The 113,452-nt window shown below is 51.4% G+C and carries 128 protein-coding genes, 1 tRNA gene, 2 rRNA genes, 1 other RNA gene, 1 pseudogene and 2 riboswitches (1 of these 135 only partly in view); of the genes and pseudogenes, 128 read left to right on the top strand and 5 right to left on the bottom strand.

Annotation, left to right across the window (positions count from 1 at the left end; all coding sequences use genetic code 11):
• The 94 genes from BLQ99_RS02520 to aroH all read left to right on the top strand — a co-directional run.
• Nucleotides 1-96 (top strand): 23S ribosomal RNA (locus tag BLQ99_RS02520); the annotation flags it as partial.
• Between the two features lie 141 nt (nt 97-237).
• A 5S ribosomal RNA gene (gene rrf, locus BLQ99_RS02515) occupies nt 238-354 on the top strand.
• Between the two features lie 3 nt (nt 355-357).
• Nucleotides 358-433: transfer RNA gene (locus tag BLQ99_RS02510), tRNA-Asn, on the top strand.
• A 169-nt stretch (nt 434-602) separates the two neighbouring features.
• A complete protein-coding gene (locus BLQ99_RS02505) occupies nt 603-845 on the top strand; it encodes a (2Fe-2S) ferredoxin domain-containing protein (protein ID WP_093687800.1) in 243 nt (80 codons plus the stop codon).
• Nucleotides 846-850: 5 nt separating this feature from the next.
• Complete coding sequence (locus BLQ99_RS02500) at nt 851-2,536, top strand: [Fe-Fe] hydrogenase large subunit C-terminal domain-containing protein (RefSeq protein ID WP_093687798.1); 1,686 nt, start codon at nt 851-853, stop codon at nt 2,534-2,536.
• On the top strand, nt 2,536-3,681 hold the full coding sequence (locus tag BLQ99_RS02495) for a SpoIIE family protein phosphatase (RefSeq protein WP_093687796.1): 1,146 nt from the start codon (nt 2,536-2,538) through the stop codon (nt 3,679-3,681). The genes BLQ99_RS02500 and BLQ99_RS02495 overlap by 1 nt, the downstream gene beginning before the upstream one ends.
• Nucleotides 3,682-3,706: 25 nt before the next feature.
• Complete coding sequence (locus BLQ99_RS02490; protein WP_245690223.1) at nt 3,707-3,934, top strand: NAD(P)H-dependent oxidoreductase subunit E; 228 nt, start codon at nt 3,707-3,709, stop codon at nt 3,932-3,934.
• Between the two features lie 20 nt (nt 3,935-3,954).
• Nucleotides 3,955-5,454, top strand: coding sequence for a 4Fe-4S dicluster domain-containing protein (locus BLQ99_RS02485; protein ID WP_093687792.1), 1,500 nt, complete (start codon nt 3,955-3,957; stop codon nt 5,452-5,454).
• 86 nt (nt 5,455-5,540) lie between these two features.
• Nucleotides 5,541-6,284 carry a YebC/PmpR family DNA-binding transcriptional regulator gene (locus tag BLQ99_RS02480; RefSeq protein ID WP_093687790.1) on the top strand — a complete coding sequence of 248 codons (744 nt, stop codon included), beginning with the start codon at nt 5,541-5,543 and terminating at the stop codon, nt 6,282-6,284.
• Nucleotides 6,285-6,371: 87 nt separating this feature from the next.
• Nucleotides 6,372-6,947 carry a BofC C-terminal domain-containing protein gene (locus BLQ99_RS02475; protein WP_093687788.1) on the top strand — a complete coding sequence of 192 codons (576 nt, stop codon included), beginning with the start codon at nt 6,372-6,374 and terminating at the stop codon, nt 6,945-6,947.
• 116 nt (nt 6,948-7,063) lie between these two features.
• Nucleotides 7,064-7,561, top strand: coding sequence for a crossover junction endodeoxyribonuclease RuvC (gene ruvC, locus BLQ99_RS02470; RefSeq protein ID WP_093687786.1), 498 nt, complete (start codon nt 7,064-7,066; stop codon nt 7,559-7,561).
• Complete coding sequence (ruvA, locus tag BLQ99_RS02465; protein ID WP_093687784.1) at nt 7,558-8,163, top strand: Holliday junction branch migration protein RuvA; 606 nt, start codon at nt 7,558-7,560, stop codon at nt 8,161-8,163. The genes ruvC and ruvA overlap by 4 nt, the downstream gene beginning before the upstream one ends.
• Nucleotides 8,164-8,169: 6 nt before the next feature.
• Nucleotides 8,170-9,189 carry a Holliday junction branch migration DNA helicase RuvB gene (ruvB, locus tag BLQ99_RS02460; RefSeq protein ID WP_093687782.1) on the top strand — a complete coding sequence of 340 codons (1,020 nt, stop codon included), beginning with the start codon at nt 8,170-8,172 and terminating at the stop codon, nt 9,187-9,189.
• 44 nt (nt 9,190-9,233) lie between these two features.
• Nucleotides 9,234-9,464 carry a DUF2905 domain-containing protein gene (locus BLQ99_RS02455; protein WP_245690221.1) on the top strand — a complete coding sequence of 77 codons (231 nt, stop codon included), beginning with the start codon at nt 9,234-9,236 and terminating at the stop codon, nt 9,462-9,464.
• Between the two features lie 12 nt (nt 9,465-9,476).
• Complete coding sequence (locus tag BLQ99_RS02450) at nt 9,477-10,823, top strand: SpoIID/LytB domain-containing protein (protein WP_093687778.1); 1,347 nt, start codon at nt 9,477-9,479, stop codon at nt 10,821-10,823.
• Between the two features lie 10 nt (nt 10,824-10,833).
• Nucleotides 10,834-11,853, top strand: coding sequence for a tRNA preQ1(34) S-adenosylmethionine ribosyltransferase-isomerase QueA (gene queA, locus BLQ99_RS02445; protein WP_093687776.1), 1,020 nt, complete (start codon nt 10,834-10,836; stop codon nt 11,851-11,853).
• 17 nt (nt 11,854-11,870) lie between these two features.
• Nucleotides 11,871-12,983 carry a tRNA guanosine(34) transglycosylase Tgt gene (tgt, locus tag BLQ99_RS02440; RefSeq protein WP_093687774.1) on the top strand — a complete coding sequence of 371 codons (1,113 nt, stop codon included), beginning with the start codon at nt 11,871-11,873 and terminating at the stop codon, nt 12,981-12,983.
• 57 nt (nt 12,984-13,040) lie between these two features.
• A complete protein-coding gene (yajC, locus tag BLQ99_RS02435) occupies nt 13,041-13,346 on the top strand; it encodes a preprotein translocase subunit YajC (RefSeq protein ID WP_093687772.1) in 306 nt (101 codons plus the stop codon).
• Nucleotides 13,330-13,923: a 5-formyltetrahydrofolate cyclo-ligase gene (locus tag BLQ99_RS02430; RefSeq protein WP_093687770.1), complete on the top strand. Its 594-nt coding sequence runs from the start codon at nt 13,330-13,332 to the stop codon at nt 13,921-13,923. The genes yajC and BLQ99_RS02430 overlap by 17 nt, the downstream gene beginning before the upstream one ends.
• Nucleotides 13,924-13,959: 36 nt before the next feature.
• Complete coding sequence (locus tag BLQ99_RS02425) at nt 13,960-14,664, top strand: PP2C family protein-serine/threonine phosphatase (protein ID WP_093687768.1); 705 nt, start codon at nt 13,960-13,962, stop codon at nt 14,662-14,664.
• Between the two features lie 12 nt (nt 14,665-14,676).
• Entirely contained in the window at nt 14,677-15,042 is a 366-nt protein-coding gene (locus tag BLQ99_RS02420; protein ID WP_093687766.1) for a DEAD/DEAH box helicase family protein, read from the top strand.
• The gene (locus BLQ99_RS02415) at nt 15,015-15,680 is read left to right on the top strand and encodes an HD domain-containing protein (RefSeq protein WP_093687764.1); all 666 of its coding nucleotides are present in this window, start codon (nt 15,015-15,017) and stop codon (nt 15,678-15,680) included. The genes BLQ99_RS02420 and BLQ99_RS02415 overlap by 28 nt, the downstream gene beginning before the upstream one ends.
• A 95-nt stretch (nt 15,681-15,775) precedes the next feature.
• Nucleotides 15,776-16,981 (top strand): protein translocase subunit SecD, encoded by a 1,206-nt coding sequence (gene secD, locus BLQ99_RS02410; protein ID WP_093687762.1) that lies wholly within the window; start codon nt 15,776-15,778, stop codon nt 16,979-16,981.
• Between the two features lie 12 nt (nt 16,982-16,993).
• Nucleotides 16,994-17,905, top strand: coding sequence for a protein translocase subunit SecF (gene secF, locus BLQ99_RS02405; protein WP_093687760.1), 912 nt, complete (start codon nt 16,994-16,996; stop codon nt 17,903-17,905).
• 110 nt (nt 17,906-18,015) lie between these two features.
• Entirely contained in the window at nt 18,016-19,029 is a 1,014-nt protein-coding gene (locus BLQ99_RS02400) for a hypothetical protein (RefSeq protein ID WP_093687758.1), read from the top strand.
• A gap of 93 nt (nt 19,030-19,122) precedes the next feature.
• Nucleotides 19,123-19,572: a DUF456 family protein gene (locus BLQ99_RS02395; protein ID WP_093687756.1), complete on the top strand. Its 450-nt coding sequence runs from the start codon at nt 19,123-19,125 to the stop codon at nt 19,570-19,572.
• An 82-nt stretch (nt 19,573-19,654) separates the two neighbouring features.
• Complete coding sequence (locus BLQ99_RS02390) at nt 19,655-21,022, top strand: ATP-binding protein (RefSeq protein ID WP_093687754.1); 1,368 nt, start codon at nt 19,655-19,657, stop codon at nt 21,020-21,022.
• Nucleotides 21,015-22,775 carry a vWA domain-containing protein gene (locus tag BLQ99_RS02385; RefSeq protein WP_093687752.1) on the top strand — a complete coding sequence of 587 codons (1,761 nt, stop codon included), beginning with the start codon at nt 21,015-21,017 and terminating at the stop codon, nt 22,773-22,775. The genes BLQ99_RS02390 and BLQ99_RS02385 overlap by 8 nt, the downstream gene beginning before the upstream one ends.
• Nucleotides 22,776-22,864: 89 nt before the next feature.
• A complete protein-coding gene (locus BLQ99_RS02380) occupies nt 22,865-23,206 on the top strand; it encodes a LapA family protein (protein WP_093687828.1) in 342 nt (113 codons plus the stop codon).
• 47 nt (nt 23,207-23,253) lie between these two features.
• Complete coding sequence (locus tag BLQ99_RS02375; protein ID WP_093687750.1) at nt 23,254-23,766, top strand: adenine phosphoribosyltransferase; 513 nt, start codon at nt 23,254-23,256, stop codon at nt 23,764-23,766.
• A 29-nt stretch (nt 23,767-23,795) separates the two neighbouring features.
• Nucleotides 23,796-26,003 (top strand): RelA/SpoT family protein, encoded by a 2,208-nt coding sequence (locus tag BLQ99_RS02370; RefSeq protein ID WP_093687748.1) that lies wholly within the window; start codon nt 23,796-23,798, stop codon nt 26,001-26,003.
• A complete protein-coding gene (gene dtd / locus BLQ99_RS02365) occupies nt 26,003-26,452 on the top strand; it encodes a D-aminoacyl-tRNA deacylase (protein WP_093687746.1) in 450 nt (149 codons plus the stop codon). Before BLQ99_RS02370 ends, dtd begins: the two co-directional genes overlap by 1 nt.
• 18 nt (nt 26,453-26,470) lie before the next feature.
• Nucleotides 26,471-27,091 carry an MBL fold metallo-hydrolase gene (locus BLQ99_RS02360; RefSeq protein WP_093687744.1) on the top strand — a complete coding sequence of 207 codons (621 nt, stop codon included), beginning with the start codon at nt 26,471-26,473 and terminating at the stop codon, nt 27,089-27,091.
• A 23-nt stretch (nt 27,092-27,114) separates the two neighbouring features.
• Entirely contained in the window at nt 27,115-28,149 is a 1,035-nt protein-coding gene (locus BLQ99_RS02355; protein ID WP_093687742.1) for an AI-2E family transporter, read from the top strand.
• Nucleotides 28,150-28,159: 10 nt separating this feature from the next.
• The gene (locus BLQ99_RS02350; RefSeq protein WP_093687740.1) at nt 28,160-28,612 is read left to right on the top strand and encodes a Fur family transcriptional regulator; all 453 of its coding nucleotides are present in this window, start codon (nt 28,160-28,162) and stop codon (nt 28,610-28,612) included.
• Nucleotides 28,609-30,156 carry a coproporphyrinogen dehydrogenase HemZ gene (hemZ, locus tag BLQ99_RS02345; protein ID WP_093687739.1) on the top strand — a complete coding sequence of 516 codons (1,548 nt, stop codon included), beginning with the start codon at nt 28,609-28,611 and terminating at the stop codon, nt 30,154-30,156. Before BLQ99_RS02350 ends, hemZ begins: the two co-directional genes overlap by 4 nt.
• Nucleotides 30,150-31,415 (top strand): histidine--tRNA ligase, encoded by a 1,266-nt coding sequence (hisS, locus tag BLQ99_RS02340; protein ID WP_093687738.1) that lies wholly within the window; start codon nt 30,150-30,152, stop codon nt 31,413-31,415. Before hemZ ends, hisS begins: the two co-directional genes overlap by 7 nt.
• Nucleotide 31,416: 1 nt before the next feature.
• Nucleotides 31,417-33,219, top strand: a complete 1,803-nt coding sequence (aspS, locus tag BLQ99_RS02335) for an aspartate--tRNA ligase (protein ID WP_093687736.1) — start codon at nt 31,417-31,419, stop codon at nt 33,217-33,219.
• Between the two features lie 96 nt (nt 33,220-33,315).
• Nucleotides 33,316-33,497, top strand: a non-coding RNA gene (ssrS, locus tag BLQ99_RS02330) — 6S RNA.
• A 27-nt stretch (nt 33,498-33,524) separates the two neighbouring features.
• On the top strand, nt 33,525-34,256 hold the full coding sequence (locus BLQ99_RS02325; protein ID WP_093687734.1) for a tRNA threonylcarbamoyladenosine dehydratase: 732 nt from the start codon (nt 33,525-33,527) through the stop codon (nt 34,254-34,256).
• A 113-nt stretch (nt 34,257-34,369) separates the two neighbouring features.
• Nucleotides 34,370-35,407 carry a low-specificity L-threonine aldolase gene (gene ltaE / locus BLQ99_RS02320; RefSeq protein ID WP_093687732.1) on the top strand — a complete coding sequence of 346 codons (1,038 nt, stop codon included), beginning with the start codon at nt 34,370-34,372 and terminating at the stop codon, nt 35,405-35,407.
• Between the two features lies 1 nt (nt 35,408).
• Nucleotides 35,409-36,746, top strand: coding sequence for a replication-associated recombination protein A (locus BLQ99_RS02315; RefSeq protein ID WP_093687730.1), 1,338 nt, complete (start codon nt 35,409-35,411; stop codon nt 36,744-36,746).
• Nucleotides 36,747-36,860: 114 nt separating this feature from the next.
• Nucleotides 36,861-37,307: an RrF2 family transcriptional regulator gene (locus BLQ99_RS02310; RefSeq protein ID WP_093687728.1), complete on the top strand. Its 447-nt coding sequence runs from the start codon at nt 36,861-36,863 to the stop codon at nt 37,305-37,307.
• Nucleotides 37,288-38,496, top strand: coding sequence for a cysteine desulfurase NifS (gene nifS, locus BLQ99_RS02305; protein WP_093687726.1), 1,209 nt, complete (start codon nt 37,288-37,290; stop codon nt 38,494-38,496). The genes BLQ99_RS02310 and nifS overlap by 20 nt, the downstream gene beginning before the upstream one ends.
• Before the next feature lie 24 nt (nt 38,497-38,520).
• A complete protein-coding gene (gene nifU, locus BLQ99_RS02300; protein WP_093687724.1) occupies nt 38,521-38,892 on the top strand; it encodes a Fe-S cluster assembly scaffold protein NifU in 372 nt (123 codons plus the stop codon).
• 8 nt (nt 38,893-38,900) lie between these two features.
• Entirely contained in the window at nt 38,901-39,995 is a 1,095-nt protein-coding gene (mnmA, locus tag BLQ99_RS02295; protein ID WP_093687722.1) for a tRNA 2-thiouridine(34) synthase MnmA, read from the top strand.
• 76 nt (nt 39,996-40,071) lie between these two features.
• On the top strand, nt 40,072-40,581 hold the full coding sequence (locus tag BLQ99_RS02290) for a PRC-barrel domain-containing protein (RefSeq protein ID WP_093687720.1): 510 nt from the start codon (nt 40,072-40,074) through the stop codon (nt 40,579-40,581).
• A gap of 16 nt (nt 40,582-40,597) precedes the next feature.
• Nucleotides 40,598-40,789 carry a hypothetical protein gene (locus BLQ99_RS02285; protein WP_093687718.1) on the top strand — a complete coding sequence of 64 codons (192 nt, stop codon included), beginning with the start codon at nt 40,598-40,600 and terminating at the stop codon, nt 40,787-40,789.
• Nucleotides 40,790-40,791: 2 nt separating this feature from the next.
• Entirely contained in the window at nt 40,792-40,986 is a 195-nt protein-coding gene (locus BLQ99_RS02280; protein ID WP_093687716.1) for a hypothetical protein, read from the top strand.
• A gap of 40 nt (nt 40,987-41,026) precedes the next feature.
• On the top strand, nt 41,027-42,052 hold the full coding sequence (locus BLQ99_RS02275; RefSeq protein WP_093687714.1) for an AI-2E family transporter: 1,026 nt from the start codon (nt 41,027-41,029) through the stop codon (nt 42,050-42,052).
• A gap of 90 nt (nt 42,053-42,142) precedes the next feature.
• Complete coding sequence (gene alaS / locus BLQ99_RS02270) at nt 42,143-44,761, top strand: alanine--tRNA ligase (RefSeq protein ID WP_093687712.1); 2,619 nt, start codon at nt 42,143-42,145, stop codon at nt 44,759-44,761.
• A gap of 135 nt (nt 44,762-44,896) precedes the next feature.
• Nucleotides 44,897-45,154 (top strand): IreB family regulatory phosphoprotein, encoded by a 258-nt coding sequence (locus BLQ99_RS02265; RefSeq protein ID WP_093687710.1) that lies wholly within the window; start codon nt 44,897-44,899, stop codon nt 45,152-45,154.
• The gene (locus BLQ99_RS02260) at nt 45,154-46,101 is read left to right on the top strand and encodes an aldo/keto reductase (protein WP_093687708.1); all 948 of its coding nucleotides are present in this window, start codon (nt 45,154-45,156) and stop codon (nt 46,099-46,101) included. The genes BLQ99_RS02265 and BLQ99_RS02260 overlap by 1 nt, the downstream gene beginning before the upstream one ends.
• Before the next feature lie 31 nt (nt 46,102-46,132).
• Complete coding sequence (ruvX, locus tag BLQ99_RS02255; RefSeq protein WP_093687706.1) at nt 46,133-46,555, top strand: Holliday junction resolvase RuvX; 423 nt, start codon at nt 46,133-46,135, stop codon at nt 46,553-46,555.
• 56 nt (nt 46,556-46,611) lie between these two features.
• Complete coding sequence (locus BLQ99_RS02250) at nt 46,612-46,950, top strand: DUF1292 domain-containing protein (RefSeq protein WP_425440864.1); 339 nt, start codon at nt 46,612-46,614, stop codon at nt 46,948-46,950.
• A gap of 62 nt (nt 46,951-47,012) precedes the next feature.
• On the top strand, nt 47,013-48,011 hold the full coding sequence (gene mltG, locus BLQ99_RS02245) for an endolytic transglycosylase MltG (protein WP_093687702.1): 999 nt from the start codon (nt 47,013-47,015) through the stop codon (nt 48,009-48,011).
• 1 nt (nt 48,012) lies between these two features.
• Nucleotides 48,013-48,618: an O-methyltransferase gene (locus tag BLQ99_RS02240; protein WP_093687700.1), complete on the top strand. Its 606-nt coding sequence runs from the start codon at nt 48,013-48,015 to the stop codon at nt 48,616-48,618.
• Nucleotides 48,615-49,844, top strand: coding sequence for a peptidase U32 family protein (locus tag BLQ99_RS02235; RefSeq protein ID WP_093687698.1), 1,230 nt, complete (start codon nt 48,615-48,617; stop codon nt 49,842-49,844). The genes BLQ99_RS02240 and BLQ99_RS02235 overlap by 4 nt, the downstream gene beginning before the upstream one ends.
• Nucleotides 49,837-50,037, top strand: a complete 201-nt coding sequence (locus BLQ99_RS02230) for a DUF4911 domain-containing protein (protein WP_093687696.1) — start codon at nt 49,837-49,839, stop codon at nt 50,035-50,037. The genes BLQ99_RS02235 and BLQ99_RS02230 overlap by 8 nt, the downstream gene beginning before the upstream one ends.
• A 40-nt stretch (nt 50,038-50,077) precedes the next feature.
• The gene (locus BLQ99_RS02225) at nt 50,078-51,754 is read left to right on the top strand and encodes a peptidoglycan D,D-transpeptidase FtsI family protein (protein WP_093687694.1); all 1,677 of its coding nucleotides are present in this window, start codon (nt 50,078-50,080) and stop codon (nt 51,752-51,754) included.
• 387 nt (nt 51,755-52,141) lie between these two features.
• Nucleotides 52,142-52,654: a thiol peroxidase gene (gene tpx / locus BLQ99_RS02220; RefSeq protein ID WP_093687692.1), complete on the top strand. Its 513-nt coding sequence runs from the start codon at nt 52,142-52,144 to the stop codon at nt 52,652-52,654.
• Between the two features lie 253 nt (nt 52,655-52,907).
• On the top strand, nt 52,908-54,251 hold the full coding sequence (locus BLQ99_RS02215) for a GntP family permease (RefSeq protein ID WP_216093616.1): 1,344 nt from the start codon (nt 52,908-52,910) through the stop codon (nt 54,249-54,251).
• A 282-nt stretch (nt 54,252-54,533) separates the two neighbouring features.
• A complete protein-coding gene (locus BLQ99_RS02210) occupies nt 54,534-55,874 on the top strand; it encodes a TldD/PmbA family protein (RefSeq protein WP_093687690.1) in 1,341 nt (446 codons plus the stop codon).
• 71 nt (nt 55,875-55,945) lie between these two features.
• Nucleotides 55,946-56,422, top strand: a complete 477-nt coding sequence (aroQ, locus tag BLQ99_RS02205; RefSeq protein WP_093687688.1) for a type II 3-dehydroquinate dehydratase — start codon at nt 55,946-55,948, stop codon at nt 56,420-56,422.
• Nucleotides 56,419-57,483 (top strand): M24 family metallopeptidase, encoded by a 1,065-nt coding sequence (locus tag BLQ99_RS02200; protein WP_093687686.1) that lies wholly within the window; start codon nt 56,419-56,421, stop codon nt 57,481-57,483. The genes aroQ and BLQ99_RS02200 overlap by 4 nt, the downstream gene beginning before the upstream one ends.
• A 17-nt stretch (nt 57,484-57,500) precedes the next feature.
• Nucleotides 57,501-58,058: an elongation factor P gene (gene efp / locus BLQ99_RS02195; protein ID WP_093687684.1), complete on the top strand. Its 558-nt coding sequence runs from the start codon at nt 57,501-57,503 to the stop codon at nt 58,056-58,058.
• A gap of 85 nt (nt 58,059-58,143) precedes the next feature.
• Complete coding sequence (locus BLQ99_RS02190; protein ID WP_093687682.1) at nt 58,144-58,590, top strand: CD1247 N-terminal domain-containing protein; 447 nt, start codon at nt 58,144-58,146, stop codon at nt 58,588-58,590.
• Between the two features lie 116 nt (nt 58,591-58,706).
• Complete coding sequence (spoIIIAA, locus tag BLQ99_RS02185; protein ID WP_245690218.1) at nt 58,707-59,708, top strand: stage III sporulation protein AA; 1,002 nt, start codon at nt 58,707-58,709, stop codon at nt 59,706-59,708.
• Nucleotides 59,699-60,220, top strand: a complete 522-nt coding sequence (locus BLQ99_RS02180; protein WP_093687678.1) for a stage III sporulation protein AB — start codon at nt 59,699-59,701, stop codon at nt 60,218-60,220. The genes spoIIIAA and BLQ99_RS02180 overlap by 10 nt, the downstream gene beginning before the upstream one ends.
• Nucleotides 60,221-60,239: 19 nt before the next feature.
• Complete coding sequence (spoIIIAC, locus tag BLQ99_RS02175; protein ID WP_093687676.1) at nt 60,240-60,437, top strand: stage III sporulation protein AC; 198 nt, start codon at nt 60,240-60,242, stop codon at nt 60,435-60,437.
• Between the two features lie 11 nt (nt 60,438-60,448).
• Nucleotides 60,449-60,835: a stage III sporulation protein AD gene (spoIIIAD, locus tag BLQ99_RS02170; protein ID WP_007289182.1), complete on the top strand. Its 387-nt coding sequence runs from the start codon at nt 60,449-60,451 to the stop codon at nt 60,833-60,835.
• 9 nt (nt 60,836-60,844) lie between these two features.
• Complete coding sequence (gene spoIIIAE / locus BLQ99_RS02165; protein ID WP_093687674.1) at nt 60,845-62,002, top strand: stage III sporulation protein AE; 1,158 nt, start codon at nt 60,845-60,847, stop codon at nt 62,000-62,002.
• A gap of 21 nt (nt 62,003-62,023) precedes the next feature.
• A complete protein-coding gene (gene spoIIIAF, locus BLQ99_RS02160) occupies nt 62,024-62,620 on the top strand; it encodes a stage III sporulation protein AF (RefSeq protein ID WP_093687672.1) in 597 nt (198 codons plus the stop codon).
• A gap of 16 nt (nt 62,621-62,636) precedes the next feature.
• Nucleotides 62,637-63,230, top strand: coding sequence for a hypothetical protein (locus tag BLQ99_RS02155; RefSeq protein ID WP_093687670.1), 594 nt, complete (start codon nt 62,637-62,639; stop codon nt 63,228-63,230).
• A gap of 10 nt (nt 63,231-63,240) precedes the next feature.
• The gene (locus BLQ99_RS02150) at nt 63,241-63,774 is read left to right on the top strand and encodes a SpoIIIAH-like family protein (protein ID WP_245690217.1); all 534 of its coding nucleotides are present in this window, start codon (nt 63,241-63,243) and stop codon (nt 63,772-63,774) included.
• A 168-nt stretch (nt 63,775-63,942) separates the two neighbouring features.
• Nucleotides 63,943-64,344 carry an Asp23/Gls24 family envelope stress response protein gene (locus tag BLQ99_RS02145; RefSeq protein ID WP_093687668.1) on the top strand — a complete coding sequence of 134 codons (402 nt, stop codon included), beginning with the start codon at nt 63,943-63,945 and terminating at the stop codon, nt 64,342-64,344.
• A 12-nt stretch (nt 64,345-64,356) separates the two neighbouring features.
• Nucleotides 64,357-64,893 carry an alkaline shock response membrane anchor protein AmaP gene (amaP, locus tag BLQ99_RS02140; RefSeq protein ID WP_093687666.1) on the top strand — a complete coding sequence of 179 codons (537 nt, stop codon included), beginning with the start codon at nt 64,357-64,359 and terminating at the stop codon, nt 64,891-64,893.
• 11 nt (nt 64,894-64,904) lie between these two features.
• Complete coding sequence (locus BLQ99_RS02135; protein WP_093687664.1) at nt 64,905-65,132, top strand: DUF2273 domain-containing protein; 228 nt, start codon at nt 64,905-64,907, stop codon at nt 65,130-65,132.
• A 12-nt stretch (nt 65,133-65,144) separates the two neighbouring features.
• Nucleotides 65,145-65,564, top strand: coding sequence for a transcription antitermination factor NusB (gene nusB / locus BLQ99_RS02130; protein WP_093687662.1), 420 nt, complete (start codon nt 65,145-65,147; stop codon nt 65,562-65,564).
• A gap of 8 nt (nt 65,565-65,572) precedes the next feature.
• On the top strand, nt 65,573-66,532 hold the full coding sequence (locus BLQ99_RS02125) for a Kae1-like domain-containing protein (RefSeq protein WP_093687660.1): 960 nt from the start codon (nt 65,573-65,575) through the stop codon (nt 66,530-66,532).
• 41 nt (nt 66,533-66,573) lie between these two features.
• On the top strand, nt 66,574-66,711 hold the full coding sequence (locus BLQ99_RS14870; protein ID WP_171904564.1) for a hypothetical protein: 138 nt from the start codon (nt 66,574-66,576) through the stop codon (nt 66,709-66,711).
• A gap of 84 nt (nt 66,712-66,795) precedes the next feature.
• Nucleotides 66,796-68,019 carry an exodeoxyribonuclease VII large subunit gene (gene xseA, locus BLQ99_RS02120; RefSeq protein WP_093687658.1) on the top strand — a complete coding sequence of 408 codons (1,224 nt, stop codon included), beginning with the start codon at nt 66,796-66,798 and terminating at the stop codon, nt 68,017-68,019.
• Nucleotides 68,003-68,278, top strand: a complete 276-nt coding sequence (gene xseB / locus BLQ99_RS02115) for an exodeoxyribonuclease VII small subunit (protein WP_093687656.1) — start codon at nt 68,003-68,005, stop codon at nt 68,276-68,278. The genes xseA and xseB overlap by 17 nt, the downstream gene beginning before the upstream one ends.
• Nucleotides 68,272-69,150, top strand: coding sequence for a polyprenyl synthetase family protein (locus BLQ99_RS02110; protein WP_093687822.1), 879 nt, complete (start codon nt 68,272-68,274; stop codon nt 69,148-69,150). The genes xseB and BLQ99_RS02110 overlap by 7 nt, the downstream gene beginning before the upstream one ends.
• A gap of 11 nt (nt 69,151-69,161) precedes the next feature.
• A complete protein-coding gene (locus BLQ99_RS02105) occupies nt 69,162-69,617 on the top strand; it encodes a divergent PAP2 family protein (protein ID WP_093687654.1) in 456 nt (151 codons plus the stop codon).
• 65 nt (nt 69,618-69,682) lie between these two features.
• Entirely contained in the window at nt 69,683-71,569 is a 1,887-nt protein-coding gene (gene dxs / locus BLQ99_RS02100; protein ID WP_093687652.1) for a 1-deoxy-D-xylulose-5-phosphate synthase, read from the top strand.
• Complete coding sequence (locus BLQ99_RS02095) at nt 71,570-72,376, top strand: TlyA family RNA methyltransferase (RefSeq protein ID WP_093687650.1); 807 nt, start codon at nt 71,570-71,572, stop codon at nt 72,374-72,376. It begins immediately after the preceding gene.
• Nucleotides 72,377-72,388: 12 nt separating this feature from the next.
• Nucleotides 72,389-73,240: an NAD(+)/NADH kinase gene (locus tag BLQ99_RS02090; RefSeq protein WP_093687648.1), complete on the top strand. Its 852-nt coding sequence runs from the start codon at nt 72,389-72,391 to the stop codon at nt 73,238-73,240.
• Entirely contained in the window at nt 73,241-73,807 is a 567-nt protein-coding gene (gene mnmM / locus BLQ99_RS02085) for a tRNA 5-(aminomethyl)-2-thiouridylate-methyltransferase MnmM (RefSeq protein ID WP_093687646.1), read from the top strand.
• Between the two features lie 5 nt (nt 73,808-73,812).
• Nucleotides 73,813-74,265: an arginine repressor gene (argR, locus tag BLQ99_RS02080; RefSeq protein WP_093687644.1), complete on the top strand. Its 453-nt coding sequence runs from the start codon at nt 73,813-73,815 to the stop codon at nt 74,263-74,265.
• 15 nt (nt 74,266-74,280) lie between these two features.
• Nucleotides 74,281-75,993: a DNA repair protein RecN gene (gene recN / locus BLQ99_RS02075; RefSeq protein WP_093687642.1), complete on the top strand. Its 1,713-nt coding sequence runs from the start codon at nt 74,281-74,283 to the stop codon at nt 75,991-75,993.
• Nucleotides 75,994-76,166: 173 nt separating this feature from the next.
• Complete coding sequence (gene spoIVB, locus BLQ99_RS02070; protein WP_093687640.1) at nt 76,167-77,525, top strand: SpoIVB peptidase; 1,359 nt, start codon at nt 76,167-76,169, stop codon at nt 77,523-77,525.
• 47 nt (nt 77,526-77,572) lie between these two features.
• Nucleotides 77,573-77,908, top strand: coding sequence for a hypothetical protein (locus BLQ99_RS02065; protein WP_093687638.1), 336 nt, complete (start codon nt 77,573-77,575; stop codon nt 77,906-77,908).
• Nucleotides 77,909-77,944: 36 nt separating this feature from the next.
• Nucleotides 77,945-78,304 (top strand): chorismate mutase, encoded by a 360-nt coding sequence (gene aroH / locus BLQ99_RS02060; protein WP_093687636.1) that lies wholly within the window; start codon nt 77,945-77,947, stop codon nt 78,302-78,304.
• 28 nt (nt 78,305-78,332) lie between these two features.
• Here the strand turns inward: aroH and mqnE are convergent, their stop codons facing one another.
• Nucleotides 78,333-79,430, bottom strand: coding sequence for an aminofutalosine synthase MqnE (mqnE, locus tag BLQ99_RS02055; RefSeq protein ID WP_093687634.1), 1,098 nt, complete (start codon nt 79,428-79,430; stop codon nt 78,333-78,335).
• 139 nt (nt 79,431-79,569) lie between these two features.
• Nucleotides 79,570-79,693: riboswitch (cyclic di-AMP (ydaO/yuaA leader) on the top strand.
• A gap of 2 nt (nt 79,694-79,695) precedes the next feature.
• On the opposite strand from mqnE, the gene BLQ99_RS02050 reads away from it, so the two are divergent.
• From BLQ99_RS02050 to BLQ99_RS02035, 4 genes are all read left to right on the top strand, one after another.
• Nucleotides 79,696-80,355, top strand: coding sequence for a C40 family peptidase (locus BLQ99_RS02050; protein ID WP_093687632.1), 660 nt, complete (start codon nt 79,696-79,698; stop codon nt 80,353-80,355).
• 200 nt (nt 80,356-80,555) lie between these two features.
• A complete protein-coding gene (locus BLQ99_RS02045) occupies nt 80,556-80,981 on the top strand; it encodes a Fur family transcriptional regulator (RefSeq protein ID WP_093687630.1) in 426 nt (141 codons plus the stop codon).
• An 11-nt stretch (nt 80,982-80,992) separates the two neighbouring features.
• Complete coding sequence (locus BLQ99_RS02040) at nt 80,993-81,742, top strand: metal ABC transporter ATP-binding protein (RefSeq protein WP_093687628.1); 750 nt, start codon at nt 80,993-80,995, stop codon at nt 81,740-81,742.
• Nucleotides 81,723-82,565, top strand: coding sequence for a metal ABC transporter permease (locus tag BLQ99_RS02035; protein WP_093687626.1), 843 nt, complete (start codon nt 81,723-81,725; stop codon nt 82,563-82,565). Before BLQ99_RS02040 ends, BLQ99_RS02035 begins: the two co-directional genes overlap by 20 nt.
• Here the strand turns inward: BLQ99_RS02035 and BLQ99_RS02030 are convergent.
• Complete coding sequence (locus tag BLQ99_RS02030) at nt 82,533-83,459, bottom strand: Na/Pi cotransporter family protein (RefSeq protein ID WP_093687624.1); 927 nt, start codon at nt 83,457-83,459, stop codon at nt 82,533-82,535. The genes BLQ99_RS02035 and BLQ99_RS02030 overlap by 33 nt on opposite strands.
• 135 nt (nt 83,460-83,594) lie before the next feature.
• On the opposite strand from BLQ99_RS02030, the gene BLQ99_RS02025 reads away from it, so the two are divergent.
• Entirely contained in the window at nt 83,595-84,164 is a 570-nt protein-coding gene (locus BLQ99_RS02025; protein WP_093687622.1) for an HD domain-containing protein, read from the top strand.
• 101 nt (nt 84,165-84,265) lie between these two features.
• The gene (locus BLQ99_RS02020; RefSeq protein WP_245690216.1) at nt 84,266-84,490 is read left to right on the top strand and encodes a sulfurtransferase TusA family protein; all 225 of its coding nucleotides are present in this window, start codon (nt 84,266-84,268) and stop codon (nt 84,488-84,490) included.
• On the opposite strand, the gene BLQ99_RS02015 is transcribed toward BLQ99_RS02020, so the two are convergent.
• Nucleotides 84,487-85,392, bottom strand: coding sequence for a LysR family transcriptional regulator (locus BLQ99_RS02015; RefSeq protein ID WP_093687618.1), 906 nt, complete (start codon nt 85,390-85,392; stop codon nt 84,487-84,489). The genes BLQ99_RS02020 and BLQ99_RS02015 overlap by 4 nt on opposite strands.
• Nucleotides 85,393-85,613: 221 nt before the next feature.
• On the opposite strand from BLQ99_RS02015, the gene yyaC reads away from it, so the two are divergent.
• From yyaC to BLQ99_RS01990, 5 genes are all read left to right on the top strand, one after another.
• Nucleotides 85,614-86,192: a spore protease YyaC gene (gene yyaC, locus BLQ99_RS02010; RefSeq protein ID WP_007289152.1), complete on the top strand. Its 579-nt coding sequence runs from the start codon at nt 85,614-85,616 to the stop codon at nt 86,190-86,192.
• A gap of 254 nt (nt 86,193-86,446) precedes the next feature.
• Nucleotides 86,447-87,151 (top strand): RNA polymerase sporulation sigma factor SigK, encoded by a 705-nt coding sequence (gene sigK, locus BLQ99_RS02005; protein WP_093687616.1) that lies wholly within the window; start codon nt 86,447-86,449, stop codon nt 87,149-87,151.
• A 108-nt stretch (nt 87,152-87,259) separates the two neighbouring features.
• A complete protein-coding gene (locus tag BLQ99_RS02000) occupies nt 87,260-87,634 on the top strand; it encodes a DUF6904 family protein (RefSeq protein ID WP_143005857.1) in 375 nt (124 codons plus the stop codon).
• 86 nt (nt 87,635-87,720) lie between these two features.
• Entirely contained in the window at nt 87,721-88,572 is an 852-nt protein-coding gene (locus BLQ99_RS01995; RefSeq protein WP_093687612.1) for a flavodoxin family protein, read from the top strand.
• 104 nt (nt 88,573-88,676) lie between these two features.
• Nucleotides 88,677-89,159, top strand: a complete 483-nt coding sequence (locus BLQ99_RS01990) for a hypothetical protein (protein ID WP_093687610.1) — start codon at nt 88,677-88,679, stop codon at nt 89,157-89,159.
• Between the two features lie 429 nt (nt 89,160-89,588).
• On the opposite strand, the pseudogene BLQ99_RS01985 reads toward BLQ99_RS01990, so the two are convergent.
• Nucleotides 89,589-90,761 (bottom strand): annotated as a pseudogene (locus BLQ99_RS01985) (IS3 family transposase).
• 325 nt (nt 90,762-91,086) lie between these two features.
• Between BLQ99_RS01985 and BLQ99_RS01980 the strand changes: the two are divergent.
• From BLQ99_RS01980 to pfkA, 23 genes are all read left to right on the top strand, one after another.
• On the top strand, nt 91,087-91,593 hold the full coding sequence (locus tag BLQ99_RS01980) for a YqeG family HAD IIIA-type phosphatase (protein ID WP_093687608.1): 507 nt from the start codon (nt 91,087-91,089) through the stop codon (nt 91,591-91,593).
• Nucleotides 91,594-91,608: 15 nt separating this feature from the next.
• Nucleotides 91,609-92,385 (top strand): carbon-nitrogen family hydrolase, encoded by a 777-nt coding sequence (locus BLQ99_RS01975; RefSeq protein ID WP_093687606.1) that lies wholly within the window; start codon nt 91,609-91,611, stop codon nt 92,383-92,385.
• The gene (locus tag BLQ99_RS01970) at nt 92,382-93,248 is read left to right on the top strand and encodes a shikimate dehydrogenase (protein ID WP_093687604.1); all 867 of its coding nucleotides are present in this window, start codon (nt 92,382-92,384) and stop codon (nt 93,246-93,248) included. The genes BLQ99_RS01975 and BLQ99_RS01970 overlap by 4 nt, the downstream gene beginning before the upstream one ends.
• 74 nt (nt 93,249-93,322) lie before the next feature.
• Nucleotides 93,323-93,406: riboswitch (cyclic di-GMP riboswitch) on the top strand.
• Between the two features lie 47 nt (nt 93,407-93,453).
• Nucleotides 93,454-95,139: a type II secretion system ATPase GspE gene (gspE, locus tag BLQ99_RS01965; RefSeq protein ID WP_093687820.1), complete on the top strand. Its 1,686-nt coding sequence runs from the start codon at nt 93,454-93,456 to the stop codon at nt 95,137-95,139.
• 4 nt (nt 95,140-95,143) lie between these two features.
• Nucleotides 95,144-96,199: a type IV pilus twitching motility protein PilT gene (locus BLQ99_RS01960; RefSeq protein WP_171904570.1), complete on the top strand. Its 1,056-nt coding sequence runs from the start codon at nt 95,144-95,146 to the stop codon at nt 96,197-96,199.
• Nucleotides 96,200-96,256: 57 nt separating this feature from the next.
• Nucleotides 96,257-97,480 carry a type II secretion system F family protein gene (locus tag BLQ99_RS01955; protein WP_093687602.1) on the top strand — a complete coding sequence of 408 codons (1,224 nt, stop codon included), beginning with the start codon at nt 96,257-96,259 and terminating at the stop codon, nt 97,478-97,480.
• A 21-nt stretch (nt 97,481-97,501) separates the two neighbouring features.
• A complete protein-coding gene (locus BLQ99_RS15355; protein WP_093687600.1) occupies nt 97,502-97,888 on the top strand; it encodes a competence type IV pilus major pilin ComGC in 387 nt (128 codons plus the stop codon).
• Between the two features lie 67 nt (nt 97,889-97,955).
• On the top strand, nt 97,956-98,705 hold the full coding sequence (locus tag BLQ99_RS01945) for a prepilin peptidase (RefSeq protein WP_093687598.1): 750 nt from the start codon (nt 97,956-97,958) through the stop codon (nt 98,703-98,705).
• A gap of 4 nt (nt 98,706-98,709) precedes the next feature.
• Nucleotides 98,710-99,177 (top strand): prepilin-type N-terminal cleavage/methylation domain-containing protein, encoded by a 468-nt coding sequence (locus BLQ99_RS01940; RefSeq protein WP_093687596.1) that lies wholly within the window; start codon nt 98,710-98,712, stop codon nt 99,175-99,177.
• 49 nt (nt 99,178-99,226) lie between these two features.
• The gene (locus BLQ99_RS01935) at nt 99,227-99,595 is read left to right on the top strand and encodes a hypothetical protein (protein WP_093687594.1); all 369 of its coding nucleotides are present in this window, start codon (nt 99,227-99,229) and stop codon (nt 99,593-99,595) included.
• 14 nt (nt 99,596-99,609) lie between these two features.
• Complete coding sequence (locus BLQ99_RS01930; protein WP_093687592.1) at nt 99,610-100,110, top strand: PilW family protein; 501 nt, start codon at nt 99,610-99,612, stop codon at nt 100,108-100,110.
• Between the two features lie 19 nt (nt 100,111-100,129).
• Nucleotides 100,130-101,230 (top strand): pilus assembly PilX N-terminal domain-containing protein, encoded by a 1,101-nt coding sequence (locus tag BLQ99_RS01925; protein ID WP_093687590.1) that lies wholly within the window; start codon nt 100,130-100,132, stop codon nt 101,228-101,230.
• 10 nt (nt 101,231-101,240) lie between these two features.
• On the top strand, nt 101,241-101,513 hold the full coding sequence (locus tag BLQ99_RS01920; RefSeq protein WP_093687588.1) for a late competence development ComFB family protein: 273 nt from the start codon (nt 101,241-101,243) through the stop codon (nt 101,511-101,513).
• Between the two features lie 10 nt (nt 101,514-101,523).
• Nucleotides 101,524-102,603: a type IV pilus assembly protein PilM gene (pilM, locus tag BLQ99_RS01915; RefSeq protein WP_093687586.1), complete on the top strand. Its 1,080-nt coding sequence runs from the start codon at nt 101,524-101,526 to the stop codon at nt 102,601-102,603.
• Nucleotides 102,591-103,121: a PilN domain-containing protein gene (locus BLQ99_RS01910; RefSeq protein WP_093687584.1), complete on the top strand. Its 531-nt coding sequence runs from the start codon at nt 102,591-102,593 to the stop codon at nt 103,119-103,121. Before pilM ends, BLQ99_RS01910 begins: the two co-directional genes overlap by 13 nt.
• A gap of 2 nt (nt 103,122-103,123) precedes the next feature.
• A complete protein-coding gene (locus tag BLQ99_RS01905; RefSeq protein ID WP_171904568.1) occupies nt 103,124-103,696 on the top strand; it encodes a type IV pilus inner membrane component PilO in 573 nt (190 codons plus the stop codon).
• A 4-nt stretch (nt 103,697-103,700) separates the two neighbouring features.
• Nucleotides 103,701-104,858 (top strand): chorismate synthase, encoded by a 1,158-nt coding sequence (gene aroC, locus BLQ99_RS01900; protein ID WP_093687580.1) that lies wholly within the window; start codon nt 103,701-103,703, stop codon nt 104,856-104,858.
• Between the two features lie 4 nt (nt 104,859-104,862).
• The gene (locus BLQ99_RS01895; RefSeq protein ID WP_093687578.1) at nt 104,863-105,417 is read left to right on the top strand and encodes a shikimate kinase; all 555 of its coding nucleotides are present in this window, start codon (nt 104,863-104,865) and stop codon (nt 105,415-105,417) included.
• On the top strand, nt 105,383-106,465 hold the full coding sequence (aroB, locus tag BLQ99_RS01890) for a 3-dehydroquinate synthase (protein ID WP_093687576.1): 1,083 nt from the start codon (nt 105,383-105,385) through the stop codon (nt 106,463-106,465). The genes BLQ99_RS01895 and aroB overlap by 35 nt, the downstream gene beginning before the upstream one ends.
• A gap of 58 nt (nt 106,466-106,523) precedes the next feature.
• Nucleotides 106,524-107,987: a TldD/PmbA family protein gene (locus BLQ99_RS01885; protein ID WP_093687574.1), complete on the top strand. Its 1,464-nt coding sequence runs from the start codon at nt 106,524-106,526 to the stop codon at nt 107,985-107,987.
• A gap of 114 nt (nt 107,988-108,101) precedes the next feature.
• Nucleotides 108,102-109,241, top strand: a complete 1,140-nt coding sequence (locus BLQ99_RS01880; RefSeq protein ID WP_245690215.1) for an efflux RND transporter periplasmic adaptor subunit — start codon at nt 108,102-108,104, stop codon at nt 109,239-109,241.
• Nucleotides 109,241-112,339 (top strand): efflux RND transporter permease subunit, encoded by a 3,099-nt coding sequence (locus BLQ99_RS01875; protein WP_093687572.1) that lies wholly within the window; start codon nt 109,241-109,243, stop codon nt 112,337-112,339. Before BLQ99_RS01880 ends, BLQ99_RS01875 begins: the two co-directional genes overlap by 1 nt.
• 13 nt (nt 112,340-112,352) lie before the next feature.
• Complete coding sequence (gene pfkA / locus BLQ99_RS01870; protein ID WP_171904567.1) at nt 112,353-113,312, top strand: 6-phosphofructokinase; 960 nt, start codon at nt 112,353-112,355, stop codon at nt 113,310-113,312.
• Between the two features lie 47 nt (nt 113,313-113,359).
• Here pfkA and BLQ99_RS01865 read toward each other — a convergent pair whose 3' ends face one another.
• Nucleotides 113,360-113,452, bottom strand: the final stretch of a protein-coding gene (locus BLQ99_RS01865) for a hypothetical protein (protein WP_093687568.1). The gene runs 111 nt beyond the window's last position; 93 of the gene's 204 nt are visible here — the last part of the coding sequence; the start codon falls outside the window, past its right edge; its stop codon occupies nt 113,360-113,362.

Raw genomic sequence — 113,452 nt, 5'->3', positions numbered from 1 at the left:
TAAGGCCCCTTGTAGAAGACAAGGTAGATAGGCCAGGAGTGTAAGGCGGGCAACCGCTTGAGCGGACTGGTACTAATCGGCCGAGGGCTTGACCTAAAAGACAATAGCCGTTGGACATTGGACGTTTGACGGAGAAAGCTAAAGTGCATAGCTTAATAATCTTCTGTGCAGTTTTGAAGGATCAATCCTTCAAAAAATAGTCGAAGCTCGAATGTCGAAAGTCGACAGGCGAGATAATCCGGTGTCGATAGCTACGGGGATCCACCTGTTCCCATACCGAACACAGCAGTTAAGCCCGTAAACGCCGAAAGTACTTGGCTGGAGACGGCCTGGGAGGATAGGTAGACGCCGGTATATTCCTCGGTAGCTCAGTCGGTAGAGCAATCGGCTGTTAACCGATCGGTCGCAGGTTCGAGTCCTGCCCGGGGAGCCAATTTTGGAAACAAGCCATGCCTAGCGCGTGGCTTGTTTTTAATTTTGTTGGATAACTGATTGGCAATGACTTATGTTTTTTAAAAAAGTTATTGATGGTGGACTAATTATCCGGTACAATAAAGAGAAAGAGTGAAAGTTTTCACGTTATCCTTGCCGGGGGCGATAGTGTGGTCAAATTATCAATTTGTATCGGGAGTGCCTGCCATCTTCGCGGCGCGCACGGAGTACTAAACGCCTTTAACGCCCTAATTGAAAAGTACCAGGTACAAAGTAATGTCGATCTGGAAGGTAGTTTTTGTCAAGGAAAGTGCACCGAGGGAGTAGTCATCAAGATTGATGACGAGGTTATTACCAATGTTACTAAGGATAAGGTGTACGATATTTTTAAGGAAAAAATACTGGGGCGGTGACATAAATGAAAGTACTTACTACACTACAAGCCAACTGCAAGGATTGTCACCGCTGCGTCCGGGTTTGTCCCATAAAAGCCATTGGTATTAAACGGGGTCAGGCCAGACTGGTAGATGATAAATGCATTTTGTGCGGCAAATGTGTCGTAGAGTGCCCGCAGCAAGCCAAGCAAGTTATTTCGCAAATCCCCGTAATTCAGGATGCTTTGGTGCAGGGACGGACGGTGATTATGAGTGTGGCGCCATCCTTTGTGGGGGCGTTTCCGGCTTTTTCACCGGAACAATTTTTCGCTGCCGTTCGTGGTTTAGGCTTTACGGCCATTGAAGAAACGGCGGTGGGAGCAGAGGTTGTTTCGCAAATATACAGCTCACTGATAACCACCACCGACAGAACGGTTATTTCCGTCTGTTGTCCCGTGGTGGTCAGACTTGTTGAAAGGTATTATCCTGAACTGGTTGGTAATCTGGCCCCCGTTGTTTCGCCAATGCAGGCCCATGGGCGCATCCTTAAAAAACGGTATGGGAATAACGCTTTTGTTGTTTTTGCCGGTCCTTGCATTGCCAAGTTCGCCGAGATGACAGAGGCTGATAGCGCGATTGATGCGGTTATTACTTTTCAACAGCTTAATACCTGGCTAAAGCAGCAAGCGAACCCGGATATGCCCTGTCGTTTCCAGGCTGACATGGCAAGCAGCGGCCGTTATTTTCCCATTGCCGGCGGCATTCTCAAAACCTGTGGGCATACTAGCGCCGTTGATGCCGAGATTGTTGCCGTAGATGGCATTGAAAACTGTATACAGGTTTTTGACGGGATGATTAAAAGGCAGTTTGCGCCGAAGTTCGTGGAAGCATTAGCCTGTAGCGGCGGCTGCATCAATGGTCCGGCTATGGTACCGGGATTATGTTTGCCGGCCCGCCGCGCAAAAGTTATTTCTTTTGCCGTCCAGGGCGGGCAAAAGCCGCTAACAATGCCACCAGATATCGAATTTAAGAAAGTCCATCAGGCCAAACCGGTCCAGCTGGGGCAGCCGTCAGAACAGGAAATCCGCGATATATTAAGCCAGATTGGCAAGTTGACGCCGGCGGACGAGAAAAACTGCGGCGCTTGTGGTTATAATTCGTGCCGCGAGAAAGCGGTTGCCGTATACCATGGCATGGCGGAAATTGATATGTGTGTACCCTACATGCGTTCCCGGGCCGAATCTTTTGCCAACATGATTGTTGATAATTCATTGAACGCCATTATTGTCGTAAATGACAAGTTAATTATTCAAGAATTTAATCCAGCTGCCGAGCAGATGTTTCAAAAGCACCGGGATTGGGTTCGCGGCGCCAGCCTGACGGAAATTATGGATTGCGCGGAGATTATCCGAGCAATTAATACGGGCGTAAAAGTGCCCAGACACCGGGTGGAGCTTCCTTTAAACGGTCTTATTACTGAACAAATGATTATTCCTTTGCCGGACGAAGGCTTAGCTATAGTTATAATTTCCGATATAACCGAGCAGGAGAAGCGGGCAAAAGAATTGGAACAGGTTAAGCTGGAGACGGTCGAAAAGGCAACGGACATTATTAACAAACAGATGCAAGTTGCTCAGGAAATTGCCGGTCTGCTAGGCGAAACGACAGCAGAAACCAAGTCGGCTTTGTTAGAACTTATCTGGTTGCTAAAAGGCAAGGGGGCCAAGTGATGTACCCGCTGCATGCCGAAGTCGGTATTGCGCAATTATCCAAAACAGGGGAAGAATTGTGTGGCGACAAAGTTGAAGTATTACGCACCCCGACAGATACCATCATTGTCCTTTCCGATGGGCTAGGTAGCGGTGTAAAGGCGAACATTCTCGCTACCCTTACGACGAAAATCGCTTCTTCTATGCTTAAAAGGGGTATTCCGCTCGAAGATGTTGTCGATACCATTGCCAAGACTCTGCCGGTTTGCCGCCAGCGAAAAATTGCGTATTCAACGCTCCATATCATCAAGGTTGCCGCTGACGGCTTAACAACCATCGTGGAATTTGACTGTCCGCCTACGTTTTTGCTCCGCGCCGGCAAGGTAGTTCCTTTTCCTACTACGGAAAAAATTGTCGGCGGCAAAGTTATAAAAGAAGGTCAACTCTATTTACAGGAAAATGATATAATAGTTGGGGTAAGCGACGGGGTGATTCATGCCGGTATTGGCGGTCTTTTGAAACTGGGATGGGGATGGCAGGGAATAGCCAGTGAACTTATCAGTAATAGTACGGCCATGACGGCTGAAAATATCAGCCGGAAAATTATGGCTTGTTGTGAAGGCTATTATGTCGGCCATCCTGGCGATGACTCGACTGTGGTGGCGGTAAAAGTCCGTCAGCCGGTGCACGCCACACTTCTCACCGGACCACCGGCCGATCCCCGGAGTGACGAAAAAGTAGTAAAACGCTTTTTAAGCCAGTCCGGCAAAAAAATTATCGCGGGAGGCACGACAGCCAATATTGTCAGCCGCCTGACCGGCAAGCCCCTTATTGTCGACCTGGAATATTACGACCCGGCAATTCCGCCAACGGGACGTATTGAAGGTATTGACCTTGTTACCGAAGGGGTGCTGACGCTTAATGCCGCGGTGGAAAAATTGAAAAATCCGGCGGCATTGGCCCATAGCGGGCAGGACGGTGCAACCCGTTTGGCCACGCTGTTGCTGTCATGTGATAAAATAGATATTTTTGCCGGCGGCGCTATTAATCCGGCTCACCAAAATCCTAATTTTCCGGCCCATATTAATATTAAAGCACAGGTTTTGTCCAAGTTGCAGTCAGTACTGGAGTCAATGGGCAAGCAAGTTAGTATTGAATGGTTTTGATTAGGGAGGGGACAGAGTGAACAATATGGTCATTGAGATTTGTGTTGGTACTTCTTGCTATTTATTGGGCGCCCAGGACTTAATCCGGTCAATTGAGGAGCTACCTTACGAACAACGCTCCCGCATTGAACTCCGGGGCGTAACTTGTCTCAAAACCTGCGGCAAAGGGCCTAATGTGCGAATTGACGGTGTGGTGGCAGCAGAAATGACGCCCGAGCGTCTGCTAAGTATTATTCAGGACAAACTAGGGTAACTTTTCAGGAGGTAGAAAATATGTCACAGGTAACGGAAGTTGTGAAAATTCGCCGAAAAGTATTGGCGGAGGTTGCGCGGTTAGCTTTTGAAGGCAAACTGCAAGATCACGTTGAGGATATTCTGCATACAGTGGTAACGGAGGAAGGCCCCCGTTACCGCTGCTGCGTGCATAAAGAGCGGGCTGTGTTAAAAGACCGGATCAATCTTGCTTTGAGTCAGCCTATTAATACTGACCTTAAGGTCGCGGCGCAAAACGCGTTAGAAGGCAAAATTGCTGACATGCCTTTTATTAATGTGTTACCTGAGGCGTGTGACCGCTGTCCTATCGATAAGTTTATCGTAACCGATGCCTGCCGTAACTGTGTGGCCCACCACTGTATCAACAGCTGTCCGAAAAAGGCGATTGCGGTAGTGCAAAACCGGGCTTTTATTGATAAGAACCGGTGCGTGGAATGCGGCCTCTGCAAAAGATCCTGCCCCTACGGCGCGATCATCGAGGTCAGCAGACCCTGTGAACGGGCCTGCGACTTGAATGCGATAGTCGCCGGCGCCGACCGTCGGGCTGTAATCAATTACGATAAATGCGTACAATGCGGTGCCTGCAAAATCGCCTGTCCTTTCGGCGCTATCGGCGACCGCTCAGTGATTGTCCAGTTAATTCAGGATCTTAAGCACCAAAAAAAGGTTTACGCAATTGTTGCTCCTTCTTTTATTGGCCAATTTGGTCTGAAGGTCAGACCAGGACAAGTAATTAATGCCCTTAAGCGGCTTGGTTTTTACGATGTGCAGGAAGTTTCTTTTGGCGCTGACATTGTCACCGTCGAAGAGACGAAGGAGTTTGCTGCCACTGTTCCCGGCGAGCGTTCCTTTATGACAACTTCCTGTTGCCCGGCCTTCGTGGGAATGGTTGAGAAGCATTTGCCGGAGATAAAAGATAAAATTTCTTCTACTGTTTCACCGATGATTGCTTCCGGTAAGAGTATTAAAGTTAATGACCCTGAAGCCGTGGTGGTCTTCATTGGGCCGTGCATTGCCAAGAAGGTTGAAGCAGAACGCTACGCCGGCGTCATCGACTACGTTTTGACGTTTGAGGAGCTTGCGGCTATGTTGGTGGGCGCTGGCATCAATGTAGCCGAAGTGCCTGACGCCGAGCATCAGACTGCCGCATCACGCGATGGCAATATTTTTGCGCGGGCCGGTGGTGTTGCCCAAGCGGTGGTTGATGCCGCCGCCCATTTGGCGCCTGAAGCCAATATTAAACCCCATCGTTGTGAAGGGCTGGGTAACTGCAAGACCGCGCTTAGCCAAATACGCGATGGTAAAATTGATGCCAATCTTTTTGAAGGAATGGCCTGCACCGGCGGTTGTGTCGGCGGTCCGGGAACGCTCACTGATTTTCGGGTTACCACCAAACTGGTCGAAAATTACGCAGCCACCGCAACGGTTACAACTTCGCCGGAAAACCAGGAAGCAATCAAAGTAATCGAAAAAGGACCTATTTGGCATCACGGGCATTAAGGCGGCAAAGCTGTTTTCTCTTTTGCGAAACAGGCCTTGATATGCTACAATATTGCCTGATTTAGAATGTCGGAGAGGGGAACATTATGGCAGGACACTCAAAATGGGCGAATATAAAGCACAGAAAAGGCAAAATGGACGCATTGCGCGGTAAAATCACCACCAAGCTGTCGCGCGAAATTACGGTCGCTGTCCGTTTGGGCGGGGCTGACCCGGCGGGGAATATGCGGCTTAAGCTGGCTTTGCAAAAGGCAAAAGAGAATAATATACCGAAAGAAAACATTCAGCGCGCCATCCAAAAAGGTTTAGGCGCCCAGGAAGGCGGCAATTATGAGGAAATGACCTATGAAGGTTACGGCCCCGGCGGCGTAGCCGTCATGCTCGATATCATGACCGACAACCGTAACCGTACTGCTGCCGATATCCGCCACCTGTTCGCCAAGTATGGCGGTAACCTTGGCGAAACAGGCTGCGTATCCTGGATGTTCAAGAAAAAGGGTTTTTTTGTCGTAAACGCCAGCGAAGCAAAAGTTAGTGAAGAGGACTTGATGATGCTTGTACTGGAGGCAGGCGCCGAAGATTTCCGGAGTGAAGACGGACAATACGAAATTATTACTGCCCCCGAAGATTTTGAAGCGGTGCAGCAAGCATTACAAGCACACAATATTGCCACTACTACCGCCGAAATCACGATGCTCCCCGATACCACGGTAGCTCTTTCCGGCGATGATGCCGTAAAGATGATGAAGCTTATGGATGCGTTGGAAGAACATGACGATGTTCAAAACGTTTATGCTAATTTTGATATACCAGATGAAATGCTAGCCTAGAGGCAGGCCGAAAAGGCCTGCCTTTTTGTATGTTTTTTGGCTAATTTGGCAATAATTAAAGCAACGTAGGAATAAGGAGTGTTATGCATGTTCCCTTTGCCTAAAATTACCAAAAAACGGGCGTTGTTTGCGGCTAGCATTATTCTGTGCGGATGCCTTGTCGCCTATTATTTTATTAGTTCGCAGCCGCGAGGGCATGAGCCGCCGCTGATCCAAAAAGAAACGGAAGTAGCGAAACAGGACGCGAAAATTAAGATTACCCCAAATACTGATTTAGTGCAGAAACTCATTTACACCAAATGCAATGACGAAGAGGTTTTCCGCACGAAACCGGCTGACAACCTTATCGGCTTGAACTATCAACAGTTCCAGAAAGTTTATTCAGGCTGGACCATCCATAAGTTCGATAATCTGGAAGTGGAAATGTCGCTAAAGGTGGATAGTTATTGCCGCGAACACGCCAACAACATGTTTATCGGCATTAAAGACGGCTATGTGGCCGTGTTTTATGGTAAACCCGGTCCGAAAGCATTGCTCAAGGAAGTAACGAAAATCCCGGTATCTAAACTGGTTCAAGAAGATTTGGATGAGTTAAAACGTGGGATAGTTGTCCACTCGCGGGAAGAGCTGTTACGGACCCTCGAAGGCATGCAATCGCGTTAACGGAGGCGGAGGAGCCTCCTTTTTCTTTTTTCCCTTTTCCGGTCGCTTCGGGGCCGCCGGTAAAGGAATACCGGCGGTTGTTGTCGAATGTTTTTTAATAACGAGGAGGCTTACGCATGTTGGCTTTAGGAATCGACCCAGGTACCGCTATCTGCGGGTACGGGTTTGTAGAGCTGCGCGGCAGCACGTTACGCGCGGTGGATTGGGGCGCGGTGGAAACCAGTTCCAAGTTGAGCGCAACCGAGCGGCTAAAAATAATTTTTCAGGATCTGGATCGCTTGATAAAACAGCGACGGCCGGATATCGTGGGTGTGGAACAGTTATTCTTTAATAAGAATGTTACTACGGCGATGACGGTTGGGCAGGCACGGGGGGTTGTTTTGCTAGCGGCAGCGCTCAACAACATCAAAGTGGTTGAATGTACGCCTTTACAGGTAAAGCAATCCGTTGTGGGCTACGGCCGGGCCACCAAAGAACAGGTTATGTATATGACGCAGCGCCTACTTAACCTTTCGGGGAAACCTCAGCCTGATGATGCCGCTGATGCATTGGCGGTTGCCATTTGTTCGCTGCATGCGGCAGGCGCCGACAGAATGGCGGTGCCCGACCGATGATCGGCTACCTGCGCGGTACGGTGGTCCATCTTGGCGCGGATCACTGTATTTTGGACGTTCACGGCGTGGGTTACCGGGTTTTCGTGTCGGCATCGGGTCGCCAACGGCTTGTGGCCGGCGCGCAGGCCGCTTTATTTACTTACCTGCACGTCCGGGAAGATGCCCTTCTGCTTTATGGCTTCCATACGCAGGATGAATATGATTTGTTTTTGCTGCTGATGGACGTCTCGGGCATTGGTCCGAAAGCAGCCTTAAATATCCTTTCGGCGGTAAGTCCGGAAGGGTTTCGCCTGGCCGTCAGCCAAAAAAACGTCAGCTTGCTTACGAAAATTCCGGGCATTGGCAAGAAAACGGCCGAACGCATTATCTTGGAACTTAAAGATAAAGTCGGTGCGAGCGGAGAGACCAGCGGGGACACCGGCCTGGCGGCGGCCGGCTCGCCTGCGGAAGCCGATCAGACAGACGAAGCATTACAGGCCCTGTTGGCTCTTGGTTATAGTCAAGCGGAAGTCGCTCCGGTCCTGAAAAAAGTGCGACGCCAAGCGCAATCGGTGGAGGAGCTCATCAAATTAGTTCTCAGGGAATTTACCAGGAGGTCATAGGATACGATGGAGGAGGAACGCATTATCGCCGGCGGCAAACAGGATGCAGACGACTGGCAGTACAGCCTACGTCCACGGCGGTTGGCGGAATATATCGGGCAGGATCAGCTAAAACATAATCTTACGGTATTTATTCAAGCGGCCCTGACCCGCGGCGAGGCCTTAGACCATGTGCTTCTTTATGGTCCGCCCGGGCTTGGCAAGACCACCCTGGCCAGTATTATTGCCAATGAATTGGGAGTAAATTTGCGGATTACTTCGGGGCCGGCGATTGAACGGCCGGGCGATTTGGCGGCGCTTTTAACCAACCTGGGCGAAAAGGATGTATTGTTTATCGACGAAATCCATCGGCTCTCCCGTAGCGTAGAAGAAATACTTTATTCCGCCATGGAAGATTACGCGCTGGATATTATCATCGGCAAAGGGCCCAGCGCCCGGTCCATTCGTCTCGACCTGCCCCGGTTCACGCTGGTTGGAGCTACTACCCGGGCAGGGGCGCTCGCGTCGCCGCTACGCGACCGGTTTGGCGTTATTTGCCGCTTGGAATATTATGATGTGAAGCAGCTTGTATGCATTGTGAAGCGAGCGGCAGATATATTAAATATCGCCATCGATGCCCAAGGGGCGGAAGAAATCGCCCGGCGGTCGCGGGGGACGCCCCGGGTAGCCAATCGCCTGCTTAAGCGGGTGCGCGATTTTGCGCAGGTAACAGGCGACGGAGTTATTACGGCCGCTCTCGCTGATGAAGCACTGGCCCGTCTCGACGTGGACCAGCGCGGTCTTGATCGGACGGACCGTACTTTGCTCCGCACCATTATCGAAAAGTTTAACGGTGGCCCTGTAGGGCTGGACACATTGGCGGCAGCCATTAGTGAGGAAACTGATACGGTAGAAGATGTTTACGAGCCCTTTTTACTCCAACTGGGTTTTATCCAACGGACACCCCGCGGGCGGGTAGCTACACCGGCGGCCTACCACCATTTAGGTATACCATTGAAAAAAGAAGAGCAGGAAAGACTGTGGTAAAAGAAGAGGCATTCACTTAAACAAGGATGAAAGGAGTGATGTGTATGCTGCCCGATGGTTCGGATTCTTTGGGAAAAACGATTATGCTGATTGGTCTGGTGCTTGTTGTTATCGGAGCGGTCTGGCATTTTGGCGCTAAATTCATCAATCTGGGCCGGCTGCCGGGAGACATCCACATTCAAAAAGAAAATTTCAGTTTCCATTTTCCAATAGTGACGTCCATCGTACTCAGCATTTTATTGACCATTATTTTAAATTTATTTACAAGACGTTAGGTAGAGGAGATTATGATTAGACGTATTATTTATCTAACGGCGCTGCTATGTTTTTTTGTTTCCGCCGCGGCTGGCGCTCAGGTCTCGCCCCAGTCAGCGCGAGCGGCGGAGCCGCTTATCCGGGTAGGTATCTGGACAAATCAACCTAATGTTCTCGTTTCGGCTAGTAGACCTTTTACAATCGTTGACCGCATGTCTGACGAGGTTTTGGGCGTTTATCAGGCTGGGGAAAGAGTTAGTCTCGCCTACAAAAACGGTGTTATCGTACTCAATGGTAAGCCGCTGGAAACCCGGAGCATCGGCGTCGTCCTCAACGGCAAAGGTGAACGGTACATTGAGGTCAATAAACGGCGCTACCGGGGGGATATCGAAGTTCATCCCACCCACGGCGAAACAGGGCTGACGGTCGTCAACATTTTACCGGTAGAACAATACTTATATGGCATTATCGCCCGGGAAATTTCGCCGGAATGGGCGATTGAAGCGGTAAAGGCCCAGGCGGTTGCCGCCCGGACGTATGCCTTGTATAACCTAGGCAAGCATGCCGACGACGGCTTTGATGTCTGTGCCACGACCGATTGTCAGGTTTATGGGGGACGCGACAGTGAAGCGCCCCGCGCTACGCAAGCGGTAGATGAGACGAGGGGAATGGTTATCCAATATCGCGGGCAGCTTATATCGGCCTACTTTCACAGCAGTGGCGGCGGTTATACGGAAAACAGCGAGAACGTATGGGGAACCTATCGGCCGTATTTGCGGGGAGTACCTGATTTCGACCAAGCGGCCCCCCATTTTAAATGGGAGAAGCAGGTAGCGGTTACCGAACTGGAAGAGCTTCTCCGCCAGTCCGGCTATGGGATCGGACGGCTGCAGGCTGTTGAGCTTTCCCGGCTAACGGCGCCACCTGTCGCCGCGTCCGACCGGGGTGTATCCGGACGGGTCAAAACCATCCGGTTTATTGGCGATCAGGGCACGGTGCAGCTGACAGGGGTCAAAGTGCGCAGTCTCTTAGGGTTGAGCAGCACGCTGTTTGATTTGGCCATCGTCGTGCCTGTCCCAAAAACATTTGAGGTTGAAATAACGGATAGTTACGGCGATCACGACAAAAAGCTGGTCGAAATCAATTTACCGCCACGTCCGGAACAGGCGTGGTTTGGTGATCAGCCCAATATTCGCCGTTTTACCGGCCGCCCGAATGAAAAGATCGTTATAACAGGTTACGGCTGGGGCCATGGCGTCGGGCTCTCCCAGTGGGGGGCAAAAGCGATGGCCGAAAAGGCGCCCCCAGGGGATACCGCATATTTTAAGGAGATATTGAAACACTATTACCAAGGTGTGGATATTGCCAAGATATACTAAGGAGCCAAGAATGCTTGTCACTGAGTTTGATTATTATTTGCCTGAAGAACTAATTGCCCAACAGCCCTGTGAGCCGCGCGACCATTCGCGGCTACTGGTGCTGGACCGGCGAACAGGGAACATCGAACATCGCCGGTTTTATAATTTGCCTGATTACTTACAGCCAGGGGATACCCTGGTTTTTAATGATACTAAGGTTATCCCTGCCCGGTTAATCGGCGCCAAAGCCGGTACGGGCGGAAAAGTTGAAGTTTTTTTGCTAAACCGGTTAACGGGTGATGAGTGGGAAACGCTGGTTAAACCAGGCAAACGCGCCCGGCCCGGCACCCAGGTAGTTTTTGGCGACGAACTTTCCTGCGAGATATTGGCGTCTACCGATTATGGCGGCCGTATTGTCCGCTTTAACTATTCCGGTGTTTTTGAAGAGATTTTAGACCGGCTGGGGGAAACGCCTTTGCCGCCATATATTAAAGCCCGATTAGCGGACAAAGACCGCTATCAGACCGTTTATGCCAAGGAACGCGGTTCGGCGGCCGCCCCCACCGCCGGGCTTCACTTCACGCCCGCCCTGCTCGACCGCATTAGGGCAAAGGGGATTAACCTGGCCTTTATTACGCTCCATGTCGGTCTGGGAACCTTTCGTCCCGTTACGGTCACAGATATTACCCAGCATACAATGCACCGCGAGTATTACTCGGTATCGCCGGAAACCGCCGGTTTAATTAATCGGACCAAGCAAGCAGGCGGGCGCATCATTGCTGTCGGCACTACGGCGGTCCGCACGCTGGAGACGGTGGGCGCCGGCGGGAGTGTGGAAAGCGGCAGCGGCTGGACCGATATTTTTATTTATCCTGGTTACCGCTTTAAAGTTGTCGATGCCCTAGTTACTAATTTTCATCTGCCCCAGTCGACGCTGCTCATGTTGGTTAGTGCTCTGGCGGGACGGGAAAATATTATGAATGCCTATCATACTGCGGTCCGCGAGAAATACCGGTTTTTCAGCTTTGGCGACGCAATGCTCATCCTATAAGTTAAGGAGGTGTGCCTTTGGCCATTACGTTTGAATTGATAAAACAATGTAGCAAGACCGGAGCACGAGCCGGCAGGCTCTATACCCCTCACGGCGTTTTTGAGACTCCCATCTTTATGCCTGTCGGCACCCAGGCCACCGTTAAAGCCATGTCGCCGGACGAACTTAAAGCTATGGGCGCCGGCATTATTTTAAGCAACACTTATCACTTATATTTGCGCCCCGGCCATGAACTAGTGGCCGAGGCCGGCGGGCTTCACGGCTTTATGCACTGGGACCGCGGTATCCTTACCGATAGCGGCGGTTTCCAAGTTTTCAGCCTTGGTCCGCTGCGTAAGATCACAGAGGAAGGCGTGGCCTTCCGTTCACATATTGATGGGTCCAAACATTTTCTGTCGCCGGAAAAAGCTACGGAAATTCAAATGGCGCTAGGCGCCGACATTATTATGGCCTTTGACGAGTGCGTACCGTATCCGGCCGAATACGATTATGCCAAGGCTTCTACCGAACGGACCACGCGCTGGGCCGAGCGCTGTAAAAAGGCCCATACGCGCAAGGACCAAGCATTATTTGGCATCGTCCAAGGCGGAATGTATAAAGACCTGCGCGCCATGAGCGCCCGCGACCTTGTCGCCATGGATTTTCCCGGCTATGCTGTTGGTGGCCTCAGCGTCGGCGAACCGAAACCGCTCATGTACGAAATGCTAGAGCATACTGTCCCGCTGCTGCCGGCCAACAAGCCCCGTTACCTTATGGGGGTTGGGACGCCTGATTGTCTGGTTGAGGGCGTTATGTACGGGATTGATATGTTTGATTGCGTTTTTCCTACCCGCGTTGCCCGCAACGGCACGGTTATGACCAGTCGGGGCAAACTGGTCGTGAAAAACGCTGAGTATGCCCGTGATTTCCGACCGATTGACCCTGATTGCGACTGCTACACATGCCGCAATTTTTCGCGGGCCTATATTCGTCATCTGCTAAAGGCGGAAGAGATTTTTGGCTTGCGTCTTACTACCATCCATAACTTGCATTTTCTTCTTAATTTCATGCGAAACATGCGCAAGGCAATCCTGGAAGACCGGTTTTTAGCTTTTCGCCAGGAGTTTCGCGCGCAATATCAACTTCATTAAAGGAGTTTTGTCAGAAAGCGTGGAATATATTGGCGAAATAGTATGGGAGGTGATTACATGCCAGAATTTTCTCCGGAAGTGCTTCAATTCATTCAGGCATCGTGGCCAATCGTTCTCATGGGGGTTATTTTCTACTTCCTGTTGTACCGGCCGCAACAGAAAGAACAAAAGAAACGTACCGAGATGCTGAACGCCCTGAAAAAAGGGGATCGGATTGTTACTATCGGCGGTATCTACGGTACCATTACCGCCATTAACGATAAAGTGGTTACCCTGAAGGTAGCCGATAAGGTGGAGATTGAGATTGCACGCACTGCCGTAAGCCACCACCAAAATCCGCAGAAAAATGGAAATAATAAATAACCGGAAAATTGCATTGCGGCAGCAAATGTTAGCGGAGCGGCGCCGTTTGGCGCCGCAGTGGGTCGCCGAACAAAGCCGCATAATCCATGGTCATCTTCTGGATTGGCCGTCCTACCGGGCGGCCCGGACAATCATGCTGTATTTAGCGATGGCCGATGAGCCCCAGACTGATGCCGTTATTATTGATGCGCTGAAGGCGGACAAAACAGTGTGTGTACCTGTCTTGGGCCAGCAGTATGGCATTATGGAGGCTGCGGTGATAAGCGGCCTGGATGATTTGGTTACTGGGCGACTAGGCCTTAGAATGCCTGACCCGGCCCGCGCGAAGAATATTGATCCCGTTCTGATTGACTTGGTTCTTGTCCCGGGGGTGGCCTTCGACCGCGGCGGCAACCGGCTGGGAATGGGTGCTGGCTATTATGACCGGTTTCTGACGCGGGCGCCGCAGGCGTTGCTCGTCGGTATGGCTTGGTCGTTTCAGGTTGTTGACGCAGTACCCGCCGCCACCCACGACGTTTCAATGCATTATCTGCTAACAGAAGAAGGAATATTCCGTTGTGGCAAAGGCAAAATGTAGGTTTACATTTTGCCTTTCTATACGGTGGAGAAAAGCATGGAAGTAAAAATTGGCATTGCTAAAACAAATAAATATGCGGTAAGTGAGTGCGGTGATAGCGTAGAGATAGCCGAACGACCACGGGGCGGCATTTCGGTGATTCTTGCCGACGGGCAAGGAAGCGGCCGGGCAGCAAAAAATACCAGTTCTTTAGTTGTTAATAAGGCGGCATCCCTCATTGCCGAAGGAGCTCGCGACGGTGCGGTGGCACGGGCCGTGCACGACTATCTCTATGCCATGAAAGACGGCAAGGTGTCATCTACTCTTACCATTTTAAGCAGTGATTTAGATACCCAAACAATCCTTTTTTCCCGTAACTCAAATTGTCCCGTCCTGGTGAAAAGCCTGTACGGCATTGAGGTATTCGACCAAGAAGTCAGCCCCATTGGCGTGCATAAACGGATGAAACCGCTGATGCATGAAATGCCATTGGAAGTGGGCATGATTTTAGTGTCTTATTCCGATGGGATTCAGGCCGCCGGACGCAAACGGGGGCGCGTTTTCGATTTTAATTTTCTCCTGCGGCTTTTGGAAAAAAATGAACCACGCGACGTTGTCTTTATTGCCGAGAGTATTTTGGAATATGCTCTGGAACTGGATGACAACCGGGCGGGCGATGATATGACGGTAATCGTCATGGGCATTTGTGAAGCGGAAAGCCACCATAAAATCCGCAGGATTAGCGTCAGCTTTCCCTGCTAGGGTGGTGATGGCATGCGAGTTGTTGTTGTCGGTGTCTGCGCTTCAGGAAAGACCACGCTGGTCAATAGACTCCGAAAGCTGGGAATTGAGGCTTACAACGTAGCGCAGGAACATTCGGGGATTAAAAAACTTTGGCAAAAGAGGCAGCCGGATATCCTGGTTATGCTTGATGCTACTTTGGACACTATTCGCCGCCGGCGAAGCGTCCCCTGGGGGGAAGAAAGACTGGCTGTGCAGCGCGAGCGGCTGCGCGACGCGCGGGCCAATGCCGATTTGTTCATCCCTACGGACAACTTAACCAAAGAAGAGGTAGCTCAGCTGGTATTATCCCATATCAGGAGGCAGCAGCAATGTCAGCAATCACCGTCGCAGACTTGAAAGCTAATCATGTCGTAAATGTCTATCTTACCCGCAGCACCGAATATCTTAGTCAGATGGGCTATACGGAGCATGGGCTGCGTCATGCCGGCCTGGTTTCAGGGCGGGCTAAGAAAGTGCTGGAGGATTTGGGCTACAGCGAACGTGACTGTGAGCTGGCGGCTATTGCCGGATATCTGCATGACATCGCCAATCTTGTGAATCGTTTCAACCATGGTGGAATGGGAGCAATTATGGCCTATAATATCCTTTCCAATCTTGGTATGCCGCCGGAGGAGATTGCTTTGGTCATTTCGGCCATCGGCAATCACGAGGAAGAACGGGGCAACGCGGTAAATCATGTGGCGTCGGCCCTCATTTTGGCCGATAAGTCCGATGTTCATTGCAGCCGGGTTAGCGAGAAAGACTTTGCGAAATTTGAAATCCATGACCGAGTGAATTATGCCGCCAAGAGCAGCGCTCTCACCGTCAACCGCGAGCAGCGAACGATTACGCTATCCGTTACGATTGACACGAAAATCTGCCCGGTAATGGAGTATTTTGAAATCTTTTTAAAGCGAATGGTTATGTGCCGGCGGGCCGCGGAATTTTTAAACTGCCGCTTCGGACTGCGGATAAACGGTACCCAATTGTTATAGATCGTTATTGGCAATAAAATGGCAATTATTGACAACTGGGCGACAAGGCGGCTATAATTATGTTCGTGTACATGTAAAGATTGGGGGAGAAACCGTTGAGATGGGGAAATTTAGCCAAGTTTTTGGTAACAGCGCTAGCAATTGTCGGGATTTTCGGCTATTATATTTCACCCCTCGCTTTGTCGATCAAGCAAGGCCTTGACCTGCAGGGCGGTACTCATGTCGTGCTTGAAGCGGTCGATACGCCGGAAGCGAAGGTAGACGAAGACGCTGTACAGCGGGTCGTCAAGATTATCGAACGGCGGGTGAACGAGCTGGGCTTAACGGAGCCGATCATCCAGCGCCAGGGCGACCGCCGGATTATTGTCGAACTTCCCGGTGTAAAAGATCCGGAAAAGGCAATCGAGATGCTCGGCAAAACGGCGCTGCTGGAGTTTCAGGATGAAAGCGGTACTACCGTTCTGACCGGTAAGGATTTAAAAAATGCGCAAGCACAGATTGACCAAGCCAATCGCAACTTGGTGGCCCTGGAGTTTTCGGACGAAGGCGCCAGGAAATTCGCCGATTTGACGGCAAAAAACATCGGCAAACGGATTACTATTTTGCTTGACAAGCAAGTGCTGACCAGTCCGGTTGTTGAGGAAGCAATTCCCAGCGGTAAGGCGGTAATCACGGGCAACCGCACCATTGAAGAGGCGCAGCGGTTGGCCATTTTACTGCGTTCCGGCTCACTGCCCGTAAAAGTTGATATCGTCGAGACGCGAACGGTCGGACCTACTTTGGGGCAGGATTCGAAAGAAAAGAGCAAGATTGCCTTTGCCGTAGGCAGTGCTGCCATTGTGCTGTTTATGCTGCTCTTTTACCGGCTGTCGGGTCTGGTAGCCAATATTGCGCTGCTTTTGTATGTACTGCTTTTGTTGGTCGCATTGAAGATGCTAAATGCCACCCTTACGCTCCCGGGCATTGCCGGTATTATTCTCTCCATGGGCATGGCGGTTGACGCCAACGTTTTGATTTTTGAGCGGTTTAAAGAGGAAGTACGCGCCGGCAAGACGCTCCGGGCCGCCATGGACGCCGGTTTCAACCGGGCGTTTATGACGATTTTCGACTCAAACGTGACAACCTTGTTCGCCGCCGTTGTTCTGTTTTTCCTGGGCACCGGGCCGATTAAAGGTTTTGCCATCACGCTCGGCCTCGGCATCGTTCTCAGCATGTTTACCGCCATTACCGTTACCCGTTTCATGCTGAAAGCATTGATGAACGCCAATGTTGTCAAGAGCGGCAAAATATTCGGAGCATAGGGGGCGGATGTGATGAAGTTCGATATTATCGGTAAACGGTATTGGTGGTTTGCGCTCTCTGCGCTCGTTATTATCCCGGGCTTAATTTCCATGGCCGTGCGGGGCTTTAATTTAGGTATTGACTTTACCGGCGGGACACTGCTCGACATGAAGTTTGCCCGGCCGGTAACAGTAGCCGAAGTTCGCGATGTCCTTAAGGACTATCACTTAGAGAATAGCACCATCCAATTGGCAACGGTTGCCACGCAGTCCGAAGCGTCACCCAATGTATTTATCCGCACCCAGGTGCTGGGCGAAGAAGAACGACGCGCGGTACTGAGCGGGCTGGAGCAGAAACTGGGCAAATTTGATATCCTGCGGATTGAAAAAGTAGGCGCCGTCATTGGTTCGGAACTGACCCGCCAAGCCGCACTGGCCGTGGCCGCCGCCTCGGCGCTGATGGTCCTGTATATAACTTACCGGTTTGAATTTAAGTTTGCCATTTCCGGAATTATCGCGCTCCTGCACGACGTGCTTGTTGTCCTTGGAGTGTTTTCCCTTTGGCAATTAGAAGTTGACGCTTCTTTTGTTGCGGCCGTCCTCACGATTATCGGTTATTCCATTAATGATACTATCGTCATTTTCGACCGTATTCGCGAAAATCTTAAAACACACCGTAAGTCGGAAAGTCTTGCCGAACTAGTCAACCGCAGCATTTGGCAGACGATGACCCGTTCCATTTATACCGTGTTGACGGTGCTGTTCGCTGCCCTTTCGTTATATTTCTTTGGCGGCGAGACGACAAAGAATTTTGCGTTGGCCCTTATTATTGGTATCACCAGCGGTGCTTACTCTTCCATATTCAATGCCAGTCCCATCTGGGTGACCTGGAAGGAGATAGAAGAGCGCCGCCGTATCGAACTCAAGACGCGGGGGGCAAAGTAAAAAAGATAACTGTTATTCAGGCTGCCGGCGCGCCCAGGTGCGTCAGCAGCCTTTTGATTCACCAATGCCTGCTGCTACTAATACTATAATAGCAGCAGGTGGTGAAGACCGTGTGGATTGTGATACCGGCGTTATCGTTAGCTCTTGTACATATTGCGGGCGATAATGTGGCTGTTGTTCCTGATATAGCCGGCGACTTGGGACCTAGTATAATCGCCACGATCTTTGTCGCTTATCTAATTTGTGGGACGGCGGTGGCCGGCCTGTCGGCCTGGATTGGTGTAACAACAGGGCAGGAACTGATGGTGGTGGTTAAGCGGCTTTTCGGCTGCTTTGGGAAAAAAGTTTTGGCCAGCGTAATTCTGACGATTTGTGTTCCCGCCAGCGCTCTAACCGGCGGCTATTTTGCCGGCTGGGTGCTGCACAGTATGAGTGGGCTGCCGTATAGCGTTGCCGTTGGTGTTTGTCTTTGCGCTTTTTCCCTGCTGGCCGCGGGCTACGGTGAAGAGGTATTGAAAATCTCTAATTATATGGCCTTGCTGCTGGTGCCTTTTCTCGGCTGCGCTTTAGCGCAACTGGAATGGTCACTGCCGGGAGCGAAAGTTTCTTTGGCAGCGGTGGACTGGCCATTGGTTTTTGCTTTGCTTGGCTATAACGCCGGGGGGATGCGGCCGGCATTGGTGGTCGAGGCGGGAGTTCATCTGGCCAAAAAGGGCTACCGGGCAATAGGTTTAGCCGTAATGGCCAAATTCGTTGAGGGGCTAATTACCTTGCTAATGGCGCAGCTTGTTCTGGCCACCGGTGTGCAGGGGCCATTGGCGCTGGCCAGCGCAGTCGATCATGTTTTGGGTTCTGCCGCCGGAGCATTGTTTAACGTCGTATTGTTCTGCGTGCTCATGAATACAATGGCGCCGGCAATGAAAGTTAATGCCTGTCAAATATCCGTGCTTACCGGGTTTTCTTTTTGGCCGGCCTTGTGTTTAGGCACCGCTCTTGCCTGGCTTATTAGCTTTGCCGGTTTACGTTCCATACTGCTGACCATGAGCGTCACCGGGCTGTTTATGGCTACCTTTATTTTGTACATTGCCTATTTTTTACATAAAAACAAACAGAAAAAAACATAATGATTAGTGTGGGTTGCACCTGCGGCCAAGCAAGAAGTGGGGAAAGGGCCGAACGACGTGGAGTGGCTATGGTATTCACTTGGAATAAACTTAATGTTTTTGCTGATGTTGAGCGGGCTGGTCGGAACACTATCGCCGAAAATCCCGGGCACGGTCATTATTTTTGTCGTTGCCGTACTCTATGGCGCCGTTACAGAATTTGCAACCTTCCGGCCATGGCTCACCCTGCTGCTATGCGTGTTAATGCTTACGGCCGAAGTCGGCGGTAGGTGGCTACGGGTATACCTCACCCGGCGGCACCAATTGTCCCGGGTGCTTTGCACTAATGCCACGGTTGGCAATGTGGCGGGAATTGTCGCGGCCGATGCCCTTTTGGGTCCAACTATCGGTATTCTTTTATGGGAGCTGGTGGCCGGTAAAACGTTTATGCCTCGCTGGAATTCTGTGGCCAAGGTGCTTGTCCGCCTGGTAGCTGCCGCAGTCTTGCGGTTTATTTGCGCTATTCTCATGATAATTCTTATTTACGTTTACATTATTGTTTAATGCGGGCGTTCCCAGGGGACGCCCGCCTCGTATTGTAGGGCGAGGAATGGATACAATAAGAAAAAAGAAGGGAGGGGTTTCGTTGCAGCTTTATCATCAGTTAGTGCGCCACAGTGGGAACCAAAACTTGTTCCAGGCAGTTGAAATGTCGATAGCGGCTTTAGTTAATGGACATCCCTTTCATATACATGTTGAGGGATTACGCGGCACCGGTAAGACAACCATCATGCGGGCAGCGCGCGAGCTTCTGCCACCCATTGTACGGGTAAAAAACTGTCTATACAACTGTGACCCGGCGGCGCCGCATTGTCCCGAGCATCGCGGCTTATCCGCCGAAGCCCTTGCCAAACTCGGCACCGAAACTGTTCCCCGGCCTTTTCTCGAAATTTCTCACGCCGCTAAAATCGGCACCGTAGTGGGCAGCATTGACCTGCCCAAACTGACGAATAGTGCCTCACCCTTGGCGTCGTTTCTGCCCGGAACTATTCCCCAGGCCCACCGTGGGATTATTTTTATTGATGAGATTAACCGACTGGCTGATACCGCCCCCGAGCTTGTCGACGTACTGCTGGACGTAATGGGCACTAAACCAGGGCGCATTCAGCTTGAAGAAACAGGTCTACCATCTTGCGAATTTTCGGTCAATGTTACCGTTTGGGCGGCATCCAACCCGGACGAGGAACCAGGTGCACTGGCCCAAATCCGCAAACAACTAGCCGACCGTTTTGATATCGTCGTTGTGATGGGACGGCCTGGCAGCTATCAAGATATTTTATCAATTCTAAATTGCCGTCAGCAGACGAAGCAAAGCAATGTAGCTGTACGTAAGCCGCTGGCGTGCGGCGACCTGGCCGGTATGAGCGTTCCGGCAAAAATTCGCGATCTTTTGGCCAAGATATATATAGATTTTAGCCTGGAGAGTTTGCGGGCGGTAGAAGCGCTGGAGACGGCGGCGACGTTGGCTGCGCTGTCTGCCGGCCGGCGGGTTGTCGAAATCGGTGATGTGAGCAGGGTAGTGCCGCTCGTACTGGGCCATCGTACCGATTACAGCACTATCACCAATATTTTGCGCTATCTGGAAACACTCGAACCCCCCGCGCCGTTGGCCGTCGGCCGCAGCGTTACCGTGCCGCCGGTCGGCGAAACTGGGCAAAGTCAAAGCGAGAAGACCAATCGCGCTGCAAAAAAACATATTTCCCGTCTGTGGTCAGCTTTTAAAAAGTTATTCGGTGCTAAGCAGGACCAAACCACAGAGCCTCCGGTCCCGCCGCCGTCGAAAAATTCGTCCTCCGGACAGGAGACGCCAGGCCATACGACCGCAGGCCGCTCGCCCCAAATCGCCAATCCTGCCGAGACGCCTGTTACCGCTCCCCCCAGACCGGCTGCGCCGCTTACCAGTCTAGCCGTGGAACAATATGTAACCGGCGAGGAAAAATCTTCCCATGGCTGAAGGGAAATGGCAGGAAGACGCACGGTTTCTAACCAAAATCGCTTTGCCGGCCGAGCGGTTAGCAGACCTGATCAGAGCCGATAAAGGAGCCAGGATCGGTCAAAGTACGGTTGTCAGCCAGAAACTGCATATCTTCAATCCGGCGATGCCGGAAGAAGTGCAGGTACTGCAGGACATGGACGCCGGCCAAATATTTTACCGGCGCCGCAATAAGGGGCAGGTCTACCATCTGGACATTTTTCACCAGTGCGGGCTGGTTGACCACCGGCAGGTGGCAGCGGCAATCAAAGGGGCGGTAAATGCCTATAACTTTCATGTTGCCATTCATAATGCCGCATTTTTTAACAAAGTCGGTAATCCGGTCAAGGCGGACTGGATTGATGTCCAGACCGGCACCGGTGGCGGCAGGGTCACCGGCAGCCTAAATTTCGGCAAAAAGCTGTCACTCCGGCGCGCCCATGAGAATCATGTGCATCTTGCGGCCATGGTCCCGGGTGAACACATCGCTTGCCTATTCTATCTGGTAACGGCAGTAGAAAACGTCATCATGGGTTGCCAGCTGGAACTCAGGCAAAATGAGCGGATTGTTCACAAACAGGGTGGCGGTCCTGGCGGTGAATGCGACTTGTCCCCTTATGCCGACCAAACGGATTCTTTTCTCCGGGACAAGGAAACGGCGCAGCTTTCCCAGCCGGTTAAAGAGCGGCAGTATGTACAAGATGTCGTCGATTTGGCCGAAGATTTTGATTCGGTCCGCGAAATGCGGGAAACACTAGAGGCGTTGACCGAAAATCCGAGCCGGACACAAGTGCTGCGTAAGCTCGCGCGCAGCGGCAAGAGTGAACAGGTGCTTGACCGTTTAACCGGTTTAGGCATTGCCACGGCTGAAGGCCAACGGATAACGTTAACCCCCTACGGGCGGGAGTTTAAAGACTATTTAGAGCGCCATTTACCTGACCTGGAGGCGCACTTGCGGTGCGCCATCCGGCTACTAAGGCCCCGCGCTTACGACCAGGGGCGGTCTAAGGCGCGGACAAAAGCCATGCATGGACAGGAGCAGCGGCAGGCAAAGCGGTGGATGGACGGCGGCTCGCTAGGCCAATTGGCTGTTGCCGAAACGGTAATCGCCGCCGCGCAACGGTTCGCAGCCGGCCCAGGCGGATTGTTCACCATTGGCGGCCAGGATATCCACCATTTTATGCGGGAACAAAAAAACAAAACCGATATTTGCCTGATTATCGACGCCAGCGCGAGCATGAGCGGCCAGCGGATTGGGGCCGCCAAGTTCCTTGCCAAGCATCTCCTTTTGTCTACGACTGACCGTGTCGCCGTCGTCGTCTTCCAGGAAAATCAGGTCCGGGTTCAGGTGCCGCTGACCCGCGATTTCGCCCAGGCGGAGAATAGTCTTGCCCATATCGCTTCCTTTGGGTCAACGCCGTTGGCATTGGGTCTCAAAGTCAGTCTTGAATATTTAAGAGAGGCCCGAGCAAAAAATCCGTTTATTATTCTTATTACCGACGGGGTGCCAACCGTCGGCGATGCTACCGGCGACCCGCTGGCCGACGCTCTCACCGCGGCGGCCAATATAAGGCGCCATGGTTACGGTTTTACCTGTATTGGCTTGAAGCCGCACCGGAATTATCTTGCTCAAGTGGCGCAGGCCGCCGGCGGCAATATTTATGTCCTTGATGAACTGGAAAAACACGTACTGGTACAGACAGCGCGGAGTGAATGCCGACCGCGCTGGTACTAACCGGTACTTTTCTTTTTTGATAAAAGGATTATTTGTTTATGACGAGAATAATATAAAATTGTAATTTTCCGGAGATGTGAGTGGTAAATATGCGTTTTTTATTTTTATCGTTTGTTTTTGCCCTCTTGGTAGCGATATTTGCCGTGCAAAACTCCTTACCGGTAACAGTATCGTTTCTAATGTGGAGTTTTCAAACATCCCTCGTCATCATTATCCTGGGGGCGGCTACATTTGGTGCGCTGGTGATCGTGTCGCTGGCCACGCTGGCCCAATTTCGTCTTAAGCGCACTATTCACCAGCTCCGGCAGCGTTTAAGCGACCTGGAAACTGAGAATAATGAACTCAAAGCCAAGTTAAATAGCGGCGCCGCACAAGTAGAGTCCGACAGACCTGCGCCGGAGGGTCAAGCCGCGCCGAGCGTCAGGTTATGAAAGTTTATAATTTAGGTGTATACCAGTCGAGATAGGGAGGCAAATGTATGAATTTTAAGGATAAGATCAGGATAATTCCCGATTTCCCCGAGGCAGGTATTCGCTTTAAAGACATTACCACCCTACTTAAGGACGGGGCAGCTTTTCGCCAAGCCATTGACGCGCTCTGCACCGCTTTCGCCGCGGAGCAGATTGACCTAGTCGTCGGGCCGGAAGCCCGTGGGTTTGCTGTCGGCGCGCCGGTGGCCTACCGGTTGGGGGCCGGCTTTGTGCCAGTCCGCAAGCCGGGCAAATTGCCAGCGGAAACACTGCGCTACGAGTACACCCTGGAGTATGGAAAAGATGCGCTCGAAATTCACCGCGATGCGATTATGCCAGGCCAGCGCGTACTGGTTGTCGACGATTTGCTGGCCACCGGCGGCACTACCGAGGCGACGATCCGGATGGTAGAACAATTGGGCGGCAAAGTCGTCGGTCTTGCTTTTCTTATTGAATTATCCTACCTTAATGGCCGGAGCCGCCTGGCAGATTATCGCATTGTTTCCCTGGCCGTTTACTAACGTGATTTTTGTTTTCGCGAGGTGTGTCCATGGTTTCGGAAGCTAAAGCAAATATTGAGGAAATTATAAAGCAGATACAATCGTATCAACCGGACGCGCCTATTGAACTTGTGAAAAAGGCCTATGCCTTCGCCGGTGAAGCCCATCGCGGCCAGTACCGGGTTTCCGGTGAGGAATATATTACCCATCCGCTCGGTGTGGCCAAAATCCTCGCCGATCTCCAGATTGACGCGCTGACTATCAGCGCGGGTTTGCTCCATGATGTAGTGGAAGATACGCCGGTTACACTGGAGGAGATAGAAAAACAGTTTGGCAAAGAAATTGCCATGCTGGTCGATGGCGTCACCAAACTGAGCCGGATGGAATATAAATCGAAGGAAGAGGAGCAGCTGGAGAATTACCGCAAAATGTTTTTGGCCATGGCCAAGGATATTCGCGTTGTTCTTATCAAGCTGGCCGACCGTCTGCACAACATGCGGACGCTGAAGTACATGCCGCCGTCAAAGCAGAAGGAAATTGCCAGGGAGACTCTGGAAATTTTTGCGCCGCTTGCCAACCGGCTGGGGATTTTCAGCGTAAAGTGGGAGCTGGAAGATTTATCGTTCCGTTTCCTCGAACCGGAAAAATACTATGAACTTGTCGAAAAGGTCAAGCAGAAGCGGCAAGAACGGGAAGCCTTGGTCAATGAGGCCATCAAGATTTTGTCGGAGCGGCTGGCGGCGATGGGGATCAAGGCGGAAATTCAGGGGCGGCCAAAGCACTTTTACAGTATCTATAAAAAGATGCAAAAGGACAATAAAGACCTGAGCGAAATTTACGATTTGTCGGCGGTGCGGGTCATTGTTGATACGATCAAGGACTGTTACGCTGCCCTGGGAATTGTCCATACGCTCTGGAAGCCCATACCGGGACGGTTTAAAGATTATATTGCCATGCCTAAGTCCAATATGTATCAATCGCTGCATACTACTGTCATCGGGATTCAAGGCCAGCCGCTGGAGATTCAAATCCGTACCGTGGAGATGCATCGTACGTCCGAGTATGGCATTGCCGCCCATTGGCGCTACAAGGAAGGCGGAAAAGGGACTGACCGTGATTTTGAGCAGAAGTTATCCTGGCTGCGCCAACTTTTGGAGTGGCATCAAGAGTTGCGGGACCCGCGGGAATTTATGGAAGCGCTTAAGTTAGACGTATTTGCCGACGAGGTGTTTGTATTCACGCCTAAAGGCGATGTCATTGACTTGCCGGCCGGTTCGGTGCCAATTGATTTTGCTTACCGCATCCATACCGATGTTGGACATCGCTGTGTCGGAGCGCGCGTCAACGGCAAGATTGTGCCCCTGGAATATAAATTAGCCAACGGTGATATAGTTGAAATTATTACCTCAAAACATTCTAGCGGCCCCAGCCTGGATTGGCTGAACATTGTTGGTTCGCCCGAAACGCGCAACAAAATCAGGCAGTGGTTTAAGAAGGAGAAGCGTGAGGAAAATATTGCCAAAGGCCGGGAAATGATCGAACGGGAGAGCAAAAGGCTTGGTTATGATTGGCGCGAACTAACCAAAGGCGATCGTCTCAACGAAATCGCCAAAAAAATGAATCTCGCCAATGAGGAAGACCTATTAAGTGCTTTAGGCTATGGCGGCGTCACTCTGCATAGTGTGATGACCAAATTGTTGGAAGTGCATAAAAAAGAAATTAAAAGCACGACCCCGCCGGCGCTATCCCAGTTACTAACCGAGCTCAAGCCCAAGCGGCCACGGACCAAAAGCAGTCATGGCATTCTCGTAAAAGGCGAAGCCGGAGTGCTGGTTCGTCTGGCCCGTTGCTGCAACCCTATACCCGGCGACCCCATTGTCGGTTATGTAACCCGCGGCCGTGGCGTTTCCGTCCATCGTGCCGACTGCACTAATATCCTAAGCCATCCCGAGGAATATGAACGGGTGATCGAGGTGGCATGGGATATTAATGCGGCCGATATTTACCGGGTGACGGTGGAGGTAACGGCTATGGATCGTCCGGGAGTATTGTCAGATATTATGATGGTCGCGGCGGAAAGCAAGACTAATGTCAGCGCGGTTAATGCCAGAGTCCATAAAAATAAAATGGCTACCATCTCTTTGGGGCTTGACATTCATGATTTGACCCAGTTGGAGCACATCATGGCTAAAATGCGGCGGGTAAAAGACGTTTTTAGCGTCCACCGGGCGACGCCCAGTTCTGCAGGAGGTATCTGATGCGAGCCGTTGTACAACGTACTGACGCGGCTAGTGTTATCGTCGACAATCAGGAAATAGCGAATATTGGCCGCGGGCTTACCGTTCTTCTCGGCGTTGGGGAGGACGATGATGAGCATGACGTCCGCTACCTTGCGGATAAAGTTGTTAACCTGCGCATTTTTCCAGACAACGCGGGAAAAATGAATTTATCACTTCGCGATATTAACGGTGAGCTGTTGGTGGTATCCCAATTTACGCTGTACGGCGATTGCCGCAAAGGCCGACGGCCCAGTTTTGACGCGGCGGCGGCGCCGGAAAAGGCTCGCCGGTTGTATGAAATGTTTATTGTTTACTGCCGGCAGCAGAGATTACGGGTAGCCTGCGGCCAATTCCAGGCTGAAATGGTAGTACGTTTGGCCAACCATGGCCCGGTAACCTTGCTGCTTGACAGCAAGCGAATTTTTTAAAACGAAGGAGTGGCAGGCATGAAGATTATTAAGCTAGAGGTTGGCAGCCTCGGCACTAACTGTTACATTGTTTACTGCGAAAAAACAAGGGCGGCTGCGGTGATTGACCCCGGCGGCAATGCGGAAGAAATTCTGGCCGTGATAAACGGCGAAAACCTGAAAGTAGAGTGTATTATTAATACGCATGGCCACGCCGACCATATCCAGGCAAACGCCAAAATTAAGCAGGCTACCTGTGCTCCTATTTTCATTCACCGCGATGACGCCGATATGCTAACCAGTATTCACCGCAACCTTTCGGCCTTTATTGGCGGCGGTATAAAATGCGAGCCCGCTGATCGCCTGCTTCAAGACGGTGATATAATCCATGTTGGGGAAATCATGTTAACCGTCATCCATACACCGGGCCACACACCTGGCGGCATCTGTCTGCTGGCCAACGATGTGCTGCTCAGCGGTGATACTTTGTTTGCCGAGTCCATCGGTCGGACGGATTTCCCCGGTGGTTCTTACCGGCAGCTTATTCACAGCATTAAAGAAAAACTCATGGTTTTGGATGACAATGTGCGCGTATTGCCCGGCCATGGCCCGGAAACGACCATCGGGTGGGAACGTCAGCATAATCCGTTTATTCAGTAACGTCTTGCAGCGAGGTGGCGGCGGTGCTCCCAGAGCGATGGGTGAAATTTGGCGTACTTGTTGCCGGTCTTTATTTACTGAGTAAGGCAACAGCCATTTATTTGCCCATAATCTTGGCAATCATCTTGGCGTTTGTCTTAAATCCGGTAGTAAATTTGCTATGCTCTATGTCGTTTGGGCCGAAAAAACAAGCCTGCTCCCGTCCTGTCGCCATATTGCTGGGGTTTCTTTTTGCGTCCCTGGCGCTGACCCTCGTTGGTGCCTATATCCTCCTGCCGTTTACGCACGAATTTGCCAAACTGGCCGACAGCTTACCGGTACTGCTTAGTAAAATTCGGACATTGACAAGTACTATTGAGTATCGTGCCAACATGGCCGAAGTTCCCGACAATGTGCGGGGGTTAATTGACGAAGGTCTGGCGCGGGCGGTTGCGTTTTCCGTGGAATTGGCTCGGCGGGCGGTAAATGCCGTCATTGGTTTTGCCGGTCAAGTAGTTGAACTGATTGTTGTTCCCGTTTTGGCCTATTATTTTTTAAAAGACTGGCGGGAGCTAAAGAGCATGGCAGTAGACCTTTTTCCTGCCGGAAAGCGGGACCAAGCGACGGCCGTGATTGAAGAAATTGGCGCCGTTGTGAGTAAATACGTCCGCGGACAGGTGCTGCTTAGTATCATTATGGGCTTCATCATTTTTGGCGGTATGTATTTGCTGGGTCTCGACTATCCCCTTGTTTTGGGATTATTAGCCGGATTGACCGAGTTCATTCCCATCATTGGCCCTATCATCGGCGCCATTCCGGCTGTTTTGCTCGCCTATGCCACTGAGCCGGCGTTGGCCTTGAAGGTGCTGATTTTTTATTTTTTGGCCCAGCAACTGGAGAACCATATCATCCTGCCCAAGATCATGGGACAAACCATCGAGCTTCACCCAGTTTTTGTCATTGTCAGCCTGTTAATTGGCGGTCAACTGTATGGCATTGTGGGGATGATGCTGGCCGTACCGGTAGCGGCAATTCTACGGGTGCTTCTCAAACATCTTTGGTATTACGGCGAAGGATAGGTGATACATAATGACCATCGATATGGCTGATTTAAGGCAAAGATTTTCCGAGCGCCAATATAAGCTAACACCGCAGCGCCAGATCATCCTCCAGGCGTTCATCGACCACCAGGATAAACATCTAAGTGCCGAAGACGTGTATACCATTGTGCGCAAGCAATCGCCGGAAATTGGCCTGGCGACGGTGTACCGCACACTTGAACTTTTAAGTGATCTTGAAATTCTGCAAAAACTTGATTTTGGCGATGGGCGCAGCCGTTACGAGATTAATGAGACTAATACGCCACATCACCACCATCATCTAATCTGTCTGAGTTGCGGTAAGGTTAAGGAATTCGAGGATGATCTGTTAGAAACACTGGAGGCAGTTATCGCCCGTAAGAGTAGGTTTAAAATCGTCGATCATCAAGTGAAATTTTATGGCTACTGCCGGGAGTGTCAGGAAGAAAGTGACGATTCATGACTATTAAGCGGTTTATGATAGCCGGCTGCGGCCAGGATGTACCTGTCGTTAATGAAATTATGCAGCTTTTTGGCCTGGAAAACGGGGGCATATTTCCGGAAAAGCTAAGTCCGGGGGACGGCGGTTTCGCTGCAGATACAATCGTGGTGCGCAGCCACATAATACTTGTTCCCCGGCTTGCCATTCTCACCGAATTATTCTATTGGCGGAAAGAGGGTATTTTGGCCTGTCGGGTACGGCGGGCGGAAGCGGAATATGCTGACGAAGATGAGGCGGCAGCAGCCAAGCGCCTGTTAAAGTTAAACGTTTTGGCCTTGATGGAAAAAATCACGGGCTATAGACCCAGCCCGTGGGGTATTCTCCGCGGCGTTCGCCCGACAAAAATCGTGCATCGTTTGCTTGATGCGGGTCTTAGCGCGTCCGAGGTATTGGGACGGGTGACCCGCGCTTATGCTGTTGCTCCCGACAAGGCCTTGCTTGTAACTAATATTGCCGTGCGGCAACGTCCTTTCCTGCTGGCGCCGGAGCAAGCGGCCAAGCTGGTCAGCGTTTATATCGGGATACCTTATTGTCCTTCCCGCTGTCTTTACTGTTCTTTTCCGGCCCATGTCCTTCCCGGTGATCGGCGGGCCGTGGAGGCCTTTTTGCACGCCCTCACGCAGGATATTGAAGCGGCGGCGCTGCTCTTAGGGCGTTACCGGTGCAAGGTGCAGACAATCTATATCGGCGGCGGAACGCCTACCAGCTTGGCCGATAACGATTTTAGCCGCCTGCTGGGACTTGTAACGGCCGCTTTTCGGAGCGACGCAACGCGGGAGTTTACTGTGGAGGCAGGGCGGCCGGACAGTATCACCGATGCGAAAATTGCGACCATGCGGGCTTATGGTGTTACGCGTGTCAGTGTCAACCCGCAGTCGATGCAGGAAAAAACGTTAAATCATATTGGACGAAAGCATAGTGTACGGGATATAATAGATATATTCCAGAAATTTCGCCGGGCGGAAATCCCTGTCATCAATATGGACATCATTGCCGGGCTGCCGGGGGAAGATGCCGGCGACATGGCGGCGACAATGGAGGAGATCGCCGCGCTTGCTCCTGATAATCTGACGGTCCACACCCTGGCCATAAAGCGGGGCTCGCTGTTAAAAGCCAACTTAGTCGGCCAGCTTTTGCCTGATGAAAACGAGACGGCCCGAATGCTGGAAGTTACCCGTCAGTATGTAGCCCAAATGGGACTAAAGCCGTACTATCTTTACCGACAAAAATACATGACCGGCAATTTTGAAAATGTCGGCTATGCCCGTCCCGGGACCGAATGTCTTTATAATATCCAAATCATGGAAGAACGCCAAACAATCGTCGGTATCGGCCCGGCGGCCGGGACGAAAGCGGTATGGCCGGGATCGTGGCGGTTGGCCAGCGTATATAATGCCAAAGACGTAACAACCTATATTGCCAATATTAACATTTATATAGAACAACGGCGGCAACTGCTTGCCAATTTGTTTGCCGACGGGAGGAGGAATAACGAGCTATGCTGACGACTGGGCCGCGCGGGACAAGGGACATACTGCCGGATACGAGCGGCTACTGGCAGTACATCGAACAAGCCGCGCGTGATCTTTGCCGTTTGTACGCCTATCAGGAAATCCGCACCCCGATTTTTGAACATACCGAACTTTTTTTACGCGGTATCGGCGAGACGACCGACATTGTGTCCAAAGAAATGTATACCTTTACCGACCGGGGAGGGCGGAGTATTACGCTCCGGCCGGAAAATACGGCCGCCGTCGTGCGCTCCTATTTGGAGCATAAGTTGTATACGGCGCCTCAGCCGGTGAAAGTTTTTTATATCGGACCGATGTTTCGTTATGACCGCCCCCAGGCAGGGCGACTTCGTCAATTCCATCAGTTTGGCATTGAGGCCATCGGGTCACCGGGACCGGCGGTAGACGCCGAAATAATCGCCCTGGCGGTGCAGTTTTTTGAACGATTAGGACTAACGGGGCTTGAGCTCAATATTAATTCGGTGGGATGCCCCCGGTGCCGGCCCATATACCGGGAAAAGCTGCAGGACTTTTTACGGGACAAGCTGTCTGAATTCTGTAGTGACTGCCAGTCCCGGTTTGAACGCAACCCGCTGCGAATACTGGACTGCAAGAATGAGACGTGCGGCGCGCTTTCGCAGGGGGCGCCCCAAATTGTCGATTGTCTCTGTGACGAGTGCGCAAGCCATTTTGCAAAGCTGCAAGAACTGTTAACGGCCGCTGGCATTCGCTATATGCTCAACCCGCGGCTGGTCCGCGGTCTTGATTACTACACGAAAACTGCTTTTGAAATTCAGTATCCCCTGCTGGGCGCCCAGAGCGCCATATGTGGCGGGGGCCGTTACGACGGCCTTATTGAAGAGTGCGGCGGTCAACCTACGCCGGCGATTGGTCTCGCCATTGGCCTGGAGCGGGTGCTGTTGGCCCTGGAAAAACAAGCGCTATTGCCGACAACGGCCGGCGGTATTGATATTTTCATCGCCCCGATCGGCGAGAGGGCGCAGGCGGTTGCTTTTGAACTGCTTTGCCGCCTGCGGCGGGCAGGGGTCACCTGTGACATGGATTTCATGGGCCGTGGCATTAAGGCGCAAATGAAACATGCCAATAAATACCCGGCGCGCTTTGCCGCCATTATCGGTGACGACGAAGTGGCGCGCGGACAGGTGACACTTAAGAATATGGAGTCAGGTGAACAAGAAGCTGTCGCGTTTGGCGACGTAGAGCAAAAGCTTAGAGTGAAGACGGGGGATTAACATGGATACGATGGCTGGAATTAAGCGAACACACTATTGCGGTGAATTACGCAAAGAACATGGCGGACAAGAAGTCGTACTATGCGGCTGGGTTGCCCGGCGGCGTGACCACGGGGGCTTGATTTTCATCGATCTGCGCGACCGTTCAGGTATTGTCCAGGTGGTTTTTGCGCCGGAAATGGATCAGGAAGCTTTCCGTAAAGCCGAGCTGGCCCGCAATGAATATGTGCTGGCGGTGCGTGGCACGGTAAAGGTTCGCTCCGAGGCGACGGTCAATCCTAATATCCCGACCGGTGAAATCGAAGTTTACTGTCGGGAGGTGCGGCTGCTCAACACGGCGAAGACGCCGCCATTTTACATTCAAGACAATATCGACGTCGACGAACTGCTTCGGCTCAAGTACCGCTATTTGGATCTCAGACGGCCGGAAATGCAGCGCAACCTCATTTTGCGACACCGTGTCACCAAGGCGATGCGGGACTTTTTTGACCGGCATGGGTTTGTGGAAGTGGAAACGCCCATGCTGACGAAGAGTACACCGGAAGGCGCCCGCGATTATCTTGTTCCCAGCCGGGTCAACCCGGGTAAGTTTTATGCGCTGCCACAGTCGCCACAGATTTTTAAACAAATTCTGATGGTGGCCGGTTTGGACCGCTATTTCCAAATTGCCCGCTGCTTCCGGGACGAGGACCTGCGCGCCGACAGGCAGCCGGAATTTACGCAGCTTGACGTCGAAATGTCTTTTGTCGAGCGCGATGATGTTCTTAATCTTATGGAGGAAATGATTGCCTTTATCTTCAAGGAAACTATTGGCGCCACCGTGCCGCTGCCGTTTCCGCGGCTAAGCTATGACGAAGCGATGGCTCGTTATGGTACCGATAAGCCGGATACCCGGTTTGGCATGGAACTTATTGATATTTCGTCGGCCGTCCAAGGTTCAGACTTTAAGGTCTTCCAGACGGTTCTGGACAACAAGGGCCAAGTCAAAGCTATTAATGTCAAGGGTTATGCCAATATTCCGCGGCGTGAACTTGATGGCTTGGTCGAATACGTGGCCAATTTCGGCGCCAAAGGCCTGGCCTGGATTTGTTATACTGACGAAGGCATCAAATCGCCGATTGCCAAGTTTTTCTCCGATGATATCATGCGGCGGATTACCGAGGTTACCCAGGCTGAGCAGGGAGACCTATTGTTAATGGTCGCTGACCAGCCAGCGGTGGTAGCTGCCGCTCTCGGCCAATTGCGCTTGGAAATGGCGCGGCGGCTTAATCTCATCGATCCTAACAAGCTTTCTTTCCTGTGGGTCCTCGATTTCCCCATGTTCGAGTATGACGAAGAAGAACGCCGGTGGGTGGCCATGCATCACCCCTTCACTTCGCCGCGCGACGAAGACGTGGAGTTTCTAGGCAGCGATCCCGCCAGGATTAAGGCTAAGGCCTATGATATGGTACTTAACGGGACCGAAATCGGCGGCGGCAGCATTCGTATTTTTAACCGCGATTTGCAGGAAAAAGTTTTTGCCGCCATTGGGCTGACGCCGGAGGAGGCCGTCGAGAAGTTTGGCTTTCTGCTGGAAGCGTTTGAATATGGTACACCTCCCCACGGCGGTATTGCTTTCGGGCTTGACCGGCTCGTGATGCTGATGGCTAAGCGGTCGTCCATTCGCGATGTTATTGCCTTCCCCAAAACACAAAGCGCTACTGATATGATGACGCAGGCGCCGTCAGAGGTAACGCCGCGTCAGCTTAAGGAGCTCCACATTAAAACCGACGTGGTAGTAAAGAAACCAGGGGCGGCAAACTAATACCGGTGCGGGTGGAAAAACATTCCGCCCGCAAAAACTTGCAAAGGCCTATAATCTTTGCTAAGATAAAGACGAAATAGTTCAACAGCTTGGTTGAGAGCCCTGCTGTGTGCGTGTAAGCCCGGATGTTTTGAGCCAACACATACACTATGGGAGCCTAACTCTGATTATGGCATGTATGCCCCATAACCTTTGGGGGACACATAAAGTAATCAGGAGGGCACCCACCTGCCGAGGGCAGGTTCAAAACAACGGCAATACGGCATGGTGGGGACTTATTTTGTTTTTTCATGGAGTGATTGGTTTTGCTTCACCGTTTTATGCGGACCGAAATGCTTATTGGCAAGAAAGGAATAAAGAAACTGGCCGCAAGTACTGTCGCCGTGTTCGGCGTCGGCGGGGTGGGGTCTTATGCTGTTGAGGCCTTGGCTCGCTGTGGTATCGGGCACTTGGTTCTTATTGACCATGATAACGTAAGCATCACCAATATTAACCGGCAAATCCCGGCGCTCGACTCTACGGTCGGGGTGCCTAAGGTGCAGGTACTCAAGCGGCGCATTGCCGATATCAACCCTGATTGCCGCGTTGAGGCTATTCAAGATTTTTACCGCCCGGAAAAGCGGGACGAGCTCATCCGCCCGGACTTTACCTATATCGTTGATGCTATAGACTCAATCAGTGCCAAAGTTGATCTTATTGCTACCGCCATCGAGCGTGGGATCCCGATTGTTTCCAGCATGGGAGCGGCCAACAAACTGGATCCCACGGCGCTGCGTTTGGCCGATATCAGTCAAACCCACACTTGTCCTATGGCTAAGGTTGTGCGCAAACTTTTGCGGGAGCGGGGGATTACCCGCAATTTAACAGTGGTTTTTTCCTGCGAAAAACCGATTGAGCCCCTGGCGGCCCATCCCGATGAACAGCACCTTAGGCGCCAGGTTCCTGGCAGTATTGCTTTTGTTCCTGCTACAGCCGGGCTGTTTTTAGCCAGCGCGGTTATAAATGCGATTTTAAAAAACGCTGACGACCATGCGTAATAGCACCGGTCGTTTTTTTGTTTTAGCGGGGAATTTTGAGTAATGTAATAGGATTTTACCATTTTTGCCAGAATTAAAAATATACGAGGAAACCATTTTTAGGAGTGATTGTAATGCGGATTGTGGATTTACGCAGCGACACCGTGACACTGCCGACGCCCGAGATGCGCCGGGCCATGTATGAGGCCGAGGTGGGCGACGACGTTTACCGCGAGGACCCTACAATTAACAGACTGGAAGAATTAGCTGCCCATATGACAGGAAAAGAAGCAGGGCTATTCGTCACAAGCGGCACCATGGGGAATCAGGTAGCTGCCATGGTCCATACGCAAAAAAGCGATGAAATTATCTGTGAGGCCGAATCCCATATATACTATTACGAAGTAGGCGGCTTGGCCTGCCTGTCCGGGGCGCAGCCGCGGCCAATTGCGGCTAAACATGGCATCCTCACGCCCGAGCTTATTCGCGGCGCCATCCGCAATCCAAGCGATGTCCATGTTCCCCGGACGGGGCTGATTTGTTTGGAAAATACCCATAACCGGGCCGGCGGGACCGTTTATCCTCTGGAGGTTCTGGCTGCCGTCAAAGCTTTGGCGGGGAAGCACGGCATTCCCGTACATATGGACGGCGCGCGGATCTTTAACGCCGCGGTGGCCCTGAAAAAAGACGTCCGGGAAATTGCTCAACATGCTGATACCGTGCAACTGTGTCTTTCTAAGGGGCTGGGCGCTCCGGTCGGTTCACTGCTGGTCGGGCCGCAAGAACTTATTGAGCGGGCCCGGCGGTATCGCAAAATGCTGGGCGGCGGCCTGCGGCAGGCAGGTATTCTGGCGGCGGCCGGCATTGTCGCCTTGGAAACCATGGTTGACCGGCTGGCGGAAGATCACCAGCATGCCCGCATGCTGGGTGAGGCCATGGCAGAGATGGGACTAGCCATTGATTTGGAAACCGTTCAAACGAACATTGTCATTTTTGATGTTTCGCCGATAGGTGTAACAGCTAACGAGTTTGTTGCCAATTTGCGGGAGAGAGGTATTAAGGTCAACGCTTTTGGTGAGTATAAAATTCGCATGGTGACGCACTTCGGTGTAACGCGCGAAGATGTTTGGCATACCATCGATACTTTGGCCAAGCTGGTAAAGGGTGAATGAGGTGGATTTGTTTGCTTCCGTCCATTTGGCTGAGGCGGAAAAAAAAGCGCCGCTAGCAGTTCGCATGCGCCCAAGGTCACTGGACGAATTTGTCGGCCAGCAGCATCTGGTAGGCCCTGGCCGTTTCCTCCGGCGCATGCTAAAGGCTGGTACTCTCCCGTCGCTGCTGCTGTTTGGTCCGCCGGGAACGGGAAAAACAACGCTAGCCTATTTAATTGCCAATGCGGCAGGCTGCCATTTTGAAAAACTCAATGCCGTGGCTGCCGGAGTAGCTGATGTCCGCAAGCAAGTCGAAGCGGCCCAAGAACGGCTCAGGCTGTATGGGCAGCGCACGATCTTGTTTATTGACGAAATACACCGCTTCAACAAAGGGCAGCAGGACGCGCTGCTCCCTTTTGTTGAAGATGGCACAATAATTCTAATTGGGGCCACTACCGAAAATCCGTATTTTGAAGTCAATTCGCCGCTTTTGTCGCGGATGCGGATTACGAAACTTGAGCCGCTTAGTGAAGGAGAGATAGTCCAAATCCTTGAGCGCGCCCTAACAGACGAACGCGGGCTGGGCGACCGCCGCTTGGCGTGGGATGATGACGCTTTAATTATTATCGCCCGCGCCGCCGGCGGCGATGCCCGTATTGCCCTTAATATTCTGGAACAAGCGGCATGGCAACTGGAAGAAACGGGGGAAGGCCGTATTACCGCTGCCGTCCTCGAAGCTGTTATGGGCGAAAGAATTCATCGGTATGATAAATCCGGCGATAGCCATTATGATGTTATTTCCGCTTTCATCAAGAGCTTGCGCGGTTCTGACCCGGATGCGGCCCTGCATTATCTGGCCCGCATGCTGGAAGCGGGGGAGGATGTGAATTTTATCGCCCGGCGCTTAGTAATCAGCGCCGCCGAAGATGTCGGTAACGCTGATCCGCAGGCCCTGATTATTGCTAGTGCCGCGGCCCAGGCCGTTCATTTCATCGGCCTGCCGGAAGCACGGATTATTCTGGCCCAAGCCGTTACTTACATCGCCTGCGCCCCCAAGAGTAATGCCTCCTATTTGGCCATTGAGCAGGCTCTGGCCGATGTGCGCGGTAAAAACTATGGCGAGGTGCCGCTGCATTTGCGCGATACCCATTACCGCGGTGCCAAGGCACTTGGTCATGGCCAGGGTTATTTGTATCCCCACGACTATCCGGGCGGCTGGGTACACCAGCAATATCTGCCTACCCCGCTGGCCGGCACGGTTTATTACCGTCCAGGGCAGCGGGGATACGAACGGCAAATACGGCAATATTTGGAGCAGTTACGGGCCAGGCATAATGGAGATAGTAAAACACCAGAATAATAGTGTGGATTGTCAAGGACAATTTGCCGATAGGCTTTGACAACCGCACCCTTTTATGCTATATTAATCTCGATAAAACCAATCGAAATACTCGGAAAAGCGGGAGAGGTTGTTGTGAAATTATCAACCAAAGGGCGTTACGGTGTGGCGGCCATGTACGATTTAGCCCTGCATTATGGTCAAGGTCCCATATCGCTTAAAAATGTGGCAAAACGTCAGGGAATATCCGAGCATTATCTTGAACAGCTCATGGGCATCCTGCGCAAAGCCGGTTATGTTAAGAGCATTCGGGGCGCGCAGGGAGGCTATACGCTGACCAAAGATCCCGCGGAAATCACGGTTGGGGATATTATCCGCATTATGGAAGGCCCGATCGCTCCTGTTGATTGTCTGCTGACTGACAACAATACTTGCAAGCGGGCCGATATATGCGTCACCCGCGGCGTTTGGGCCAAAGTGCGCGATAGTATAAGTCAGGTTTTAGATTCTATCTCGCTTGCCGATTTATGCCGGGAAGAAAAGGATAAGGGAGATGACAGCCATGAAACGGATTTATTTTGACCACTCGGCGACAACACCGGTCGATCCCGAGGTCGCCAAACTGATGACGGAGTATATGCTGGACAAGTTTGGCAATCCGTCCAGTATTCACGCTTACGGCCGCGAGGCCCGCAAAGCGGTGGAGGAAGCTAGAGAAAAAGTGGCAGCCCTGATTGGTGCTAACGCCAATGAAATCTTTTTTACCAGCGGCGGCACCGAAAGTGACAACTTGGCGATTAAGGGCATTGCTTACGCCAACCGCAAGAGGGGCAATCACATAATCACGTCGGCCATAGAGCATCACGCCGTGCTCCATACCTGTGAGTACCTTGAAAAACAAGGCTACTTGGTTACTTATCTGCCAGTGGACGAATATGGCATGGTCCGTATTGAGGATCTTAAAAAGGCCATTACCGACAAGACCATTTTGATCAGTATCATGTTTGCCAACAACGAAGTAGGCACTATCCAACCTATCAAGGAGATTGGCCAAATCGCCCGTGAGAAAGGCATTTATTTTCACACCGATGCGGTCCAAGCAGCCGGTAACTATCCAATTGATGTAAAAGAATACAACATAGATTTGCTTACCCTGTCGGGACATAAGTTCCACGGCCCCAAAGGTATTGGCGCCCTGTACGTTCGTCGCGGTGTACGCATTGAGGCAATCCAGCACGGCGGCGGGCACGAGCGCAATATGCGGGCAGGGACGGAAAACGTGCCAGGTATTGTCGGACTAGGTAAAGCGGCCGAAATCGCCAAAAACGAGATGGCGCAAAAGATGGCTCATATACAGCGGCTGCGGGATAAGCTTATCCGCGAAACAATGGCTAAGATACCTCATGTGAAGCTTAATGGCCATCCTACGCAGCGCATGCCTGGCAATGCAAACTTTAGTTTTCATTATGTCGAAGGCGAGTCGCTGCTACTCAATCTTGATTTGAAAGGCATTGCCGCTTCCAGCGGTTCGGCCTGTACTTCCGGCTCGCTCGATCCTTCCCATGTTTTGTTGGCCATGGGCCTTTCGCATGAGGTAGCGCATGGATCACTGCGTATTTCCCTGGGCCGGGGCAATACGGAGGAAGAAGTTGATTATTTCTTGGCGGTAATGCCGGAAATTATCGAGCGGCTGCGCAGCATGTCACCGCTGTACGGCAAGCAACCGGCAGCTATGTCGTCGAATCCCTGCAGCCATTGTCATCATCATTAATTCATATGAATGGGAGAGAAACTTATGTATACCGAAAAAGTCATGGACCATTTCACCAACCCGCGCAATGTAGGTGAAATTGAGGACGCCAGCGGCATTGGCGAAGTTGGTAACGCCAAATGCGGCGATATTATGCGTATCTATCTGAAAATTGAAAATGACATCATTAAAGACGTGAAATTTAAGACTTTTGGCTGTGGCGCCGCTATTGCCACCAGCAGCATGGTGACCGAGATGGTTAAGGGCAAGACTGTCGACGAGGCGCTAAAAATATCCAACCAAGCTGTCGCCGAGGCTTTGGACGGATTGCCGCCGGCCAAAATGCATTGCTCCAACTTGGCGGCTGACGCGCTGCACGAGGCGATTAAGGATTACCTTAATAAAAAAGGAAAGTGAGAGTATTCATGGGCGCAAAACCGAGAGTGGTTGTAGCCATGAGCGGAGGGGTGGACAGTTCGTTAACTGCCGCCCTTCTTGTCCATCAGGGCTATGACGTCATAGGGGTTACCATGCAAATATGGGAAAACGATTTACCGGAAATAGATCCCGAACACCGGGGCTGTTGTTCCTTATCTGCCGTTAACGATGCCAGACGGGTGGCGGACAAACTGGGCATTCCCTACTATGTACTTAATTTTCGCGAAATGTTTCAGGAAACGGTAGTAGACTATTTTATTCGCGAGTATGCCGCCGGCAAAACGCCCAATCCATGTATTGCCTGCAACCGGTATGTAAAGTTCGAAGGACTGCTGCAGAAGGCTTTGGCTCTTGATGCGCAATTTGTTGCCACCGGTCATTATGCCCGGATTGAATACGATAAAGACCGCGGCCGATATATCTTGCGGAAAGGGGTAGACCGGACCAAAGATCAGTCTTACGCTCTTTATCATCTTAACCAGCATACATTGCGGCATTTTCTTATGCCACTGGGCGAATACACCAAAGTACAAACGCGGCAGCTGGCCAGGGAATTCGGCTTGGCGGTGGCGGAAAAGCCGGATAGCCAGGAAATATGCTTTATTCCTAATGACGATTATAAGAGTTTTTTAGAAGAAAAAGCGCCGGAGACGCTTCGACCGGGGAATATTGTTGATACTCATGGCCGGATTCTTGGCCGTCATAAGGGTTTGCCGCTTTACACTGTTGGCCAGCGCAAAGGGCTTGGCATCGCGGTAGGTAAACCGCTGTACGTCGTGGCTCTGGATTATGAGCGGAACGAGGTTATCGTCGGCTCCGACGAGGACGTATTTGCCAGTGAACTAATTGCCGACGACTTAAATTTCATCACTATTGACAAGCTTACTTCGCCGCTGCGGGTAGCGGCAAAGATTCGCTATAGTGCCAGGGAAGCTCCGGCGACGGTGATGCCGGAGGGAGAAGGGGCGGTTTATGTCAGGTTTGACGAGCCGCAGCGCGCCATTACTCCCGGACAATCGGTTGTTTTTTATGACGGCGACACGGTGGTCGGCGGCGGGATTATCCGCAAGGCGATACGTTGATGATGTTGATGATAAAAATAATAAACCGCCTTGTTTTTGGCCATAATAATACTGCAATCTGTTTTGGAGGCCGGTTATGTATAAACTGCGGAATTTGATTGGCCTGCCGGTACTCGAACTGGATACGGGTACGCAGATTGGCGAGGTTCAGGAAGTGGTTGTGGATTTAGCCAGGGCGGCAGTATTAGGAATTGTGACCAATCAGACCAGTTGGTTCAGCGATGGGCAAGGTATCCTGTTCCGGAACTTATTTCGCATCGGTCGCGACGCTGTTATGGTGCGCAGCCGAGATGCGCTGCTCGATTTGACGGCTATGCCGGGGATCGATCAAGCTTGTCGGCTGCATGATGTGGTAGACAAGCAAATATTTACCGAGTGTGGTGTTAATTTGGGTCTGCTGGCCGATATTGCCTTTGACCCGGAAACAGGCGAAATAACCGCTTACGAAGTATCGAACGGAGTCTTTACCGATTTTGTCTATGGTCGTTCGATAATGCCGTTGCCCCAGGTGCAAGTAGTTGGCGAAGATAAACTTATCGTCCCTGCGTCCATGGCAAACCTCCTGCATACCGAAGAGAAAAACTGATTGTGGGGGTGGGACTGTGACTGCTTGTCCAGTCTGCGGGCAGCGCACTATCGGTAAAGTAGGCACTGATCAGTATTACTGCTCCGAATGTTGTGTCGAGTTTTTGGTTCGTGGCGAAAACGTGAAAATCTTTAACGTGGAAACAGACGGAACATTAACTCTGTACAATCCTTTGCAGGATACTGCTGTAAACTTACAGGAGGGATAAAGATGCGCAAGTTTTGGCAAGGTTTGATTTGGGGAGGCTTACTAGGTTCGGTGCTAGGCGCCATCTTTGGTCCCATGGTGAAACCGCAAAAAAAACCCCTAGTGGAACGCAGCGCCGATACGATCAAGGCTACGACCCGGGATTTAATGCGGCAGGCGCGCCGTACCCGCCGGCGGTTGATGAAAAAATTGGATTGACGGAGACCGTACGGTCTCCTTTCTTTTTGGGGTGTAAGGAATGGTGATTACTAAGCGGACTTTGCGATTGGGCATAATTCTGATTGTTTTCATGCTGCTTGGCTATTTTCTGTGGCGGGTGCGTAGTGGCCTTTATCCATTCATCCTTGCTTTTTTTCTCGCTTACCTCCTAAATCCCGCCGTCTGTTATCTGGAAAACCATGGGCTAAAACGGGTATGGGCTATTGCCGTCGTATACGTCGTTTTATTTAGTATTGTTATTATTGGCGGTAGCCGGCTCATTCCGCTGCTGATCCGGGAAATTGAAGCCTTTGGCCGCGATTTCCCGGCCATTGTTGCCCGCGTCGAAGAGTTAGTGCAGGTTTTACAGTGGCAATATCAAAATTCGATGTTGCCATATTCCCTCCGCCAGGCCTTGGACAAAACACTGCTTCTAATGCAAGGCGAAGTGCAGGCCTTCGTCTCCGGGCTGGTCGGCGGCATCATTACTTTGCTCAGCCATTTTATCGGTTTGGCGATTACGCCTATTTTATCCTTTTATATACTCCATGACTGGCATGAAATCAAGGAGAGACTGCTGTTTTTACTGCCGCCTCACTGGCGCCATGAAGCCGTAATGATTCTTCGCGACGTGGATAAAGTGCTGGCTGGCGTCATCCGCGGCCAGATTACGGTGGCCATCATTGTCGGACTGCTGGTGAGTCTTGGATTATATTTGCTTAATGTCCGGTATGCGCTAATGATTGGCATTATTGCCGGCATTCTTGATGTTATTCCCTATTTCGGCGCCGTTATCGGCGCGTCGCCGGCCGTGACCCTGGCGCTGCTTGAGTCGCCGTGGCTGGCGCTGAAAGTAGGAGTGCTCTTTTTGGTCATACATCAGCTCGAAGGTACGGTTATCGGTCCCAAAGTACTGGGCGAAAATGTGGGTCTTCATCCTTTGTCGGTGATTTTCGCTTTATTTGTCGGTGGCGAACTGGCAGGGCTTGCGGGCATGCTGCTTGGTGTGCCGGTTGCCGCTCTGGCCAAGGTCTTCGGCCGCCATCTGGTTCGCATCCTGGGATAAATCGGACAGGAAGCACCAATTATTGACAATAGTACATAAATTATGTATAATGCCTAAAAGAAATGGGGCTCCCTGAAGCTTTAGTGGAGGATGATCGTTTTGACCGGAAACGAGCTACGTAAGAAGTTTCTGCAGTTTTTTGCCAGTAAAGACCACCTCGTATTGCCGAGTGCATCATTGATACCCGAAAATGACCCGACATTGCTCTTGATTGGCGCAGGCATGGCGCCCTTTAAACCTTTTTTCACCGGTAAAATGAAGCCGCCGCATCCGCGGATTGCTACCTGCCAAAAATGCGTGCGTACCGGTGACATCGAAAATGTGGGGCGTACGGCCCGCCATCATACTTTTTTTGAAATGCTGGGAAATTTCTCTTTTGGCGATTATTTTAAACGGGAAGCTATCACTTGGGCGTGGGAATTTATTACCGAACACCTTAATCTGCCTAAGGACAAGCTGTGGATTACGATCCATACGGAAGACGACGAGGCCTTTGAAATTTGGCACAAGGAAGTGGGGGTGCCGGCCGACCGCATTGTCCGCCTCGAAGATAACTTTTGGGAAATCGGGCCAGGCCCATGCGGTCCCTGTTCGGAAATTCATATCGACTTGGGTGAACAGCGGGGCTGCGGCAAGCCCGATTGCCGTGTAGGCTGCAGCTGTGACCGCTATTTGGAAATCTGGAACCTGGTCTTTACCCAATATGACCGTGACGAAGAGGGCAACTATACGCCACTGGCCAAGAAAAACATTGATACCGGGGCTGGTCTGGAGCGGATCGCCTCCGTACTTCAGAATAAGCGTTCCAACTTTGAGACAGACCTGTTGTTCCCCATTATTGAACATACGGCTAAAGTTGCCGGTGTCACTTATGGGGAAGCGGCTAAAACGGATGTTTCACTCAAGGTTATCGCCGACCATGGGCGGAGCCTGACGATTATGATTGCTGACGGTGTTTTACCCTCCAACGAAGGTCGGGGTTATGTGCTGCGCCGCATTTTGCGCCGTGCCGTCCGCCACGGCCGCCTCCTGGGCATTGAGAAACCCTTCCTGGTTGATATTGTTGACGTGGTGGCTAACATATTTGCCGAACCTTATCCCGAAATCAATGATAAGAAAGCTTACATCAAAAAAGTCGTTCAACTGGAAGAGGAACGGTTTAACGCTACGCTGGTCCAAGGCATGGAACTTTTAAACAACCATATCCGTGCCTTAAAAGAGAGCGGCAAAACCGTTTTAGACGGCGCCACCGGTTTTAAACTGTACGATACCTTTGGTTTTCCGTGGGAATTAACGCAGGAAATTTTGGCTGAGCATGATATGGAACTTGACAAGGCCGGTTTTGACCAAGCCATGGATGAGCAGCGGCAAAGAGCCCGCGCCGCCCGCCAGGAGAATGAGGAGCGGGTGATTATTCCCGATTTGTCCGGCCTTGTCGCGGAAGAGCTCAAGTACGACCCGCAGGCCGAAAGCGCCAAGGTTGTCCTGGTATTGCAGGACGGTAAGGTTGTCGAAGCGGCCCATGACGGCCAGGAAGTGGCACTCATCCTTGATGTGACGCCGTTCTATGCCGAGGGGGGCGGTCAGGTTGGCGACAGTGGCACGATAACGGCCCAATATGGCAAGATCCAGGTTGCAACGGCGAGAAAGCTTCCTGACGGCACGATCTACCATGTGGGCAGCGTTACCGAAGGAATAATCAAACCCGGCGATACGGTAAAAGTGGCGGTAGATGCGGCCAGACGCCGCGATGCCTCCCGCAACCATACGGCTACTCATTTACTGCATGCCGCGCTAAAAAAGGTGTTAGGCGAGCATGTCAACCAAGCCGGCTCCTATGTGGGGCCAGACCGCTTGCGGTTTGACTTTTCCCATTTTGCCCCGGTTACGGCCGAGCAACTGGCGGAAGTAGAGAATATTGTCAATGAGGTTATCCTCCGCAATATTGCGGTCGGCCGCATTGAGACAACGCAAGAAATGGCCAGGGAAATGGGAGCGACGGCCCTTTTTGGGGAAAAATACGGCGAACGGGTCTCGGTAGTCATCATTGACGATTTCAGTAAAGAACTTTGCGGTGGTACCCATGTGAGCAGCACAGCCGAAATTGGCCAATTCAAAATCGTAAGTGAAACAGGTATCGGATCGGGTATCAGGCGGATTGAAGCTGTTACCGGCCATGCAGCGCTTGACTATATCCGTTCCCGGGAAGAACTTCTGCAGGCGGCGGCGTTAGCGCTTAAGAGCCGTCCTGAGGACCTGGTCGGGCGAATTGACGGAGTGTTGGCGCGGGTTAAGGATTTGGAAAAAGAACTGGCGGCGTTAAAGACTAAGCTGGCCAAGTTTGCTGTTGAGGATTTACTTACTAATAAGGCGGAAATTAACGGGGTTGCGTTGGTAGTCGGCCAGGTGGAAGCGGCTGATATGGACGACCTCCGTTCTACGGCCGATTTGGTGCGTGACCGATTGCGCTCAGGCGTCGTTGCTCTTGGCGCCGTAACCGGCGAAAAAGTCAATTTCGTCGTCATGGCGACGGCCGACGCGGTAGCCAAGGGAGTACATGCCGGCAATATTATCAAGGAGATGGCGAAGGTCGCCGGTGGCGGTGGCGGCGGCCGCCCCGATATGGCGCAGGCCGGGGGCAAGCAGCCGGACAAGCTGGCTGACGCCCTTCGTATCGCCCAAGAAATTATGGGCCGGCAAATAAAATAGTAACTACCGGCAAAGGGCGGGGTAGTACCCGCCCTCAAAATCTTTGCTTTTATCCAGGTCACAATAGGAAAATTTTAGTGATGGTAGAATATAATGGAATTAGGAAGGAGATACTAATAGGGAGGGGGATGACGCATGACCAATTTATCGGAACAAACGATGATGTTTCGTGTAGATAATGAAGATAAAAACGCGGCTGCCTTTATTATTAACACGGTGTATCAGGCCCTCAAAGAGAAGGGCTACAACCCGATAAATCAAATGGTCGGTTATTTGTTATCCGGTGATCCTACCTACATCACTAGCCATAACAATGCACGCGGTCTAATTCGTAAACTTGAACGGGACGAACTGCTCGAAGAACTGGTACGAGCTTATCTGAAAGACAAATAATGGAATACAGAGAACTGGGCCGTACCGGTATTAAGGTGTCCCGTTTGTGTTTTGGGGCCCTCACCATTGGACCGCTGCAGGCCGGATTACCTCTGCAGGAAGGTGCCGCCGTCCTGGAAGCGGCACTGGCGGCAGGGGTTAATTTTATTGATACGGCTGAACTATACCAAACCTATCCTTATATTCGCAAAGCTATACGGCAGTGTTCGGACCAGGTAATTGTCGCCTCTAAGTCTTACGCTTATACCTACGAGGGCATGCGTGAAAGCGTCATCAACGCCTGTAATGGCATCGGCCGTGATTACATCGATATCTTTATGTTGCACGAACAGACGTCGCGCTTAACCCTGAAAGGCCATCAGGAAGCATTGCGTTATCTAACAGAAGCCAAGCGAGCGGGACGGATCCGGGCGGTCGGGGTATCTACGCATACGGTGGAAGTCGTTCGGGCGGCAGCCCTGATGGACGAAATAGACGTCATCCACCCTATTTTAAATATCCACGGAATAGGCATCTGCGACGGTACCCGGGAGGACATGCTGGCGGCTGTTGCTTTCGCCGCGGCGCAGGGAAAAGGGGTATACACCATGAAAGCCCTTGGTGGCGGTCATTTGACCGGGATGGCCGAAGAAGCGCTGCGTTGGGTAATGAACCAGAGCGGCGTAAGTGCCGTGGCAGTCGGCATGCAGACAACCGATGAGGTGGCGTATAATATTGCCCTCTTTAACGGACAAGCCCCCGATGCCGCTTTACGGGCAAAAGTGGGCGCCCGCCAGCGCCGTCTCCTCATAGAGGATTGGTGTGTGGGTTGTGGGCGCTGTGCCGGCAAATGTCCAATGCAAGCTATTACCATAGTTGATGGTATGGCGGTCGTAGACCATAGTAAGTGCGTACTCTGCGGTTACTGCGGCGCCCATTGTCCGGAATTTTGCCTGAAAATTATTTAGGCCGCTATGGTGATAATAAACAGGGGGTATCATGCGCATACTAGCACTTGACGTAGGAGAAAAAACTATCGGGGTGGCCGTGAGTGACGAACTGCTCTTGACGGCCCAGGGCGTAGAAGTTATCCGCCGCACGTCGTCTGAAGCGGATATGGCGCGCATCCGGGAGCTGGTGGAGCGTTTTGGGGCTACCGTCATCATCGTAGGGCTTCCAAAGAATATGAATGGCACGATTGGTCCGCAGGGAGAAAAAGTAAAAACCTTCGCCAGCGAACTGCAGGACTGTCTTGCCGGGGTAGAAATCCGGCTCTGGGACGAGCGATTGTCTACCGTGGCGGCGGAGCGTTCCCTGATCGCTGCCGACGTACGGCGGGCCAAACGCCGGCAAGTTATCGATAAAATGGCGGCTGTGTTTATTTTGCAGGGATATTTGGACAGCCTGTCCCGCAAGGGATGAATTTCCTTGACAGGAGAATTTTTCTAAGCTAAAATGACATTAATTTAACAGATGAGGTGAAGAAATTGGCTGACATTGAACGTGACGACAACCTCGGTGAATTTGAAATCATTGAGTTCGAAGATGAAGAAGGCAACAAGGAACAGTTTATACAGGAAATGATTATTGAGATCGGCGAGAAGCGCTTTGCCATCCTGGTGCCTTTTAACGAAGAAGAGGACTGCTGCTGCGAGGGCGAGCCTTGCGACTGCGATGAAGAAGGAACCGATGCCTTTATCGCGCGTATTGACAAGGGCGAAGACGGCGAAGATATTTATGTCGATCCTACCGATGAAGAATATGAGCAAGTCTTGCAGGCCTACGAGGAACTGCTGGAGGAGGAAACGGAAGCCTAAACGGCTTCTTTTTTCTTTGGCCGTTGTGTATAATATAGTCATAGCAAGCGAGGTGACAGCTAATGCGGCAGAGCTTTGGCAAAAAACTGGTCCTGTTTTTTATCTTCCTTGCCTTCATCGCCGGTACGATCACCTACGGCTTGGCCCGGCCGGTAAGTTCGGCGAACGCTCCCGTGCTGATAACCGTGGAACCTGGAATGACGACTAACGATATCGGGGCGCTGCTTAAGCAGCGCGGCCTCATCTCCAACGTATTTCTCTTTCGTGTATTGGCAAAAATCGAGGGGCTGGAAGGTTCGTTGCAGGCCGGTGAATATCAAATAACTCCTTCTATGACGGTTCGCCAGATTATTGACATGCTGGCCAGAGGGGAGACGGCCTACCGGCAATTTACCATACCGGAAGGCTTCACCGTCGACCAGGTGGCAGCGCTGCTAGAGCAGCATAAAATTAGCGACGCTACGCAGTTTAAATCCTTGGCCCGCGCTTACGCTCCTTATGACTATATGACCGCCGGTGAGGGGACGCTATACACGGTGGAAGGTTTTTTATTTCCTGACACCTACCGGGTTGCCAGCGGTGCGACCGCGGAGGACATTCTCAAAATGCTGACAAAGCAGTTTGACCAGCAGTTTACGCCGGCCATGCGGGCCAGAGCGGCCGAACTGAACCTGTCAATCCGCGAGGTAATTATCCTGGCTTCACTGGTAGAAAAGGAGGCGCAGCTGGAAGGAGAACGGCCGGTTATCGCCAGCGTCTTTTTTAACCGGTTGAAGCAGGGGATGCCGCTCCAGTCTTGTGCCACCATTCAGTATATTCTCGGTTATCCCAAACCGAAGCTTACCGTCCAAGACACCCAAATACCGTCGCCGTACAATACCTACCAACATAGCGGTCTACCGCCGGGACCCATTGCTAATCCGGGACTGGCATCTATTCAGGCTGTCCTGTATCCGGCCGAAACCGAGTATCTTTACTTTGTCGCCGATAAAAACGGGGCTCACCGTTTCAGCAGGACTTATGACGAACATTTAGCAGCCATCGACCAGGTAGGAAAATGATATGGAATATTACACGGCTTTACTGCGGGAACTGGAAGATTACGCCGCCTGCTGCGGCATACCCATCATCGGCCGGGCGGGGGCAGAGCTGCTGTGCCAGGTGGCGGTCGAACGCCAACCAAAGCAGATACTGGAAGTGGGTACGGCAATTGGCTATTCCACATTGCTGCTGCTTGCGGCCGTACCGGAGGCCCGAATTGTTACCATTGAGATAAATCGCCAGCGGTGGGAAAAAGCCCGGGAAATGATTATCCGTGCCGGCGCTGCCGAACGGGCGACCCTGCTGCTGGGCGACGCCGGTATGCTGCTGTCGAACCTGGACGGGCCATTTGATTTTGTGTTTCTGGATGCGGCAAAAGGACAGTATCTTGACTACCTGCTGAAATTATTGGACAAACTGAGTGATGGAGCCGTGATCGTAGCTGACAATGTTTTATTTCGCGGCTGGGTTCACTCCGAAGGATTTGTGCCGCGGCGCTATCGAACACTGGTGAAAAGGCTGCGGGAATTTTTAGCCTTTATTACTGCCGACCCGCGTTTTACTACCACCGTCTGCGACATCGGCGACGGTGTCGCCATTTGCACTTTTCGGAGGGGAATCCGATGAAAAAACCTGAACTACTGGCTCCTGCCGGAAACCTCGAAAAACTCAAAATTGCTATCCTTTACGGTGCTGACGCCGTTTATTTCGGCGGCAAGTCTTTTGGGCTTAGGGCTTTTAGCGACAATTTCAGCGAGGCGGAGCTTAAAGAGGCGGTAGCCTTTGTGCACCAGGCTGGAAAAAAGGGTTACGTAACCATTAATGTTTTTCCGCATAATGAAGACCTGCCGGCTTTGCCGGAATATATTAGGTATTTGCGTGACATTGGGGTAGACGGCATCATCATTTCCGACCTTGGTGTGTACCGTATTGCCCGCCAGGTAGCGCCTGATTTACCTTTACATATTAGCACCCAGGCCAACAATACTAACTGGTCGGCCGTCCTCTGTTGGCAGGAACTCGGGGCCCGCCGGGTGGTTCTGGCCAGGGAAATCTCGCTGGAAGATATTCGGGTTATTCGCCAGAAGGTGAATATCGAGCTTGAAGCTTTTGTGCACGGGGCCATGTGCATTTCTTACTCGGGGCGCTGTCTGCTCAGCAACTATTTTACCGGTCGCGATGCCAACCGGGGAGAATGCACCCAGGCATGCCGCTGGAAATACTATGTCATGGAGGAAACGCGGCCCGGCCAGTTTTTTCCCGTTTTGGAAGATGAGCGGGGAACATATATCTTTAATTCCAAGGACCTGTGCCTGTTGCCGCATATCCCGGCGCTTGCGGCAAGCGGACTGGACAGCTTCAAGATTGAGGGACGGATGAAGAGCGTGCACTATGTGGCGACAGTGGTAAAAGTTTACCGGCAGGCAATCAATAGTTATTTTGCTGACCCCGATCACTACGAGGTTCGGCCTGAATGGTGGGAAGAACTGCAGAAAATTTCCCATCGTCCTTATACGACGGGATTTTATTTTAATAAAACGACGCAGGAGGATCAGATTTATAGCGGCGCCACTTATAAACAGACCTATGACTTCATTGGCTTGGTCAGGAGTTATAACCCCGTAACCGGCATGGCTCTGGTCGAACAGCGCAATAATATGAAGGTAGGCGAGGAAATCGAGATTTTTCAACCCAGTGGGCCTACTTTCCGGCAGCGTATTACCGCAATGTTTGACAGTGAGGGCAACGCTATCGATGTTGCGCCGCACCCGCAGCAGCTTGTGACCATGCCTGTTAACCAGCCCGTTGCCGAGTACGCCATGCTCAGGCGGCAAGTGAAAGCGCATGGCTGAGGCTGTTTATATCCGCGTAGCGCCGCAGTATATCAATTTTGTCAATCAAATTATGGAGGGCTACGAGTATTTGGGCGTGGTCAGCACCGTCAGCCGGGCGGAAGGGCTGCTGGTTGTACGGGTGACCCCTGACACGTGCGCTGATGTCCAGGAAATTCTAAGGAAATTGCCGGTGCCAATCGAATTTGTATAATTTTACCATGAACAGCCATACTACACCATGAGGTGACGGTATGGCTGTTCATGTTTCCCGCATTTACCGCTTGTTTACGGCCGTGTTCTTGCTATCCGGGGCATTGGTGGCGCGGCTGTTTTATCTGCAAATCATCGAGGGCCCGCTCCTGACGGCGCAGAGCATTGGCATGCGCGTTCAGGAAGTGCCGGTGGAAGTAGCCAGGGGTGAAATCCTGGATCGTAATGGTCAGCCGCTTACCAACACGGCGCAACACTTCAGCGTGGTCGTCTTTCCCGAACAAATCATTAGCGTTAGCCAGACCGCCGCCCAGCTGGCAGCCGTTACCGGCCTGCCGCGGGAGAATGTTTTCGAGCAGTTAACGCATACTGGGCGACCGTTTAAAATAAAGACCGACCTCGATGCCGTTACCGCTCAAAAAATTAACGGCCTTCAATTACCGGGCGTGCTATGTGCCGCGGAAAAAAAGCGGTACGGCTCCAGTGCCCTGGCCTCCCATATCGTAGGGTATATTAATCAAGCGGACAATAAAGGTGTCAGCGGTATCGAGGGCATGTATGACGAAATCCTGCGCGGCAACCAGCCCGAGTATGTAGCGGCGGTAGTCGACGCCGGCCAGCGGCTCATTCCGGGTCTTGGCTATAAACGTATTCGCCTCAATAACGGCGCCGCGCCCAGTAATGTGGTCCTTACTATTGACAGCCGCATTCAAAAGATTGTGGAAGGAGTAATGGACCGGCATGTGCCTAAAGGCGCGGTCGTGATCCTCAGACCATCCACCGGCGAGATTTTGGCCTGTGCTTCCCGGCCCAACTTTGACGCTAATAACCTGGGCGATTATTTACAGCACGATTCTGCCCCGCTTTTAAACCGCGCCTTGGCCGCCTATCAGCCCGGATCGGTATTTAAGCTGGTGGTAGCGGCAGCTGCCCTGGAAAGTGGCGCTGTACGACCGGAAGATAGTTTTTACGACCAGGGGTACATTGACGTTGGCGGCTTGCGGTTTAAAGCGTGGGATTATGAGCGGGGGCCGCGGGGCCGGCTAACCTTTACCGACGCAATTGCCTACTCCAGCAATCCGGTATTAATTGAAGTGGCTCTTCGGTTAGGCCCGGCGAAAGTCATTGAATACGCGCATAAACTGGGGTTTGGTCAACATACCGGACTTAATTTTGCAAACGAGGCCGATGGCAATCTGCCTACGGCTGACACGCTTTACCCAGGTGATTTGGCCAACCTGGCCATCGGCCAGGGACTGCTTGAAGCTACGCCGCTGCAGATTGCATCCCTGGTAGCTACGATTGTTAACGACGGCGTAAAAGTGGAACCTTATATAGTTAGCAAATTAACCTCGCCGGAAGGCGTAGTTATTAAGACATTTCCCGTTTCCCGAGGCGTCCGTGTTTTGTCCCGTGCCACAGCCGCTGAACTGCGGGCAATGATGCTGGCGGTGACGCGCTATGGGACGGGGCAGGCCGCTTATGTAGATGGCATCGGTTCGGCAGGCAAGACGGGCTCAGCGGAAACAGGTCGGATCGACGGCAAAGGCAAAGGAATTAACCATGCCTGGTTTGCCGGCTACGCCCCGCTGGAAAATCCGCAATATGTAGTCGTTGTCTTCGTTGAAGAGGGAATGTCCGGCGGCGATGTAGCGGCGCCTGTTTTCCGGGAGATTGTGGCGGAAATATATGCTAATACGAATGGAAAAATCCGTTAATGCGCATTAACGGATTCAGACTGCCAACAAAATGTTGTGGGCAGTCGCTAGTGTAAAAATATTTATATTGGAATTTATATTGGACAGGTCCATTTAATGAAATGCTTTCGGTCTGCTTTTGGCGGATTATGGATAGTGCTCATTAACATGGCCCGGTTTTGCTGGCAGTATTGCCTGAGGATATGTTTTTTAAAACAATCCTACAATGCTTCAACCCTATCACAGTGTGGCGAAAAGATTAACAATAGATAATAATCTAACTGTCGGTAAGTAATTTTATCTACTAAAAACAACAATTATTATTTACAAATAAAAATTATTATGATAAAGTTTTAATTGTAAAAAAATATGAATAAGTTACATAAAAAATTGGGAGGAAGATATGTGATGGAAAAACGGAAAAATGTCATTACTTTTAAAGGTAATCCGCTGACTTTGCTTGGACCGGAAATTAAAACAGGTATGAAAGCTCCGGATTTCACTGTACTTTCTACAGCGCTTGAACCGGTCAAGTTAAGCGATCATCAAGGTAAGGTACGTATCATCAGTGTAGTGCCTTCAGTAGATACTCCGGTATGCGATATGCAGACGCGCCGCTTTAATGAAGAGGCGTCCGAACTTAGCGATGCAGTTGTCTTTTCCGTCAGCGTCGATTTACCGTTTGCTTTGGCTAAATATTGCGCGGCACAGGGCATTGACAATATAAAAACGCTCTCAGACCATAAAGACCTGGACTTTGGTTTAAAATACGGTTTTGTTATTGAAGAATTACGACTTCTCGCTCGCGGTATCATCGTCGTCGACAAAGAAGGCATTGTGCGGCATGTTGAATATGTAAAGGAAGTTACCGAGCATCCCGACTACGCTAAGGCGCTGGCGGTTGCAAAAGAATATTTGTAAAATAAAGCGTGTTAAAAGAGAAGGGGCCGCCCCTTCTTTTTTATGTTTTTCTATGTGTAGTTAATATAATGTGGTGAAATTGGCAGCTGAACGGCGAATAATTTACTACAATTTAGTTGTAAAATTTTAAATATTTTATATAATTATTTCGGGAATATTCACTGATACTTAAGGTGGAAAACACGAAAAGAAAAGAGGTGAGGCTGATAACGGTCCGGTTATAAAAAAATTTTGCTTAAAGGAGGTTTTTCGCGTGTTTCAGGGTCCGATGTTGCTGGTTATTTTATTTGCCGCCATCGTATTTATGATTGCCTTAATCTCCCGGTACAAAGTTCATGCTTTTTTAGCTTTATTATTGTCTGCGTTTTTTGTAGGTTTTGCTGCGGGGATGAATCCCGTCGAAGTGACCCAGCATGTGGCTAAGGGCTTCGGGGGGACGGTCGAACGCATCGGTATCGTGATTATTGCCGGCACCATTATCGGCGTTATGTTGGAACGTAGCGGCGCCGCCCTTACCATGGCTGAAACGATACTCAAATTGGTAGGCGAAAAGCGGCCTGCTTTGGCCATGAGTGTTATCGGTTATATAACTTCTATTCCTGTTTTTTGCGACTCAGGCTTTGTCATTCTTTCGGCGCTTAACAAGTCGCTGGCCAAACGGGCCGGAGTTTCCATGGCCGTCATGGCGGTGGCTCTCTCTACCGGCCTTTACGCGACACATACGCTTGTGCCGCCGACACCCGGGCCTATTGCGGCCGCGAACAACTTAAAAGCCGATTTGGGGATGGTTATTTTTATCGGTTTAATTGTCGCCGTTCCCGCGGCTCTGGCAGGCTATTTATGGGCCACGTGGTATTGCAAGCGGTTTAATATTGAGCCTGATACAGGCGTCGGTTATGAGGAACTGCTGGCCAAATTCAAGAAACTTCCCAGTCCACTCGCGTCCTTCGCCCCGCTTGTCGTCCCGATTGTTCTCATTGCCTTAAAGTCGGTGGCCAACTTTCCGGGTGCACCTTTCGGCAAAGGCACGCTAAAGGTGACGCTTGACTTTATCGGTGATCCAATGATCGCCCTGCTGTTCGGCGTTGGTCTTTGCCTGTTCCTTGTCCCCAAATTGGACGAGGAAGTTTTATCCGGTTGGGTGGGGCAAGGCATCAAAGACTCGGCGGCAATTATCATGATTACCGCTGCCGGCGGATCGCTTGGCGCGCTTATCGCCGCGACCAAAATCGGCAACTATCTTGGCCAAAGCCTGGCCCAGTTTAATCTTGGCGTTTTTCTGCCTTTTATTATCGCGGCGGCGATTAAAACCGCCCAAGGTTCATCAACGGTATCATTAATCACTACATCGACTATCGTTTATCCGCTGCTTGCTACCCTTGGTCTCGGTTCCCCCATGGGAGCAGTTTTGGCTACCATGGCAATCGGCTGCGGTTCGATGGTCGTGTCGCATGCTAATGACTCGTATTTCTGGGTAGTATCCCAGTTTTCCAATATCCCCGTTGATACCGCATACAAGACACAAACCTTGGCCACATTAGTAATGGGGATTACCGGCATGTTGACGGTTTGGATAATGACGTGGTTTTTGGTATAAGCAGCTCGGAGAACATAAAAGATATATTAAGTTAAGTAGAGCCAAGCAGCCTGGTCCCACTTGGGGCAGGCTGCTTGGCTGTTATTTGGAGATTGTAAAGTTTGAATGGTATAATTACTTTATTGTAATTCGCCGAATTTGGCAGATGAAGATTGAGATATTTAGGCAGGGAAACTATCAAGAACAGGGAATACCCATAAAATAGGCAGCCTGCTGCTGCCGTATGATGCATACGACTGGGGCGTATAATAAAATTATTGGAATATAGGCGGAGGGATTTTGATGGATTATTTGGAAATTGCCAACAAGGCAATACAACTGGCACAAAAAATTGGCGCCTATGCGGCCGAAGCCTATGTACTTGACGCCAGGGCGCTGACGATAGAAGTAGCCGAGCAGAAGGTGGAAACATTAAAACAGGCCCACGACACCGGTATTGGCATTCGCGTAATTTCGCGGGAACAAGCGGTGGGGTTTGCTCATTCTACCGGCATCGACGGCGGCGATATTGAAGGTGTAGTTCGCCAAGCGCTGGCTAACAGCCGCAAGAGCTTTGCCGATAAATACCATGTCCTTCCCGGTAAGCCACAGCAGATACCGGAAATGGACCTTCTCGACCGGCAGCTGGCTCTGGTACCGGTAGAGGAAAAGATTGAAAAAGCCAAAGAAGTAGAGCGGGCGGCGCAGCGGACCGACAAGCGCGTTCGGCGGACGGAACGTTGCGTCTATGAAGATGCCGATTATGGCGTGGCGCTGGCTAATTCTAACGGTCTGGCAGTGGCTTACCGGAGCGGTTATTGCGGCGTTTATGGCATGGTACTCGCCGAGCAGGACGGTGATGTCCAGACCGGCATGGCGCTGAGTTATCGGCGGCGGTTTGCCGAACTTGATGCCGCCGCGGTTGGCAGTGAAGCAGCACGGGAAGCCATCATGCTACTTGGCGCGAAGACAATTGGTACGACAAAAGCGGCCTTGGTTCTCAGTCCCTATATTGCCACTAACTTTTTCAGCATTTTGGTACCGGCGCTGAGTGCCGATGCCGTGCAGAAGGGCCGCTCCCTATTTAAAGGCAAGCTGGGGCAAAAAGTAGCTTCGCCGGCTCTTTCGCTCGTAGACGATGGCCGTCTGGAAGGCGGTATTGCCTCCAGCCCCGTCGACGGCGAAGGGGTGCCTACCCGCCGTACCGAACTGTTGGTGCGGGGTGAGTTAAACAGTTACCTATACAATACCTATACGGCGGCGAAAGATAACGTGACCAGCACCGGCAACGGCGTGCGAGGGTCATTTAAAGGTTTGCCGGAAGTAGGACCTACCAATATTTTTATTCAACCGGGCGACACCGAGCCGAACGCTATAATTGCGGGGGTGAAGAAGGGCTTTTATGTCACTAGCGTCATGGGAATGCATACCGCCAACCCCATTTCCGGCGATTTCTCGATCGGCGCCGCCGGTGTATGGATTGAGAACGGCGAGTTTACCCACGCGGTCCGCGGGGTAGCCATCGCCGGCAACATCCTGGAGCTTTTGAACAATGTCGATGCCGTAGGGAGCGACCTCCGCTTTTTCGGTTCCCAGGGTGCGCCTACGCTCAGGATCAGCGGTATCACGATTAGCGGCAGTTAAGAAAAACTAGGCAAAAAGGCAATTTTATGGTAAAATCAAAAAGTTAGTGAGCTACGGGGGGCGGATGTTTTATGGGGGAGAAGGTCCGGCGGGTTTTGGTGCTGCACGGCCCGAATCTTAATTGGTTGGGAAAACGGGAACCGCATATTTATGGCGTAACAACCCTCGCGGAAATTAATGAGCTAATTTGCAATAAAGCCAAGGCACTCGGCCTGGAAGCGGACTGCTTTCAATCCAATCATGAGGGCGCGCTGATTGATGCGGTGCAGCAGGCCGACGGCCGGTACGAGTGCCTTATCATCAACCCCGCCGCCTTTACTCATTATAGCTTTGCTTTACGCGATGCGCTGGCCGCTGTATCACTGCCGGTCATCGAGGTTCATCTGTCCAATATTTATAGTCGGGAAGAATTTCGCCGGCACTCGGTGATCGCGCCGGTAGTCGTGGGGCAGATTAGCGGTTTTGGGTCGGCGAGCTATTTGTTAGCCCTGGAAGCAGCCGCCGTTTTGCTTCGTAAAGAAGGCGACAAAGGAGGCGGCGAAAAATGAAAGATCGCTTGAAACGTCTGCATAATCTAATAAAGCAAGAGAATGTTGACGGCATGATTGTCACGAAGCCGGAAAACCGCCGCTATTTTAGCGGTTTTACCGGTACAGCGGGCATGCTGCTCATTACTGCCGAGGGCCGGTGGCTAATCACCGATTTTCGTTATATAGAACAGGCTGCTCGGCAGGCGCCTGATTTTGAAGTGGTTCGGCACGGCTCCGGTATTTACGAAACGCTGGCCGGCCTGCTAAAGCCGTTAGGGTTAGCGCGCATTGGCTTTGAGGCCGACTATGTTACTTGGGACGTTTATCACGCCCTAAATGCTTCCGTTGGCGCCGAACTTGTCCCATTACGGCTTGACGGATTACGGATGGTTAAGGACCACGATGAACTGCTTCTTCTCAAAAAGGCCGTCGCCATTGCCGATCATGCTTTCGAGCATATTCTTTCTTTTATCAAGCCAGGGATAAGCGAGCGCGAAATAGCGCTGGAGCTTGAGTTTGCCATGCGCCGGCAGGGCGCGGAAAAGGCCGCTTTTGATATTATTGTCGCCTCAGGCGCCCGTTCGGCTTTGCCCCACGGCGTAGCCAGCGAAAAAATAATTGAAGCCGGTGATTTGGTTACCCTGGACTTTGGCGCCGTATATCAGGGCTATCATTCCGATATTACCCGCACGGTGGTTATTGGACGGGCAAGCGCCAAGCAGCGCCAAATCTACGACATTGTTCTGGCTGCGCAGCAGACGGGCGTTAGCGCACTTAGCCCCGGTCTTGCCGGCAGCGAAGTGGATAAGGCCGCGCGCGCGGTAATTGCCGACGCCGGGTACGGCGAATTTTTCGGTCACGGGCTGGGTCACGGCGTCGGACTGGCAATTCATGAAGAACCGCGTTTATCACCGACCGGCTCCGTTATCCTGGAAGAAAACATGGTCGTGACGGTCGAGCCCGGAATTTACCTGCCTGAATGGGGTGGGGTACGTATTGAGGATATGGTTGTCCTTACTGCTTCCGGCTGTGAAGTGCTGACCGGGAGCAGTAAGCAACTCATAGAATTAGACTGGTAATTGGGAGGTTTTTGGGCATGATATCTACCAACGATTTTCGCACAGGGATTACTGTTGAAATTGACGGTGAGGTTTGGCAAGTCGTCGATTTCCAGCATGTGAAACCCGGCAAGGGTGCCGCTTTTGTCCGCAGTAAATTGAAAAATGTCCGTACCGGGGCCGTAGTCGAACGGACATTCAACGCCGGCGAGAAATTACCCAGGGCTCATGTAGACCGCCGGGAAATGCAGTACCTTTATGAAAGCGATGGCCTGTATAACTTTATGGATAACGAAACATACGAGCAAGTCGCCCTTACCGACGAGCAGCTTGGTGACGCCAAGAAATTCCTGAAAGAGAACATGAATATTGGCGTTATGTTTTTCCAAGGGGTCGTTATTGGCGTTGATTTGCCTAATTCGGTAGAACTCAGGGTAGTGGAGACCGACCCTGGTATCCGGGGTGACACGGCAACGGGCGGCACCAAACCGGCCAAACTGGAAACAGGGCATGTAGTCCGTGTGCCGCTATTCATCAATGAGGGTGATGTATTGCGCATCGATACCCGTACCGGCGAGTATATTGAACGAGCATAACATATGAAAATCCCCCGGTTATGTTTTCAGGCTTTAACGGGAATAATACCGGTATGAGCTGGAACATAGCAAAGGGGGGTTTTTTATGGCCAATTTGAAAGAAAAGGTGGCGTATCTGCAAGGACTAACAAAAGGATTAAACGTAGATACGCAGTCGCCGGAAGGTAAACTTCTGGTTAACATTGTTGATGTATTGGATTCGTTCGCTGAAGAGTTGGCGTGCATGTCAGTGGCGCAGCAGGAACTTGAAAACTATGTAGAAACCATTGATGACGATCTCACGGATTTAGAAGATGAAGTCTACGATGTGGAAATGATTGATGAAGATGACGACTTAGTGGAAATAGAGTGTCCTGTTTGTCACGAGGATGTTACTTTTGAGGCGGACCTTCTCGATGAGGACGATCCAGTGGAAGTAACTTGTCCGCATTGCGGCGGTATCGTTTATGACAACACATTAGATTTTGCGGATGACGAGCTGGATGATGATGACGTCCGGTCCTCCCGCCATCTTTTACACCCCGGCGTATAAATGTATAAGCGAAACAATAAAGTCCCGGAACATTCCGGGATTTTTATTTTACCGCAAGGCTGTCATAAATGGCTATTGTTAACCATATTTATGTAGGGAAAGGGGACGGGATATATATGGAAACTATTCGAGCTCTGGAAAAGACGGTTTTTCCCGTCCTGCCGCACACGATTGCGGCGCTCCTCCGGGGTGTGTCTCCGGCTTTGCTGGCCCAGGCCACCGAAATACGGCTTAGGGTCAATCAGCCCCTCCTTTTGGGCTTGGGAGCGACCGACGTGATGCTCACTCCGGCAGGTCAGCCGACAGGCAGGCGGGAGCAGGCCTACTGCTGCTGTTATGATGATTTAATTAAAACATTGCAATTAATCAGCAAGAATTCTCTCTACGCCTTTGAGCAAGAACTGAAACTTGGCTTTATTACTATCGCCGGCGGCCATCGCGTCGGCTTGGCCGGCCAGGTCATTGTTCATGACGGAACGGTAAAAGCGTTGAAAAATGCCACCGCCATGAATATTCGCCTGGCCCGGGAGGTAAAAGGCTGCGCCGATCCGCTCATGCCCTACCTGATTGGTCCGGACGGGTGTGTGTATAGTACGCTGCTTATTTCACCGCCGCGCTGTGGCAAAACAACCCTGCTTCGCGATATTATCCGCCAGCTCAGCAGCGGCGTGCGGCAACTAAATTTTCCCGGCGTTCAGGTCGGACTGGTCGATGAGAGATCAGAAATTGCCGCTTGCGTTAGCGGCGTTCCGAGCATGGATTTAGGACCGCGGGTCGATGTTCTGGACGGCTGTCCCAAAGCCAGCGGCCTTTTAATGCTGCTTCGTTCCATGGCGCCGCAGGTGATGGTAACAGATGAACTGGGAAGGGGGGAGGACGCTGCGGCAATTCAGGAAGCCCTCCATGCGGGCGTGGCTGTTGTTGCTACCGTACATGGGCGTGACATAGCCGGCATCTCCCAACGTCCATATGTGGGCGAACTGATAAAAAACGGTTGGTTCGACCGGTATGTCATTTTAAGTGATACGCCGACTGTCGGAACTATTGAGCAGGTTATTGCGGTCGCCGACGGCCGAACGTTGTACCGGCGGTCAAAAGAGGTGAGAGTATGTGGTTGAAACTCACGGGCAGCCTGCTGGTGGTAACAGCAGGTACCGCCATTGGTTTTTTAATGGCCTGGCGCTATAGTGAGCGCCCGCGGCAAATTGCCCAGATTATCAGCTGCCTTGTTTCGCTTAAGTCATATATAAACTATGCTGCTATGCCGCTGCCGGAAGCCCTGGCACGCTGCAGCGCCGGCATCAATGGTCCCGTTGCCGACCTGTTTGGACGGATGGCGCAATTGCTGCAGAAGGAGAGTTGGCTGACGCCGCAGGAGGCTCTTCGCCGGGCTCTGGACCAGGCGGACAGCCGGCTTGTTTTAGGCCGGCCTGAGATAGAGGCTTTGCTGCTCCTGGGCGCCAATCTTGGCGCGATGAACCGCGAGGAACAACAGAAGCAATTGGACCTGGTACAGCACGAACTGGAGAAAGCGGAACGTGAAGCTATCGCCCAGCGCGATCCAAATATGAAAATGTATCGCTATCTTGGCGTATGCGGCAGTCTGGCAATCGTAATATTGCTGGTGTAGAGGGAAAGGGGCGTAGAGTATGGGATTGGACTTATTATTCAAAATTGCAGGGGTTGGCATACTGGTTTCGGTGTTTCACACGGCTCTCAAACAGGCAGGCAAGGAAGATATGGCGCAAATTTGCACTTTGGCAGGCTTCGCTCTCGTCCTGCTCTGGGTCGTACAATTATTAGGCCGGCTGTTTTCTACCGTCCAGGACGTTTTTAAGCTATTCTAAGGGGTGCCGCCATGGAAATTGTGCAGATTGTCGGACTGGGCTTTGTCGTTACGCTGCTTATCTTAATAATCCGGCGGCAGCGTCCCGAATTTGCTTTACAGCTTAGTCTGACGCTGGCAACGGTCATTTTTTTGCTGGTGCTTGGTAAAATCAACGTGGTGTTAAATTTGTTCCGTGATTTGGCGGAAAAAGCCAATATTAGCCAGACCTACCTAAATACCATTCTCAAGATTATCGGCATCGCCTATATCACCGAGTTTGGGGCCCAAGTCTGCCGTGACGCCGGCGAAGGAGCGGTGGCCGGCAAGATTGAGTTTGCCGGCAAAATTCTGGTCATGGTAATGGCTATTCCGATTATCGCATTGGTCCTCGACACGATCGTGAGACTGATACCGTAAGGTGGAAGCATGAAAATAGTTTTATGTGTCGTCATGATGCTAATTATTAGTGGAGTCGGCTGGGCCGCGCCTCTTGATCAGGATGGCGTAAGCGACCAGCTTCTTGATAAGTTGTCATTGGACAATGTCAATAATTTTATTCGTAAAGTCAACCACGAATTACAGGAGGATATTCCCCTGCTAACCGCGGCAACTATCAAGGAGACAGCCGTCAAGGGGCTGAATTTTGATTGGTCACTGTTATGGCAAAAGCTGATTAGTCGGCTATTTCGCGAATGCGCGGCGAATATTCACCTCCTCGGCAAACTGTTATTTCTGGCCGTCCTTTGTGCGTTGTTGCAAAACCTGCAAAATTCTTTTGAACAGTCGACGATTTCCCTGCTGGCTTACGGCGTGTGCTTTATCTTTCTTGCCGTTATTGCCCTTAACGCTTTATACAATGCCCTGACCATGGCCCGGGAAACCGTCGATTACATGGTAGGTATGATGGAGGCGCTCTTACCGCTCTTGCTTTCGTTGTTAGCCGGCGTTGGCGCGCTGACATCGGCTGCCTTGTTTACGCCGCTGATGCTTTTCGTGGTGAGCTCGGTCGGCTTGGTCGTCAAAGATGTGGTGCTGCCGCTGTTAATGCTGACGGCCGTCCTGGAATGTGTCAATTTTTTGTCTGACAAATACCGCTTGAGTAATCTGGCCGGTTTTTTTAAGCAAGGCGGCATGGTAGTCCTCGGTCTGACACTGGTCATTTTTATCGGCATCATTACCATTCAGGGCGTCGCCGGCAGCGTGGCCGATGGGATTACGCTGCGGACTGCAAAATATGCTACGTCTACCTTTATACCTGTAGTCGGTAAAATGTTTGCCGATACAGTTGAACTAGTGATGGGTGCATCACTGCTCATTAAAAACGCCATCGGTATTTTCGGCGTAATGGCCATTATCACTGTTTGCGCTTTCCCTCTCATTAAACTGATGTCGCTAATACTGGTCATTAAAATCGCCGGCGCTCTTGTTCAACCCCTTGGCGACGAAAAGATGGCGAAATGTCTTGACGGCATGGGCAACAACTTGCTGCTGGTTTTCGGTGCTGTTCTAACGGTCGCCTTAATGCTCTTTTTGGCTATAACCATGATCGTCGGCGCAGGCAGCCTGGCAGTAATGCTGCGCTGATACCACGAGTGGGGTATTATTATGATCGCCATTTTGTCTGCCTACATAAAACAGATTATCTTAGTGGTTCTGTTTGCCACCTTTCTTGAACTGCTCCTGCCGAACAACAGCATGCAACGTTTTGTCCGGGTCATCTTGGGGCTGTTTATCATGCTGGCCGTTTTAAATCCCGTGCTTGAAATCATTAATACTCAGTGGGGTGACCGCGCCGCCGCCGTGAGCGCCGGCACCGGCCAGGCGGCGGACATTTTGCGGAAAAGCCGGGATTTAGCCGAGGAGCAGAGTCGTCTGGCCCAAGAGGTGTACCGCCATGACGTTGCCAAACAAGTCCGGGCCTTGGCGATGGCTGTTGACGGGGTGGCTGACGCGCGGGCGGCAGTGGAATTGGTTGAAACCGTTGATAGACGACCCACGGGAGCCATCAAACGGGTTACTGTCTATATTACGCCAGGCAGGACAGCTGACAGGCGTAATATAGAGCCTATTACGGTGAAGCCCCACGAGACCGCGGACAGCAAAGAGGAAATAGAACCGCAGATTAAGGCCAAAATTATCCGGACTGTTGCGGAGTTGTACCAACTGCGACCGGCTCAGATTGAAGTAAAGCGGATGAACTAGAAGGAGGTTGGGGAAAATGAACAGCTTTATTTCAACGGCAAAAAAAGCGTTTTCGTTTAATATTGCCGGCGAAGGAGGGAGCAGACTGCGGCTGGTCTTCATCGGACTTTGCGGCGTATTGCTCATAATTGTCGGCGGCATGCTAGAGATGCCTGACACTAAGCCCAAGGTTGAAAGCGGGTTGCAGCCGGCCAAGGCGCCGGTCGTCAGTCGTAGTTACGAAGAAGCATTAGAAGCAAAAATGGCCAACCTGCTATCGCAAGTCAAGGGCGCCGGCGCCGTATCCGTCAGTATCACGCTAGAGAACGGCGGTGTCCAGGAGCATGCCAAGAACATTGTCCGCGAAACCAAGGTCATCCAGGAAAAAGACACGGCCGGCGGTACGCGCGTGACAACGGAAACACGGGAAAATGAACAAATCCTTCTGAGTAAGGAAGGCGGCGCTGACCGACCGGTAATGGTACGGGAAACTAAGCCGGTAATCAAGGGGGTTCTGGTTATTGCCGACGGAGCATATGATTCCAGCGTCAAAGCCAATCTGACGAGGGCGGTTGAGGCCGGGCTGGGTGTGCCCGCTTATAAAATCACCGTATTACCGCAAAGAAAGTGAGGGCAAAATTATGATGGTAGTGGCCTTGAAAAAACTGAAAAAAGGTGTGCTGATGCTGGCGGGAGTAATAGCCGTGGCGTTACTCACAACAGGGCTGCTGACCTATCGGGGGCATGTTTGGCAGAGCAGGGCTGACCGGTCTAATGCCATGCAAGTCGCCAAAACAATAACACCAGAACCGGCGGTGCCGGTGACGGCCCCGGACTTTTTTACTGAATACCGGCTTGAGCGCGATAAAATCCGCAGTGAACGCTTTGATTTGCTGCGTGAAATAATTCGCAGCGCAAAAGGTGAAGAAGCAAGGCAAAAAGCCCAGGAAGCCGTACTGAAACTGACCTTGGAAAAACAACGTGAGGCCGAAATTGAAAGCCTGATAAAGGCACGGGGCTATGCCGATGTTCTGGTTTTCATCCGTGATAATTCCGTGAGTGCCGTTGTTAAGACCCCAGCGTTGACGCGCGAGGACGTCATACAGGTTGCCGAAGTCATCAGCCGCGTTTCCGGGGTAAAACCGGAGGATATTACAATTAGCGCCAAACCATAGCTTAGATTGTCGCAGAGTGGACCGCAATTACCACTCTGTTTGCCTTTTTGGCCGGCGTGGGGAAAATGATGTCTTTGTAAATCCGGGAAAAATTTGGTATACTAATAAAGCTATAATCGTTAAATAATGTCATAGGATAATTACGCCAACCGGAATGGGGGGATTTTGTTGGATAAGCGCGAGCGTGTGGAAAGAACCGAGCACAATGACGTAGGCTCGATACGTATTGCCGACGAAGTCGTGGGCATTATTGCCGGCCTGGCTGCCACCGAAGTGCCCGGTGTCGCGGGCATGAGCGCAGGCCTGGTAGGCGGTATTGCCGAAATGCTCGGCAAGAAGAACCTGTCAAAAGGTGTTAAGGTGGAAGTGGGCGAACGCGAAGCGGCAGTGGACTTATATATCATCGTGGAGTACGGTGTGCGCATACCTGACGTTGCCCTGCGGGTACAGGAAAACGTCAAGCGGGCGATTGAATCCATGACCGGCCTGGATGTTGTCGAGGTAAATATCCATGTCCAAGGCGTCGGGTTTGCCCAGGAAGGTAAGGATGAGGAAGTTCGCGTGCGGTAGAAAGGAGTTAGTATGGGAATTATCGACCGAATAATTTTGACTATCTATACGTTTGTACTGGCTTTTTTGTCGTTAGGCGTTGTCTTGTTGGGCTTAAGCCTCCTTCCTTTGGAGTGGGTGTGGACAAGCGTGCACTACATTTACGGTCAGTGGGAGGCTGCCCTGGTCGCCGCCGTGTTCTTGCTGGTAAGTGTGCGCCTATTGTTGGCCGGGGTGCGTTCGCGCGGTGAGCGCGAAACAATCGTTCATCACGGTGATATGGGCGACATCCATATTGCCCTTGACGCCGTTAAAAACTTAATGGAGAAAACGGCCCGCCATGTCCGCGGCGTGCGGGGTGTGAAAGTGCGGGTCAGCCAGAGCGGTAAGGGTCTGGCGGTTTTTATCAGAGCGGTTATCAGTCCGGAGAGTAATGTACCCGATGTTTCGGCGCAAATTCAGGAGCGCGTTTATGCTTATGCCAAGAACACCGTTGGGGTGGAGTTGGCTGATGTGAAAATTTTGGTTGAAAATATTGCTAACGACTTTAAGAAACAGCGGGTGGAATAGGAGGGTGGGCCATGCATCAGAAACTGCTGCAAGAAATCTGGCAGCAACACAGTGGTAAAATTTTAGGCGCCGCCATCGGTTTCCTGTTAGGCATTTTTATTATTACCTTCGGCTTTATCCGCACCATTTTCGTATTGTTATGCGTCATAGGCGGATATGTGGTAGGTAAACGTATTGACGAAAAAGAAGATATTATGGATATTCTGGACAAGCTATTGCCGCCAGGATACCACCGTTAGGAGAAGAAGACAATGAGTCGGCGAAAAGCACGGGAGATTGCGTTACAAACTCTGTTTCAACTTGATTTTAATGACACCGATCCAGTGGCGGCGCTGGCTGCTTTGGCTCAGGACCGGGATGACGTTAGTAAAACCGCTCAGGAATATGCCCGCCAATTGGTAACGGGCACGAAAGACCACCTGACCGAAATTGACGCCATTATCGCCGGGCAGGCAAGAGAGTGGAAGCTGGAGCGTATGGCCGGTGTGGACCGTAACATTGTGCGCATGGCGATCTATGAGATGCGCTACGGACCGGAGAAATTACCGCCGAATGTTGTCATTAACGAAGCGGTAGAACTGGCTAAAACGTTCGGTACGGAAGAATCGGGGCGCTTTGTTAATGGAATCTTGGGCGCGCTGGTCAAGCAACAGGCCGCGCAAGATGCTTGAGGAAAACCATGCGGTATTATCTGGGAATTGATACAAGCTGCTATACGACTTCCGTCGCCTTATTGGATGATTGCGGCAGTTTGGCGGCGGATGAGCGCCGACTGCTGACGGTTAAGGCGGGGAAGCGGGGACTTGCCCAGTCGGAAATGGTTTTTCAGCATACCCGCAACCTGCCCGAGCTTTTGGAGGAAGTACTGGGCAAGGCGGATAGGGCGGTGCAGCTGGCCGCCATAGGTGTTTCGGCTTCGCCGCGTCCTTTGCCTGAATCTTATATGCCGGCCTTTCTCGTCGGGCTGGGGTTTGCCCGCGCATTGGCGGCACTTAACCGTGTTCCGCTCCGCCGCCTTAGCCACCAGGAAAACCACGTTTTTGCCGGTTTGTGGTCAGCAGGCGGACCCAAGGAGGGTGAATTTCTTGCTATTCACGTTTCAGGCGGTACGACTGAGCTTGTGCGGGTAAAGCGGAGCGCCCAAGGTTGTGAAATCGAATTAATGGGCGGTTCGGCCGACTTGCACGCCGGCCAATTTATTGACCGGGTAGGTGTTGCCCTGGGCCTACCTTTTCCGGCCGGTCCCCACCTGGAAAAGCTGGCGCAGGCGGGACGGGATCGGGCAAGCCGCATTCCGGTAGCGGTACGGGCGCTTCAGGTCAGCTTTGCCGGCCCCGAGTCACAGGCACAGCGTTTAATCGCCAAAGGGGAAGAACCGGCTGCCGTCGCCGCCGGCGTTGAGCAGTGCGTAGCCGACAGTCTCGCCAGACTGATCGGGCGGGCGTCAGAAGAGACCGGCTTACGGGACGTATTATTGGTAGGCGGAGTCACCGCCAATAGCTTCATTCGTCACTACCTGGACGAGAGGCTGCGGGAACAGCAGCGGCTCAAACTGTATTATCCCAGCCCGCGGTTTAGCCCCGATAATGCCGTTGGCGCCGCCTTTTTTGCCTTATCCCATGACACCCCTGCCATTTGAGCTGCATATGATACATAAAAGTCGGTGCGGGGGTGGAGACTATGCTGATTTATACGCTGGTGGGTGCGGTGATCGGCGCAGTTATTGGCCATCTTATCCCGCCAGGTTATTTTTTCTGGTTTGTTATTGGCGCCATAAGCGGTTTTGTCACCCAAAAATACTTGGGAAGACGCTATTAATGCTTTTTTACAGACGGCAACGTCTGTTTTTTTTTGCTTATTTGTTATATGATAAAATATATTGTCAAAAAAGGTGGTTCTTACTTGGGTATTTTTAGTGTAAGCGAGATTACCTGCTATATTAAAGACTTGCTCGATGGCGACGGCACTCTTGCCGATGTTTTCGTTCGTGGCGAAATTTCCAATTTTAAACGCCACTATTCAGGGCATTGCTACTTTACTTTAAAAGACGCCGGGGCGACGCTCAGGTGTGTCATGTTTCGCAGCCGGGCCCAATTTTTAAAGTTTGAACCCCGTGACGGTCTCAAAATTGTTGCCGGCGGGCATATCTCCGTCTTTGAACGGGACGGGCAATACCAGCTTTATGTAGACCAGCTGGTGCCGGCCGGACTTGGCGAACTTGGTCTGGCTTTACAGCAGCTGAAAGAAAAGCTGGCCGCCGAAGGGCTGTTTGCCGAAGAACGCAAAAAGCCGCTGCCGCTCTTGCCAAAGGCTGTTGGGGTAATTACCTCGCCGGTCGGGGCGGCCTTGCGTGATATCATTACCGTGGCTCGGCGAAGACACCCTGGCATTCCTATCGTACTCTATCCCGTGCAGGTGCAGGGGCCGGAATCAGCGCCGCAAATTGCCCATGCCATCCGGGTATTTAACCGTTTGGCCAATGTAGACGTCTTGATTGTCGGACGAGGTGGCGGCTCTTTGGAGGAGTTGTGGGCGTTTAACGAAGAAGAGACGGTACGGGCCATTGCTGCGTCAGCCATTCCCGTCGTGTCTGCCGTTGGCCACGAGACGGATTACACTCTGGCCGATTTTGCCGCTGACCGCCGGGCAGCGACTCCTTCCCAAGCGGCCGAAATTGTCTTTCCGGACGTCCATGAGTTAGAGCGCTATATCCGGATGCTGCGGCAGGCAATGGAAACCCATGCCCGGAACTATATTCAGCGCTACCGGCTGCTTGTCGACCAGTATCGCGACAGCCGCGCGCTGCGCCGCCGGCCCATAGAGATAGTGGCGGCCAAGCAGCAATTACTGGATATCAGCTTACAGCGTTTGCACCATATTGTAAAAGAACAGTTTACGGCAAAGCAGCACCGGTTTAAAGTGATTGCCGAGAAACTGGCCGTGCTCAACCCGCTTATGGTGTTGGCGCGGGGATACAGCATCGTCCGCACGCCGGACGGGCGAATAATCCGTGCAGCCGACCAGGTGGGCAAGGACCAATTGTTGGAGATAGTGCTGTATCACGGCCGCATTGAGGCCAGAGTTGAGAAGATAGGAGAGGAGCACGATAATGGAAGGAAAGATTAAAGGGTCTATCGACCAGGAGAATGTATGTTTTGAGGAAGCCTTAGGCAAATTAGAACTAATTGTAAAGCGGTTAGAAAAAGGCGACTTGCCGCTGGAAGAAATGCTTGAGCAATTTGCCGAGGGGGTTACTCTGTCGCAAGTATGTTTACAGAAACTAAGCGCCGCTGAAGAGAGAATTTATACAATTTTGCAGGAAGAGCAGGGAAAAATAAAGCAAAACCCGCTGCTGCCAGGGGAGGAAGGAAAATGCAAATGCTAAAAGCTTACTGCCAGCAAAAGGCGGCGCTGGTTGATGAAGCGCTGTTCCGACTGGTACCTCGGCAGGCGGGCTATCTGGCAACGGTTTATGAGGCTATGCGCTATAGTCTCTTTGCCGGCGGAAAGCGCCTGCGTCCCATCTTGCTGATGGCGGCCGCCGATGCCGTGGGCGGCCGCGGCAGCCATTACCTGCATGTGGCATGCGGTCTCGAGATGATTCATACCTATTCCCTCATTCATGACGACTTACCGGCTATGGACAATGATGATTTCCGCCGCGGCAAGCCGACCAACCACCGCGTATTTGGCGAGGGTATGGCCATCCTTGCCGGTGACGGACTGCTTACTGCTGCTTTCGAGGTGATGCTGTCCCAACCTGGCGTTGAGCCCGGAGTGCTCCTTAAAGTGGTCCGTGAGATTGCGCAGGCCGCTGGCCCGGCGGGGATGGTAGGCGGACAAGCCGTGGATCTGGCGGCCGAAGGCAAGGTGCTTGACGCCGCTGCCCTTAAGTATATGCACCAGGCTAAGACGGGGGCGTTATTCCGGGCGGCATTGCGCGCCGGAGCTCTCCTTGCCGGGGGCTCCAACAGTCAGGTTGAGGCGCTGACTGCCTATGCAGAACAGTTTGGCCTTGCTTTCCAAATTACTGATGACATTTTGGACGTAACAGGTAGTGAAGAAAAAATCGGCAAGCCTGTTGGTAGCGATATCCGTAATGCCAAGGCTACTTATGTCAGTCTTTATTCATTGGAAGGCGCAAGGCACATGGCCCGGGAAGCGGTAGAGCAGGCTAAAACGGCCTTGGACGGCTTTGGCGCCGAAGCGGATATCCTGCGGGACCTGGTAAGTTATCTTTTAACGCGCGATAGTTGAGGTGTTTCGGTTTGGCTGAATTTCTGGGTGCTATTGGGCAAAATGTGATTTTAATGTCGGCGCTGACGGCCTGGTTTACGGCCCAGGTGCTGAAGACCATTACTTCCTTTTGGAAGCAGAAAGCCTTTAATTTAGAGCGGTTAGTCGGCGCGGGCGGGATGCCTAGTTCGCATACATCGCTGGTCGTGGCGCTGGCCTCGGCGGTAGCATTTCATGACGGTCTCCGCTCGCCCCTGTTTGCCGTAGCCGCCGTATTGGCTGCCATTGTAATGTATGACGCCGCCGGCGTTCGGCGGGCAGCGGGAAAACAGGCCAAGGTGCTGAATAAATTGGTCATGGAACTACGTGTCCATCATACCATCCGCGATACCCGGCTAAAGGAACTTTTGGGGCATACTCCGCTTGAGGTTTTGGCCGGCGCCGTGCTTGGCTTTGTGATTGCCTACGGCTTTAGCCGCTTTTTCTAATTCCTGTCCAATATGCTATAATAATGTCATAAAAAATTGCCTACCGGCGAAAGAGGGGCAATCTTGTGACAAAGCTGTTAGACACCATGGAGCAGCCTGGTGATTTGAAGAAACTGTCTTTTAATGAATTGGAAAATCTTGCCAACGAAGTGCGTGAACTTCTGATACATACCGTCGCCAAAACCGGTGGTCATCTTGCGCCTAACCTTGGCGTTGTCGAGCTAACCATTGCCATCCATAGAGTTTTTGACAGCCCCAGGGATAAGATTGTCTGGGATGTGGGCCATCAGGCCTATGTCCACAAACTACTGACTGGCCGGCGCGCCCGGTTTGAGACGCTGCGGCAGCTGGGCGGACTGAGCGGTTTCCCTAAACGGAGTGAAAGCGAACATGACGTATTTGGCACCGGCCATTCCAGCACTTCTATTTCTGCGGCCTTAGGCATGGCCTTGGCCAGAGATCTTTTGGGCAAGAAATATCACGTTGTTGCCGTCATCGGCGACGGATCGCTGACCGGTGGCCAGGCCTATGAGGCCCTTAACCATGCCGGTCATATGGGAAGCAACTTGACGGTTATCCTGAACGACAACGAAATGTCCATCGCCAAAAACGTAGGCGCCATGTCCCAATATCTGGCGCGCATGCGGACGGCGCCCACCTATTCACGGGTCAAGCATGACATCGAATACCTGCTTCGCCGTATCCCTGCCATTGGCGATAGTGTGGCCAAAACCGCGGAACGGGTGAAAGACAGTCTTAAATACTTATTGGTTCCCGGTGTTATTTTCGAAGAATTGGGATTTACTTACATAGGACCCATTGATGGCCATAATATTGCTTCCCTTGTCGATGTACTACAGAAGTCCCAAAATGTACGGGGGCCGGTGCTGATTCATGTTCTGACCCAGAAGGGAAAGGGCTACCGTCCTGCCGAATGCAATGCCGACAAGTTTCACGGCGTAGGCCCTTTTTGCGTGGAAACGGGCGAAATTATCAAAAATGGCGCCAATCCGACTTATACGGCTGTTTTCGGCGATGCGCTGGTTGAATTGGCGGAGAAAGATGACCGTATTATCGCAATAACCGCGGCCATGCCGGAAGGCACCGGACTGAAAAAGTTTGCGGCCCGTTTTCCCACGCGCTTTTTTGATGTGGGTATTGCCGAACAGCATGCCGTTACCCTGGCGGCGGGGATGGCGACGCAAGGCTTGCGTCCGGTTGTTGCTATTTATTCTACTTTTCTGCAGCGCGCTTATGACCAGATTGTCCATGACGTGTGTCTGCAAAACCTTCCCGTCGTATTCGCCCTCGACCGCGCCGGCATTGTCGGCGAGGACGGACCTACTCATCATGGCGCTTTTGACCTTTCCTTCCTGCGGCATATACCAAACATGGTCATAATGGCGCCAAAGGATGAAAACGAGCTCCGTCATATGCTATACACGGCCCATGAATTGAATTGTCCCGTTGCCATTCGTTATCCCCGTGGCAGCGGGACAGGGGTGACACTGGACAAAGCGTTCAGCCGGCTGGAAGTGGGCAAGGCGGAAATCATTCGGCAGGGGGGGAGGCTGGCCTTTTTGGCCCTGGGCGCGATGGTCGGGCCGTGCCTGGAAGCCGCCGCTATCCTGGAAAAGCACGGTATTAAGGCAAGTGTTATAAACGCCCGCTTTGCCAAGCCCTTTGACGCCGCGTTAATTCGCGCGTTGGCACGCGATACCGGTATGCTGGTAACGGTGGAAGATAATGTTTTGGCCGGCGGCTTTGGCTCAGCCGTGCTGGAATACATTAACAGCCAAAATCTGCAATGGGTAAAACTGCTTCGACTTGGCTTGCCGGATGCTTTTGTCGAACATGGTACCCGCCAGGAACTGCTCGCCAGACATGGACTGGATGGCGCGGGTATTGCGGCTGCTGTGCAAGATTTTATCCATAAATACGGAGTGCGGTAAATGGCAAAGGAGCGTTTAGATGTTTTACTGGTCGAGCGCGGTCTGGCGGCGAGCCGGGAGCGGGCTAAAGCCTGGATAATGGCCGGGCTCGTGCTGGTTGATGGGCAAAGAGTGGACAAGGCTGGCGCCATGGTTTCGCTGACGGCCAACATCGTAGTGACCGGGGACAGTATTGGCTATGTAAGTCGCGGCGGCTTGAAACTGGAGAAGGCCCTGCGAACATTTGGCATTGACTTGACAGGCAAAACGGTGGCGGATATCGGCGCTTCGACGGGAGGGTTCACTGACTGCGCCCTTAAACATGGCGCCGTGCGCGTATATGCCATTGACGTAGGGTATGGTCAACTGGCTTGGTCATTGCGCAATGATCACCGGGTAGTCAATATGGAGCGAACCAATATCCGCGGGGTAACGACGGCCGACCTGGGCAGTCAGGTGGATTTTGTCACTATCGACGTATCGTTTATTTCCCTGACCAAAGTGTTGCCTGTCGCCAAAGAATTATTACTTCCGGACGGGCAGATTGTGGCGCTCATAAAGCCCCAGTTTGAAGCAGGTCGTGAAAAGGTAGGCAAAAAAGGTGTGGTGCGCGACCCCAATACGCATAAGGAAGTGATTAGCGCCGTGGTTCGCTTTGCCGAAACGCAGGGACTAAACCCGGTCGGTCTCACGTTTTCGCCGATCAAGGGGCCGGAGGGGAACATCGAATATTTGCTGCACCTGGCCAAAACCGGTCACCCAAGTCTGATAAACGACGATACCATCGCTGAGGTTGTGCGAGAGGCGCACGGCAGCCTGGCGGATTAGGGAGGCGCGACAGTGAAGATAGGCATATTTCCCCATGTGCAAAAGCAGGGAATTAGTGCCGTTTTAGGCTTGGTGGTACAGCGCCTGCTGGAACGGGGGGCGGAAGTGGCGCTACCAGCCGATGCTGCCGAAGAAATGGGGTATCCGGAGTTAGGTGTGGCGCGGGAGCGAATGCTGAAAGAAATTGCGGTGGCCGTTACTTTAGGCGGCGATGGAACGCTGCTAAGCACGGCGCGAGTGGCGGCGCCGTTTGGCATCCCGGTCTGCGGTATCAATATGGGGCAGCTCGGGTTTCTTACCGAGGTTGAACCGTCAGAAGTCAATCAGGCTTTGGACCGACTGGTAGCTGGCCAATATAGCATTGAGGAGAGGCTGATGTTGGACGCCAGCATTTTCCGGCAGGGCAAGAGCATTTTCGTCTCTTCGGCGGTTAATGACGTGGTCGTGACGAAAGGCGGTTTTGCCCGCATGATCAGGCTTAACTTATACATCGACGGCCAGCTTACTGCTAACTATCCGGCTGATGGTCTCATCATCGCCACCCCGACGGGTTCAACGGGATATTCTTTGTCTGCCGGCGGTCCTATCGTCAGCCCCGGCCTTAAGGTTATTGTTCTTACCCCTATTTGTCCCCATACGCTCCATTCCCGTTCGCTGATTGTCGCGGAAACGGAAGAAATAAAAGTAACGGTGTATGCTACGCATCAGGACATCGTCCTGACCATGGACGGCCAGACGGTTCATGCCCTCCAACCAAATGATACCATTATCGTGCGCCGGTCCCGGTATCGGGCCAAATTTATCCGCTTTAACCGCGCCGGCTATTACGAGACGGTTTATACTAAACTGACGGCGGGGAGATAGATGGGACAAATCGTTAATGCGGTGAAAATGGCGCACGCCTTGCTATTGCCCAAGTTAAAAAACGCCTATAATGTAATCGATGCGACGGCCGGTAACGGCAAGGACACCCTTTTTTTGGCAACTAATACCCCGCCTGATGCTGTTATCTGGGCTTTTGACATCCAACAAACCGCTTTGGACAAAACGCAGGCGTTACTCGCGGATCATGGCCAGGCGAGAAAAGTAAAGTTTATCCTCGCCAGTCATGTCCATATTGCCGATTTTGTAAAAAGTCCGGTGGATGCAGCAATGTTTAACCTGGGCTATCTCCCGGGCGGGGATCATACCGTGACAACTATGCCGAATACGACGGTGGCGGCGTTAAACCAGCTCTTGGCGCTGCTAAAGCCAACGGGTATAATTTCCATTGTGGCCTATCCCGGCCATGATATGGGGCGGCGGGAAGAGCTGGCCGTGCGCAGCTTCTTGGCCGCGCTGCCGCAAAAACTGTATACCGTGGCTTGCTGGCAAATGGTAAACCAGGTTAACAATCCACCGGTTTTATATATTGTCGAGAGAACGGGGTGAAGTGCGTGAAGGCGCTACGTCACGCGAAAATCAAAGAAATCATTGAACGCCAGATCATAGAGACCCAGGAAGAACTGGCGGAAGCTCTACGCAAAGAGAACATTGAGGTTACCCAGGCCACCGTTTCACGCGACATCAAAGAGCTTATGCTGATTAAGGTACCTACCGGCGACGGGCGGTACCGGTATGCTTTTCCGCCGGAGCAAAGCGTCATCTATTCCCAGTCGCGGATGGCGCGCATTTTCCAGGACTCTGTCATCGGTTTAGACTTTAGCACAAATATCATTGTCATTAAAACACTACCTGGAACCGCTCAGGCGGTAGCTTCTACCATTGACCACGCTAAATGGTCGGAAGTCATCGGTAGTGTAGCGGGCGATGATACAATTTTTGTTCTGGTCAAGCCGCCGGAAGCTGTAAATGAGGTGTTGGCCAAATTCCAGGCACTGCTACAGTGACGGGAGAGGATTGGCATGTTAAAATCATTGACAGTCACCAATTTTGCCCTCATCGACCAAGCTCAAGTTGAATTTGCGCCCGGGCTTAACATTCTCACCGGCGAGACGGGAGCAGGCAAATCCATCCTGATCGATGCGCTTAATACTTTGCTGGGAAGCCGTACTTCCACTGACTTAATCCGTAGCGGCTGCGAATATTTTCGGGTGGAAGCGGTTTTTGAAATTGGCGCCGCCGGCGGTGTGGCCGCTTTGCTGGAAGAGCAGGGTATTCCGGTTGAAGAGGGGCAGTTAATCATTAGCCGCCGCTACACCCGCAGCGGTAAAAATACCATTATCGTTAACGGTTGTCAGGTACCTTTGTCTGTCTTACGGGAACTGGGCGGCAAACTGGTGGACATGCACGGACAGCACGAAAACCAGACTATGCTCCGGCCTGATTCCTACCTGACGTTGGTGGATGGCTCCGATCCCCGTATTGAAGCCAAACTTGGGGAATATAGCCAGATTTACCAGGAATGGACGGGGGTCAGGGATGAACTTCTCAAGGCGGAAAAGCTGGCGCGGGAGCGAATGCAGCGTCTTGATATGCTAAACTGGCAGACGGAGGAAATCGCCGCGGCCTGCTTGAAACCGGGCGAAGATGAGGCGTTGGATCAAGAAATCCGCGTCTTGGCCAATGCCGAAAAAATTGCCACCGCCCTGAGCCGTGCCTATACTCTATTACAGCAGGGGCCAAAAGGAGGCGGCGGAGTGCTGCCCCTACTTGCCGACGCTAAGCGGGAGCTGGAAACGGCGGCGCGTTTTGATCCGCGCATTCAAAAACAGGCCGATATTATCACCGAAGCGTTTTATCAACTTGAAGAAGCCGCCGGCGATATCCGGCGGCACAGCGAAACTATTGATTTTGAGCCCCGGCGGCTTGATCAGCTTCAGGAGCGGCAGGACTTAATTCAAAAGTTAAAGAAAAAGTACGGCGCTACCATTAATGAGGTCCTAGCTTATTATCAGCAGGCACTTAGCGAATTGGCCGTACTGACGCATTTTGACGAACATATGGCCGAACTTTCGGCGCGTAAGCAGCGTCTGGAGGAACGGGCGCGGCAGGCGGCCGATGAACTGGATGCCCTGCGCCAGCGGGCGGCCAAACAGCTTGCCGCCGAAGTAAGCCGCCACCTGCAGGATCTCGGTATGCCGAAAGCCCGCTTTGTCGTGCAAATAACAAAAACGGCACAGCTTGCGCCCCGGGGGTGCAATGAAGCGATGCTGCTCTTTTCCGCCAACCCCGGCGAGGAGCCTAAGCCGCTGCATAAGGTAGCTTCAGGCGGTGAATTGTCCCGTATCGCCCTGGCAGTAAAGACGGTATGCGCCAGCCGTGACGAAGCCGGGGTAATGGTCTTTGACGAAGTGGATGCCGGCATAGGCGGTCAGACTGCCCAAATGGTTGCGGAAAAGATTGCCTTAGTCGCCGCTGATAAACAAGTATTATGCATCACGCATCTACCGCAGCTTGCCTGTATGGCTGACCATCACATCCTCATACGCAAAGAAGTGGAGCAGGAGCGGACCACGACCCGTGTTCAAGCGCTGGACGAAACAGAGCGGGTTCTGGAGCTTACCCGTATGGTAGCCGGTGACAATCTGACCGACTTGGCTATCGAAAATGCCAGGGAGATGGTGGCCCTGGCAAAACGAAAAAAAGAAAAATGGAAAAATAAAGCGCAAGCGTGAGCTTGCGCTTTATTTTTCTCGAAAAACAGAGTAGATCTCGCTTAAAGTCAATTTATACTATAAATTCCGGAATAATCCCGAATTCTTTCGGGAATTTATAAAATCAGGTCAACAAAAAACAGCATAACGATGTCCGCACCTGGGAATTTAATGCAGGGAGTGATGGCAAGGGTATGAGAGGCATCAACTGGCGCTTTGTGACTGGAATTGTAATTGCGATTTGTATTGTCGCCTTTTGCTTGACGCCGCAGTTCCGCTATATTTATAGTCTTCCTCCCCATATGCGTATAATTGAAGGGGAAACGGCGTTGTTTACCGTCAATTTTCCGTTGACGGTAACAGTCAATTCCGATTTTGACTCAAGCATTCGCCTTCATTCCGATACGCCGCTGTATGCCCTATCCCGGCCGGTGTCGCTGCAGCCGGTTAAACTGGGTAAAGCAGTTGTCGAGTTTAGGTTGCTCGGCCTTATTCCCGTGCGGACAGTGCAAGTGGATGTGACGCCACCGCTTAAACTAGTACCGGGGGGTCACTCCATCGGGGTCGTCCTTCACTCGCAGGGAGTGATAGTAGTTGGCAATTCGCCGGTTCTCAGCCAAGACGGCCAATATTACACTCCTGCCAAAGACGCTGGTATCGCTGTGGGGGACATCATTTTAAGCATTAACGGTACCCCGGTTAATAGCGATGCCCAAGTGGCGGAAATCATCAATGAGGCCGGCAAAGAAAAAAGTCCGGTAGATATTTTAATAAAACGGGGCGATTCCCGCGCGCAAGTCACGGTGACACCCGTTTTATGCAGCGACACCAAAAGATATCGTATCGGTCTTTTTGTCCGCGATAGCGCAGCAGGTGTGGGTACATTAACTTTTTATGAACCCGTATCCCGGACATATGGCGCTTTGGGCCATGTAATTACCGATTCGGATACCAACCAACCCATTGATTGTGAACAAGGCAAAATTGTCCTGGCAACCGTGTCGGGTATTCAGCACGGTAAACGGGGCCAGCCCGGGGAAAAAATCGGCGTTTTTATTGAAGAAGGACAAATGCTGGGTGACATCCGTAAAAACACGCCCTTTGGCATTTACGGTAAACTGGAAACGCTGGTTGAAAACAACTTATTTCATGAGGCTATCGCCGTGGCGTCGATGAGCCAAGTGCAAACAGGCCCGGCCGAAATGCTGACCGTGATTGACGGGCAGACTATTGAGCGGTTCAGCATTGAAATCCAAAAAGTAAATCTTCAGGCCGTACCGGAAGGCAAAGGTTTGGTAATTAAAGTGACCGACAGTCGATTGCTTGAAAAGACCGGCGGCATTGTCCAAGGCATGAGCGGCAGCCCTATTATTCAAAATGGCAAAATCGTCGGTGCGGTAACCCATGTCTTTATTCACGACCCAACGCGGGGATATGGTTGCTTTGTCGACTGGATGCTGATGGAAAGTGGTCTGCTGCCGAAAAAAGAAAAACAAACGGCCAGAAAACTATTTAGTTTTTCTGGCTTATTTATGTACCCGGTAGCGGCTTAGCACTAAAGATTGTTTCTCCTCATAAATTATATTATGGGGGGAAGAACATGAATTTTAAAAATTTATTTGTCTGCTTAACTTTAAAAGATGTTGAAGAAAAATTCCCGGTAGAGGGTTTTCAAAAAAATGAAACAACAGGCCACAAAGAACTATTAATTACGCTGTTTGGGCAGCGGCTATGGGTGGATGCCTATGCTGTAAAACTTTATAAAGGCCGCGGTAGCGCTTTTTGCTGGAAAGACAGTCAGGAAGGCCGTTACATTGAATTGACGGACAAAAATGAAGTATGTCCCGAATGCGGCTGGTGGAAATGTCACTATTGCGGTTCTTGCCGATGTAATAAACCCAGTGACGAAAGGAAAAACGAACAAAACAACGAATAAATGAATAAAATAAACAGGCGGAAAGGAGCGGTCACGTTGCTGCGTGGCGTCCGGGGAGCGACAACGGTAGATGCGAATACGCCGGAAAGTATACAGGAGCGAGTACGCGAACTGCTGACAGTTCTTGTCCGGGAGAACGGTATCGAAACGGCCGATATCGGGGCGGTAATTTTCAGTTCGACGCCCGATTTAAATAGCATGTATCCTGCTGCAGGGGCCCGGGTTTTGGGTTGGACGGAAGTGCCGCTATTCGGCACCCAGGAAATTGATAATCCTACAGGTTTGGCTAGGTGCATCCGCGTTCTCATATTATGGAATACCGACCTTCCCCAGGAGAAGATCAAGCATGTATACCTACACGGCGCGGCGGTATTGCGGCAAGATATCAACAGGTAATAAATTTGCCGAGAAAAAAGGCCGTTTTTTATTGCCTGTAAATTTTAACAATATTATATAGTGAATCCCGCTCAACAGGTATGCGTCCGGCTTGACGGATGACATTGACCAGTTGTTCGATGCTTAGTGACCGTTCAGACTTGCCGCCGGCCGCATGCGTGATTTTTTCCTCACTTACCGTACCATCAAGATCATTGGCGCCAAAGGCCAGCGCCAGCTGGGCAACCGGCAGTGTAAGCATAACCCAATAAGCTTTGATGTGTTTAAAGTTATCGAGCATGAGCCGGGCAAGCGCCACCATTTTCAAATCTTCCCAGGCCGGAACCCTCACGACCTGGTTTTCCAGTTCCGTATTTTTCGGGTGGAAGGCCAGGCCGATAAACGTTTGGAAACCACCGGTCTCATCCTGCAGGTCGCGAAGCGCCAAAAGGTGGTCAATACGTTCCTCCGGTGTTTCGATATGACCATAGAGCATGCTGGCATTTGTCCGGATACCGAGACGGTGGGCCGTACGGATGATAGCGAGCCAGTCTTCACCGCTGGCTTTATTGGGGCAGAGAAGGTTCCGCACCCGGGGACTAAAGATTTCCGCTCCTCCTCCCGGCATAGACCCAAGGCCGGCCGCCTTCAGGGTTTTCAGCACTTCTTCCACCGATTTGCCGGATATCTTGGCAAAATGGTGAATTTCGACAGCGGTAAAGGCCTTAAGATGCAGACGGGGGACGGCTTCTTTAACGGTGGCAATAATATCAACATAATATTCAAAAGGCCATTCGGGGTGTAACCCGCTTACGATGTGAAGTTCGCGCAAATCAGGGTCCTCAGCGGCTTGGCGGGCGATACGGAGGACATGTTCTTTGGTCATGCTGTAGGCCTGCGGACTGGAGGCGTCGCAGCCGAAAGCGCAAAATTTACAGCGGGCAGTGCAAACGTTTGTCAGGTTAACATGCCGGTTAACATTAAAATATACATAGTCGCCGCTGACCCGTTGTCGAACCTTGTTGGCAAGGTAGCCTAGCCAGGCCAAATCATGTGAGTGGAGGAGAGCGAGTCCTTCGTCGCGGGACAACCGAATTCCTTCTGCAATTTTTCTTTCTATTTGGCGACGAAATGCGTCGGAAAGCATGGCGACACTCCTTTCGCCTAGCAATTCGCTGATGAAGCGTCGATTTCCTGTAGATATAGCAAAAAATGATAACCTGGAATTTTTTTCAAGAAAAACCATTTAGAAGGATTATGCACAATAATAGCGAATAATTCAGGTGAGCTATATAAAGCCTAATCCAGCTCAGGAGCGGGGGAACCATTTTTGGGGTGAAACTCTTTAGGAGTGGGGGGCCTTCAACCCTAACCCGTCAGCTAACCTCGTCGGCTTAGAGAGGAGAATTGTATTGCGGAAAATGTTTCGGACGATGGTGCTTTTTTTGCTGCTGTTTATGACAGCAACCTTCGCCCACGCCTCAGGAGTCTACGAAGAGGGGGACCAAGGCCCGGAAGTAGCCGCTATTCAGGCCCGGCTTAAAGAGCTTGGCTATAGGCTGGTGGTTGACGGTGACTTCGGGCAAGCGACCAAAAATGCGGTAATAGCCTTCCAAAAAGACCGGGGTCTGGAAGCGGATGGCATTGTCGGGGCCCAGACCTACCGCGCTCTTATGGGACGGGAGATACCGGTTAGCCGCGATAATAGCGTTGTTCGGCGGGTCATCCAGACAGCCATGCGTTATATCGGTGTCCCTTATGTTTTTGGCGGTGTGACTCCTGACGGGTTCGACTGTTCGGGCTTTACCCGGTTTGTATATGCCCGGGCGGGCGTATACTTGCCGCGAACGGCTGACGCGCAGTTTGAAGTGGGCCAATTTGTGTCTTATTCAAGACTACAGCCTGGCGACATGGTTTTCTTTTCCACTTATGCTCCTGGTCCTTCGCACAGCGGTATTTACTTGGGAGATGGCAGATTTATCAGCGCTACGTCCAGCCGTGGTGTGACCATCGATCACATGGACAGCAGTTACTGGGGACCGCGCTATGTAGGAGCGCGTCGGGTGTTATAAGATTTGGAGGCCAGGCGCCTCCTTTTATTTTCCTCTATTTGCACAAAATTTGCTGTATGACCAGAAATGTTTGCATAGCCTGTACTTGATGGTAGCAGAATAAAGAAAAGACTGGGCAAATTTTTTTTATGCTGTTAGTAAGAAAGTTCCTATTTAGGATGTATCGTATATATTTTTGGCTAGAAGCGGAGTGAATTACCATGTTAAATGACCTGGTCCAGCAGCTTAAGGAAAAGGGGTATCGCATTACACCCCAGCGGCGGGCAATTTTAGAGCGGATACTCCAAACGGCGGAGAACTTGACAGCGGCGGAAATATGGCGTGAAGTCCGTCAGCGTTATCCAGACGTAGGTCTCGATACAGTTTACCGTAACCTGAATATTTTGGTCGAAATGGGACTGTTGATTCCTATTGTCGGGCTGGGTAAGAACGGAACCCGGTATGAGGTAGCTCCTTCATCCCGGCACCATCACCATATTACTTGTATAAAGTGCGGTGAAGCGGCTTGCCTCGATTTTTGTCCGATTGATCCTGAATTTTTAATTATGCTCCGCCACCAGGGGTATGAACTTGTTCGGCACAATATCGAGCTGTTCGGCCTTTGCGCGCAGTGCCGGCAGGGTTAGGAGGGCAAGAAATGTGCATGGTGCAGCTTGATGGCGTATGTTTTGCCTACGATGATTATCCTGTGCTTAACAATATATCTTTAGCGGTAGCCAGCGGTGATTTTCTCGTCGTTGTCGGCCCCAACGGGGCTGGTAAAAGTACGCTGCTTAAAATAATGGCGGGAATCGCGATGCCACAGGGCGGCGAAGTTCGCATCGACGGACGGCCGGTAAGGGAAGCGCAAAGGCAGGGACTAATTGGTTATGTACCGCAGACCTACGGCAAGAACTCGGCCGGTTTTCCGGCGACAGTGGAGGAAGTGGTGGCATTGGGCTTGGTGACAGGCAGCGTTACCAGGCGCAGCAAGCAGTTAGCCACCCATATTGTTGAACATATGTTGGAACTTGTTGATATGACTGGTTTGCGCTCAAGGCGTATCGGTGAACTCAGCGGCGGGCAGCTGCAGCGAGTGATGGTGGCGCGCGCTTTGGCCGGCAACCCCAGGCTCCTTTTGTTAGACGAGCCGACTAGTGGCATTGATGCTGATGCCAGCGCCAAAATATACGAGCTGCTGGGAACGCTGAATCGCAACCTGGGGATTACGGTTGTCATGGTTTCCCATGATATTGAAAAAGCCACCTGCTGGGCTTCGCGGGTGGCCTGCATCAATCGGGGATTATGCTTTTTTGGCAGTGGCCGTGAGTTTCGCGATAGCCACATGACAGTGCGCCACTTTTGGTATGAAACCGGGAGGGGAAAAGATGGAATTTCTCCAATATGACTTTATGCAGCGGGCCCTGGCCGCGGGCCTCATTACCGCCATTGTCTGCCCACTGATTGGTATGTTTGTTGTTATCCGCCGGCAGTCACTTATCGGCGATGGGCTGGGTCATATCGCTTTTGCCGGTGTGACAGGTGGCTATCTCCTAGGGGTTAACCCTTTTGTTGCCGCAGCACTGCTCACTGTTGCCGGCGCCGTGGGCATTGAGATTGTCAGGCGGTGGCACAGTCAGTTCGCTGATATGGTTTTGGCCATCTTTTTTTACGCTGGCATTGCCATGGCCATCATTTTCAGTACTATGACGCGTATGAGCGGTGCCGGGCTGCTTAGTTTTCTTTTTGGCAGTATCATGACCGTTACGACAATAGATCTTATGCTTATAGCCTTTTGCGGCGCCGTCGTCGTAGCGGTAATTTACCGATATTTTGACAAGTTGATGCTGTTGGTACTGGACGAAGAGGTAGCGATTGTGTCCGGCATCAATACCGGCGCGATTAATATGCTGTTCAGTGTGTTGACCGCACTGGTCGTTGTCATCGGCATGACGGTCGTGGGGATTTTACTGGTTAGTGCTCTCATGATTGTTCCCGTTGCTGCGGCGCTTCTTCTTCGCCGCGGTTTCAAAGTCACCTTGGCCTGGGCGCTAATTTTTTCCATTCTGTCCGTCACCGGCGGCCTTATTTTGGCTTTCTATCTGGATATTGCGCCGGGAGGCACTATTGTTATAACGACTATCGGGCTTTATTTGCTAGTTTTGTTTTGGCGAAGAGATTTATTATTTTTGGGTAGTTTAGCCGCGTTCAGGCACCAGAGCGGTGATTAAACGAGCGAATTGACGGATAAACGGCAGTACTGCCAGTGAAGAAAGAATATTGAAAAGAGTATGGACCATAGCTACCTGTGCGCCGAAATCAGCCGTAATCCAGGAGGCAACGCCTGTCAGCAGCCCTGTTAGGGGTAAAAAGATCAGAACGCCTGCGACATTCAGTACGATATGGGCGGCAGCTACCCGCTTTGCCGCAAGCGGGGCAGCACTGCCGACGATCACGGAAGAAAGGCAGGAGCCGATATTATTGCCGTAAACGACATAGGCGGCTGTTGTTAAGTCGATGATGCCATCGGCGGCGAGTACCATAAGCGCTCCGGTGGCGGCGCTGCTAGACTGGAAGAGAAAAGTGAGGATAATACCGCCCAGAATACCGTATAAAGGGTTGGATTGCCCTCTGGTAAGATAATCTATGATTGTTTCTATTTGTGGAAGCTGGCCAAGCAAATCAGAGATAAGGCCGAGACCGAGGAACATGCTGGCCAGTCCGGCAATAGCAAGGCTGACATAGCGCAGTTTTTGGCAAAAAACTGCCATGACAAGCGACAGAACCAGCAAGAAAAGAAAGTAGCTGTCCGGTAGCGAGAGGGTTAGGAGCTGTACGGTTGAACAAGTCCCGATATTGGCGCCCAGGATAATGCCTATGCCCTGATAAAAAGTGAGGTATTCGGCGCTGACCAGGCCGATAGTAATGAGGGAAACAGCGGTGCTGCTCTGCATAAGCGCTGCCGCAGCCGTTCCGACCAACAGACCCCGCCAGGCCGTTACCGTCATGGATTGGAGAAGGCGCTGAAAACGTCGCCACAGCAGGCGCTTTAAGCCAAAGCGCATTAGAAAGATGCCACCGACCAGCATCCCGACACCGGCGAGCATCACGATAAGTATATACATATGTTGCACCCTCCTTTGCAATATAATCTATGAGGTATGGCAGCAGCCAATGCTAGTAAACCTTTTGAGATAATGGTATAATTTTGCATATAAGCGGTAATGATTACCATATAGTTTAGAACAGGAGGGGCCGTTATGCAGTATTCCCGTGCGAAAACTTGGCAGATTTTACGAGAACACGTTACCGGTGAAGCGCTGTTAAAACATTGCGTAGCTGTGGAAATTGCCATGCGCGCTTATGCGCAAAAATTTGGCGGAGATCCCGATTATTGGGGGGCGGTTGGACTACTACACGATATTGATTTCGAGAAATTTCCCCATGACCATCCCAACCATGCCAGAGAAATTCTTGCCGCTTACGGCTATGACGATGAATTTATTACTAACGTTGAGTCCCATGCGCGAGACTGGGAGAAAGAGCGCACCCTTTTGCAAAAAACGCTGCTGGCGGTGGATGAACTGACCGGCTTTATTATTGCCTGCGCTCTTGTCCGTCCGGATAAAAGTTTAGATAATCTAGAAGTAAAGTCGGTTATGAAGAAAATGAAGGATAAAGCCTTCGCCCGCGCCGTCAATCGTGAGACAATAGTGAACAGTGCCGAGGCAATGGGCGTGGATCTTAAAGACCATATCGATTTTGTCACGAAAGCACTGGCGGCAGCAACTCGACAGCCTGAATATCAGGAACTTCCGTTAGTCAGCTAACCGGTCTCAGAAATGAAAAACCTCTTCGCCGTATGGCGAAGAGGTTTTTTGCAGGTTTTGCGGCTTTGGCAGCGAATACTTCCATATGGGAGGTTGATGGCATGGCGATACATTATCTCGATATGTTAGGTGAAATTTGCCCCCATCCGCTACATATGGCCCAAGCCAAGATGGATAAATTGAAAAGTGGCGATGTGCTGGTCATCGAATCGGATTTTAGCCGCTCAGTTCGCAACTTGTTGGCCTGGGCGGATAAACAAGGCTACAAATTTGATGTGGAGGAAGTCGAAAAGGGGATTTGGCAGGTTAAAATCACCAAGTGTTAGCAAACTTCCAGTTCGCCTGGTAAAGTTATAAATCTGATGAAGCGTTTGGCAATACCGGACAAGTCGGCGTCACGGTATACTAAGTTGTATTCGACGCTTTGCGCAATGTTTTCTATCGGTAAGGCCAGCAGAGTTCCATGGCGCAGTTCCTTCTGCACCGTCAGACGAAGACATATGGAAACGCCATGGCCTTTTTCCACAGCCGACTTAATGGCATTGGAATTGCTGATTGTGATACGTGGTTTCAGATTGACAAATTTTAAGTTAAGCGGTTCGAGAGCTTGGTCGAGAATATAGTGCAGCTCCGATCCCTCTTCCGGTAGGATGAGGCGGCTTTTAGTAAGCTCTTCAATGGTGACGCTCGTTTTACCCGCCCATTGTTCGTTGTTGGGAACAATCGCTACCAATTCATCTGTAAAAACGGATTTTTTGGTAATTCCTTTGTAGTTTGCTACCGGACACTCGATAATGGCTAAATCAATTGTTTTGTCGTAAATTTTGGCAATCATTTCTTGGAGACTGCCAATTTCAAGATTAATTTGCAGTTCGGGATATTTGTCCTTAAAAGTCCAAATGCCGCAGGCCAATGCGTGACTGCCCACGGTAGCGGTAGCACCGATGATAAGCCGCTGGTTTTTTTCGTCAGCAATACTGGAGAGTTTACGTTCCAGGTCTTCATGCAGTTCGAGAATTTGTTTGGCGTATTCAAAAAGGGTGGCTCCGGCCTCGGTCAGAATAACGCCGTGTGGTGTTCGCTCAAAAAGTTTTATGCCGTAATACTCCTCCATGGAGTGGATTTGGGCGCTGATTGCGGGCTGAGAGATGTGCAGGAGTTTGGCTGCTTTCGAAAAACTTTTTACCCGGGCTACCTGGCAGAATAGATCAAACTGCCCAAGTTGCATTGTTATGACCTCCTACGGATTTGTCCTGTGCTAATTATAACATGGGTTTGTATAAATATTTCACATAAAATTGCGATAAATTATAAATAATATAAGTTTAGGTATAAGTAAAAGTTATATGTAATGGCAGGGACAAGCGTGGGTACCCTGCTGTTTTTTTGCCATAAATCTTTCCCAGCACGCATAGAGTTTACAAAGACAGTTTTAAGAGGAGAGGGACGATGGGAAAGAACAAGGCGACAAAGCTGACGGCACACTTTGAGGATACGAATGCCCGCCAGGTGATTGGGGCTCATCTGATGACGTTGCTTGGCCGGCAGGAAGGTATTAATGCACGTCATCTAATCGTCTTATGTATTGGTTCCGATCGGTATACAGGGGATGCCCTCGGGCCGCTAGTAGGATCGTATTTGAAAGAGCACACCGACTATACCGTATATGGCTGTCTTGACCATCCCGTGCATGCCGGCAATCTGGTAGAAACAATTAACATTATCAATAACCGGTATCACCATCCGCTCATTATTGCCGTAGACGCCTGCTTAGGCAAGGCCAGTGAAATCGGCAATATCGAAGTTTGGGAAGGCGGCTTAGAAGCAGGTATTGCTGTCGGCAATCGGCTCCCATGTGTGGGTAATATTTCTATCATTGGCGTTGTCAATGCCGGCGGTAAAATTGGTTATTTGGATTTACAAAGCACGCCTCTATCCATTGTCATGAAGTTAAGTAAAATTATTGCCACGGCACTGGAAGACGCCCTGAAAATGATGGCAATGCCAACGGCATCGGTTTCGGGTTAGAATTAATCGTGAAAAATTTTATCCCACATCATGTATAAGATGACCAATATGGCGGCAAAAAGTACACCTATGTCGCCAATAAACTGTCCCATAAAAATCACCGTCCTGCTGCGATTATAAAGCATTAATCCATAGTGGCGCAAGTATCTCGGCTTCTGCCAGGAAAAACCATTGAAAACAAGTGCTGTTGACAGGCACAGAACCGGCCGATCACCCATACAATGAACCGACGAATTGTCAGCGGGGGTGATGGCTTGGTATCTTTCTTTGCTGTTTTGGCAGCTTCGGTTTTAAAGGGAATCGCGCTCCTTGTCTCCTATATTACTAACAATACATTTCCGTTGCCGCTCTCGGAAAAAGAAGAGCAGGTTTACCTAGAAAGACTGAAGGCAGGAGACGAAAAAGCCAAGAATGTTTTGATTGAACGAAATCTTAGACTGGTGGCACACATCGTTAAAAAATTTGACAATACCGGCGAAGATGTCGATGACCTTATTTCTATCGGCACAATTGGACTGATTAAGGCAATCAATACTTTTGACCAAGCCAAGAAAATCAGGCTGGCTACATATGCAGCCCGCTGCATCGAGAACGAGATTTTGATGCACTTAAGAAGCACGCGGCGAATACGTTCGGAAGTTAGCTTATACGATCCGATCGGGGTCGACAAAGAAGGTAATGAGATAACTCTTATTGATGTTCTTGGCACCGCGCCGGATGTTGTGGCCGAAGCAGTGGAAAATCAGTGCGAGACTGAGCGCCTTAACAAGGAAATTCACCGCCTGAGCAAACGAGAAAAGTGGGTATTGGAGATGCGTTTCGGCATGCCGGATGGCAGCCGCAAGACGCAGCGTGATATTGCCAAGCTTTTAGGTATTTCCCGTTCCTATGTTTCGAGAATCGAAAAAAGGGCAATCAGCAAATTATCTAAGAATCTTTACGTTGAAGAGAACAAATAACGGGCGATTGTTGGGCTTTTCCGCCCGGAATGCAGATTTTTGTTTTAAATCCGACGGGCATACCAAATCATACTATTTACACTCCCCAGAAATGGGGAGTATTTTTGTGTGCATCTGTCTTGTAGGGGTGTGCCTCGATTTGTAACGTCGATGCGCTTGTTACAAGCGGCGGTTGCAAAATGCATTAAAACCGTTGTCTCAGAAGCGGCCTTTAGCCGGATGATGAATCTTATGAATCAAAGCTATATGTTGACTGACGACTATGCTACGCAATATGTGGATGTACTCAATTGTAGGTTTCTGGCTATGAATAAAGAGAAACGCTTGAAAAATATATCTGTGATGGCAAAGCGATTAGCGGAGCAAGGGGATGAATATAAGGCGATTAAAAGTGAGGTTTTAAGAGCGGCGAAAGAATATAACTGTCCGGTTGATGAAATAGAACTTCAGGAAGTGGAATATCCTGATGATATCGATTGGTGACATAGAGTCCATAGCCGGAGGATTTAGCCCGGCTGGATAGAATTTGCTATATTACCAGGATCAACCACAAGAGAGGGGACATAATTATGAAGGTATTAGGGTTAGTGGCTTCTGCCCGCAAACTTGGCAATTCAGAGATATTGGTCAAAGAAATGCTGGCTGCACTGCCTGATACTGTGGAAAAGGCCATGATTAGGTTGCCGGATCTTAACATCGGTCAGTGCCAGGCCTGCTACGCATGTCTGGGGGCGGATAAATCCTGCATTATTGGAGATGATTTGCAATTTTTACTAGACAATATCCGAACGGCCGACGCGATCATCATTGGAGCGCCGTGTTATTTTCTCGGCACGCATACCAGCTTAAAGGTGATTGGTGACAGGTTGATTTCGGTTCTCCAGAATGGGGATGAATTTGCGGGTAAAAAATGCATAGTGGTAGTAACTTACGGCGTAGCGGGCTGGGATGGTTATGCCAGGGAAGCGACTATAAATTTTGCGCGGTTTCTTCATCTGGACGTTGTCGGTAGCATGGCCGTGCAGGCGGCCAATCCCGGCGAGGCGGCAAAGCCGGAAGTGTTGCACAAGGCAAGGCTGTTGGCGCAGCGCCTGGTGTCAGGCGCGGAACAGACAGAAGAAGCGGCAGGGTGTTCTTGCCGGGAATGCGGGAGTTCGCTGCTGAAGTTGTCACCGGACGGTACCGTGCACTGTCCTATGTGTGGGGCATTCGGCCGGCTGTATTTAGAAGGCGGACAGTTCACTGTCCAGTTTGGTCAACGTGAACATTCCCGGTTTTCCCTTGCCGGTATGAAGGAGCACGGCGCTCTGCTGGAAGAAATCAAGGGACGATATATAGCTAGCCGTAACGAATTATATACCTTGCGCCAAAAATATAAGCAGTATGACGGCTGGTGGATACCACCCGGAAAACGCCGATAAAAATTGGATAGTTTTAGGAAAGGCACCGGCGAATCTGATTCTTGTACTGCTTGTCCTGCCAATGGTACAATAATATTGCACCGATTTATAAGGACGGGTGATTTATGAGCAACGAGGAATTCCAAAAGTTAGTACTTCAAGAACTAACGAGCATAAAAGGGCAGCTTAATGAAAACTCTCGTTTTATTGAGGCTCTGCTTCATCGCACCGCAGAATTAGATGCTCAATTGCATAACGTATCTGCTAACGTTGATAAACTTTGTGGCCAGGTCAATAATCCGGAAACTAAAGTCGGTAATTTAGAAGCTAAAGTCAATAATCTGGAAGCTAAAGTCGGAAATTTGGAAACTAAAGTAGATAATCTAGAAATTAAAGTCAATAATTTAGAAATTAAGGTCAATGCTCTTGAAACTAAAGTCAGCGGCCTTGAAACTAAGTTTGATGCTCTACAGACACAGGTAACAACTATCCAGGCTAACATGGCCACAAAAGAGGATATTGCCGAAGTCAACGCTAGTATTATGGTTCTTAACGACCGCTTGTTCCGCCAAGAAACCGAAATTACCCGTCTCAAAGCGGCTAAATAACTTTCGATGGTTGGAAAAAAGTGGCAGTTATTTAAGTTTCCTGCGGCAACACCCTACATTTGCGATTAGAGCGCATGCTTAATGGTAGCGCGAGCAGCGAAAGTTTTAAGTATGATTACTCCAATATAACTTTTTTCAAGAGAAATTGCCGTATATCCCCCATAACTGAATTTAGGGGATATACGGCAATTTTGCTAATACCTTTTTGTAGGTTATAACTGCCTGATAACCCTGACAACACAGAAGCAAAAGTTATTTCTTTATAAAACGTTGAATATACTCCTTCATCGTGGCTTCAAAAGGCCCAACGTTCTCTACCACTTCGACTGATGGAGGCGGTATTGGGCAGCCACCGCCGCAATGGATGGCGGCCTTGATGGAAAGTATATAATGCCCCCCGTTGTCAAGACACGGATTAAAAAAATTAAGTTATGCTCCTTTCCGTGCTTCTTGATATGAAATAGCTCCTTGGAGCCCATTTCCAAAATAATACCGGGCTGGACTTTCACCGCCCAACGAGGATGCGGACGGTAATTATTATAAGTTTTTATGTAATCTCTCAACATGGCCCGCAACTCCCGTGGTGTCTCATACTCGTTAATATAGATCCTGTCATACTTCAAGGTCCGGAAAAAACGCTCCGTCCTAGCATTGTCGAGGCACTGGCCTTTTCCGTCCATAGAAATCCTCACACCGGCTTCGTCGAGCAGTTTGATGTAATCTGGGTTGGTGAAATGGCTGCCCTGGTCGCTGTTGATGATCTCCGGCTTTTGAATGGCCAGCGCACGCTTCAGGCAACCGAGGACGAAGGATTTATCCAGCGTGCTGGACAGCTCGTAATCGACAATGTAGCGGCTGTACCAGTCGATGATAACGAAGAGGTACATGAAGCCTTTCTTCATACGGATGTAGGTTATGTCGACGCCCCACACCTGGTTTGGTCTTGTGATTTCAAGGTTCCTGAGAAGATATGGCCGAACGTATTGGGCATGATAGCGCTTGCTGAGGTTGGGCTTAGGATAGATGGCGTAAATGCCCATATCCCGCATGAGTCTCCGGACTTTCTTCCGGTTGATGATAATATCCTCGTGCTGCAGAATGCGGGTAATTGTACGATAGCCCCAAGTAGGTTCAGCAGTATGGATTTCATCAATCCGGCGCATGATCCATAGATCTCGCTCGCTGACAGTTGGCTTTGCCGGTTTGCGGTAGACGCTGGTCCGGTTGATTTCAAGAAGCTCCGCCTGGCGCTTCACGGTGATGTTTGTATTATCGAGTTCTACAAAGGCCTTACGGTCGCTTGCGATTGAGGATTTCGTCAGATTTTTTTTTTAGCCAGTCGACCTCATAGGTCAGCTGACCGATTTTGCGTTCCAGTTGTGCTACCCGTTCTCTTTCGCTTTCCAATTCCTTTTCGGCAGTTGAGGGACCTTTCTTAAACACCTCTGCAGCTCGCTCCAGGAATTCGGCTTTCCAGCGACTGACCATGACAGGATTCACTCCATGCCGGGCAGCGATCTCGTTCACAGTTCCCTCCTCCCGGAGGGCTTCCAGAACGACTTTGGTTTTAAATTCGGCTGAATACTGATTTCTCTTGTTCATGCTCCCATTATAACTTATTTTTTCTTTTTTGTGTCTCACCCTATGGGAGCATTATAGTCCCGCCATACACTTTTACTCCTGTCTGGCTTCACTAGTTTTGCCCGCAACGAGCTTGGCGTTTTATATCTAAGATTTTTTCGACATATTTTGACTAATTTCTTATAATAATTTTAAGATGAGCAGTGTGCCGAATGGATAAAGGTAATCAAACGAGACAAAAAATGTTGCCCATGGCTGTTTACCTGGAAGTAATCTTTAGTTTTTTTGATTACTCGTGTTATAATCTTCATATAATTTTCCTGAGTGATCCTATGGGGGTGGCGGGGTGTACAGACTGTTGTGTCCGGATACGACTGTAAACACATTGCATGAGATTGACCTAAATGACCTGGAAAAGCGGGGTATACGCGGCATTATTTTCGATTTGGACAACACTATTGTTCCGTGGAACAGTCTGGAAATGTGTCCGCGCATCACCGACTGGTTGAACGAAGTACAAGCAAAAGGATTTAAGGTCGCTATCGTGTCCAATAACTGGCAGAAAAGGGTTAAAGAGATTGCTCAGCGGTTTAACCTTCCCTTTGTTTCGCGGGCGTATAAACCGGCCAAAGCGGGTTTTCGCCAGGCACTTGTTGTTTTAGGTCTGCAGCCTGATCAGGTGGCTGTGGTCGGTGACCAATTGTTTACCGATATTTTAGGCGGTAACCGCCTTGGCCTTTATACCATTTGGGTGAAGCCGCTGGCGACAAAGGAGTTTATCGGAACAAAAATCCAGAGGCAGTTCGAAAAATTGGCCGTGCTACTATTACGGGCCAAAGGACTCATGAAATAAGAACAGGGTGATAAAATGCGTATTGCGTTGGTACAGATGAAAGTTATTGCCGGCGCCGTCGATGAAAATCGCCGCCGCGGGCTGGCGTTAGCTCGGGAAGGAGCAGCCCGGGCAGATGTTGTCGTCCTGCCGGAGATTTGGACAACCGGGTATGCCTTGCGGGACGTGGACAAGTGGGCCGAGGATGTTGAAGGTCCGACGATCAGTGAAATGCTAAATATTTCCAGGAAATATGGCACTTATATCATTGCCGGCTCCATACCGCTACGAAAAAACGAAAAAGTTTATAACGGCGCGGTAGTAATAGGTCCGGACGGAAATGTTGCCGCCGAGTACCGAAAGATCCACCTCTTCAGTATGATGGGGGAAGAACGTTTTTTTGCCGCCGGTGATCGCCGGTGTACTTTTAATTTAAATGGGGTCACGGCTGGTATTGCCATTTGCTATGACTTGCGGTTTCCTGAATTGTTTCGCTCGCTTACGCAAGAAGGGGTAAAAATCATCTTTCTTCCTGCTGAGTGGCCGGCCGCCCGCGGCGAGCACTGGCATTTGTTAAGCCGCGCCCGGGCTATCGAAAACCAGGTATTTCTTTGCGTTGTCAATTGCGTTGGCGAGCACAAGGGGAATCCTTTCTACGGCCATTCGATGCTTATCGGGCCGTCGGGAGAAGTTTTGGCGGAAGGCGGAGAGGAAGAAACGATTCTGTATGCCGAGGCCGACTTTGCGTTAGTCGCGAAGGCACGGGAGAAAATGTCGGTCTGGCAGGACCGGCGGCCGGAGGTGTATCTATGATTACCGGCAAGACCAAACCCGTTGCCCTCCTGGGCTGGCCGGTAGAGCATTCGTTTTCGCCAGCGATGCAGAATGCGGCTTTCCGGTACCTGGGGCTGGATTATGTGTATTTACCCTTAGCGGTAAAACCTGATGATCTTGGCGCCGCTATCGCCGGGTTGAAGGCCATGGGGTTTGCCGGAGCCAATGTTACCATCCCCCATAAAGTGGCAGTTATGGCGCATTTAGACGCCTTGGACGATACCGCCCGCATGGTTGGCGCCGTAAATACTATTGTCATCGAAGACGGGCGGACAGCTGGCCATAATACTGACGCCGCCGCTTTTATTGCCGCTCTTGCGGCGGCTGGCGTCAAGCCGAACGGAAAAAGAGTCGTTCTGTTGGGGGCGGGCGGGGCCGCCCGCGCCGTGGCCGCCGGGCTTATCCATAATAACGCAGCATGGGTTACCGTCGTAGCGCGTAACGAAGATAAAGCGGCAGCGCTGGCGGCTTCTTTTGCCGCCGATTACAAGACCATTTCATCATCCCCCTGGCTGGCTGGAGAACTTAGCCGTCATTTGGCCGACTGTGATATAATTATCAATTGCACGCCGGTGGGAATGTGGCCCAATAGTCATGAGATGCCTGATATTGAATGGAAAAAACTCAATCCTAGAGCCGTTGTCTGTGATTTAATTTACAATCCGAATGAGACCCGGTTTTTGCACGAGGCCGCCAGGCGCGGACACCAAACGGTAGGCGGTGTTGGCATGCTGGTCGAGCAGGGCGCTTTGGCTTTTACTCTGTGGACAGGCCGCGAGGCGCCGCGGGAGGTTATGGCCGGGAGCTTAAAACAACGGTTACATGAATTAACAGTTCTTTGAAATATTGTAAACCCGTCCGCTTCATTGCAGGATTTTTACCAATTTATTACGAATATATACGCAGCCAAAAGAATACTGCAATGGGTGTGATGAAGTCCGGACGGTAATGTGGGCACTTAGTCCAGACCGAGCAAGTAGTGCAACCGACCAGATGCAAAATAACGTTTTTGCTGGTGGCGGTTGTTTTTCGTTTATGGGGGCGGGCATGGTGAAAACACGGAAACGCTTAGGCGATTTATTGCTTGAAGCAGGTCTCATAACGCCCGAGCAGCTCGACAAAGCCCTTAACGTGCAAAAAAAGACGGGGGAGCGGCTGGGGAAAGTTCTGATCAACCTCGGGTATATAACTGAGGACAGTATGATTGAGGTCCTCGAATTTCAGCTTGGGGTACCTCATATCGATTTGAGAAGCATCCAACCAAATCCGGAGGCAGCGGCGGCTATTCCGGCTTCCCTGGCGGAGCGCTACCAAGTAATACCGATCAAAAAAGAAGGCCGCAAACTGACGCTGGCCATGGTAGATCCTACCAACTTTTATGCCATTGACGATGTCCGCATGGTTTCCGGCTGTGAAGTCGAGCCGGTTATTGCCGCGGAGAAAGAGATCGTTCGGGCGATCAGCGAAACTTATGGTGTAAAAGAGCTGGTAGAAAAAGCGGTGAACAAACTGCGCCCGGAAGATACGGGTAATATTGTCGAAGTTACTACCTCCGATGACGCGCCGGTAGTCAGTATCGTCAATTCTCTCATTAGCCAGGCCGTTAAAGAACGGGCCAGTGATATCCATATAGAGCCACAGGAGAAACACTTGCGGGTGCGCTTCCGGGTGGACGGTGTTTTGCGGGAAGTGGTCACCTTTCCCCGCCATGTTCACGCGGCAATTGTCTCAAGGATAAAAATTATGAGCGAAATGGACATTGCCGAAAAACGCGTGCCCCAGGACGGACGAATTAAAGTTCAGGAAGCAGGCCGCGATATTGATATTCGTGTATCTACTCTCCCTACTATTCTGGGCGAAAAAGTAGTAATGCGCCTATTGGATAAGCGGGCGGTTATTCTTGATATTAACAAGCTAGGGTTTTCCCCGGCGAATCTTAAACGGTACCGGCAAATGTACTCCCAGTCTTACGGCATGATTCTTATCACCGGGCCTACCGGCTCAGGCAAGACGACTACGCTGTATTCCACTTTGACGGAAATTAATTCTCCCGGCCAAAACATTATTACGGTCGAAGACCCGGTGGAATACCGCCTTGACGGGATCAATCAGGTGCAAGTCAATTATAAGGCCGGTTTAACCTTCGCTAGCGGTTTGCGGTCAATACTGCGCCAAGACCCCAATATCGTCATGGTGGGGGAAATCCGCGATGCCGAGACAGCGGATATTGCCATCAGGGCCGCCTTAACCGGTCATTTGGTTTTTACTACCCTCCATACCAACGATGCGCCGGGGGCGATAACCCGGTTGATCGATATGGGCGTCGAACCATTTTTAGTGGCTTCGTCCGTTTTGGGCGTCGTGGCCCAGCGGTTGGTACGGGTCATTTGTCCGGATTGCAAGAAGCCATACAGTCCGGAGGCTGAATCGCCGGAGCGGTTGTTTCTTGGATATTTGCCTGGTCAGGAAATTACGCTATACCGCGGCGCTGGCTGCCCGCGTTGCAGTCATACCGGGTATCGCGGCCGAGTAGCTATTCACGAAGTGATGAAGGTTAGCCCGAGTTTGCGGGAGCTTATCAACCGGCGGACATCCAGCGACGAACTGGCAGCGGTCGCCAAGCAGGAAGGCATGCATACCATGCGCCAGGACGGCATTGACAAGGCCTTAGCGGGAATAACAACCATAGAAGAGGTTATGCGTGTTGCTTATACTGGCGAATACGGGGGCTAATTAAATGACACTGGAAGGTTTATTACGGGAAGCGGTGCAGCGCCAGGCTTCAGACATTCATATTACCGTGGGGGTGCCACCGGTCTTTCGTATTCACGGTAATCTTGTCCATACGGACTGGTCACCACTTACTGCCGACGAAACAGATCAACTTTTCAAATCCATAGCTAATGCACAGCAGCAAGAAAAATTCCGTAAACAGGGAGAAATCGATTTTTCCTATGCGATCGCTGGATTTAGCCGTTTCCGCGTGAACGCTTTCCGGCAACGCGGCTTTACGGCCATAGCCGTCCGGGTTGTTGCCGAGAAAGTACCTACCCTTAACGAACTGGGCCACCCTGAAGTAATAAAAACGCTGGCCCGTAAGCCGCGGGGACTGGTATTGGTAACCGGTCCGACGGGAAGCGGCAAGTCAACAACGCTGGCGGCTATGATTGATCTCATTAACAGCGAACGGTCGTGTCATATCATCACTTTGGAGGACCCCATCGAGTACCTGCACCAGCATAAAAAGAGCATTGTCAACCAGCGGGAAATAAACACCGACACCCGTTCTTTCGCCAATGCCCTCCGCGCTGCCCTGCGCGAGGACCCCGACGTTATCCTGGTCGGGGAGATGCGGGACGCGGAAACCATTGCCATTGCGGTGACGGCGGCGGAAACAGGCCATCTGGTCTTTGCCACTTTGCACACCGCTGACGCGGCTCAGACAGTTGACCGGATTATCGATGCCTTTCCGCCTTATCAGCAACAGCAAATCAGGGTGCAGCTCTCCCTTACCCTCCAGGGGATTATTGCCCAGCAGCTCTTACCCCGTCAGGACGGAAGGGGTCGGGTGGCCGCCTTGGAAGTGCTTGTGGCTACGCCGGCAGTGCGCAACCTTATCCGGGAGGGCAAAACCCATCAACTTCTTTCGGTTATCCAAACCGGCGGCAAGCAAGGAATGCAGTCTATGGACTTGGCGTTGCGCGATTTGTACCGGAGCGGCCTTATTAGCAGGGAAGATGCCCTGGCACGGGCAATGGACCAGGAAATGTTCCTGAAGCTGATTAATGGATAATCATTTCAGCGTTTACAGAATATGATACGGTAGACGCTTTTGACAGGAGTGGAACAGGTGGCCAAACCGTTTGAATATAAAGCCAAAGACCGTACCGGACAAGTGATGACAGGTACTATTTTGGCCGAAAACGAGGCTGCCGTTGCAGCGTATATTCGTAACCAGGGATATTTTGTAACTCAGATAAAAGAAAAGAAGGTGTCCTTCTCCATTCACAATCTTATCAATTTAGTAAGGCGGGTAACCGTCAAAGACCTCGCTTTATTTTGCCGTCAGTTTGCGACAATGGTGGACGCGGGGCTCCCGCTCCTTACTTGTTTGAGTATCTTGATCGAACAGACGTACAATCCAAAACTGAAGGCGGCCGTCCAAGACGTCTACCGCAAGGTTCAGGAAGGGGAAACCCTTTCCCGGGCGCTTGGTACACATTCCCAGGTCTTTCCGGTCATCATGGTGAGCATGGTGGAAGCGGGGGAGCTGGGTGGCGTCCTTGACGATGTCTTAAACCGCCTGGCCGTACATTTCGAGAAAGAACACAAACTCAACGAGAAAGTCAAGTCGGCGCTTGTCTATCCGGCAGTAGTCATTGCCATGGCCGCTTTATCGGTAACTTTTATTTTAACTTTTGTTTTTCCCACTTTTATGACTTTATTTAACAACTTGAAAGTTGAGTTGCCACTGCCCACTCGGATCCTGCTGGGCATCAGTCAATTCTTACGCAATTACTGGCCGATTTTCTTTATGGCCGTTGCCATCAGTACTTACGGTGTGGTCCTTTTAGCACGGCAGCCTCGCATTAGACCGGCGGTTGACCAAATAGTACTTTATTTGCCGATTTTTGGTATGTTGCTACGGAAAATTGCTATTGCCCGGTTTAGTCGAACGCTTGGGACATTAGTGCGCGGCGGCGTTCCCATTATTAGTGCCCTGGACGTAGTAAAAAAGACGACAGCCAATTTGACAATGATTAACGCGCTTACTTCGGCTCAGGCCAGTATCCGCGACGGCTTGGGGCTGGCGGCGCCCCTCGGCGCCAGCAGCATTTTCACGCCGATGGTCGTGCAAATGGTGGCTATCGGCGAAGAAACGGGCGAACTAGATAAAATGCTGGAAAAAATCGCCGAATTTTACGAGAGTGACGTGGACGACATTGTCAGCCGGTTAAGCAGTATGCTCGAGCCGCTATTGATCGGGATATTGGGAGTGGTAATCGGTTTTATCATTATTGCCGTCGTTTTGCCGCTCTTTGATGTCATAACCAATTTCAACCGTACTTTATAACATGGAAAGGAGGTGAAATTCATGCTGAGAAACATGCGAAAGGCCATGAAAGGGCAAAAGGGTTTTACGCTGGTGGAGTTAATGGTCGTGGTTGCTATTATAGGAATTTTAGCGGCAATTGCAGTTCCGAGGTTTGCTGACACTACGGATTCTGCCAATTTATCGAAAATGAAAGCCGATTTGCGGACAATCGATAGTGCCGCTGCGGTTTATTACGCTAAGAATAATGCTTACCCGGCGGATATTGCAACTTTAGTAACCGGTGGCTACTTGACGGCGGCGCCGCAGCCACCCGCAAAATATAAAAATTTAGGGGCCGTGACGTATACTTTTAACCCAGCAGTAGGCCGGGCCTATGCCACAATCAATGGTTCGAACTATTACTCAGATAGCACCAACTGGCCATAATTCCGACATATGCCAAGGCGGCCTTATGCCGCCTTGGCTCCCTACTTTGCGTTAAGGAGAAACGCCTTTGCTTACCTTGTTTATTTTCCTCCTTGGTCTCGTTATCGGCAGTTTCCTCAATGTCTGCATCTACCGTCTGCCGCAAGGCAGATCAATCATTACTCCGCCTTCTCACTGTTTCGCCTGCGGCACGCGCCTAAAGTTCGGGGATTTAATCCCTGTAATTAGTTATATTGCCCTGCGGGGCCGCTGCCGGTATTGCGGCGCAGCTTTTTCGGTGCGGTACCTTCTGGTGGAACTCCTGACTGCTTTTTTATTTATATGGTGTTTCCAAGTAACCGGGTTAGGCCCGGAATTAGTGAAAGCCCTTATTTTTATTTCATTTCTCATTGTTATCGCCTTCATCGACTACGACCACCAGCTTATCCTCGACAAAGTGCTTATCTGGCTGGCGGGAACTGGTGTTGCCATAAATATGGGGTTAGGTTTTACCGGTCTTACCGACATGATTGCCGGCAGCCTGCTTGGCGGCGGTTTGCTGCTCGTGATTGCCATTGCCAGCCGCGGCGGCATGGGGGGCGGAGATATTAAATTTGCCGCTTGCCTGGGCTTGTGGCTAGGCTGGAAACTGACGCTGCTGGCATTACTATTGTCTTTCCTGCTGGGCGGCGTCGGCGGTATCGTGCTGCTGACATTGAAACGCAAAGGCCGCAAGGATTTTATTCCTTTCGGCCCTTTTCTCGCCCTGGGCGCTCTTATTGCCGGTCTCTATGGCTGGCAGATACTGCGATGGTACTTTCAGCATTTTATGAGGTGAGGCAATGCAGCGGGGTTTTACGCTCATTGAAACCGTTATCGTAATCGCCATCCTCGGGATTGCCGCTACCCTTGCCATGCCGATGATTGGCAATTTTTTGGCCGCCCATGAACTTGACTATGCTGCCCGCAATTTGGCGGCTGACATTCGCTATCTCCAGCAGCTTTCAATCAATGACCCTGATAATAAAGCCGATTATAAGATGTTTATCCAAAACAATGAATACCGAATCACCTGGTATAACGCTACCAATCCGCTAAACCCGATGCCCGAGGATACGTTCAAACGGGTGGTGCTGCCGGCATCGGTTTCAATTGTCAGTCCGCCGCAGCAGCTGAAGTTTGGTTCGACAGGAGCGCCGCTTAAAGGAACGTCCATTTTGCTGCAAAGCACTAAAGGGGGCTATAAATATGTCGTTGTCGCCTCAATCACCGGGCGGGTCCGCGTCAGCGATACAGCCGACACCGAATAGACGGAGGTTGCCGCTGCTGTGCGCTTGTTCTAGCCAACGAGGTTTTTTAATGCTCGAGGTTGTTGTCGCTATCGTCATTATTACCGTGGCCCTCTTGGCGATTGCCAGTATGTTTGTTCAGGCAACCCAATCCGGCATCAGTGCCGAAGAATATGCCACGGCCGCTTATCTGGCCCAGGAGACGCTGGAGAAGCTGAAAGCCGGGCAGGTGTTTGCTTTGCCGGAGTTTACGGAGAAACGCAATAACCGGGACTACAAGGTAATATGGTCGAAGACGCTCGATACGGCCCACGCTTACGCCAAAGGGAAACTGTATAAGGCCAGCGTTAACGTTGAATGGCAAAATAACGGCAGGACTTACCGTTTGGAACTCCATACCAATTTACTGGAAGAGATTCCGCAATACCCGGGAATATAGGGCGGTTGACAAAAATGTTTGGACGACGGTTTAAGCAGGGCGGATTTACTTATGTTGAATTAATCGTGGGATTGGCGCTTACCGTGGTGGTACTCACCGCTGTCAGCAGTTTACTTTCGGGACTCTTGTTTTCGGCCCGTATAGGCACCGGCCATATTGAACTCCAACAGGCTACCCGCGTTGCGGTCGATACCATGGTGCGGGAATTGCGCTATGCGAAACAGATTATTTACCCCGATGCGGCAACAACGGGAGTTGTCGACCACATTACGTTTATCAACGCTGACGGCGAAACGGTTACTTTTGGTTTAGGCACAACCGCCGGCGCTAATTTACATACGCTATATCGCACGCGGGGCGCGGTTGACAATCCCGTTTCCGAAAATAACGTTTCATTATTGGAATTTACGGTCGAACGGCCCCGGCTTATCACCGTCAGGATACAGGCGACGGACCAGCAGGGCGGAGTAGCTGAATTTACAACTGCCGTCACTTGTCTGAACATCCCCGAGTAGCCAGAGGGGAGGAAATTGAATGCGTACCCAATTGCGACGTTACCTGAAAGGTCAGAAAGGGTCGGCGGCGATCCTTGCCATGCTGGCGATGCTGATTCTCGCCGTACTGGGAGCAGCTTATGCTGTGCTTGGCATGACGGAAACGTCTACGGCGGCTAATTTTCGCGACGGCATTGCCGCTCAGTATCTGGCCGAGGCAGGAGCAAAGCGCGCCTTAATTGAATTATATAATAATAGCGCCTGGGATCCGGGCGCCGGTGGCCTGACGGAAGAGCAGGGCAATGGCAGTTTTACCGTCATTGTCAGTCCTGGCGAAACAAGCGGCCAGAAAAAGATCGTTTCCACCGGACAGGTAAACCGGGCCCGGCGGCAGGTGGTGCTGGACGTTAGTTTGCCTTCTCTTCCGGGGAATGGTTCGGTATACGATTATTCGGCCTTTGCCGGCAGCAACATGGTAGTTCACAATAAGGCCCGGGTGATAGGGGCGGCCCATTCCAATGGCAGCATGGAACTTAAGAACGGTTCGTACATCAGCGGCAAAGTGGAAGTGCATGGGGTATTTACCAACCATGGTGCTACATTGGGAACCCCGCCGGTTATAACCAACGCGCCGGTAATACCGTTCCCCGCCTTTGACGCCACTGACTATAAACAAGGCGCGCAAGTTTTGACAGGGGGCCAAACCTTGTCGGCAGGCAATTACCGCGGTAAATATTACTACTTGGGCTTGAAACTTACAATTGACAGCGGTCGCGGGTCTATTCAAGGCGATGCAACAATTTTTGCCACCGGCGACATAGAAATTAAGAATGGAACGGTGATTGGCGGCGATAGCAGCGCGTTCCTTATCATTGCCTTAGGCAATATCGTTGTAAACAACGGATCTATTCTAAAGAATGTGGTCCTCATATCGGCGGGCGGCTCCATAAATCTGCACGCTGATGTGGATCTAGACGGTTCAGCTATCGCCAAAAAGGAAATTATTGTGCATGGCGGTGGCAGCAAGCCCACTACCGTTACTTATAACAAAACCCTGATGGGGCATTTTAATTTGCCGGTGACCGGTGCTGAGCAGCCTTTCCGGGTAAATTCTTATAAGCCTTTTCAAGTGCAAAAATAAAACTGGGGGGATGGTTTTGGAACTGAAAAATTATATGGAAAAACTAGTGTGGCAGCAGTTAGATAACGTACTTGCTGCCCAGCCAGATCTGTGCAAATGTGAAAAATGCCGGTACGATATTGCGGCTCTGGCTCTTAACTTTTTGCCGCCTCGTTATGTTGTAACTACAAAGGGTGAGACCTTTACGCGCATTAAGGCGCTGGAGCAACAGTTTTGTGTGGATATCGTCACCGCAATCTCGCACGCGATTACAATTGTTAAAGCCCACCCCCATCACGACTAAAGGGGAAATTATGTGGAAAAAATTAGAGCGGTTATTTACCCGTAAAACGGATCATTTGCTAGGTATTGATATTGGCACAGGCGCCGCCAAGCTGGCGGAAGTTGTCTTCCGACGGGGTCATCCGCTAGTAATGGCTGTAGGCATGGTCGACGTACCGGACGGCGTGATGGAAAACGGCTACATTGTCGACAGCGCCATGCTGGCCCAGACGCTCCGCCAACTGCTGGTGGTAAGTGGCGCCCGCGCGCGTGATGCGGTGTTTGCCGTTGGCGGCAAGTCCGTTTTTGTCCGCGAAATGCTGTTTCCGGCCATGAATGAGGAAGAACTGCGCGAAGCAATTAAATGGGATATCGAGAAATATGTGCCGTATGAGCCGGATAGTTATTACTATGATTTCGCCGTTGTCGGACCGGGAAAGAGCGAACTGGAAATAAAAGTCCTTTTGGTGGCGGCGCCCCGAGCCATTGTGGATAGTATTACCACCGTAGCCAAAGATTTGGGCCTAAGGCCGGTCGCGGTAGACATTGAACCTTTGGCGTTGTATCGCACTTTGGAAGAAGCGGAAAATGCTCTGGTCATCGATATCGGTTGCGAGTTGTCACAGGTCTCGGTGTTTCAGCAGGGGAGCCTGGCCGTAATGCGGGCGATTGCTGTCGGCGGCAGGCGGTTTACCGAGGTAGCCGCCAGCGCCCTTGACCTGGAATTTGGCGAAGCAGAGCGATTTAAACGGCGGCAAAAGGGCCTGCTGCGGCGGCCTGACCAGGAAGGGGAACAATCTGAGCTGCACCGGCAGTTAGAATTGGTCGTTAACGATTTGGCTCGAGAGGTGCTTCGTACCGCAGAATACTATCAATTGCAAAACAAAGAGGTGCGGATTGAGAAAGTGTTGGTATGCGGCGGGGGTTCAAAACTAGATAATTTGTCCCACCATTTGGCGGCACAACTGGGGCTGCCTGTTTATCACCAACCATTTTTGCCGCAGCTAAAAATTGATGGAGGAATTGATCCGCAGTATTTAAAAGAAAACTTTTCCCAATTTGCTGTAGCTGTCGGTTTGGCCATGCGCGGAGGTGGGCTATGCTCCAAATAAACCTGCTGCCGCCTGGCGAGCGTCGCCCGCAGTGGCTGGTGGGCCGGATGTTTACGGCCGCCGGCGTAATAGTTGTTTTTGTTTGCGTTTGCTTATATGGCTATATCTGGTATCAAATCCGGGAGTTGGAAGTGGCGATCGTTCAAACGCACAATCAGTTGGAACTCCTCAGACCGCTTCAGGCGAAGATGCTTGACGCGCAAACAAAGAAGCAGCGACTGGATGCGAAGAATAATATTCTGGTTGCGTTGACTCGAGAGCGCCTGTCTTGGTATGCTTTGGCGGCCCGCTTAGGGATAGTGACGCCGCCAGAGGTTTGGCTTACCGAGGTAGCGGCGACCGACAACGGTGCCGTGCGCATCAAAGGAATGGCCGTGGCTTACCCCGATTTAGCGGCTTATGTAAAAAAACTGGAACAGGACGACATCTTTGCCGAGCCTGTCTTGGTCAAAGCCGAGCGGGACGGCGACCGAACCGCTACGCGGTTTGAACTGACGGTAAAAGTTAAGGGGTTATGAATGTGGACAGGTTGGACAAGATCGGGATTAAACATAAGATTATCCTATTTATGGTCGCTGTCATTGCTGCGCTATGGCTATTCGGCATATTTATTTTTTTGCCACAGCAGGCCAGACGGGCCGAACTGGCGGCCCAGTACCGCCTAGCGCGGGAAAAGCTAGAGCAGCTTGAAGCTTTTGCACTGGCCCATCCCGATGCTGACCGCTATCTGGCCGAACTCGGCGCTAAACTGGGTGAAGCGGAAAAGAAGCTGCCTAATGAGCCGGATGTAGGCGGTTTTTTGATGGAAGTCGAACGGGCAAGTAGAGAGAGCGGCGTCCATCTGCTGCATGTCCAACCGGGCTTACCGGCCAATAAAAACGGATACCGGCAGATTCCTGTTGAGATACTAGTGAGAGGCAATTACTTTCAGACACTTACTTTTTTAAACAAGCTAGAAAGCGCTGCACGGTTTAATTCGGTCGTCAATATGACCATGCAATCCCGGGGGGGAAGTCTGGAAAGCAAATTGTCCGTCCTTATTTTCAGTTACGGCATTTCGCCGCAGCCGCAGGCTGCTACCAAGCAGAGGTGATAGTATGTTACGGTTCTTAACGGCCGGAGAGTCGCATGGTCCGGCTCTGACAGCGATCATTGAGGGATTGCCGGCTGGCATGCCTATTGACGTTGCACAAATTAATAACGAACTGGCGCGGCGTCAGCGCGGGTACGGCCGCGGCGGCCGTATGCAGATTGAACAGGATCGGGTGGAAATTTTGTCTGGCGTGCGGTTTGGCGTCACTATTGGCAGTCCGGTGACACTGGTCATCCGCAACCGCGACTGGGAAAACTGGCGGCAACGGATGGACCCTTCGGCTGGAGACGACACTCAGCCGGTTACCGCCGCCCGGCCGGGGCATGCCGATCTAGCGGGGGCTATTAAGTATGACCGCCAGGATATGCGTGATATTCTGGAAAGAGCAAGCGCCAGGGAGACGGCGGCGCGGGTGGCCGTGGGGGCGGTGGCCAAACAGCTGTTACAGGCCGCCGGTATTACGGTAATTTCACATGTGACGAACATCGGCGGCATTTGGGCAGCGGCGGACGGAATAAGAACGGGCGATATGGCGGCATGGGCTAGTCGTCTTCAGTCTTCGGCGCTGAACTGCCTCGATGCGGATGCTGAAGAACGGATGAAAGAAGCCATTGACCGGGCCCGACAGGATGGGGACACGCTTGGCGGGATTTTTGAGGTCGTTGTTTTTGGCGTTTTTCCCGGTTTAGGCAGCCATGTTCATTGGGACCGCCGCTTAGATGCCCGTTTGGCCGGGGCAGTGATGTCCATTCCTGCTGTCAAGGGTGTAGAAGTCGGCGCCGGTTTTGCCTATGCGGCCTTGACCGGCAGCCAGGCTCATGATGAAATTTTTTATGAAGCCGGGCGAGGCTATTATCGCAGGACTAATAATGCCGGCGGAATGGAAGGCGGTATCAGTAATGGTGAGAATCTCATCGTACGGGCGGTAATGAAGCCTATCCCCACGTTGATGCGGCCGCTCGCTTCAGTGGACATACGCACCAAACAAGCGGCAGCGGCGGCGCGGGAACGGAGCGATGTCTGCGCCGTGCCTGCTGCGGCGGTCGTTGGCGAAGCCGTAGTAGCCTGGGTGTTGGCCGAAGCGCTGTTGGAAAAGTTTGGGGGCGACGCCTGGGATGATTTGCAGGTGGCGATTGATTACTATCGGCGACGCATAAGGTGATTATGTGAAGAATATTGTTTTGATCGGTTTTATGGGTACAGGCAAGTCTAGTACGGGGCGATTGCTTGCTCAGCGCCTGCGCCGGGTGTTTGTCGACATCGATAGAAAAATCGAGCTTGAGCAGGGAATGACCATTAGCGAGATCTTTCACACCTATGGCGAAGAGTACTTTCGCCAGCGGGAAAGAGCGACCATTGCTAAAGTGGCGCGCTATACGAACACGGTCATCGCTACCGGCGGCGGTGCAGTTTTAAACCCGGACAATATCGCCTGTCTGAAACGGCGGGGCGTGGTCATTTGGCTGACAGCTTCGCCCGATGTCATTTTTGAACGAACTTCGCGTCGGCGTGGTAGCCGCCCCCTTTTGGACCGCCCAAATCCGCGGGATGCTATTGCCGGGTTGCTTGAGGAGCGGCAGCGGTTGTATCAGGCCGCGTCCGATTTTACGATTGATACAACGGCCAAGAAGCCGTGGCAGGTAGTGGATGAGATTGTCGATGTTCTCCGGCAAGGAGGGTATTTGCGTGGCCGTAGTCGAAGTAAATCTTGGCAAGGATAGCTACAATATTCATATCGGCGCCGGAATTTTATCCGAGCTAGGCCAATTGATGCGGCAGTTCGCTTTTACGGCTAAAGCGCTGGTGGTTTCGGACGAAAATGTGGGTGCCATTTACGGTGCCGTAGTGGTTGAAACCTTACGCCAGGCGGGATTTTCGCCGCGCCTTGTCTGCGTGAAACCAGGCGAGACGGCCAAGGCGTATGAAACGGCTATGACTTTATATACGGCCGCCATTGAGGAAGGGCTGGACCGGCGCTCGCCAATCGTGGCTTTAGGTGGGGGCGTTGTCGGCGATTTGGCTGGTTTCGTGGCGGCAACTTATTTGCGCGGCGTGCCGTTTATTCAGGTGCCGACCTCACTTTTGGCGCAGGTCGATTCCAGTGTGGGCGGGAAAGTGGCCATCAACCACCCGCTTGGTAAAAACCTCATTGGCGCCTTTTACCAGCCGCAGTTAGTCGTAATTGACACAGCGGTGCTGGCTACGTTGCCGCGGCGCGAGTTGTACGCCGGTTTGGCCGAGGTTATTAAATACGGTCTTATCGCCGACCGGGACTTCTTTCATTATATTAATGAAAAAAGTAACGCCATCCTGGCCATGGACAATAATGTTTTAACAGCGATAATCAGCCGGTCGTGCCGGATCAAGGCAGATATTGTGGAGCAGGACGCGCGGGAATCGGCGCTGCGCATGGTGTTAAATTTCGGTCATACCATTGCCCATGCTATTGAAGCCGGAACAGGCTTTGCACAATTTAATCACGGCGAGGCTGTGGCTATAGGTATGCGCGGGGCGGCGCTCGTAAGCCACTATATGGGGATCGCTGAGCCTGAGGTCGTCGAGAATGTGTGTGGCACGATCCGCCGATTTCATCTGCCGCTCAGCGTGGCCGGCTGTTCGGCGGCGAAACTGCATTCCTATCTGCTGCACGACAAGAAAGTCATCGGTGGTAAGATAAACTGGATACTGCTGCGTAGCGTCGGTGAGGTACAAGTGCATAGCGACGTGCCCGAACAGATTGTCAGCCGTGTTTTGGCGGAAATTACATAAAGGATGCGGCAACACGGGACACTATAGAAAGCGCAGCAAGACAAAGGAGAGTTAGGGTATGCTGGACCGCAAAATACTTGGCGAGGTGCTGGACACCGCGCTTAAGCGCGGCGGCGACTTTGCCGATATCTTTATTGAGAAGCGGGTTACGACACTGGTCGCCTGTGAGGAAAACCGCATTGAGCGAATCAAGTCGGGTCTTGATATCGGGGCCGGGATACGGGTTCTTTACGGTGATACCACCGCGTACGCCTATACAAACAAAATAACGAAAGAAGAATTGACCAATCTTGCCGATATAGTAAGCCGCGCCGCTAAGCATGGTGGGGGCGAGATCAAGGTAAATCTGCAAAAAATCGCTCCAGATACAAAGCCGATGGCGGAAATTCTGCCGACCGAGGTGTCCATCGACGATAAAGTTGCCGTCGTCGAAACCGTGAACAAAGCAGCACGGGCGGTAGACGCTAGGATTAAACAGGTTATGGTGGTCTATGGCGATGTTGTTCAGGATGTCACCATTGCCAACTCCTTGGGCCGGTGGGTTGAGGACCAGCGGGTGAGAACAAGACTAGCGGTCAACGCGATTGCTGCCGACGGGGAGCAAATCCAAACCGGTTTCGAGTCAGTTGGGGCTACCCAGGGATTTGAGCTTATGCGTAACTATGACTGCGCTGGCCTGGGCCAAGCAGCGGCCAACCGCGCCATTGCCATGCTGGAGGCCAAACCGGCGCCGGCAGGCAAGATGGCGGTTGTCATGGCTGGCGAAGCGGGTGGCACAATGGTCCACGAGGCCTGCGGGCACGGTTTGGAGGCCGATTTGGTACAAAAAGGGATGTCGGTATACGCCGGCCGCAAAGGCGAAATGGTGGCATCGGAATTAGTGACGGTTGTTGATGACGGCACGATTCCAGGCAAATATGGGACGCTGCGTTTTGATGACGAGGGCTTTCCGGCACAAAAGACCACGCTTATTGAGAAGGGTATACTGAAGAATTACATGTATGACTATCTCACGGCGACAAGGGACAAGGTGACGCCCACCGGCAACGGCCGGCGAGAGTCTTTTGAACACAAGCCCATTCCCCGTATGCGCAATACCTATATTGCCCCTGGCAAGGATGATCCGGATAGCATTATCAAGTCGATTAAAAACGGACTGCTGGTCAGGAAGATGGGAGGGGGCCAGGTCAACACGGTCAACGGTGATTTTGTGTTCGACGTCGCAGAGGGTTATCTTATCAAGGACGGTGAAATTGCTCACGCCGTCCGGGGTGCGACCCTGACGGGCAATGGGCCACAGGTTCTGCAAATGGTTGATATGGTAGGTAGTGATTTAGGCTTTACCATCGGTACCTGCGGTAAAGACGGCCAAGGCGCGCCTGTTTCTGACGCGCAGCCGACTATACGCATCCCGGAAATCGTAGTCGGCGGTACTGCGCATGAAGCCGCGGCCGGTCCCAGGTTGCGGCGGGGTGAACAAGGGGCGGCAAGTCCGGTAAGCTGGCGGATACGGCGATTATGAGCGGCCAAAATGTGGCCGCTTTTTCTTTTGGGCTAAACTTGCCTGAGAGCAGGAGAGTGGCTGCGGGAGTCGAATAGTAAACAAAAATTATCAAATTAGTGGAGGAGTGTTAGATTGGCATCGAGGAAAAAAACTTTATATATCGTAATGGCGATTACACTTGTTTTGATCGGTATTATCGGTTATCGCATCTATGCTAATCTCGCTGCCAATAAAGAACGGGCCGGGCGTGTGTCCCAGGGACGGGTGGTTACGGTCGAAGTGGCCACTGTCGCGCGTCGGGATATCGTACCGGTCATGAGCTTTTCTGGCAACCTGGAGCCAGAGTGGTCGGCGGATATTTCCGCGAAAGTGGACGGCCGCATTGATCGGATGTTGGTTGAGGAAGGCGATTTTGTCAAGGCCGGTCAGATAATCGCTGTGTTGGATACTAATGAGCTGGCGGCGCAGGTCATGCAGGCCGAAGGTAATTTACTCGCGGCCCGGGCCGGGCTAGAGCAGGCGGAACTAGATCTTGTCCGCACTGAGGCGCTGGCTAAACAAGGAGCGGTGTCGTTGCAGGCTTTGGACACGGCCAGAATAAAACGGGACCTGGCCTTTGGACAGGTTAAAGCGGCGGAGGGCAACCTAGCCCTGCTTACGGCTCGCCTTGACAACGCCAATATTGTGGCGCCGCGGGATGGTATCGTAACCAAGCGGTATCTGCAGGCCGGATACTATGTCAAAGCCGGCTCGCCTATCATTAATCTTGCTGATGTTACCAACCTCCTGGCGAAAGCAACCGTTGGCGAGGCGCAGGTGAATGAATTAGCCATCGGACTGCCTGTTAAGATAAAAGTGAGCGCTTTGGGGGACAAAGAGTTTTCCGGCACAGTGGCGCGTATTTCGCCCGCCGCGGCGATGCCTGCGCGGACCTTTACGGCAGAAGTCACTATTCCCAATCAAAATGGAGAACTAAAAGCCGGTATGTTTGCCAAAGTCAGTATACCGGCAAAGGTCAAGAAAGGCGTGCTGGCCGTACCGGAAAGCGCTTTGGTAATGCGGGAAGATCAGAAAACCGTCTATGTTGTAAAAGACAACAATACGGTACAGCAGATAGTTTTGAAACTAGGTTATGTGGCCGATGGCTGGGCGGAAGTGCTGGAGGGGCTTAAAGAAGGCGATCGTATCGTCGTCAGCGGTCAAAATAAGTTGCGGGACGGTGTGTCCATTAAAATTGCCGCGGCCGGTGAAACCAAGGCAGGTGGCCAGTAATGGGGATTGCTACCTTTATCAAGCGCCCGGTCTTTACTACCATGCTGGTTCTCCTGCTGGTGGTATTCGGCTTAAATTCATATCCTTCACTTGGTATTGACCTTTATCCCGATGTCGAGTTCCCCATTGTTAACGTTACCGTTACATATACGGGCGCTTCACCGGAAGAAATGGAGAGCCTGATTACCAAACCGATCGAAGATGCCGTAAGCTCGGTTTCCGGGATCAAAACCCTGTCATCGGTTTCGCGGGAGGGCGTCTCGCAAGTAACGCTGGAATTTGAATTTGGCACCAATCCCAAATTGGCCGCCAACGAAGTGCGGGAAAAGGTAGCCGGCGTGCGCCGCCGCTTGCCGGATCAAATCGACGAGCCGGTAGTGCAGCGGTTTGACATTACAGCCCAGTCTATTATTTATTTCAGTCTTTCTTCCGATACGCGCAGCCGTAATGAGATCCGCAAGCTCGCCGTCGATATTGTAAAAGACGAATTGCAGCGCTTGGACGGCGTGGCGGAAGTAAACGTTTACGGTGCTACCGAGCGGGAAATTCTTCTGTATGCCGATCCGAAAAAACTTGAGGCCTATGGCATCACGTTCCAGCAGATTCTGGATATAGTTAACAGCCAGAACCTTAATACGCCTGGCGGCCGGGTAAACGAGAAAGGTATGGAGCTGACGGTAAGAACGCTGGGCAAGTTTAAAAATATTGAAGATATCAAGAACATTATTGTGGCTAATCAAGGCGGTCGGCTGATACGGCTTGGCGATGTCGTCAACGTAGTGGATGGCTGGGGCGAAGAGCGGGTCCACGCCCGTACCAATGGGACACCAAGTGTCCTGGTAGCTGTTCAGAAACAGTCCGGTACCAACACGGTTGATGTGGCGGAACGGGCGAAGAAGGCGATGCAGCGTATGCAAAACAATGTTTTGCCGCCTGATATTAAAGTCACGATAGTCCGCGACAGCTCCGTTTATATCCGGGACAGCGTGGAAGACGTAATGGTGTCGCTTGTTTTTGGCGGATTGCTGGCCGTTATAATTACTTTTCTTTTCCTGCAGAACACACGGGCAACCATTATCGGGGCCATTGCTATTCCCACATCCGTTATTGCCACCTTCTTCCTCATGAAAGCGATGAACTTTACCCTCAACAATATGTCGCTCATGGGGCTTAGTTTGGCCGTCGGCATCCTGATTGACGATGCCATTGTCGTCATCGAAAACATCTTTCGCCATATGGAACAAGGTAAACCCGCCCTGCAGGCGGCCCGCGACGGAACGGCGGAAATTGCGCTGGCCGTTTTAGCTACGACCTTCTCTATTCTTGCTGTTTTCGTGCCAGTAGGCAACATGGGGCTGGTTATCGGCCAGTTCTTTAGACAGTTTGGTTTGACTGTTGCTTTCGCCGTAGCTTTTTCACTGTTTGTCGCTTTTACTTTGACGCCCACGCTTTCTGCCTATTGGCTTAAGATTAGCCATGGCGACGAAGGAAAACTAAAGGGCGGTTGGCGTTGGCTACAGAATATCCTTGATGCCTGGGAACGCGGCTTTGTCAGCCTGCGCCAAATTTATCAGGATGTCCTGCGCTGGGCGCTCCGGCGGCCGAAAAAAATAGTAGCCGCCGCCTTGCTGTCCTTATTCCTTAATGTCCTGTTGCTTCCGTTCTTGGGTGTTGAGTTTCAGCCTACCTATGATTCCGGCGAATTTAACATCAATATGTCGGCTCCGGCCGGTACATCGCTGGAAAAAATGCGGGAATTAGTCGGCCCGGTGGAAAAGGAAGTGCTTGGTATACCGGAGCTTGAGGCGGCGTACATGGTTGTTGGCGCTAACCGGCAGGTATATAAAGCGTTTATTGGCGTTCGCTTAGTCCCAGCAAGTGAACGGTCGCGCTCGATGAACCAGATTATGGATGAACTGCGGGTAAAGTTCCGCAATGTGCCTGGCTTGAAAATTTCCGTAACCAATAACCAGGGGATCGGGCGCGGCGATTCCCGTCCCGTCCAGGTGGCTATCCGCGGTCCCGAACTGGAAATGCTTAACCATTACGCTTATGAGTTGGCTGAACAACTGCGGCAAATCCCCGGTACTGCCGACGTGGATATTTCCAGTGAACAGCAGGAACCGGAGATTCAGATTCGCCTGGATCCGGCGCGCATGGGCGATGTGGGCATAGACGCTACTGCGGCTGGCAACGTTATTCAAATGGCGTTTCTGGGGTTGACAACTAAGAACCAATACAACGTGGCCGACAGCGATTATAACATTCGCGTCCAAATGGCGCCGGAAAACCGCCTTAACATTGAAGATGTGGCCAACTTGCGTATCTCCACCAAAACAGGCACGTTTGTGCGGCTTGCGGATATTGCCGATGTCCGTCTGGCATCCGGCCCGACCCAGATTGACCGGGAAGCGCGTCAGCGGCAGGTCATTGTCTATGCTAACACGGTCGGTGTGTCAGCCGGCGAAGTAATCAATAAAGTTAAAGAAATTGTGCCGACGCTTAATTTGCCGCTTGGCTATTCATATAAGTTCGTCGGTCAGGCGCAGACTATGCAGGAATCTTTCCAGGAGATCGCCAAGGCGCTGATATTGGCAGTAGTCCTAATTTACATGGTTTTGGCCGCGGAATTTGAAAGTTTCGTTCATCCTTTAACGATAATGCTGTCCTTGCCCTTTTCATTGATAGGTGCTATCCTGGGATTGCTCGTTTCCGGCAAAACGATTAATATTATCTCTTTAATCGGCGTAATTATGTTAATGGGTTTGGTAACGAAGAATGCGATTCTGTTGGTCGATTACACCAATCAACTCCGTGCGCGCGGCATGAGTATCACCGAAGCCTTGGTGGAAGCGGGCGCAGTACGGCTCAGGCCAATCCTCATGACGACGATGGCGATGATATTCGGTATGTTGCCGGTGGCCCTTGGCATTGGCGCCGGCGCCGAGCTACGCTCCTCCATGGGGGTAGTCCTCATCGGCGGTTTGATTACTTCTACTTTCTTGACGCTGATTGTCGTTCCGCTTGTTTATTTGTTAATTGACCGTTTCCAAAACTATTTTAAGAAAAAAGAACCGGCAAATAGCATCCAGGCATAAGGAGATGAGACTAGTGAAACGGTTAGCTGTCCTCACTAGCGGTGGCGACGCTCCTGGTATGAACGCTTGTATCCGGGCCGTCGTGCGGAAAGGTATTTATCACGGGTTCGACGTTTTCGGCGTCGAGCGGGGATATGAAGGTGTTATTGACGGCTTATTTCGGCCCATGGGGCTGAATTCTGTAGCCGGTATCATCCAGCACGGCGGCACTATGCTTAAAACCGCACGGAGCGAGCGTTTTACAACCGCCGAGGGGTTTGCTGCCGCCCTGCGTCAATTGCGGCAAATGGCTATCGACGCCCTCATCGTCATTGGTGGCGACGGCTCCATGGCCGGTGCCGCGCGTCTTGCCGCAGCCGGCATTCCTACGGTAGTAATTCCCGGCACCATTGATAACGATATGCCAGGAACGGAATACACCATTGGTTTTGACACGGCGCTAAATACGGTGCTCGAGGCTGTGAACAGAATACGCGACACAGCTGCATCCCACGAACGGGTAGCGGTAGTAGAAGTAATGGGGCGCAGTGCCGGTCATATTGCGTTAATGGCAGGACTGGCCTGCGGCGCCGAAGCAATTTTGTTGCCCGAGCATCCGACCGATATGGATGATATCTGCCGGGGCCTGAAACAAACTTATCAGCGTGGTAAATTATATAGTATCGTTATGGTAGCCGAGGGGGCGGGCAAGGGATTTGATGTCGCTGCGCAAATCGCTGAACGGACAGGTTTCAAGCCGCACGTTACCGTTCTAGGTTACATTCAGCGGGGAGGTAGCCCTTCCGCTTTGGATAACATCATGGGCAGTCGTATGGGGGCATTAGCCGTGGATACAGTTATTCAAGGCAATGTTAACCGGCTCATTGCCTTCCGGCAAGGGCAACTTGTCGCCGTCCCTTACGAACAGGCTTTTGCTGATAAACGCGGCATCGATCTGGCGTTGTATGAACTTGCCAGCATTTTGGCCATATAATGGAAAAACATCCCTTAAAGCACAAGTTGCGCTTTAAGGGATGTTTTTTATTCCGATAATTTAAGGTTGTACTGGGAACGCAAATCTTCTTCCAGTTTTCGGTTGTTCGCATCGATTACATCCAGTGTAGCTTTAATCAT

Origin of the sequence: Sporolituus thermophilus DSM 23256, assembly GCF_900102435.1 — a bacterium.
GTDB classification, from domain to species: Bacteria; Bacillota; Negativicutes; order Sporomusales; family Thermosinaceae; genus Thermosinus; species Thermosinus thermophilus.
Note: the sequence above shows the minus strand (reverse complement) of the source record. Positions and strands in the feature narration are given on the sequence as shown.

Excerpts from the sequence above, each read along its gene's own strand:
- BLQ99_RS01940 (WP_093687596.1), top strand. The coding sequence starts at position 98,710 with ATGCAGCGGGGTTTTACGCTCATTGAAACCGTTATCGTAATCGCCATC.
- BLQ99_RS02210 (WP_093687690.1), top strand. The coding sequence starts at position 54,534 with ATGGATTATTTGGAAATTGCCAACAAGGCAATACAACTGGCACAAAAA.
- BLQ99_RS02135 (WP_093687664.1), top strand. The coding sequence starts at position 64,905 with ATGCATCAGAAACTGCTGCAAGAAATCTGGCAGCAACACAGTGGTAAA.
- secF (WP_093687760.1), top strand. The coding sequence starts at position 16,994 with ATGAAGTTCGATATTATCGGTAAACGGTATTGGTGGTTTGCGCTCTCT.
- BLQ99_RS02125 (WP_093687660.1), top strand. The coding sequence starts at position 65,573 with ATGCGGTATTATCTGGGAATTGATACAAGCTGCTATACGACTTCCGTC.
- BLQ99_RS15355 (WP_093687600.1), top strand. The coding sequence starts at position 97,502 with ATGCTGAGAAACATGCGAAAGGCCATGAAAGGGCAAAAGGGTTTTACG.
- BLQ99_RS02190 (WP_093687682.1), top strand. The coding sequence starts at position 58,144 with ATGGCCAATTTGAAAGAAAAGGTGGCGTATCTGCAAGGACTAACAAAA.
- BLQ99_RS14870 (WP_171904564.1), top strand. The coding sequence starts at position 66,574 with ATGCTGATTTATACGCTGGTGGGTGCGGTGATCGGCGCAGTTATTGGC.
- BLQ99_RS02415 (WP_093687764.1), top strand. The coding sequence starts at position 15,015 with ATGTCAGCAATCACCGTCGCAGACTTGAAAGCTAATCATGTCGTAAAT.
- BLQ99_RS02380 (WP_093687828.1), top strand. The coding sequence starts at position 22,865 with ATGCGTTTTTTATTTTTATCGTTTGTTTTTGCCCTCTTGGTAGCGATA.
- BLQ99_RS02370 (WP_093687748.1), top strand. The coding sequence starts at position 23,796 with ATGGTTTCGGAAGCTAAAGCAAATATTGAGGAAATTATAAAGCAGATA.
- nifS (WP_093687726.1), top strand. The coding sequence starts at position 37,288 with ATGAAACGGATTTATTTTGACCACTCGGCGACAACACCGGTCGATCCC.
- ruvC (WP_093687786.1), top strand. The coding sequence starts at position 7,064 with ATGTTGGCTTTAGGAATCGACCCAGGTACCGCTATCTGCGGGTACGGG.
- hisS (WP_093687738.1), top strand. The coding sequence starts at position 30,150 with ATGCTGACGACTGGGCCGCGCGGGACAAGGGACATACTGCCGGATACG.
- BLQ99_RS02095 (WP_093687650.1), top strand. The coding sequence starts at position 71,570 with ATGGCAAAGGAGCGTTTAGATGTTTTACTGGTCGAGCGCGGTCTGGCG.
- BLQ99_RS02045 (WP_093687630.1), top strand. The coding sequence starts at position 80,556 with ATGTTAAATGACCTGGTCCAGCAGCTTAAGGAAAAGGGGTATCGCATT.
- BLQ99_RS02035 (WP_093687626.1), top strand. The coding sequence starts at position 81,723 with ATGGAATTTCTCCAATATGACTTTATGCAGCGGGCCCTGGCCGCGGGC.
- BLQ99_RS02425 (WP_093687768.1), top strand. The coding sequence starts at position 13,960 with ATGGAAGTAAAAATTGGCATTGCTAAAACAAATAAATATGCGGTAAGT.
- ruvA (WP_093687784.1), top strand. The coding sequence starts at position 7,558 with ATGATCGGCTACCTGCGCGGTACGGTGGTCCATCTTGGCGCGGATCAC.
- BLQ99_RS02015 (WP_093687618.1), bottom strand. The coding sequence starts at position 85,392 with ATGCAACTTGGGCAGTTTGATCTATTCTGCCAGGTAGCCCGGGTAAAA.
- ltaE (WP_093687732.1), top strand. The coding sequence starts at position 34,370 with ATGCGGATTGTGGATTTACGCAGCGACACCGTGACACTGCCGACGCCC.
- BLQ99_RS01935 (WP_093687594.1), top strand. The coding sequence starts at position 99,227 with ATGCTCGAGGTTGTTGTCGCTATCGTCATTATTACCGTGGCCCTCTTG.
- aroQ (WP_093687688.1), top strand. The coding sequence starts at position 55,946 with ATGGGGGAGAAGGTCCGGCGGGTTTTGGTGCTGCACGGCCCGAATCTT.
- xseB (WP_093687656.1), top strand. The coding sequence starts at position 68,003 with ATGGAAGGAAAGATTAAAGGGTCTATCGACCAGGAGAATGTATGTTTT.
- dtd (WP_093687746.1), top strand. The coding sequence starts at position 26,003 with ATGCGAGCCGTTGTACAACGTACTGACGCGGCTAGTGTTATCGTCGAC.
- BLQ99_RS02395 (WP_093687756.1), top strand. The coding sequence starts at position 19,123 with ATGTTTTTGCTGATGTTGAGCGGGCTGGTCGGAACACTATCGCCGAAA.
- BLQ99_RS01885 (WP_093687574.1), top strand. The coding sequence starts at position 106,524 with ATGCTGGACCGCAAAATACTTGGCGAGGTGCTGGACACCGCGCTTAAG.
- BLQ99_RS01930 (WP_093687592.1), top strand. The coding sequence starts at position 99,610 with ATGTTTGGACGACGGTTTAAGCAGGGCGGATTTACTTATGTTGAATTA.
- BLQ99_RS02475 (WP_093687788.1), top strand. The coding sequence starts at position 6,372 with ATGTTCCCTTTGCCTAAAATTACCAAAAAACGGGCGTTGTTTGCGGCT.
- spoIIIAA (WP_245690218.1), top strand. The coding sequence starts at position 58,707 with ATGGAAACTATTCGAGCTCTGGAAAAGACGGTTTTTCCCGTCCTGCCG.
- BLQ99_RS02225 (WP_093687694.1), top strand. The coding sequence starts at position 50,078 with ATGGCTGTTCATGTTTCCCGCATTTACCGCTTGTTTACGGCCGTGTTC.
- ruvX (WP_093687706.1), top strand. The coding sequence starts at position 46,133 with ATGCGCATACTAGCACTTGACGTAGGAGAAAAAACTATCGGGGTGGCC.
- hemZ (WP_093687739.1), top strand. The coding sequence starts at position 28,609 with ATGACTATTAAGCGGTTTATGATAGCCGGCTGCGGCCAGGATGTACCT.
- yyaC (WP_007289152.1), top strand. The coding sequence starts at position 85,614 with ATGGGAAAGAACAAGGCGACAAAGCTGACGGCACACTTTGAGGATACG.
- aspS (WP_093687736.1), top strand. The coding sequence starts at position 31,417 with ATGGATACGATGGCTGGAATTAAGCGAACACACTATTGCGGTGAATTA.
- BLQ99_RS01970 (WP_093687604.1), top strand. The coding sequence starts at position 92,382 with ATGATTACCGGCAAGACCAAACCCGTTGCCCTCCTGGGCTGGCCGGTA.
- BLQ99_RS01910 (WP_093687584.1), top strand. The coding sequence starts at position 102,591 with ATGCTCCAAATAAACCTGCTGCCGCCTGGCGAGCGTCGCCCGCAGTGG.
- aroC (WP_093687580.1), top strand. The coding sequence starts at position 103,701 with ATGTTACGGTTCTTAACGGCCGGAGAGTCGCATGGTCCGGCTCTGACA.
- nusB (WP_093687662.1), top strand. The coding sequence starts at position 65,145 with ATGAGTCGGCGAAAAGCACGGGAGATTGCGTTACAAACTCTGTTTCAA.
- mnmM (WP_093687646.1), top strand. The coding sequence starts at position 73,241 with ATGGGACAAATCGTTAATGCGGTGAAAATGGCGCACGCCTTGCTATTG.
- BLQ99_RS01925 (WP_093687590.1), top strand. The coding sequence starts at position 100,130 with ATGCGTACCCAATTGCGACGTTACCTGAAAGGTCAGAAAGGGTCGGCG.
- recN (WP_093687642.1), top strand. The coding sequence starts at position 74,281 with ATGTTAAAATCATTGACAGTCACCAATTTTGCCCTCATCGACCAAGCT.
- BLQ99_RS02280 (WP_093687716.1), top strand. The coding sequence starts at position 40,792 with ATGCGCAAGTTTTGGCAAGGTTTGATTTGGGGAGGCTTACTAGGTTCG.
- BLQ99_RS02385 (WP_093687752.1), top strand. The coding sequence starts at position 21,015 with ATGGCTGAAGGGAAATGGCAGGAAGACGCACGGTTTCTAACCAAAATC.
- BLQ99_RS02480 (WP_093687790.1), top strand. The coding sequence starts at position 5,541 with ATGGCAGGACACTCAAAATGGGCGAATATAAAGCACAGAAAAGGCAAA.
- BLQ99_RS02360 (WP_093687744.1), top strand. The coding sequence starts at position 26,471 with ATGAAGATTATTAAGCTAGAGGTTGGCAGCCTCGGCACTAACTGTTAC.
- BLQ99_RS02030 (WP_093687624.1), bottom strand. The coding sequence starts at position 83,459 with ATGTATATACTTATCGTGATGCTCGCCGGTGTCGGGATGCTGGTCGGT.
- BLQ99_RS01995 (WP_093687612.1), top strand. The coding sequence starts at position 87,721 with ATGAAGGTATTAGGGTTAGTGGCTTCTGCCCGCAAACTTGGCAATTCA.
- BLQ99_RS01875 (WP_093687572.1), top strand. The coding sequence starts at position 109,241 with ATGGGGATTGCTACCTTTATCAAGCGCCCGGTCTTTACTACCATGCTG.
- mqnE (WP_093687634.1), bottom strand. The coding sequence starts at position 79,430 with ATGCTTTCCGACGCATTTCGTCGCCAAATAGAAAGAAAAATTGCAGAA.
- BLQ99_RS02240 (WP_093687700.1), top strand. The coding sequence starts at position 48,013 with ATGGAATATTACACGGCTTTACTGCGGGAACTGGAAGATTACGCCGCC.
- BLQ99_RS02260 (WP_093687708.1), top strand. The coding sequence starts at position 45,154 with ATGGAATACAGAGAACTGGGCCGTACCGGTATTAAGGTGTCCCGTTTG.
- BLQ99_RS01960 (WP_171904570.1), top strand. The coding sequence starts at position 95,144 with ATGACACTGGAAGGTTTATTACGGGAAGCGGTGCAGCGCCAGGCTTCA.
- spoIIIAC (WP_093687676.1), top strand. The coding sequence starts at position 60,240 with ATGGGATTGGACTTATTATTCAAAATTGCAGGGGTTGGCATACTGGTT.
- BLQ99_RS02350 (WP_093687740.1), top strand. The coding sequence starts at position 28,160 with ATGACCATCGATATGGCTGATTTAAGGCAAAGATTTTCCGAGCGCCAA.
- BLQ99_RS02155 (WP_093687670.1), top strand. The coding sequence starts at position 62,637 with ATGAACAGCTTTATTTCAACGGCAAAAAAAGCGTTTTCGTTTAATATT.
- BLQ99_RS02230 (WP_093687696.1), top strand. The coding sequence starts at position 49,837 with ATGGCTGAGGCTGTTTATATCCGCGTAGCGCCGCAGTATATCAATTTT.
- BLQ99_RS02375 (WP_093687750.1), top strand. The coding sequence starts at position 23,254 with ATGAATTTTAAGGATAAGATCAGGATAATTCCCGATTTCCCCGAGGCA.
- spoIIIAF (WP_093687672.1), top strand. The coding sequence starts at position 62,024 with ATGATCGCCATTTTGTCTGCCTACATAAAACAGATTATCTTAGTGGTT.
- queA (WP_093687776.1), top strand. The coding sequence starts at position 10,834 with ATGCTTGTCACTGAGTTTGATTATTATTTGCCTGAAGAACTAATTGCC.
- BLQ99_RS02025 (WP_093687622.1), top strand. The coding sequence starts at position 83,595 with ATGCAGTATTCCCGTGCGAAAACTTGGCAGATTTTACGAGAACACGTT.
- mltG (WP_093687702.1), top strand. The coding sequence starts at position 47,013 with ATGCGGCAGAGCTTTGGCAAAAAACTGGTCCTGTTTTTTATCTTCCTT.
- tpx (WP_093687692.1), top strand. The coding sequence starts at position 52,142 with ATGGAAAAACGGAAAAATGTCATTACTTTTAAAGGTAATCCGCTGACT.
- mnmA (WP_093687722.1), top strand. The coding sequence starts at position 38,901 with ATGGGCGCAAAACCGAGAGTGGTTGTAGCCATGAGCGGAGGGGTGGAC.
- BLQ99_RS02455 (WP_245690221.1), top strand. The coding sequence starts at position 9,234 with ATGCTGCCCGATGGTTCGGATTCTTTGGGAAAAACGATTATGCTGATT.
- nifU (WP_093687724.1), top strand. The coding sequence starts at position 38,521 with ATGTATACCGAAAAAGTCATGGACCATTTCACCAACCCGCGCAATGTA.
- BLQ99_RS02150 (WP_245690217.1), top strand. The coding sequence starts at position 63,241 with ATGATGGTAGTGGCCTTGAAAAAACTGAAAAAAGGTGTGCTGATGCTG.
- BLQ99_RS02020 (WP_245690216.1), top strand. The coding sequence starts at position 84,266 with ATGGCGATACATTATCTCGATATGTTAGGTGAAATTTGCCCCCATCCG.
- BLQ99_RS02290 (WP_093687720.1), top strand. The coding sequence starts at position 40,072 with ATGTATAAACTGCGGAATTTGATTGGCCTGCCGGTACTCGAACTGGAT.
- pilM (WP_093687586.1), top strand. The coding sequence starts at position 101,524 with ATGTGGAAAAAATTAGAGCGGTTATTTACCCGTAAAACGGATCATTTG.
- BLQ99_RS02265 (WP_093687710.1), top strand. The coding sequence starts at position 44,897 with ATGACCAATTTATCGGAACAAACGATGATGTTTCGTGTAGATAATGAA.
- BLQ99_RS02485 (WP_093687792.1), top strand. The coding sequence starts at position 3,955 with ATGTCACAGGTAACGGAAGTTGTGAAAATTCGCCGAAAAGTATTGGCG.
- BLQ99_RS01920 (WP_093687588.1), top strand. The coding sequence starts at position 101,241 with ATGGTTTTGGAACTGAAAAATTATATGGAAAAACTAGTGTGGCAGCAG.
- ruvB (WP_093687782.1), top strand. The coding sequence starts at position 8,170 with ATGGAGGAGGAACGCATTATCGCCGGCGGCAAACAGGATGCAGACGAC.
- efp (WP_093687684.1), top strand. The coding sequence starts at position 57,501 with ATGATATCTACCAACGATTTTCGCACAGGGATTACTGTTGAAATTGAC.
- BLQ99_RS02430 (WP_093687770.1), top strand. The coding sequence starts at position 13,330 with ATGGAAATAATAAATAACCGGAAAATTGCATTGCGGCAGCAAATGTTA.
- BLQ99_RS01990 (WP_093687610.1), top strand. The coding sequence starts at position 88,677 with ATGAGCAACGAGGAATTCCAAAAGTTAGTACTTCAAGAACTAACGAGC.
- BLQ99_RS02490 (WP_245690223.1), top strand. The coding sequence starts at position 3,707 with ATGGTCATTGAGATTTGTGTTGGTACTTCTTGCTATTTATTGGGCGCC.
- spoIVB (WP_093687640.1), top strand. The coding sequence starts at position 76,167 with ATGAGAGGCATCAACTGGCGCTTTGTGACTGGAATTGTAATTGCGATT.
- BLQ99_RS02450 (WP_093687778.1), top strand. The coding sequence starts at position 9,477 with ATGATTAGACGTATTATTTATCTAACGGCGCTGCTATGTTTTTTTGTT.
- BLQ99_RS02110 (WP_093687822.1), top strand. The coding sequence starts at position 68,272 with ATGCTAAAAGCTTACTGCCAGCAAAAGGCGGCGCTGGTTGATGAAGCG.
- BLQ99_RS02500 (WP_093687798.1), top strand. The coding sequence starts at position 851 with ATGAAAGTACTTACTACACTACAAGCCAACTGCAAGGATTGTCACCGC.
- BLQ99_RS02235 (WP_093687698.1), top strand. The coding sequence starts at position 48,615 with ATGAAAAAACCTGAACTACTGGCTCCTGCCGGAAACCTCGAAAAACTC.
- BLQ99_RS02420 (WP_093687766.1), top strand. The coding sequence starts at position 14,677 with ATGCGAGTTGTTGTTGTCGGTGTCTGCGCTTCAGGAAAGACCACGCTG.
- amaP (WP_093687666.1), top strand. The coding sequence starts at position 64,357 with ATGGGAATTATCGACCGAATAATTTTGACTATCTATACGTTTGTACTG.
- alaS (WP_093687712.1), top strand. The coding sequence starts at position 42,143 with ATGATCGTTTTGACCGGAAACGAGCTACGTAAGAAGTTTCTGCAGTTT.
- BLQ99_RS02180 (WP_093687678.1), top strand. The coding sequence starts at position 59,699 with ATGTGGTTGAAACTCACGGGCAGCCTGCTGGTGGTAACAGCAGGTACC.
- spoIIIAD (WP_007289182.1), top strand. The coding sequence starts at position 60,449 with ATGGAAATTGTGCAGATTGTCGGACTGGGCTTTGTCGTTACGCTGCTT.
- BLQ99_RS02065 (WP_093687638.1), top strand. The coding sequence starts at position 77,573 with ATGAATTTTAAAAATTTATTTGTCTGCTTAACTTTAAAAGATGTTGAA.
- BLQ99_RS02275 (WP_093687714.1), top strand. The coding sequence starts at position 41,027 with ATGGTGATTACTAAGCGGACTTTGCGATTGGGCATAATTCTGATTGTT.
- spoIIIAE (WP_093687674.1), top strand. The coding sequence starts at position 60,845 with ATGAAAATAGTTTTATGTGTCGTCATGATGCTAATTATTAGTGGAGTC.
- BLQ99_RS02495 (WP_093687796.1), top strand. The coding sequence starts at position 2,536 with ATGTACCCGCTGCATGCCGAAGTCGGTATTGCGCAATTATCCAAAACA.
- BLQ99_RS01975 (WP_093687606.1), top strand. The coding sequence starts at position 91,609 with ATGCGTATTGCGTTGGTACAGATGAAAGTTATTGCCGGCGCCGTCGAT.
- yajC (WP_093687772.1), top strand. The coding sequence starts at position 13,041 with ATGCCAGAATTTTCTCCGGAAGTGCTTCAATTCATTCAGGCATCGTGG.
- BLQ99_RS02040 (WP_093687628.1), top strand. The coding sequence starts at position 80,993 with ATGTGCATGGTGCAGCTTGATGGCGTATGTTTTGCCTACGATGATTAT.
- BLQ99_RS02200 (WP_093687686.1), top strand. The coding sequence starts at position 56,419 with ATGAAAGATCGCTTGAAACGTCTGCATAATCTAATAAAGCAAGAGAAT.
- gspE (WP_093687820.1), top strand. The coding sequence starts at position 93,454 with ATGGTGAAAACACGGAAACGCTTAGGCGATTTATTGCTTGAAGCAGGT.